Annotated in this window: 100 protein-coding genes and 1 pseudogene (2 of these 101 only partly in view); 47 read left to right on the plus strand and 54 right to left on the minus strand. The window is 57.8% G+C overall.

Translation table 11 applies throughout. From position 1 onward, the window contains the following. Positions 1-584, plus strand: partial view of a glucose/quinate/shikimate family membrane-bound PQQ-dependent dehydrogenase gene (locus M2433_RS03010; protein WP_429052752.1) — the 3' portion only. Its footprint begins 1,801 nt before the window's first position; the window shows 584 of its 2,385 coding nt (coding positions 1,802-2,385); its start codon lies beyond the left edge, outside the window; the stop codon is at positions 582-584. 48 nt (positions 585-632) lie between these two features. Here M2433_RS03010 and M2433_RS03015 read toward each other — a convergent pair whose 3' ends face one another. From M2433_RS03015 to M2433_RS03025, 3 genes are all read right to left on the minus strand, one after another. Beyond that, positions 633-2,324: a methyl-accepting chemotaxis protein gene (locus M2433_RS03015; protein ID WP_429052753.1), complete on the minus strand. Its 1,692-nt coding sequence runs from the start codon at positions 2,322-2,324 to the stop codon at positions 633-635. A gap of 160 nt (positions 2,325-2,484) precedes the next feature. Beyond that, positions 2,485-3,603: an S-(hydroxymethyl)glutathione dehydrogenase/class III alcohol dehydrogenase gene (locus tag M2433_RS03020; protein WP_429052754.1), complete on the minus strand. Its 1,119-nt coding sequence runs from the start codon at positions 3,601-3,603 to the stop codon at positions 2,485-2,487. 31 nt (positions 3,604-3,634) lie between these two features. Beyond that, complete coding sequence (locus M2433_RS03025) at positions 3,635-3,910, minus strand: metal/formaldehyde-sensitive transcriptional repressor (protein WP_003857256.1); 276 nt, start codon at positions 3,908-3,910, stop codon at positions 3,635-3,637. 233 nt (positions 3,911-4,143) lie between these two features. On the opposite strand from M2433_RS03025, the gene M2433_RS03030 reads away from it, so the two are divergent. From M2433_RS03030 to iraM, 4 genes are all read left to right on the plus strand, one after another. After that, the gene (locus M2433_RS03030) at positions 4,144-4,512 is read left to right on the plus strand and encodes a hypothetical protein (protein WP_429052756.1); all 369 of its coding nucleotides are present in this window, start codon (positions 4,144-4,146) and stop codon (positions 4,510-4,512) included. Further along, complete coding sequence (locus M2433_RS03035) at positions 4,512-5,015, plus strand: YbjP/YqhG family protein (RefSeq protein WP_429052758.1); 504 nt, start codon at positions 4,512-4,514, stop codon at positions 5,013-5,015. The genes M2433_RS03030 and M2433_RS03035 overlap by 1 nt, the downstream gene beginning before the upstream one ends. A 206-nt stretch (positions 5,016-5,221) precedes the next feature. Continuing rightward, positions 5,222-6,088 carry an AraC family transcriptional regulator gene (locus M2433_RS03040; protein WP_429052760.1) on the plus strand — a complete coding sequence of 289 codons (867 nt, stop codon included), beginning with the start codon at positions 5,222-5,224 and terminating at the stop codon, positions 6,086-6,088. Between the two features lie 566 nt (positions 6,089-6,654). Further along, complete coding sequence (gene iraM, locus M2433_RS03045) at positions 6,655-7,023, plus strand: anti-adapter protein IraM (RefSeq protein WP_072059282.1); 369 nt, start codon at positions 6,655-6,657, stop codon at positions 7,021-7,023. 66 nt (positions 7,024-7,089) lie between these two features. Here iraM and M2433_RS03050 read toward each other — a convergent pair whose 3' ends face one another. After that, positions 7,090-8,016 (minus strand): LysR family transcriptional regulator, encoded by a 927-nt coding sequence (locus tag M2433_RS03050; RefSeq protein ID WP_429052762.1) that lies wholly within the window; start codon positions 8,014-8,016, stop codon positions 7,090-7,092. 89 nt (positions 8,017-8,105) lie between these two features. Between M2433_RS03050 and M2433_RS03055 the strand changes: the two genes are divergently transcribed. The 3 genes from M2433_RS03055 to M2433_RS03065 all read left to right on the plus strand — a co-directional run bounded on the left by M2433_RS03055 (position 8,106) and on the right by M2433_RS03065 (position 9,770). Next, a complete protein-coding gene (locus M2433_RS03055; protein ID WP_429052764.1) occupies positions 8,106-8,582 on the plus strand; it encodes an N-acetyltransferase family protein in 477 nt (158 codons plus the stop codon). A 127-nt stretch (positions 8,583-8,709) separates the two neighbouring features. Beyond that, positions 8,710-9,378, plus strand: a complete 669-nt coding sequence (locus tag M2433_RS03060; RefSeq protein WP_429052766.1) for an epoxyqueuosine reductase QueH — start codon at positions 8,710-8,712, stop codon at positions 9,376-9,378. A gap of 119 nt (positions 9,379-9,497) precedes the next feature. After that, positions 9,498-9,770: a DUF883 family protein gene (locus M2433_RS03065; RefSeq protein ID WP_047348589.1), complete on the plus strand. Its 273-nt coding sequence runs from the start codon at positions 9,498-9,500 to the stop codon at positions 9,768-9,770. Between the two features lie 30 nt (positions 9,771-9,800). Here the strand turns inward: M2433_RS03065 and M2433_RS03070 are convergent, their stop codons facing one another. Beyond that, positions 9,801-11,264 carry an EAL domain-containing protein gene (locus M2433_RS03070; protein WP_429052768.1) on the minus strand — a complete coding sequence of 488 codons (1,464 nt, stop codon included), beginning with the start codon at positions 11,262-11,264 and terminating at the stop codon, positions 9,801-9,803. A gap of 277 nt (positions 11,265-11,541) precedes the next feature. Here M2433_RS03070 and M2433_RS03075 point away from each other — a divergent pair, with 277 nt between their 5' ends. Then, positions 11,542-12,426, plus strand: a complete 885-nt coding sequence (locus M2433_RS03075; RefSeq protein WP_429052771.1) for a MarR family transcriptional regulator — start codon at positions 11,542-11,544, stop codon at positions 12,424-12,426. A gap of 35 nt (positions 12,427-12,461) precedes the next feature. On the opposite strand, the gene M2433_RS03080 is transcribed toward M2433_RS03075, so the two are convergent. The 4 genes from M2433_RS03080 to M2433_RS03095 form a co-directional block, all read right to left on the minus strand. After that, a complete protein-coding gene (locus tag M2433_RS03080) occupies positions 12,462-13,637 on the minus strand; it encodes an HlyD family type I secretion periplasmic adaptor subunit (protein ID WP_429052774.1) in 1,176 nt (391 codons plus the stop codon). Beyond that, positions 13,634-15,799 carry a type I secretion system permease/ATPase gene (locus tag M2433_RS03085; protein WP_429052776.1) on the minus strand — a complete coding sequence of 722 codons (2,166 nt, stop codon included), beginning with the start codon at positions 15,797-15,799 and terminating at the stop codon, positions 13,634-13,636. Before M2433_RS03085 ends, M2433_RS03080 begins: the two co-directional genes overlap by 4 nt. A 176-nt stretch (positions 15,800-15,975) precedes the next feature. Beyond that, entirely contained in the window at positions 15,976-33,981 is an 18,006-nt protein-coding gene (locus M2433_RS03090; RefSeq protein WP_429075875.1) for an Ig-like domain-containing protein, read from the minus strand. A gap of 120 nt (positions 33,982-34,101) precedes the next feature. Further along, positions 34,102-35,439 carry a TolC family outer membrane protein gene (locus M2433_RS03095; protein ID WP_429052778.1) on the minus strand — a complete coding sequence of 446 codons (1,338 nt, stop codon included), beginning with the start codon at positions 35,437-35,439 and terminating at the stop codon, positions 34,102-34,104. A gap of 742 nt (positions 35,440-36,181) precedes the next feature. Between M2433_RS03095 and M2433_RS03100 the strand changes: the two genes are divergently transcribed. Further along, a complete protein-coding gene (locus M2433_RS03100) occupies positions 36,182-36,925 on the plus strand; it encodes a DeoR/GlpR family DNA-binding transcription regulator (protein ID WP_429052780.1) in 744 nt (247 codons plus the stop codon). A 13-nt stretch (positions 36,926-36,938) separates the two neighbouring features. Beyond that, a complete protein-coding gene (locus M2433_RS03105) occupies positions 36,939-38,006 on the plus strand; it encodes an oxidoreductase (RefSeq protein ID WP_429052782.1) in 1,068 nt (355 codons plus the stop codon). 44 nt (positions 38,007-38,050) lie between these two features. Here the strand turns inward: M2433_RS03105 and cybB are convergent, their stop codons facing one another. Then, a complete protein-coding gene (gene cybB / locus M2433_RS03110) occupies positions 38,051-38,581 on the minus strand; it encodes a cytochrome b561 (protein WP_429052784.1) in 531 nt (176 codons plus the stop codon). A 190-nt stretch (positions 38,582-38,771) separates the two neighbouring features. Here cybB and gap point away from each other — a divergent pair, with 190 nt between their 5' ends. Beyond that, complete coding sequence (gap, locus tag M2433_RS03115) at positions 38,772-39,773, plus strand: type I glyceraldehyde-3-phosphate dehydrogenase (protein WP_429052786.1); 1,002 nt, start codon at positions 38,772-38,774, stop codon at positions 39,771-39,773. Between the two features lie 46 nt (positions 39,774-39,819). Here gap and M2433_RS03120 read toward each other — a convergent pair whose 3' ends face one another. Then, entirely contained in the window at positions 39,820-40,614 is a 795-nt protein-coding gene (locus tag M2433_RS03120; protein ID WP_429052788.1) for a YdcF family protein, read from the minus strand. A 326-nt stretch (positions 40,615-40,940) separates the two neighbouring features. On the opposite strand from M2433_RS03120, the gene M2433_RS03125 reads away from it, so the two are divergent. The 5 genes from M2433_RS03125 (at position 40,941) to M2433_RS03145 (ending at position 47,252) form a co-directional block, all read left to right on the plus strand. Beyond that, positions 40,941-42,260 (plus strand): MFS transporter, encoded by a 1,320-nt coding sequence (locus M2433_RS03125; RefSeq protein WP_429052790.1) that lies wholly within the window; start codon positions 40,941-40,943, stop codon positions 42,258-42,260. A 159-nt stretch (positions 42,261-42,419) separates the two neighbouring features. Continuing rightward, a complete protein-coding gene (locus M2433_RS03130; RefSeq protein WP_429052792.1) occupies positions 42,420-44,072 on the plus strand; it encodes an MFS transporter in 1,653 nt (550 codons plus the stop codon). Between the two features lie 22 nt (positions 44,073-44,094). Further along, complete coding sequence (locus tag M2433_RS03135; protein WP_429052794.1) at positions 44,095-45,177, plus strand: HlyD family secretion protein; 1,083 nt, start codon at positions 44,095-44,097, stop codon at positions 45,175-45,177. Continuing rightward, positions 45,174-46,553 (plus strand): efflux transporter outer membrane subunit, encoded by a 1,380-nt coding sequence (locus tag M2433_RS03140; RefSeq protein ID WP_429052795.1) that lies wholly within the window; start codon positions 45,174-45,176, stop codon positions 46,551-46,553. Before M2433_RS03135 ends, M2433_RS03140 begins: the two co-directional genes overlap by 4 nt. A gap of 39 nt (positions 46,554-46,592) precedes the next feature. Further along, positions 46,593-47,252 (plus strand): O-methyltransferase, encoded by a 660-nt coding sequence (locus tag M2433_RS03145; protein ID WP_429052797.1) that lies wholly within the window; start codon positions 46,593-46,595, stop codon positions 47,250-47,252. Positions 47,253-47,316: 64 nt separating this feature from the next. Here M2433_RS03145 and hrpA read toward each other — a convergent pair whose 3' ends face one another. Beyond that, positions 47,317-51,219 (minus strand): ATP-dependent RNA helicase HrpA, encoded by a 3,903-nt coding sequence (gene hrpA / locus M2433_RS03150; protein ID WP_429052799.1) that lies wholly within the window; start codon positions 51,217-51,219, stop codon positions 47,317-47,319. A gap of 205 nt (positions 51,220-51,424) precedes the next feature. Between hrpA and azoR the strand changes: the two genes are divergently transcribed. Together azoR and M2433_RS03160 are read left to right on the plus strand one after the other, a co-directional pair. Further along, on the plus strand, positions 51,425-52,030 hold the full coding sequence (gene azoR, locus M2433_RS03155; protein ID WP_059311330.1) for an FMN-dependent NADH-azoreductase: 606 nt from the start codon (positions 51,425-51,427) through the stop codon (positions 52,028-52,030). Between the two features lie 90 nt (positions 52,031-52,120). Continuing rightward, entirely contained in the window at positions 52,121-52,807 is a 687-nt protein-coding gene (locus M2433_RS03160; protein WP_429052802.1) for an RluA family pseudouridine synthase, read from the plus strand. Between the two features lie 6 nt (positions 52,808-52,813). Here the strand turns inward: M2433_RS03160 and M2433_RS03165 are convergent, their stop codons facing one another. Next, positions 52,814-53,353, minus strand: coding sequence for a DUF2058 domain-containing protein (locus M2433_RS03165; RefSeq protein WP_023327414.1), 540 nt, complete (start codon positions 53,351-53,353; stop codon positions 52,814-52,816). Positions 53,354-53,492: 139 nt separating this feature from the next. Between M2433_RS03165 and M2433_RS03170 the strand changes: the two genes are divergently transcribed. The 3 genes from M2433_RS03170 to M2433_RS03180 all read left to right on the plus strand — a co-directional run bounded on the left by M2433_RS03170 (position 53,493) and on the right by M2433_RS03180 (position 56,121). Further along, positions 53,493-53,951: a GNAT family N-acetyltransferase gene (locus M2433_RS03170; protein WP_429052803.1), complete on the plus strand. Its 459-nt coding sequence runs from the start codon at positions 53,493-53,495 to the stop codon at positions 53,949-53,951. A gap of 141 nt (positions 53,952-54,092) precedes the next feature. After that, positions 54,093-55,067: a DUF1852 domain-containing protein gene (locus tag M2433_RS03175; RefSeq protein WP_429052804.1), complete on the plus strand. Its 975-nt coding sequence runs from the start codon at positions 54,093-54,095 to the stop codon at positions 55,065-55,067. Positions 55,068-55,089: 22 nt separating this feature from the next. Beyond that, the gene (locus M2433_RS03180; RefSeq protein ID WP_063429734.1) at positions 55,090-56,121 is read left to right on the plus strand and encodes a methionine synthase; all 1,032 of its coding nucleotides are present in this window, start codon (positions 55,090-55,092) and stop codon (positions 56,119-56,121) included. A gap of 47 nt (positions 56,122-56,168) precedes the next feature. On the opposite strand, the pseudogene M2433_RS03185 reads toward M2433_RS03180, so the two are convergent. The 3 genes and pseudogenes from M2433_RS03185 to M2433_RS03195 form a co-directional block, all read right to left on the minus strand. Then, positions 56,169-57,966, minus strand: a pseudogene (locus M2433_RS03185) (aryl-sulfate sulfotransferase). 23 nt (positions 57,967-57,989) lie between these two features. Then, positions 57,990-58,733: an ABC transporter ATP-binding protein gene (locus tag M2433_RS03190; RefSeq protein WP_429052806.1), complete on the minus strand. Its 744-nt coding sequence runs from the start codon at positions 58,731-58,733 to the stop codon at positions 57,990-57,992. Then, positions 58,730-60,298, minus strand: coding sequence for an ABC transporter permease (locus M2433_RS03195; protein ID WP_429052807.1), 1,569 nt, complete (start codon positions 60,296-60,298; stop codon positions 58,730-58,732). Before M2433_RS03195 ends, M2433_RS03190 begins: the two co-directional genes overlap by 4 nt. A gap of 221 nt (positions 60,299-60,519) precedes the next feature. On the opposite strand from M2433_RS03195, the gene M2433_RS03200 reads away from it, so the two are divergent. Further along, the gene (locus tag M2433_RS03200; RefSeq protein ID WP_429052808.1) at positions 60,520-61,578 is read left to right on the plus strand and encodes an ABC transporter substrate-binding protein; all 1,059 of its coding nucleotides are present in this window, start codon (positions 60,520-60,522) and stop codon (positions 61,576-61,578) included. Here the strand turns inward: M2433_RS03200 and M2433_RS03205 are convergent. Next, positions 61,575-62,516, minus strand: a complete 942-nt coding sequence (locus M2433_RS03205; protein ID WP_223563396.1) for a LysR family transcriptional regulator — start codon at positions 62,514-62,516, stop codon at positions 61,575-61,577. The genes M2433_RS03200 and M2433_RS03205 overlap by 4 nt on opposite strands. Before the next feature lie 52 nt (positions 62,517-62,568). Continuing rightward, complete coding sequence (locus M2433_RS03210) at positions 62,569-63,510, minus strand: LysR substrate-binding domain-containing protein (protein ID WP_429052809.1); 942 nt, start codon at positions 63,508-63,510, stop codon at positions 62,569-62,571. A gap of 95 nt (positions 63,511-63,605) precedes the next feature. Between M2433_RS03210 and M2433_RS03215 the strand changes: the two genes are divergently transcribed. Both M2433_RS03215 and M2433_RS03220 read left to right on the plus strand, forming a co-directional pair. Continuing rightward, positions 63,606-64,040 (plus strand): DMT family transporter, encoded by a 435-nt coding sequence (locus tag M2433_RS03215; protein WP_429052810.1) that lies wholly within the window; start codon positions 63,606-63,608, stop codon positions 64,038-64,040. A 3-nt stretch (positions 64,041-64,043) separates the two neighbouring features. After that, on the plus strand, positions 64,044-64,532 hold the full coding sequence (locus M2433_RS03220) for a DMT family transporter (protein WP_429052811.1): 489 nt from the start codon (positions 64,044-64,046) through the stop codon (positions 64,530-64,532). A 47-nt stretch (positions 64,533-64,579) separates the two neighbouring features. On the opposite strand, the gene M2433_RS03225 is transcribed toward M2433_RS03220, so the two are convergent. Genes M2433_RS03225 through M2433_RS03260 form a run of 8 tightly spaced genes read right to left on the minus strand, consistent with a single transcriptional unit; the run spans position 64,580 to position 70,451 of the window. After that, positions 64,580-65,107, minus strand: coding sequence for a DUF3833 domain-containing protein (locus M2433_RS03225; RefSeq protein WP_429052812.1), 528 nt, complete (start codon positions 65,105-65,107; stop codon positions 64,580-64,582). Further along, positions 65,104-65,625 (minus strand): hypothetical protein, encoded by a 522-nt coding sequence (locus M2433_RS03230; protein WP_429052813.1) that lies wholly within the window; start codon positions 65,623-65,625, stop codon positions 65,104-65,106. The genes M2433_RS03225 and M2433_RS03230 overlap by 4 nt, the downstream gene beginning before the upstream one ends. Beyond that, complete coding sequence (locus M2433_RS03235) at positions 65,622-66,107, minus strand: DUF2878 domain-containing protein (RefSeq protein WP_429052814.1); 486 nt, start codon at positions 66,105-66,107, stop codon at positions 65,622-65,624. The genes M2433_RS03230 and M2433_RS03235 overlap by 4 nt, the downstream gene beginning before the upstream one ends. Then, positions 66,104-67,324 carry a class I SAM-dependent methyltransferase gene (locus M2433_RS03240; protein ID WP_429052815.1) on the minus strand — a complete coding sequence of 407 codons (1,221 nt, stop codon included), beginning with the start codon at positions 67,322-67,324 and terminating at the stop codon, positions 66,104-66,106. The genes M2433_RS03235 and M2433_RS03240 overlap by 4 nt, the downstream gene beginning before the upstream one ends. Continuing rightward, on the minus strand, positions 67,321-68,043 hold the full coding sequence (locus M2433_RS03245) for a DUF1365 domain-containing protein (RefSeq protein WP_429052816.1): 723 nt from the start codon (positions 68,041-68,043) through the stop codon (positions 67,321-67,323). The genes M2433_RS03240 and M2433_RS03245 overlap by 4 nt, the downstream gene beginning before the upstream one ends. 1 nt (position 68,044) lies before the next feature. Next, positions 68,045-69,304, minus strand: coding sequence for an NAD(P)/FAD-dependent oxidoreductase (locus M2433_RS03250; protein WP_429052817.1), 1,260 nt, complete (start codon positions 69,302-69,304; stop codon positions 68,045-68,047). Then, on the minus strand, positions 69,301-70,020 hold the full coding sequence (locus M2433_RS03255; RefSeq protein ID WP_429052818.1) for an SDR family NAD(P)-dependent oxidoreductase: 720 nt from the start codon (positions 70,018-70,020) through the stop codon (positions 69,301-69,303). Before M2433_RS03255 ends, M2433_RS03250 begins: the two co-directional genes overlap by 4 nt. Continuing rightward, positions 70,017-70,451, minus strand: a complete 435-nt coding sequence (locus tag M2433_RS03260; RefSeq protein WP_429052819.1) for a nuclear transport factor 2 family protein — start codon at positions 70,449-70,451, stop codon at positions 70,017-70,019. The genes M2433_RS03255 and M2433_RS03260 overlap by 4 nt, the downstream gene beginning before the upstream one ends. Before the next feature lie 258 nt (positions 70,452-70,709). Here M2433_RS03260 and M2433_RS03265 point away from each other — a divergent pair, with 258 nt between their 5' ends. Together M2433_RS03265 and M2433_RS03270 are read left to right on the plus strand one after the other, a co-directional pair. Continuing rightward, on the plus strand, positions 70,710-70,907 hold the full coding sequence (locus tag M2433_RS03265; RefSeq protein ID WP_023335609.1) for a hypothetical protein: 198 nt from the start codon (positions 70,710-70,712) through the stop codon (positions 70,905-70,907). A 1-nt stretch (position 70,908) separates the two neighbouring features. Then, complete coding sequence (locus M2433_RS03270; protein WP_429052820.1) at positions 70,909-71,691, plus strand: hypothetical protein; 783 nt, start codon at positions 70,909-70,911, stop codon at positions 71,689-71,691. Here M2433_RS03270 and M2433_RS03275 read toward each other — a convergent pair. From M2433_RS03275 to M2433_RS03285, 3 genes are all read right to left on the minus strand, one after another. Beyond that, entirely contained in the window at positions 71,672-72,184 is a 513-nt protein-coding gene (locus M2433_RS03275) for an N-acetyltransferase family protein (RefSeq protein WP_429052821.1), read from the minus strand. The genes M2433_RS03270 and M2433_RS03275 overlap by 20 nt on opposite strands. A gap of 89 nt (positions 72,185-72,273) precedes the next feature. Continuing rightward, the gene (locus M2433_RS03280; RefSeq protein ID WP_429052822.1) at positions 72,274-72,675 is read right to left on the minus strand and encodes a VOC family protein; all 402 of its coding nucleotides are present in this window, start codon (positions 72,673-72,675) and stop codon (positions 72,274-72,276) included. Positions 72,676-72,743: 68 nt separating this feature from the next. Continuing rightward, positions 72,744-73,082 carry a winged helix-turn-helix transcriptional regulator gene (locus M2433_RS03285; protein ID WP_429052823.1) on the minus strand — a complete coding sequence of 113 codons (339 nt, stop codon included), beginning with the start codon at positions 73,080-73,082 and terminating at the stop codon, positions 72,744-72,746. 90 nt (positions 73,083-73,172) lie between these two features. On the opposite strand from M2433_RS03285, the gene M2433_RS03290 reads away from it, so the two are divergent. Then, positions 73,173-73,952 (plus strand): SDR family oxidoreductase, encoded by a 780-nt coding sequence (locus M2433_RS03290; protein ID WP_429052824.1) that lies wholly within the window; start codon positions 73,173-73,175, stop codon positions 73,950-73,952. A gap of 51 nt (positions 73,953-74,003) precedes the next feature. On the opposite strand, the gene M2433_RS03295 is transcribed toward M2433_RS03290, so the two are convergent. Further along, positions 74,004-74,582, minus strand: coding sequence for a TetR/AcrR family transcriptional regulator (locus tag M2433_RS03295; RefSeq protein ID WP_429052825.1), 579 nt, complete (start codon positions 74,580-74,582; stop codon positions 74,004-74,006). A 104-nt stretch (positions 74,583-74,686) separates the two neighbouring features. On the opposite strand from M2433_RS03295, the gene M2433_RS03300 reads away from it, so the two are divergent. The 7 genes from M2433_RS03300 (at position 74,687) to M2433_RS03330 (ending at position 81,936) form a co-directional block, all read left to right on the plus strand. Further along, complete coding sequence (locus M2433_RS03300) at positions 74,687-75,154, plus strand: DUF1348 family protein (RefSeq protein WP_429052826.1); 468 nt, start codon at positions 74,687-74,689, stop codon at positions 75,152-75,154. 84 nt (positions 75,155-75,238) lie between these two features. Further along, positions 75,239-75,553, plus strand: coding sequence for a PTS sugar transporter subunit IIB (locus tag M2433_RS03305; RefSeq protein WP_429052828.1), 315 nt, complete (start codon positions 75,239-75,241; stop codon positions 75,551-75,553). A gap of 196 nt (positions 75,554-75,749) precedes the next feature. Further along, positions 75,750-76,364: a TetR/AcrR family transcriptional regulator gene (locus M2433_RS03310; protein WP_429052829.1), complete on the plus strand. Its 615-nt coding sequence runs from the start codon at positions 75,750-75,752 to the stop codon at positions 76,362-76,364. A gap of 75 nt (positions 76,365-76,439) precedes the next feature. Then, a complete protein-coding gene (locus tag M2433_RS03315) occupies positions 76,440-77,549 on the plus strand; it encodes an efflux RND transporter periplasmic adaptor subunit (RefSeq protein WP_429052830.1) in 1,110 nt (369 codons plus the stop codon). Beyond that, positions 77,546-80,635 (plus strand): efflux RND transporter permease subunit, encoded by a 3,090-nt coding sequence (locus M2433_RS03320; protein ID WP_429052831.1) that lies wholly within the window; start codon positions 77,546-77,548, stop codon positions 80,633-80,635. The genes M2433_RS03315 and M2433_RS03320 overlap by 4 nt, the downstream gene beginning before the upstream one ends. 34 nt (positions 80,636-80,669) lie before the next feature. Then, positions 80,670-81,263 (plus strand): TetR/AcrR family transcriptional regulator, encoded by a 594-nt coding sequence (locus tag M2433_RS03325; RefSeq protein ID WP_429052832.1) that lies wholly within the window; start codon positions 80,670-80,672, stop codon positions 81,261-81,263. A gap of 73 nt (positions 81,264-81,336) precedes the next feature. Continuing rightward, complete coding sequence (locus tag M2433_RS03330; protein WP_429052833.1) at positions 81,337-81,936, plus strand: NAD(P)H-dependent oxidoreductase; 600 nt, start codon at positions 81,337-81,339, stop codon at positions 81,934-81,936. Between the two features lie 207 nt (positions 81,937-82,143). Here M2433_RS03330 and M2433_RS03335 read toward each other — a convergent pair whose 3' ends face one another. Next, positions 82,144-82,581 carry a GNAT family N-acetyltransferase gene (locus M2433_RS03335; protein ID WP_429052835.1) on the minus strand — a complete coding sequence of 146 codons (438 nt, stop codon included), beginning with the start codon at positions 82,579-82,581 and terminating at the stop codon, positions 82,144-82,146. A gap of 453 nt (positions 82,582-83,034) precedes the next feature. On the opposite strand from M2433_RS03335, the gene M2433_RS03340 reads away from it, so the two are divergent. After that, positions 83,035-83,577, plus strand: a complete 543-nt coding sequence (locus tag M2433_RS03340) for a cysteine hydrolase family protein (RefSeq protein WP_429052837.1) — start codon at positions 83,035-83,037, stop codon at positions 83,575-83,577. A gap of 65 nt (positions 83,578-83,642) precedes the next feature. On the opposite strand, the gene M2433_RS03345 is transcribed toward M2433_RS03340, so the two are convergent. Beyond that, positions 83,643-84,119 carry a WbuC family cupin fold metalloprotein gene (locus tag M2433_RS03345; RefSeq protein WP_429052839.1) on the minus strand — a complete coding sequence of 159 codons (477 nt, stop codon included), beginning with the start codon at positions 84,117-84,119 and terminating at the stop codon, positions 83,643-83,645. Positions 84,120-84,423: 304 nt separating this feature from the next. Between M2433_RS03345 and M2433_RS03350 the strand changes: the two genes are divergently transcribed. Beyond that, positions 84,424-84,894, plus strand: a complete 471-nt coding sequence (locus M2433_RS03350) for a hypothetical protein (protein ID WP_429052840.1) — start codon at positions 84,424-84,426, stop codon at positions 84,892-84,894. Positions 84,895-84,945: 51 nt separating this feature from the next. Here the strand turns inward: M2433_RS03350 and M2433_RS03355 are convergent, their stop codons facing one another. Further along, positions 84,946-85,869, minus strand: a complete 924-nt coding sequence (locus M2433_RS03355; protein WP_429052842.1) for a LysR substrate-binding domain-containing protein — start codon at positions 85,867-85,869, stop codon at positions 84,946-84,948. A 24-nt stretch (positions 85,870-85,893) separates the two neighbouring features. Then, the gene (locus M2433_RS03360) at positions 85,894-86,427 is read right to left on the minus strand and encodes a MarR family winged helix-turn-helix transcriptional regulator (RefSeq protein ID WP_429052844.1); all 534 of its coding nucleotides are present in this window, start codon (positions 86,425-86,427) and stop codon (positions 85,894-85,896) included. 130 nt (positions 86,428-86,557) lie between these two features. Here M2433_RS03360 and M2433_RS03365 point away from each other — a divergent pair, with 130 nt between their 5' ends. The 3 genes from M2433_RS03365 to M2433_RS03375 all read left to right on the plus strand — a co-directional run bounded on the left by M2433_RS03365 (position 86,558) and on the right by M2433_RS03375 (position 89,381). Then, positions 86,558-87,718: an MFS transporter gene (locus tag M2433_RS03365; protein ID WP_429052846.1), complete on the plus strand. Its 1,161-nt coding sequence runs from the start codon at positions 86,558-86,560 to the stop codon at positions 87,716-87,718. A gap of 58 nt (positions 87,719-87,776) precedes the next feature. Next, positions 87,777-88,214 carry a VOC family protein gene (locus tag M2433_RS03370; RefSeq protein ID WP_429052848.1) on the plus strand — a complete coding sequence of 146 codons (438 nt, stop codon included), beginning with the start codon at positions 87,777-87,779 and terminating at the stop codon, positions 88,212-88,214. A gap of 228 nt (positions 88,215-88,442) precedes the next feature. Then, positions 88,443-89,381 carry an omptin family outer membrane protease gene (locus M2433_RS03375; protein WP_429052850.1) on the plus strand — a complete coding sequence of 313 codons (939 nt, stop codon included), beginning with the start codon at positions 88,443-88,445 and terminating at the stop codon, positions 89,379-89,381. Between the two features lie 138 nt (positions 89,382-89,519). Here M2433_RS03375 and M2433_RS03380 read toward each other — a convergent pair whose 3' ends face one another. The 5 genes from M2433_RS03380 to M2433_RS03400 form a co-directional block, all read right to left on the minus strand. After that, a complete protein-coding gene (locus tag M2433_RS03380) occupies positions 89,520-89,840 on the minus strand; it encodes a cupin domain-containing protein (RefSeq protein WP_429052852.1) in 321 nt (106 codons plus the stop codon). A 134-nt stretch (positions 89,841-89,974) separates the two neighbouring features. Then, entirely contained in the window at positions 89,975-90,457 is a 483-nt protein-coding gene (locus M2433_RS03385) for a glutathione peroxidase (protein ID WP_429052854.1), read from the minus strand. Between the two features lie 104 nt (positions 90,458-90,561). Continuing rightward, positions 90,562-90,912: a hypothetical protein gene (locus M2433_RS03390; RefSeq protein ID WP_429052856.1), complete on the minus strand. Its 351-nt coding sequence runs from the start codon at positions 90,910-90,912 to the stop codon at positions 90,562-90,564. Between the two features lie 87 nt (positions 90,913-90,999). Beyond that, positions 91,000-91,386, minus strand: coding sequence for a hypothetical protein (locus M2433_RS03395; RefSeq protein WP_429052858.1), 387 nt, complete (start codon positions 91,384-91,386; stop codon positions 91,000-91,002). A gap of 118 nt (positions 91,387-91,504) precedes the next feature. Continuing rightward, entirely contained in the window at positions 91,505-91,891 is a 387-nt protein-coding gene (locus M2433_RS03400; RefSeq protein ID WP_429052860.1) for a hypothetical protein, read from the minus strand. 209 nt (positions 91,892-92,100) lie between these two features. Here M2433_RS03400 and M2433_RS03405 point away from each other — a divergent pair, with 209 nt between their 5' ends. Next, on the plus strand, positions 92,101-92,721 hold the full coding sequence (locus M2433_RS03405; RefSeq protein WP_429052862.1) for a LysE family translocator: 621 nt from the start codon (positions 92,101-92,103) through the stop codon (positions 92,719-92,721). A 41-nt stretch (positions 92,722-92,762) separates the two neighbouring features. On the opposite strand, the gene paaY is transcribed toward M2433_RS03405, so the two are convergent. The 13 genes from paaY to paaA all read right to left on the minus strand — a co-directional run bounded on the left by paaY (position 92,763) and on the right by paaA (position 103,927). Then, positions 92,763-93,359, minus strand: coding sequence for a phenylacetic acid degradation protein PaaY (gene paaY, locus M2433_RS03410; protein ID WP_429052864.1), 597 nt, complete (start codon positions 93,357-93,359; stop codon positions 92,763-92,765). A 9-nt stretch (positions 93,360-93,368) separates the two neighbouring features. Then, positions 93,369-94,304: a phenylacetic acid degradation operon negative regulatory protein PaaX gene (gene paaX, locus M2433_RS03415; RefSeq protein WP_025757961.1), complete on the minus strand. Its 936-nt coding sequence runs from the start codon at positions 94,302-94,304 to the stop codon at positions 93,369-93,371. Between the two features lie 112 nt (positions 94,305-94,416). Continuing rightward, positions 94,417-95,733, minus strand: coding sequence for a phenylacetate--CoA ligase PaaK (paaK, locus tag M2433_RS03420; protein WP_047348647.1), 1,317 nt, complete (start codon positions 95,731-95,733; stop codon positions 94,417-94,419). A gap of 27 nt (positions 95,734-95,760) precedes the next feature. Then, positions 95,761-96,966 (minus strand): 3-oxoadipyl-CoA thiolase, encoded by a 1,206-nt coding sequence (gene pcaF, locus M2433_RS03425; protein WP_429052865.1) that lies wholly within the window; start codon positions 96,964-96,966, stop codon positions 95,761-95,763. After that, complete coding sequence (paaI, locus tag M2433_RS03430) at positions 96,959-97,387, minus strand: hydroxyphenylacetyl-CoA thioesterase PaaI (protein WP_429052867.1); 429 nt, start codon at positions 97,385-97,387, stop codon at positions 96,959-96,961. Before paaI ends, pcaF begins: the two co-directional genes overlap by 8 nt. After that, on the minus strand, positions 97,377-98,801 hold the full coding sequence (gene paaH, locus M2433_RS03435; RefSeq protein WP_429052869.1) for a 3-hydroxyacyl-CoA dehydrogenase PaaH: 1,425 nt from the start codon (positions 98,799-98,801) through the stop codon (positions 97,377-97,379). Before paaH ends, paaI begins: the two co-directional genes overlap by 11 nt. 1 nt (position 98,802) lies before the next feature. Next, positions 98,803-99,591, minus strand: a complete 789-nt coding sequence (paaG, locus tag M2433_RS03440; RefSeq protein WP_429053106.1) for a 2-(1,2-epoxy-1,2-dihydrophenyl)acetyl-CoA isomerase PaaG — start codon at positions 99,589-99,591, stop codon at positions 98,803-98,805. Then, the gene (gene paaF / locus M2433_RS03445) at positions 99,591-100,358 is read right to left on the minus strand and encodes a 2,3-dehydroadipyl-CoA hydratase PaaF (protein ID WP_429052871.1); all 768 of its coding nucleotides are present in this window, start codon (positions 100,356-100,358) and stop codon (positions 99,591-99,593) included. The genes paaG and paaF overlap by 1 nt, the downstream gene beginning before the upstream one ends. Continuing rightward, a complete protein-coding gene (gene paaE / locus M2433_RS03450) occupies positions 100,355-101,425 on the minus strand; it encodes a 1,2-phenylacetyl-CoA epoxidase subunit PaaE (RefSeq protein ID WP_429052873.1) in 1,071 nt (356 codons plus the stop codon). The genes paaF and paaE overlap by 4 nt, the downstream gene beginning before the upstream one ends. Before the next feature lie 7 nt (positions 101,426-101,432). Then, positions 101,433-101,930, minus strand: coding sequence for a 1,2-phenylacetyl-CoA epoxidase subunit PaaD (gene paaD, locus M2433_RS03455; protein WP_063431474.1), 498 nt, complete (start codon positions 101,928-101,930; stop codon positions 101,433-101,435). Positions 101,931-101,941: 11 nt separating this feature from the next. Next, on the minus strand, positions 101,942-102,688 hold the full coding sequence (gene paaC / locus M2433_RS03460) for a 1,2-phenylacetyl-CoA epoxidase subunit PaaC (RefSeq protein ID WP_429052875.1): 747 nt from the start codon (positions 102,686-102,688) through the stop codon (positions 101,942-101,944). 8 nt (positions 102,689-102,696) lie between these two features. Then, positions 102,697-102,984, minus strand: a complete 288-nt coding sequence (gene paaB / locus M2433_RS03465) for a 1,2-phenylacetyl-CoA epoxidase subunit PaaB (protein WP_003857353.1) — start codon at positions 102,982-102,984, stop codon at positions 102,697-102,699. A gap of 13 nt (positions 102,985-102,997) precedes the next feature. Further along, positions 102,998-103,927 (minus strand): 1,2-phenylacetyl-CoA epoxidase subunit PaaA, encoded by a 930-nt coding sequence (gene paaA, locus M2433_RS03470; RefSeq protein WP_264438765.1) that lies wholly within the window; start codon positions 103,925-103,927, stop codon positions 102,998-103,000. 284 nt (positions 103,928-104,211) lie between these two features. Here paaA and paaZ point away from each other — a divergent pair, with 284 nt between their 5' ends. The 3 genes from paaZ to M2433_RS03485 all read left to right on the plus strand — a co-directional run bounded on the left by paaZ (position 104,212) and on the right by M2433_RS03485 (position 110,355). Continuing rightward, on the plus strand, positions 104,212-106,254 hold the full coding sequence (gene paaZ / locus M2433_RS03475; RefSeq protein WP_429052879.1) for a phenylacetic acid degradation bifunctional protein PaaZ: 2,043 nt from the start codon (positions 104,212-104,214) through the stop codon (positions 106,252-106,254). A gap of 602 nt (positions 106,255-106,856) precedes the next feature. Continuing rightward, positions 106,857-109,130 carry a primary-amine oxidase gene (tynA, locus tag M2433_RS03480; protein WP_429052881.1) on the plus strand — a complete coding sequence of 758 codons (2,274 nt, stop codon included), beginning with the start codon at positions 106,857-106,859 and terminating at the stop codon, positions 109,128-109,130. Between the two features lie 118 nt (positions 109,131-109,248). Next, a complete protein-coding gene (locus M2433_RS03485) occupies positions 109,249-110,355 on the plus strand; it encodes a GGDEF domain-containing protein (protein WP_429052883.1) in 1,107 nt (368 codons plus the stop codon). Positions 110,356-110,364: 9 nt separating this feature from the next. Here M2433_RS03485 and M2433_RS03490 read toward each other — a convergent pair whose 3' ends face one another. Then, on the minus strand, positions 110,365-111,351 hold the full coding sequence (locus M2433_RS03490) for a GlxA family transcriptional regulator (RefSeq protein ID WP_429052885.1): 987 nt from the start codon (positions 111,349-111,351) through the stop codon (positions 110,365-110,367). 121 nt (positions 111,352-111,472) lie between these two features. On the opposite strand from M2433_RS03490, the gene M2433_RS03495 reads away from it, so the two are divergent. Next, positions 111,473-112,237, plus strand: a complete 765-nt coding sequence (locus M2433_RS03495; protein WP_429052887.1) for an alpha/beta fold hydrolase — start codon at positions 111,473-111,475, stop codon at positions 112,235-112,237. Next, positions 112,234-112,848, plus strand: a complete 615-nt coding sequence (locus tag M2433_RS03500) for an FMN-dependent NADH-azoreductase (protein WP_059311389.1) — start codon at positions 112,234-112,236, stop codon at positions 112,846-112,848. The genes M2433_RS03495 and M2433_RS03500 overlap by 4 nt, the downstream gene beginning before the upstream one ends. A gap of 50 nt (positions 112,849-112,898) precedes the next feature. Here the strand turns inward: M2433_RS03500 and M2433_RS03505 are convergent, their stop codons facing one another. Further along, entirely contained in the window at positions 112,899-114,398 is a 1,500-nt protein-coding gene (locus M2433_RS03505) for an aldehyde dehydrogenase family protein (protein ID WP_429052889.1), read from the minus strand. Between the two features lie 241 nt (positions 114,399-114,639). Here M2433_RS03505 and feaR point away from each other — a divergent pair, with 241 nt between their 5' ends. Further along, positions 114,640-114,989, plus strand: partial view of a transcriptional regulator FeaR gene (gene feaR, locus M2433_RS03510; protein ID WP_429053107.1) — the 5' portion only. The gene runs 559 nt beyond the window's last position; only the first 350 of its 909 coding nucleotides appear in the window; its start codon is at positions 114,640-114,642; its stop codon lies beyond the right edge, outside the window.

The following is a 114,989-nucleotide window of genomic DNA, read 5'->3' on the forward strand; positions in this document are numbered from 1 at the left end:
CCGTTGACCCGAACAACAGCCTGATGTTCGTCAACGATATGCGCCTGGGGCTGGCAAACTACATGGTGCCGCGCGCTAACGTAGCGAAAAACGCCAGCGGCATCGAGATGGGTATCGTTCCGATGGACGGCACGCCGTTCGGCGCAATGCGCGAACGCTTCCTGTCGCCGCTGGGCATTCCTTGCCAGAAGCCGCCGTTTGGCACCATGTCGGCCGTTGACCTGAAAACCGGCAAGCTGGTGTGGCAGGTTCCTGTCGGCACGGTGGAAGATACCGGCCCGCTCGGCATTCGCATGCACATGCCAATCCCTATCGGGATGCCGACGCTGGGCGCATCGCTCTCTACCCAGTCCGGCCTGCTGTTCTTCGCGGGCACGCAGGACTTCTACCTGCGCGCGTTTGATACCGCCACCGGAAAAGAGATCTGGAAAGACCGTCTGCCGGTCGGCAGCCAGTCCGGTCCGATGACCTACGTATCGCCGAAAACCGGTAAACAGTACATCATCATTAACGCCGGCGGCGCTCGTCAGTCGCCGGATCGCGGTGATTACGTTATCGCCTATGCGTTACCCGATAAGAAGTAACGGATGAAAAAGGGACCGAAAGGTCCCTTTTCTATGCCCGGTGGCGACTCAGAACGTTTCCCAGTTATCCCCGGAAACCGCTGCCGCCGGACGCAGCGGCGCGTTCTTCGCCACTGGCGCAGACGTTACCGCGCGGCTTTGCTTCGCGCCGCTCAGACGAAACGCGCCGACCGCCTCGGTCAGGCGCGCACCCTGCTCTTCCAGAGACGCGGCGGCGGCGGAGGCTTCTTCCACCAGCGAGGCGTTCTGCTGGGTGACCTTATCCATCTCGGAAATCGCCTGGCTAACCTGCACGATACCGCGGCTCTGCTCGTCGGACGCGGCGGCAATCTCCAGCATGATGTCGGTCACGCGTTTAACCGCATCGACGATCTCATTCATGGTATGACCGGCGGCGACAACTTCACCGGAGCCCTGGTCGATCAGCGATACCGATTCGTTGATCAGGCCTTCAATCTCTTTTGCGGCATTCGCACTGCGGCTTGCCAGGGTACGCACTTCACTTGCCACCACGGCAAACCCGCGCCCCTGCTCGCCCGCGCGCGCCGCTTCGACCGCCGCGTTAAGCGCCAGGATATTGGTCTGGAACGCGATGCTGTTAATCACGGCGGTAATCTCAGAGATCTTCTTCGAACTGCTGGAGATATTGCCCATGGTTTTAACCACGCCGGAGACCATCTGACCGCCGCGGCTGGCTTTCCCGGAGGCATCTTCCGCCAGCTTGCTGGCATGGTGGGCGTTATCGGCGTTTTGCTTCACCGTCGCGGTCAGCTGCTCCATGCTCGCGGCGGTTTGCTCAATCGCCGCAGCCTGCTGCTCGGTGCGCGAAGAGAGATCGGTGTTACCGGCAGAAATCTCGCTGGTACCACGGTAGATCTCCTCTGCACCCTGACGCACGGTGCCGACGGTATTTTCAAGCGAATGCTGCATGGTTTGCAGATCGCGCGTCAGGCGGCCAATTTCGCTGCGCCCGGCTACGTCGTCCGCCATCGTCAGGTCGCCTTTGGCGATATTTTCGATGCGCTTCGCGGCGCGCTGCAGCGGATTGATCACCGTGCGGCGCAGCACAACAAAGGTCATTGCCGTCAGCACCAGCGCCAGCGCAAACGCGCCCACCATAAACATCAGGCCCAGCTGCGTGCGGTTGTGCGCCTGCGCGGTCAGCGCGCTGGCGCGGTCGGTACGGATCTTAATCGCCTTCAGCAGCACGGCGTTGTACGCGTCATCCAGCGGACGCGCCGTTTCGTTTTCGTGGTTGATGATCGCTTCGAACATGCCGTTTTTGGCGAATTTCACCATCGGCTGCATGCCCGCCACATAGGCGTCGTAGCGCGCCTTGAGATCCGCATCCAGCGCCTGGCCCTCAGCGGTACGCACGGCACGATTCATATAGGCGGTAAAGCTATCCTGGGACTGTTTAATCCGCGTTTCCGCCTCGCTGATGTTCTGCTTCATGGCATCCATCTCCGCGATACGGCTTGCCGCACCGGCGTGGATCAGATTGATACGCGCGGTTCGCAGATGGTTTGAGCTGTTGGAGAGCCCCATACGCACCTGAATTTCGGATGTGACATCCTGCTGATCGCGATCGGCCTGCAGCAGGAAATACCCCGCCAGGCCCGAGCTCAAGGCAAAGAGCAGAATAATGCCACCGAGAATGGAGGAAAACAGCGGAACCAGCCTGATGTGATGCAAGAAGCCCAGCTTGCGCTGCGCCGGCATCGAAGTAGTGTTGTCCATGACCGTCGACTCTCTTGTAGGTAAGATGCGTAAAAACACGCCTGTCAGATAGTCATCGGCACGGTTGGGATTTAGATTACGGCTAAAAACGCCGCACTGGTCACACTTTAGAGAAGATTATTAAAGAAACGCCAGCGGCTAAAAACCGCTGGCAGAAGAGTTACTTGTCGCCGAAATGAATAACGGTGCGGATGGATTTTCCTTCGTGCATCAGATCGAACGCGTCATTGATCTGCTCCAGCGGTAAACGGTGGGTAATGAACGGATCGAGCTGAATCTTCCCGGCCATGGCATCGTCAACCATACCCGGAAGCTGGGTACGGCCCTTCACGCCGCCAAAGGCGGAACCGCGCCACACGCGCCCGGTGACCAGCTGGAAGGGACGGGTTTTAATCTCCTGACCCGCACCGGCCACGCCGATGATGATGCTCTCGCCCCAGCCCTTGTGGCAGCACTCCAGCGCGGAACGCATCACGTTCACGTTGCCGATGCATTCGAAGCTAAAATCAACGCCACCGTCGGTGAGCTCAACAATCACGTCCTGCACCGGCTTTTCGTGATCTTTCGGGTTCACGAAATCGGTCGCGCCCATTTCACCCGCCAGCTTGAATTTCTCCGGGTTGGTGTCGACCGCGATGATACGACCGGCCTTCGCCTGGACCGCGCCCTGAATCACCGCCAGGCCAATACCGCCGAGACCGAACACCGCCACGGTATCGCCCTCTTTGACTTTAGCCGTGTTGTGCACCGCGCCGATGCCGGTGGTTACGCCGCAGCCCAGCAGGCAGACTTTATCCAGCGGCGCCTGCGGGTTCACCTTCGCCAGCGAGATCTCCGCGCAAACGGTGTATTCGCTGAAGGTGCTGGTGCCCATGTAGTGATAAACAGGCTCGCCGTTGTACGAGAAGCGGGTGGTACCGTCCGGCATCAGCCCTTTCCCCTGAGTGGCGCGAACCGCCTGACAGAGGTTAGTCTTACCGGATTTACAGAACTTACACTCGCCGCACTCCGCGGTGTACAGCGGGATCACGTGATCGCCGGGCTTCAGGCTGGTCACGCCCTCGCCCACTTCCACAACAACACCGCCCCCTTCATGACCGAGCACCGCCGGGAAGACGCCTTCCGGGTCGTCACCCGACAGCGTAAACGCATCGGTATGGCATACGCCGGTATGGGTGATTTTGATCAGCACTTCGCCTTTCTTCGGCGGTGCCACGTCGATTTCAACAATTTTGAGCGGCTGGCCGGGACCAAATGCAACTGCAGCGCGAGATTTCATATTGTCTTCCCTTATTGTGAGATGTGTGGGTTTATTTTAGATAAGAGCGCAGCAAATGGCCGACTTCTGCCATGCGTACGGCCCGCTGATCCGGCGTCGTTTCCCCCGTTACCAGCTCGTCTTTGAGGTGAATTTCGACCATTTCGCCCATCAGGCCATTCGCAGCCCCGCGCACGGCGGCAATTTGCTGCAGGATGGCCAGACAGGGGTCGCCCGACTCCAGCGCGCGTTCAAGGGCATCAACCTGCCCGCGAATGCGGCGGACGCGAGTCAGAATACGTTTTTTATCTTCGGGTGAATGCGGCATACGCCCTCCTGATACTATAGGGGGGTATGGTATTTCAGTTGCCTCATTATGTAAACCTTCCAGGTTGAGTTGCGATAACAACAGCACATCTTCGGAAATCCATCGACCACACTAATAAAACAAATAAACAAATAACCAACTGAAATATATCATCTTTTAATAACATTAATTGCCTAACAGAATTGAATCTCTCGTTGTCTATTGACGCTTTCATCTACAACAGGAGTTAGCACATGGCATGGAACAAACACGCAGCAGCCGTGCATGCACGCCAGAATGCCGGCATTTCATCGCAAAAACGCTGTGGGGAATTTACTCGTAAGGCAATTCGGGCAGGTGGAATTGATATAGGAAATGCACCTTACGCTAAAGACTATGGCAATAACCTTGAACGGGCAGGATTTCGTGTCTTAGGGCAAGGCGAAACATTACAGGAAGGCGATGTGGTTGTTATTCAGCCTTATGATGGAGGAAACCCTGCAGGTCACATGGCAATTTATGATGGCATTAACTGGTACTCTGATTTCAGACAACGAGATATGTGGTCTGGTCCTGGATATCGTTCTGCGCACCCTGCTTACAAACTTTACAGGAAAAACTGATGCGTTATGTTCTTTTGATAGGCCTGTTACTGACAGGCTGTGCACCCCAGGTGGATACGCCGGAAAAACGTACTCATGATTTCTATACTTTCTACCTCACAGCCTTTGTTACTAACAGCAAAGAAGATGAGCTCGATTCGCCAAAAATGCATGAGTATATCGCGCGAGATACCCTCTCCCGACTACAGAAAATTCTTTCTATCTATGAGCAGGAAATTATCGATTCCGACTATTTTACCTATACACAGGACTATGCAGCGGAGTGGATCCCTGACCTAAACGTAAGTAAAGCGATAAATTATGCGTCCGGAAAAGTTGTCAACGTTGACCTGAGTACGGGTAATGGAGAGAAAACGCAGTTAAACGTGTTTCTGCGCAATGAAGACGGTAAATGGAAAATGTATCGCGTGACCGATGAGAGCCATCATTTCGAACAGTATATTTTTGATGAGAAGGCTATTGCGGCCGCACAACGATATGCTGCCAGTATATCCTCCCCATAATCACTCTGCCTTATGCAATGCCAGGGCATTGACCTGGCATTTGTATCCGGCCTCCCTTCCTGAACTCATTGCTCGGTTAAACAGGTTAGAGCCAGAACACGATCGCTACAGCTAAGGAAAAACGTCGCCAGTAATGAATTTGATTAGCAAGATCGGTCAGGATTCTGGCCGACCGGTCAGGCAAAGTGGGTCATCAGGAGGATGCAATGAACGATGCAAACAATATGGCGTACCGCGAGCGCTTCACGATGGTATGCGACTATATCGCCCTCCATCTCGATGAAGCGCTCACGCTGGAGAAGCTCAGCGCGTTAGCCTGCTGTTCACCCTATCATTTTCACCGACAGTTTCTGGCGTTCAGCGGCCTGCCGCTGTATCGCTATATCCAGTGGCTACGCCTGCGTCGCGCTTCATGGCGACTGGCGTTTAATCCACAGGATAAGGTGATTGATATTGCGCTCGATGCTGGATTTCAGAGCCCTGAATCGTTCAGCCGTGCCTTCAGAAACGCGTTTGGAAAAAGCCCGCGTCAGTTTCGGCAACAGCCGGACTGGCTAAGCTGGCACGAGCGCGTACCGAAAATGACCTTTCAGGAGCAAAAAACGATGGAAGTAAAGATTGTTGATTTTCCCCAAACCCGGGTAGCGATGCTGCAGCACCGTGGCAGTCCCAATCGGGTTAATGACAGCGCGGCGAAATTCATCGCCTGGCGTAAAGCCACTGGCTTATCGCCAGTACGCGAAAGCAGCACGTTTGGTATAGCGTGGGACGACCCGGCGACTACGCCTGAAGAAGCCTTTCGTTTCGATATATGCGGCAGCGTTTTTGAAGCGATACCGGAAAATACGTTTGGGGTTTGCAACGGTGTAATTGATGGAGGCCGTTATGCCGTTGGGCGTCATTCTGGCTCGCTGGATAACATATCCACCACGGTGTGGGCGATGTTCCGGGACTGGCTGCCTGCAAGCGGCGAAACGCTGCGTGATGCACCAGTGTTCTTCCATTACCTCAATTTTATTCACGAGGTGCCGGAACATGCGCTGCAAACGGATATCTACCTGCCGTTAGATTGATAATCCCTTGCTCACCACCCTTTCTGCCGGGTAGCGCTGCGCTTGCCCGGCAGTATCCTGAGCTTCATCGAATCCAGGACCGGGCATTATCTTACATAAGTAAATCTGAATAGTTTCCCTCCGGAATGCTGGCATACAAATTCGAATTTAGCCATTTTCTATAGCAAAGCAAAAAGAAGCTGCCTGTAGTAACCCTTATTCGAAGGAATCGATAAGCAATATTAATAATAATGCAAAAATCCTTATGAATCTTAAACCAGGTAACGTGTTGAAATGAAATGGTTTCACTCATGATTAAATTTTCCTTAATAATCCGGGTCTATACGAAACCTTATTTTACGCATTCATAATCTGTAAGCGGTCAAAATCAAACCACTCCTCGCTCAAGTCAGGTAAATAATTCAAAACAATTATCGAAGCCATATTGCGCAAGCTATTGTTATATATAGATAAAAATCACACAACCATAAAATAACGATCAATATCAATGGGTTACGTCATTGATCAATGCCTGTTCGCGTGCTAAACCTAAATCCAGGTAAAAATATCTTATGGAGAAAAGCATGATGTCGTGGCGAGTATTAAGTTCTGTCATTTGCCCTAACACAGGAATCGTTTATTCGCACATTGTTGGCTTGAAATTATTAAGATTAATAATTTGGTACGAGAGTGACATCTATCTTTTGCCCGGAGACAGAATACATACGACAAAAAATGGAATTTTTGTAAATGGCGTATTCAACCAAATATCCCTTTATAACGTCTCGCCATACAATGAGAACCTTTGGAATGAGATAAAAAACAAAATGGCCTGCCCGTTTAATAAGAACCTGGATGCGGAATGCTGCTCATACGCTGAGTATTGCAATGCGCGCAAATGCCCGCACGGATTTGAGACCACCCCTTTGATAATAAGAGTTCCCCGCGATAGCTAATCATTTAATGCATTAACGGTCGCTTGCGGAAGGCGCGAAGTCATTTCTTAATACGTATACCATTAATTATTTATCACCCTGTTGCGCCAGCGCCTGCAGCTCCTCCTTAAGCCAGCGGGTCGCGCCCCGCTGGCCGCTGCGTTTATGCGAGTAAATTTTCACTTCAAACGTGCGTATCGGGAACGGTAAGGCAAATATCCTGAGATCCGCTGCTGCCATCAGCTTCTCAGCGGCATACCGGGGGATCGCCATCAGCAGATCGCTTTCCGCCACGGTAAACGGCGCGCTGAGCATCGACGGCGTTTTGATCGCGATTTGTCGGGTATACCCCAGCTGCTCGAGCCGCACATCCAGAACGCCCTGCTTCTCATTCCACGGCGTCACCACCAGGTGGCGGGCCGCGAGATAATCCTCCAGCGTCAGCCTCGTCCGGCTTGCGTTGCTGATGACCACATACTCATCTTCAAACCAGCCGATCTCTTCCAGTTCCGGATGGCGGATATCATCCTCGGTGCTGAAACCCAGCGCCAGATCCACCTCGCCCGCCAGCAGCTCCGTCAGCGCCGGGCTGTGCGGCAGATAGCGCAGTTCAAAACGCAAACCCGGGGCTGCAAGCTGCAGCCTGTGCATCAGGGCCGGAAAAATGCAAAGCGCGGTAAAATCCGTAATCGCAATCTGCAAGCTCTCGGTGCTGCTGGCCGCGTCAAACTCCGGCTGCGGGGCCAGCTCGTGATTAAGAAAAGACAGTGCGGAAGCAATGGAGGGCGCAAGCTGAGTGGCATACACGCTGGGGGACATGCGATGCCCTTCCCGAAAAAACAGCGGGTCATTCAGGGTAGCGCGCAAGCGCGAGAGCGCGTGGCTGAGCGCGGATGTGCTCATCGCCAGCTCGTCAGCGGCATGCCGAACGGAACGGTGGCGGTAGATGGCATCGAAAACGGGCAGCAGGTTTAGATCAAGGCGTCTCAGCGCTGGATGCATAATATTCATCATTTGTTGATTTCATTGCACTTAATTCTTCGGACAATACTCCGTATGCTTAACGCCATCAATCGAAACGCACGCAAAAAACAGGACAAACAATGAGCATCACCATTCGTCAGGCCCGCCCCGAAGATGCAGCGGCGATATACGCCATGATTTACGAGCTGGCGGTGTATGAAAAAGCGCCGGAAGAAGTGGTTACCACGCCGCAAGAGATCCGGGAAACGCTCTTTGGCGCAGGCACTAAAACCGAGGCGTTGATCGCGGAGTTTGACGGCAGGACTGCCGGCTATGCCGTGTTCTTTACCAGCTATTCAACCTGGCTGGGACGCAACGGGATTTATATGGAAGACCTGTACGTTTCTCCGGAGTATCGCGGTAAAGGCGCGGGCAGAGCGCTGCTGAAACATATTGCGCAGCTGGCGGTAACGCGGCAGTGCGGTCGCCTTGAATGGAGCGTGCTCGACTGGAACCAGCCCGCCATCGACTTTTACCTGAGCATTGGCGCACTGCCGCAGTCCGAATGGGTACGCTATCGTCTTGATGGTGAAGCGCTGCTGAAATTTGCCGAATAACAGCCCCACTCTGCGAGAAGATCCCGGCCGGGCGGGATCTTTCCTGCGCGCCCCGTCCGTGCCGCCTTAAAAGATGCTGAGTCTGTGCTACCATTCCATAAATTTCATCAACATATTGCAGAACGCCATGACGACAGCCCCCTTTATCCGCCCTCAGCTCACCCTACCAGACGGTGCCGACAAACTGCTGCTGCACTCCTGCTGCGCCCCCTGCTCGGGTGAAGTCATGGAGGCCATCCAGGCCTCGGGAATTGACTACACTATTTTTTTCTATAACCCCAATATCCATCCACAAAAGGAATACCTCATCCGCAAGGAGGAGAATATTCGGTTTGCGGAAAAACACGGCGTGCCCTTTGTTGATGCCGATTACGACACCGATAACTGGTTTGAGCGTGCGAAAGGCATGGAGTGGGAACCCGAGCGCGGCGTCCGCTGCACCATGTGCTTCGATATGCGCTTCGAGCGCACGGCGCTCTATGCGGCAGAAAATGGCTTTAGCGTCATCAGCAGCTCGCTGGGGATCTCCCGCTGGAAGAACATGCAGCAAATAAACGACTGCGGCCAGCGTGCCGCAGCGCGCTATCCGGGCATGGTCTACTGGGACTATAACTGGCGCAAACAGGGCGGTTCATCCCGCATGATTGAGATCAGCAAGCGGGAGCAGTTTTACCAGCAGGAGTATTGCGGATGCGTTTATTCGCTCAGGGACAGTAACCTGCACCGCAAGTCTCAGGGCCGCCCGCTTATCCGCATTGGCACCCTGTATTACGGTCAGGATGAGAATGAGAAATAACGGGTTTGCGGTATAGAGATATATCCGAAAACCGCCGTATCGGATGCCGAAATTAGCCTTTCGTCTCACATATCTGCGAAGAGAGGCTATCCTTTAAGTATCATCACAAGGAGGCAAAAATGTCTGATTTCGGTACCGATAAAAACACTCAGTTTGCTGAAGACAAAGCAAAAAATAAACTTGATGAACTTGCCGGCTCAGCGCAGCAGCAGTTTGGTGAATTTGTAGATTCACCAAAGCATCAGGTAAAAGGCGCGGCAAAAAAATATGCAGCCCAGGCCAGCGACGCCGTTTCTGATGTTACTGAAGCGGTCAGAAACAACCCCCTCACCGGCCTCGTTGCAGCGGGTGCTGTGGGTATCGTTCTCGGCCTGCTGCTGGGTCGAAAATAAATAAAGGCCCTTCGGGGCTTTATTTTATTCTTAGCTGAATAACCGCACCATGCGGTCCAGCTCTTCCTCCTTCACGGCTCGTGATAAATAATAGCCCTGAAAGTTCTTGACCCCCATCGCGACTAATTTATCAAACTTTTCTTCACTATCTACCCCTTCTGCAATGCAGTCCGTTCCGGTCATGTCGCTATAAAGCTGTATCGCTTTAATCAGATTATAGTCGTTGTCATTTGCCACAAAATGCTCGACGATGTCCCTGTCCAGTTTGAGCCCGTCGAAATGTACCTGCCGCACCGGAAACATGGTTTGGTGATTAGAGAAGCAGTCATCCAGAAACAATCTACACCCCGTATTGCGTAAATGCCGCATGGTTTCCGGGATCCTCTTGTCCTTCGTGACGTCAATATCCTCTGCAAATTCAAAGACCAGCTTTTCGGCCCATTGTGGTTTGAGCAACATACTGATGGCTTTACGTGCCATATCCGGCAAGGCACTTCCGGAAGCTAACCGAGGGGGAATGTTAACCGAAAAATAATATTTTCCGTTATATTTATTAATCCCTGATACGGCAGCGTGAATGACTAACGCCGTCATTTTTAGCCATATTTCATAATTAGAAATATCGAACAAAAAACTGGCAGGCTTGACAATTTTACCGTTTTTATTCCAGCGAATAAGAATTTCAAACCCTACCCCTTTCTTATCACGATCGGTAATGATCTGATAGGCAGGGAATATCTCTTTGTTATGTAATGCTTTAAAAATCTCTACTTCTTTATCCGTAAAACCCGCATTTTGACTCTGACGTTTAAAGCTACCTTCCGCTTTGAAGTTGTGAGGATCGTGCAGCCAGCGTTTAATCAAATGTAATTTCAACACGCCTTCCTTGCGATGGGTATATACCGTTTTATTGGAAAGCGCCATTTTGTCGCAAAGTTCTTTGACCGACATACCGCGGTAGAAATGTAATAAAACGTCTATCTCTCTTCTTGTTAACCATTTTAAATTTTCTTGCGCAGACATATCCTTATTGTAATCGCGTAATAAGCGCGAGCGGTCTTTGAAGCCATTATGGTGCGTCTCGAAACAGCTTATAATATCAGAAATGCTGGCAATACGAATTAATGATAATTGATGGTTGTTATTTAAAAGACTGCCCAGCGTGCGGTATAACCAGCCGTCAGGTATATCACCATACAGCGTGACGCGTCGAATTACCGGAAGCGCATTAAGTACGGAAGCCAGCCGCGTCAGGCTCTCCAGAAGACCGGTGATACCTTTCCCGAGAAACGTGACGATGTGAGCGTTATGATTTACAAGGATATTTTGCACATCCTGTGGAGATACCACATCTTCTTCAAAGTGAATATGCGACGCCTGTATTCCGTACTTGTTAAGCATCAGACTATATCCCTGGAACGTAAAGCCGCAGGCTGAGATGACAAATGAGTGTTCATCGCAAGCCCCATTTCCGAGAGAAAAATTGTGGGTCATAACCTGCTCCTGGGCACCAAAGCGCCATTGCTAATTTTGAATGCGTAAAATTTAATGCACCTGCTGTGAATATTAATTTTAGCGTACCACCGCCGGGTAAGAAACAGTTCCCAGCGGAACATCTTTGCGTTTATCACCCAATGCCATACAACCCGTAAATATACTTTTCTTTTCAAATAACCTCAGTAATTACGTCATTCTCAGGGTATAATGAAAATTCCGAAAAAGAAGACTGGATACTTCATCTATCGGCTCAATCAAATACGAGAAAAATGCTATGGATAATCATATCTCATCCAGGGCCTTGCTACATCGAAGGGATGTCATTAAGAACAACCCGCGATTCGGCGAGGCAATATTAGAGCACTACACAATTAATGACGCCATCTACAAAAAACAACCTTTGTTCTACAAGACAATGCTGCAGGAATCACGATTCAACATTATTCTCTCCATGTGCTGCTTTATTTTTGGCAATCAGGCCGAATCCGTTTCAGAAATTAAAGAGTTATGTTCTCGCTATAAAATAGCCAGCCCCAACAGCGTTATTGCGATCATTACCATACTCAGAACCACCGGGCGCATCCGGACCTGGCGCTGCACGGAAGACCGACGTAAAACCCGAATCGCCCCAACCGAGAAAGGATTGAATGAACTTAAGCGTTATATGTCCGGCGCATTTTTGCCGGTGAGTATTCTTTACCCGACATTTAATATCAATGTTAACCTGCTGGATAATGACGCATTGAGAAATAACTTCTTCCGCCGCGCGGCTGAATATCTCTTTAGGGGATTAACCTTCAGAAAAATTTTACCTGAGGTGGGGTTGTTTATCGATAAAGACGGAGGGCGAATGATTATGCTCTATATTTACCTGCAGGCTATGAAAAACAAATCCGCACACGGTGCGATCATTGCGTATTCAGCCAGCACGCTGGCAAAAGAATTTTTTGTTTCGCGCATCCACGTCAACCGAATTATTAAATCGGCACAGGAGGCGGGTTATCTGAAAGACCGCGGCGATGGTCGGATGTCGATATATCCGGCGTTTATCGAACTGGTCGAAAATTACGCTGGATTGTATTTTGCGTACGTCACGCACTACATTAACGTTGTACCTAAAGAGCGACGCCATGCAAATCACGTGACGTCGACGGTATAAGCCAGCAGGCGTTCGGGATCCCGAACGCCGTTTCCCTACCTTTCCCGCAGCGCCTCTTTAGCCTTATTCAGCGGTTTCAACAGATAATCCAGAATCGTTTTGCTGCCCGTTTTTATATCAACGGTGGCAATCATGCCCGGAAAGACGGGGAAGTCTTTTCCCTGCTTATTGGTCAGATGGTTGCTGTCGGTACGGATATAGACGCGATAGTAATAAACATCTCTCTTCACCTCGTCCTGCAGGGTGTCCGGGGAAATCATGGTCACTTCTCCTTCCAGCCCGCCATAAATGGAGTAGTCATAGGCCGTAATTTTGACCAGCGCTTTTTGGCCTGGATGGATAAACGCCACGTCGCGCGGCGAAATTTTCGCTTCCACCACCATCTGGTCGTCTAACGGGACCAGGCTCATCAGCTTGCCGTTCGGGGGGATAACGCCGCCCACGGTGGTGACGTCAATATCCTTCACGATCCCACGCACCGGGGCATTAAAAGTCAGCCTGGTCAGCGAGTCTTCGCGCCCTTTCATCACCGAACGCTGGGCTTCAATCTCCGCGTTGGCTTTCGCCAGCTCTTCGCGGGCGCGAACGTAATACTGGTTTTTCATCTCGGTGATTTTATTCTCAAGCTCGTTTTTTTGACGCTCAAGACGTAACACCTCAACCTTGCTCGCCGCCCCCTGGGTCACCAGCGGACGGGTCAACGACAGCTCGCGCTGCACCAGTTCGGCCCCCTGACGTAAGCCGGCCAGCCCTTTTTCGAGGCTCTCACGACGGGACTGGTAGAGCGCCGTTTCCTGTTTGACCAGCTCAACGTCGTCATCCAGCTCGTCGGGGAACGCGAGTTCCGTGTCGTTCACCTCGGCCTTCAGGCGTGCGGCCGTAGCCAGCGCGGCATTCAGACGAGACTCGCTCTCCAGCACGCTTGACTCGGTTTTCGTCCTGTCGAGCTGCGCGAGCTGCTGTCCGCGTTCGACGATATCGCCTTCGCGCACCATCAGACTGTGAATAATCCCCCCTTCCAGGGACTGGATTACCTGCTCGTGGGAGGATGGGATCACCTTACCGCTGCCGGTCGTCACCTCATCCAGCTTGAACAGGCTCGCCCAGGTGATAAAGACCGCCAGCAGGGCGAACAGCGACCATGCTACCAGGGTAGATCGCGGCAGGCGCGGCTCTTTCAGACGGCTGTTAAAGCGAGAGAAATCATTCATGCCACGCCCTCCGTTTTCATGGTGACGGTACGCTGTACGGCTTTCTGCGGTGCCATACCGTGCTGGTGCAGGATCGCGTCGCGCGGGCCGTCCATCACCACCCTGCCGTTTTCCAGCACAATGATGCGGTCGACCAGGTCCAGTATCGGCAGGCGATGCGTCGCCACAACCAGCGTCCGGCGTTTACCCAGCCACTGGTGGAGGTGCTGAATAAACTGCTTCTCGCTCATTTCATCCAGCCAGGCGGTAGGCTCGTCCAGCAGCAGAATATTCGGTGAGGTAATCAGGGCGCGCGCCAGCAGCAGCGCCTGACGCTGGCCGCCGGACAGGCCTGCGCCCCCCTCGTTGATGATATAGTTCAGCCCCATTTTCTGCTTACGCACAAACTCCAGCGCGCCGCTGTTGACCAGCGCCTGATGAATGTCATCGTCGGTGGCGAGCGGGTTGCCCATCACAATGTTGTCGCGAACGGAGCCAAAGAACAGCCGGGCCTGCTGGCTCAGCAGCTGCATGTCGCGACGCACGTCGGCCGGGTCCAGATGATTAAGGGCAATATCGTCCAGCAGAATGCTCCCCTGCTGCGGCTCCTGCATGCCCGCCAGAATCTGTAACAGCGTGCTTTTACCGGAGCCATTACGCCCAAGCACCGCCACGCGCTCCCCGGCGCGGATCTGCAGCTTGCTGATGTTGAGCACGGTGAGTTTCTCTTCCTCGTCGTAGTAAAACCCGACGTCCTCAAGGCTATAGTCGCCGCGCAGGTGAGCCTTGTGCACCTTCTTACCGTGCTGCGGGTCGTCAATCGGGCGCTGCATCAGGTCGTCCAGCCCCTTGCGGGCCACTTTTGCCGACTGCCAGCGCGAGAGCACGCCTGAAATCTGCGACAGCGGCGCGATGGTCCGCGACGCCAGAATCGAGGTCCCTACCAGCGCACCGGTGGTCATGTCGCCGCTGATAACCAGGTAACAGCCGACCAGCAGTACCACCGCATAGACGATTGACTGCACTTCCTGCGTCCACGTGAGCAGCAGGCCCGTCAGCCAGCGCTGCTTCATGCCGACGCTGGCGGCGACGTCGTTGGTGTTATTCCACTGGTTCTGAAAGCGCTGCTCGGCGCGCATCAGCTTGATGTCTTCAATGCCCTGCACCGCCTCCACCAGGGTAGCGTTACGAATGGCGGATTCGCGCATCCCTTCGCTGGAAAGCTTGCCCAGCGGACGCTGCACCAGCAGGCCCGGAATGAGCAGCAGCGGCACGGCGAGCAGAACCACCAGCACCAGCGGACCGCCAATCATCCACAGAATAAAGACGAACAGCAGGAAGAACGGCAGGTCGGAAATCGCCGCGATGGTGGTGGAGGTAATCAACTCGCGCACCGACTCCAGCTCGCGAATTTGAGCGATAAACGATCCGGTTGATTTCGAACGCGCGCCGTTTTTGATCCGCAGCGCGTGGGCAAAGACGCGTTCGGAGATGCGCAGGTCGGCGCGTTTTCCCACCACGTCAGAAATATGTACGCGCAGCATGCGCATGATGAATTCAAACAGAATGGCAATCATCACGCCGCCGAACAGCACCCACAGCGTGGCCTCCGACTGCGACGGGACGACCCTGTCGTATACCTGCATGGAGAAGACCATGCCGGAGAGCGCCAGCACGTTGGCGACCAGCGCCACCAGCATAATGTCGCTGTAGCGTCGCCAGTCCTTCAGCGCCAGCTGCCAGAACCAGTTTTTCTCGTAGGGTTTGATGTAGTCATCCACGCGGGCATCCGGCGTGGACTCGAGCGGGCGCAGCACCATCACCCCCTTTAGCCGTGGCCCAAGCTCCTCACGCGTCAGCGTCGTCTCCAGCCCCGCGTCGCCGCTGAACTGCAGGCTGACGTTGCCTTCGCTGTCCATGCGGTTAATGACCGCAATCTGCCCGCCGGTGAATTCCGCCAGCAGCGGCAGGCGCCACGGATCGAGAGATACCGCTTCAGCCGCCACCACACGCATCCCCAGCCCAAGCTGGCGCGCCATCTCCTCCAGCACCAGCTGGCGCGGAGACTGGCTTTCATGGTTAATCGTGACCCGAACATGCTCCGCCGAAAAGTCCAGCCGATAGTGCTTCGCGATGATGAGCATGCCCTGCAGCCAGGGTTCGTACTGTGGATGTGTCTTCATAATGCTACGTCCTGTTCAGGGCGATAATTTCGCACTGAAATGATACCTTCACGGGATGATTAAAAATCGAACACTTTATAAACGAGCCCGCAAAATAATCTTGTGAAATATAGGGTTATGGCTATTCGTGTAAAGAAACGCAAAAGGCCGCGGGGATCGCTCCCCGCGGCGTTGTTTTACGCAATTAACAGCTGATGATTTGCCAGCAGCGTCGCCAGATCCGTCTGCACACCGTTCAGCGTCACCAGGGCGGTTGGCGAGAACTGGCCGCCGGTACCGTCCAGATCCACCTGGATTTCGGTGTTGCTGCCGTTCTGCACCACGCGGATGTAGTCGCTGATATTGCCCGCGCTGCTGTCCAGCGTGGCCACGCCGTTCACGTAGCTCGCCGAGCCCGTGCCGGTATAGCCGCTGCCGGAGAGCAGATCGCGCAGGTCGATACGATCCGTGTCCGCCGTCCCTTCCCAGGTGCCGACCGTAAAGCCGTTCACCACGTCGTGACCGTTACCGCCCGTCGCATCCGTCGCGTTGATCAGCTTGTAGAGCAACGTATCGTGACCGCCGCTGCCGATGTTGAAGGTGTCGTTCCCGCCGCGGCCTTCGAACCGGTTATCACCGCTGTTGCCGGTAATGACGTCGTCGAAGTTCGAGCCGTTAATTCCCTCAATGTTGAGCAGTCGTGACGTCCCGAACCCGGTGTCCTGCGCGGTAGAGAGGCGCAGGTCAACGGTCACGCCGGAGGTCGCATTGCGGTAATCCACCACGTCCATGCCGCCGGTGTTGCTCCAGGTGTCGTAGTCGGAATGGGTATTCCAGCCGCCGGAACCGTTATAGGTATAGGTGCCGTCCTCTGCGATAAAGGTGTCGTTATACCCGGTGCCGGTGATAGTCCCGCTGTGGCCGCCGGTGGCTGCCTCGGCCGTCAAGACGTAGCCCTCTTTGCCGTTACCCGCTTCCAGACCGCTCCAGGTGACGTTATCCGACACGCCGTTGGTGATTTTCACAATCTCTGCCGAATAGGTTTCGTTCGGCTCCAGACCGTAGAAGCTCACCAGGGCGGAAGTATCGTTCGACCCGATACCGGACTGGGCGTTGATGATCTGCGACGCCACCAGCACGCCCGCGGCGTTATACAGATTGACCGTGTTGCCGTAGTAGGCGTTGATGCCCTCGCTGTCGACAATGTGCAGATGCATCGCGGTGCCGTCAGCAATGGTTTTGCTGTTTTGCACCAGCACCACCTTGCCGTTCTGCTGCGATACCAGCAGATCCTGCGCGCCGTCCCAGTTGTAGTCCACTGCCGCCACGCCGGTGACGTTCGCCAGGCCAGAAGCCAGCTGGCTTGAGGTCCAGGTGGAACCGAAACCGTTGTTGGTGAACAGGGTTGCCGTCTGTGAGCCGCCGTAGGAACTGAGCTTGACGATGTCCATCTGCCCGTCGCCGTTCCAGTCCACCGCCACCGACAGATAACCCGCCGTAGCGTTAGAGGCCTCCACCGCGCTCTTGGTGGCTGAGAGCTTTCCGGTACCGTCGTTGTAGTAGATCACCCCGCCGTTGTTGTTGTAGCTGCTGCCCAGGTACAGATCCATGTAGCCATCACCGTTGAAGTCCGCCCACGTCATGGACGCCGCCGTGGTGGTATTCGAGGCGTTCCCTACAAACACGTTGGTCAGGTTCTGGCCGATGGACAGCGTGCCGTTGCCGTTATTGTTGATCACGGTCAGCGAGTACGCGCCGCTGCGGTTGGTGTGCTGCACAATATCCACGGTGCCGTCGTTGTTCAGATCGACGCCGGAGATTTCACGCCCGGAGTCAAACTGGCCGTAGAAGCCGCCTTCCCCGCCCGTACCGTCCGGCGAGAGGACGCCGTTGTTGTTCACCAGGTAGGTCAGGGAATCCATACCGGCATCGCCGTACGCCAGGTCCAGATAGCCATCCCCGGTTTTATCGTAGGCAATCACGCCGCCGTACCAGATGGTGGTCCCCATCGCCAGCTGGCTGGCGTTATAGGTGCTGCCATCGTAGGTCCACATGACCTGCGTTGAACCTGCGTAGGTGTTCTCGGTCGCGAAGATATCCTGCGTGCCGTTACGGTCAAAGTCGGCGGCGGTCTGGCTCACCACGTAGTAGCCGCGGGTGTTGGTGAGCGTATTGCCGGCATAGGTCGAGCTATCACTGCTGGAGTAAGACTGTCCGTTAGCAATGATATTCCACAGGCCGCTGCTGTTCATGCCGAGGGTCATGGTGGAGTTGTTGCTGTTCCCTGCCGTGGTCGCCCAGTCGGTATTCACCGAGGTGGTGTCAATCACCAGGCTGCCTGTCGCCGTACCGGTGGTATTGCCGTTACCCGCGCTGCTCTTCACCTGCGCCGTCACGCTGTAGCTCGACACGCTCAGCGCATCGCCGTCCGGGATCTGCAGATACCAGGTGTTGTGATCCGGGTCGACTACCACCGCGCCGCCGGTCTGGGAGGTGTAGGTCTTTCCGTTCACCGTTACCACCAGGTATTCACCGTTCACCAGGTCAGCGGAGACGGTACCGCTGACAATCGGCGTGGTATCCGACGTGGTCTGCGCGGCAATCGCCGCCGTGGTGGTCGGGATGCTGGTATCGACGTTCAGCACAAACCCGTCCGACTCCGTGTAGTTACCGGCCCTGTCGGTGACGCGCACGATGTAGGTGTGGTTGCCGTCGCTCAGGCCGTTGTCCTGGAATGACCAGCTTGCGCTGCCGTTCATGGTCACCTGACCGAGCAGGACGCCGTCACGATAGAGCTGCACAATTTCACCGTCGTCCGGGGCGCGGTTAAGCGTGCCGTTGATCAGCGGCGAGTTATCGTCCGTTGCCACCGTACTGCCAAAGGTCCCCTGACGCTCGCCTTCACCGTCGGTATAGCTCACTACCGTGCCTACGGTGGTTGGCGGCGTGGTGTCCACCGTCACCACCTGAGAGGCGGTGGAGCCGACGTTGCCCGCCTGGTCGATAATCCGCACCTGGTAGGTGTAGTCTCCGTCAGGCAGATCGCGGGTATCGGTGTAGCTCCAGCGCTGGTTGGTGACCGTGGTATCGAGCCAGGTATTCCCGCCGTCCAGGCTGATCTGTACGCGCTCGTCGCTTGCCAGCACGCTGCCCAGCGAACCGTTGATGGTCAGCGTGGTGTCCATGGTGATGAAATCACTGCCGGACTGGCCGGTATCGTCGCTGATGCTGTCGATGGTAACGCCGTACTGCGGCGACTGGGTATCCACCGTCACCGCCTGCGCGGTGGTGGCCCCGACGTTCCCCGCCTGGTCAACGACCCGCACCTGATAGTTATGGCTGCCGTCGGTCAGCGTACGCGTGTCGCTGTAGCTCCACTGCGTACCGCTTACGGTGGCGTAAACCCAGGTGCTGCCACCGTCCATGCTCACCTGAACGTATTCACCTGCGCCGAGTTCTGCGCCGAGCGTTCCGTGCAGCGTGTACGAGGTCGAACTGGTCAGGAAGTCGTTATTGTCGAAGCCGGTATCCACGGTGATGTTATCCACGGTCACCGTAATCGCCGCATCCGGGGCGACCGTATCGACGGTCACCTGCTGATGAGCGCTGGCGCCCACGTTACCGGCGGCATCCACCACGCGAACGTAGTAGTCATAGGTCTGGTTACCCAGCGTGCGGCCGTCCACGTAGTACCAGCTGTTGCCGGTGACGATGACGTTCTGCCAGGTCACGCCGCCGTCGATGCTGATCTGTGCGTATTCCCCGTCGGCCAGCGTCGCGCCGAGCGAGCCGTGCAGCGTCAGGGACGTATCGTTGGTGATAAAGTCGCTGCTGCTCAGGCCGGTATCGTCACTGATGCTGTCGATGGCGATCGTTTTGCTGGCGTAAGGTGCAACCGTATCAATGGTCACCACCTGGCTGGCGGTGGCGCTGATATTGCCCGCGTCGTCAATCACGCGCAGCTGGTAGTTGTAATCCCCGTCGGCCAGCGTACGGCCGTCGACGTACGTCCAGCTCAGGCCGCTGACGCTGACGTCGGTCCAGGTCACGCCACCGTCGAGGCTGATCTGCGCGTGGTCGCTGCTGCCGAGCGCCGCGCCGAGCGTCCCTTTCAGGCTGATCTGGTTGTCGCTGGTGATAAAGTCGCTGCCGGACAGGCCGGTATCCTGGGTGATGGAATCGACCGTAATCGTCGTCGCCGCAGGCTTCGTCAGGTCAATCACCACGTCCTGACTGTCGGTGGCCCCCACGTTCCCGGCGTTATCGATCACGCGCACCTGGTACTGGTACGTACCGTCGGTCAGGGTGCGGCCATCGGTGTAGCGCCAGGTGGTGCCGGTCACCGTCAGGTCAATCCAGGTGGTACCGCCGTCGAGGCTGATCTGCGCCTTCTCGTTATTGCCGAGCTGCGCGGTCAGGGAGCCGTTGACCACAACGTGGCCGTCGTTGGTGATGAAATCACTCGCGCTCAGGCCGGTGTCGTTTTGCAGCGAATCAATCGTAATTCCCATCGACGGCGCGGTGAGATCCACGGTCACGGTGTGGTTATCGCTGGCGCTGTTGCCGATGGTATTGCTGACCTGCGCGTTAATCACGTACGAACCGCCGTCCGCCAGCGCGGTCACGTCTGCGCTGCCGACCGTATAGCGCCAGGTGCCGTCATTCTGCACGGTCGCCGTATAGGTTTTACCGTTCAGCGTAATGGTCACCGTCTGGCCCGCCGGGGCGTCGGTGGTGCCGCTGACAGTCAGCGGCGTGCCGTGCTCGGCCGCGTTGACGATATCGTCCTGCGCAAAGGTGTTAATGGTGAGGGTTGGGACATCGCCGTTCAGCGTCACGTCGTGCGTTGCGCTGCCCGGGTTACCCGCCTTATCGCTCACCGTAGCCGTAATGGTGTAATCCCCGTCGCTCAGGCCGAGGAAATCACGGCCCGGCACGAAGACCGACCAGGATCCGTCCGCCCCGACGGTCGCCTGATAGCTGTGCCCGTTGAAGGAAACGGTCACCGTCTGGCCCTGTTCCGCCGTGGTGGTGCCACGGATTGCCTGGCCCGCCAGCTGCTCCGCGTTGTTGACGATATCGTCATCGGCCACGGTACTGATGGTCACGGTTGGCGCGACGGTATCTACCGTTAAGGTATGCGTGGTTTGACCGTTATTACCCGCTTTGTCGTTCACCGACGCGGTGACCGTCAGCGCGCCCTGACTCAGGGCCGCCAGGTCGGCGGCAGGAACGTCGAGCGTCCAGGTGCCGTCTTTTGCCACGACCGCAGTGTAGGTTTTGCCGCCCAGCGTCACGGTGACGGTCTGACCCGCTTCCGCGCTGGAGGAGCCGTGTACGGTGAGCGGCTGCTGCGCTTCCGCCGCGTTCAGAACGTCGTCGCCGGACAGCGTGGCAATGCTTACCACCGGCGAAGTGGTATCCACGCTGATGGTATGCGTTGCCGAGGCGCTGTTGCCCGCGCTGTCCTGCGCCGACACGGACACCTGATAGCTCGCGCCGTCGGCCAGCGCGCCCACATCGGCGGCCGGAACGGTTGTGGTCCATGAGCCGTCGCTCTGAATGGTGGCCGTGTAGCTTTTACCGTTCAGGGTGACGGTGACCTGCGTGCCGCTGGCGAACTGCGCGCTGGAGCCGTTAATCACCAGCGAGGCGCCCGCCTCTGCCGCGTTGATGACGTCATCGTCGCTAAGGGTGTTAACCGTCAGCGCCACGGAGGCGGTGTTCACAAGGACATCGTGGGTCTGGGTGCTGCTGTTGCCCGCGCTGTCGGTGATGGTCGCGCTGAGGGTCACGGTGCCATCGGTCAGGGCGGAAATCACGCTGGCCGGGACACCCACGATCCACTTACCGCTGGCGTCAACGGTAGTGGTGTACTGGTTCGAACCGATGGTGATAACCACCTTATCGCCGACGTTCGCGCCGATTGCGGTGCCGCTGACAATCTGCGCCTGCTCGTGCTCCACGCTGTTGATGACGTTATCGCCCGCCACGACGTTAAAGCTGACGGTCGGCGGCGTGGTATCAAGCGTAATGGCTTTGTCCGCGCTGCCCGGGTTACCCGCGGCATCGCTCACGCTGACCTGTACGGTGTAGCCGTTATCCGCCAGGGCAGACAGATCGGTGCCAGGAACATTGACGCTCCAGATGCCACCCTGCTGCACCTGCGCGGTATAGCTCTTACCGCCCAGCGTCACGGTCACCGTCTGCCCGACTTCTGCCGTGGTGGTGCCGGAGAGGGCCACGCCTGCGGACGCCTCGCTGGCGTTGATCACGTTGTCGCCTGCGACCGTATCAATGGTTACGGCTGGCGCAGTAGCGTCCACGCTGTACTCGCGGCCCGCCGAGGCGCTGTTGCCGTTGACGTTGGTCACGTTCACCTGAACGCTGGCATCGCCGTCTTTCAGACCCGCCAGATCCGCAGAAGGTACGGTTGCGGTCCAGTTACCGTCAGCATCCACTTTCGCGGTATAGGTCTTCCCGGCGAAGGTGATGGTGACGTTCTGATTTTCCTCCACGTTCGAGGTGCTGCCTGACAGCACCAAATCCGCGCCTTTCTCCGCCGCGTTGATCACGTCGTCGGTGGCAATCGCATCGATGCTAATAGCCACCGCCGCCAGATCCACGGTGACATCGTGGCTGATGGAGACCGGGTTGCCCGCGCTGCTCTGGCCTGCAACGGTCACGGTGACCGTACCTGCTGCCAGGTTCCCGACGTCTGCCGCCGGGATCGCCGCGCTCCATGTGCCGTCAGCCAGCACGGAGGCCGCATAGGTTTTGCCGTTGACGGTCACGGCAAGCGTGGTGCCCACCGCCAGCCCGTCGCTGGAGCCGGTGATAATCAGGTTTTGATTATGTTCGATGCTGTTGATCACGTCATCTCCCGCCACGGTATCAATACGCAGGCCCGGCAGGCTGGCGTCTATAGCGATTTCGCGCTCGCCCGTTCCCGTGTTGCCGTGGCCGTTGGTCACCGTCGCAGATACCGTCAGGTCGCCATTGCCCAGCGCCGTCAGGACCGATTCCGGCACGCTCACGGACCAGGTCAGATCATCCTGAACGGTGGCCGTGTAGCTGTTGCCACCGAGGGTGACGGTGACGGTATTCCCCGCTTCCGCGTTTGCTACCTTGCCGCTGAGGGTCTGGCCCGCGGCCACTTCCGCCGCGTTGATGACGTTGTCGCCCGCCACGGTGTTGATGGTGACGGTCGGCAGCGCGGTGTCTACCTGCAGGTTCGCGGTGTTATTCACGCTGTTGCCCACGTCGTTGGTCGCGGCGGCGCTCAGGGTATAGTTCGCTTCGCCCAGACCCGCCAGATCCGCTGCCGGAACGGTCAGGCTCCAGGTGCCATCTGCTGCGGTCGTCGCCGTGTAGTTTTTGCCGTTGAGGGTCACGGTCACCACGGTGCCTTCCGCGAGGTTGGCGCTGGTGCCGCTCACGCTCAGGTCCTGACCTTTTTCCACCGCGTTCAGCACGTTATCGCCGCTGATGGTGTTGAAAGCTACGGACGGCAGGCCGGTATCGACGGTCACGTTATGGCTGCCGGTACCGGTATTGCCCGCCGCGTCGGTGACGGACGCCGTGACGGTCACGGTGCCGTCGCTGAGGCCGGAAATCACGCTCGCCGGTACGCCCACGCTCCAGTTGCCCGCCGCGTCCAGCACGGTGGTGTAAGTCTGGCCGCCGATGGTGACGGTGACCTTATCGCCCGCTGCCGCGCCGGTAGCGGTGCCGCTGATGATTTGCGCCTGAGCGTGCTCGGTGACGTTAATGACGTCATCGCCCGCCACGGCGTTGATGGTCACCGCAGGCACGGTCACGTCCACCGTCAGGTTGTGGTCAATGGACGCCGGGTTGCCGGCTTTATCGCTGACGGAGGCCGTCACGGTCACGCTGCCGTCGCCGAGCGCCGCCAGATCCGCCGCCGGAACGCTCAGCGTCCAGCTGCCGTCCGCGCCTGCGGTTGTGGTGTAGTCTTTGCCGTTCAGCGTCACGCTCACGGTCTGGCCCGCTTCGGCGGTGGTGGTGCCGGACACGGTCAGATCGGACTGCGCTTCAGCGGCGTTCAGAATATCGTCGGTCGCCAGGGTGTTGATGGTCACGGACGGCGCGGTCGCATCCACGCTGTACTCGCGCCCCGCCGAGGCGCTGTTGCCGTTCACGTTGGTGACGCTCACCTGCACGCTGGCGTCGCCGTCCTTCAGGCCAGCCAGATCCGCTGACGGCACGGTCCAGGTCCAGTTGCCGCTGTCGTCTACTGTCGCGGAATAGATTTTGCCGTTCAGGCTGATGGTCACGGTTTGGCCGGCTTCCACGTTGGTGGTCGCACCGGACAGCACCAGATCCGCGCCCTTCTCCGCCGCGTTAATCACGTCGTCGGTGGCGATGGCATTGATGCTGATGGCAACGGTCGCCAGATCCACCGTCACATCGTGGCTGATGGTAATCGGGTTACCCGCTGAACTGTCGCCGGTAACGCTGATTTTGACGGTGCCTTCCGGCCACGCGCTCACGTCGGTGGACGGGATCGCCGCGCTCCAGGTGCCGTCCGCCAGCACCGTCGCTGCATAGTCTTTACCGTTGACGGTGACGGTCAGCATCGTGCCCGGCGCCAGCCCGTCGCTGGAGCCGGTGACGATCAGATTCTGCGCGTGCTCGATGCTGTTGACGACATTGTCGCCCGCCACGGTATCCACGCGCAGGCCCGGCAGGTTAGCGTCGATAGCGATCTCGCGCTCGCCGGTGCCGGTGTTGCCGTGGCCGTTGGTCACGGTCGCCGTCACGCTCAGGCTGCCGTTGCCCAGCGCGGTCAGCACGTCAGACGGCACGTTCACGGACCAGGTCAGATCGTTCTGCACCGTTGCGGTGTAGCTGTTGCCGCCAATGGTGACGGTGACGGTATTGCCCGCTTCGGCATTCGCCACGGTGCCGCTCAGGATCTGGCCTGCCGCCACTTCCGCCGCGTTGATGACGTTGTCGCCCGCCACGGTATTGATGGTGACGGTTGGCAGCGCGGTGTCCACCAGCAGGTTCGCGGTGTTGCTGACGCTATTGCCCACGCCGTTGGTGGCGGTCGCGTTAAGGGTGTAGCTGGCCTGACCGAGACCGGCCAGATCCCCGGCCGGAACGGTCAGGCTCCAGGTGCCGTCCGCCGCCGTCGACGCGGTGTAGTTTTTACCGTTCAGGGTTACGGTCACCACGGTGCCCTCCGCGAGGTTGGCGCTGGTGCCGCTGACGCTCAGATCCTGACCCTTTTCCACCGCGTTCAGGACGTTGTCATCGCTGATGGCGTTGAAGGCTACCGATGGCAGGCCGGTATCGACGGTCACATCATGGCTGCCGGTACCGGTGTTGCCCGCCGCGTCGGTGACTGATGCTGTCACGGTCACGGTGCCGTCGCTGAGGCCGGAAATCACGCTCGCCGGTACGCCCACGCTCCAGTTGCCCGCCGCGTCAAGCACGGTGGTGTAAGTCTGGCCACCAATCGTGACGGTAACCTTATCGCCCGCCGCCGCGCCGGTGGCGGTACCGCTGATAATCTGCGCCTGACCGTGTTCCGCCACGTTAATGACGTCATCGTCCGCCACGGCGTTGATGGTCACCGCAGGAACGGTCACGTCCACCGTCAGGTTGTGGTTAACGGACGCCGGGTTACCCGCTTTATCGCTCACGGAGGCCGTCACCGTCACGCTACCGTCGGTCAGACCCGCAAGATCGGCAGCCGGAACGTCCAGCGTCCAGTTGCCGTCAGCGCTTACCGTGGCGGTATAGTCTTTGCCGTTCAGCGAGACGGTCACCGTCTGGCCCGCTTCGGCGGTGCTGGTGCCGGAGACGGTCAGATCGGACTGCGCTTCTGTCGCGTTCAGGACATCGTCAGCGGCAATCGTATTGATGGTCACGGACGGCGCGGTCGCATCCACGCTGTACTCGCGGCCCGCGGACGCGCTGTTGCCGTTGACGTTGGTCACGCTGACCTGCACGCTGGCGTCGCCGTCCTTCAGGCCCGCCAGATCGGCCGCTGGCACCGTGGCAGTCCATTTACCGTCGGCACCGACCGTGGCGGTGTAATTCTTGCCGCCGAAGGTGATGGTGACGGTCTGGTTTTCTTCCACGTTCGAAGTGGTGCCGGAGAGCACCAGATCCGCGCCCTTCTCGGCCGCGTTGATCACGTCGTCTGACGCAATCGCGTCAATGCTAATGGCGACGTTCGTCAGGTCGACAGTCACATCGTGGCTGATGGATACCGGGTTACCGGCGCTGCTCTGGCCGACAACGGTGACGGTGATCGTGCCTGCTGCGAGAGCACTCACGTCTGCCGACGGGATCGCGGCGCTCCAGGTGCCGTCTGCCAGTACGGTAGCCGCATAGGTTTTGCCGTTCACGGTCACGGTCAGCGCGGTGCCTGCGGCCAGGCCATCGCTGGAGCCGGTAACGATCAGATTCTGCCCGTGTTCGATGCTGTTGATCACGTCATCGCCCGCCACGGTATCCACGCGCAGGCCCGGCAGGTTCGCGTCTATAACGATTTCGCGCTCGCCGGTGCCGCTGTTGCCCGCGCCGTTGGTGACGCTGGCGGTCACGGTCAAATTACCGTTACCCAGCGCGGTCAGGACGTCAGACGGCACGTTAACGGACCAGCTGAGATCGCTTTGCACCGTTGCGGTGTAGCTGTTACCGCCAATGGTCACGGTCACGGTGTTGCCCGCTTCGGCATTCACCACCTTACCGCTGATGGTCTGGCCGGCTGCCAGCTCGGCGGCGTTGATGACGTCGTCACCTGCAATGGTGTTGACGATTACCCCCGGCAGAACGGATTCCACGTTCACGGTGTGTGACGTGCTGGTAGTGTTGCCGACGCTGTCCGTTGCCGATGCGGTAACGGTGTACAACGCTTCACCCAGTTGTCCCACCTGGTCCGCCGGAACGGTGGTGGTCCATTTCCCGTTGCTATCGACCATCGCGCTGTACGCTTTGCCGTTCAGCATCACGGTAACCACCGCGCCTGCCGCCAGGCCGGAAGCCGTACCGGAGATCGTCAGATCCTGGATTTTCTCGGTGCTGTTGATCACGTCGTCGCCGGAAACGGTGTCAATGGTCAGCACCGGCGCGGTCAGGTTCACCTCCACGCCGTGCGTGGCGCTGTTGCTGTTGCCCGCTTTATCGGTCAGCGCCGCGGTAATGGTGTAATCCCCGGCGGCCAGCGCGGTGACGTCCGCCGCAGGCACGCCCACGCTCCAGTTGCCGGACGCGTCCAGGGTGGCGGTGTAGGATTTGCCGTTGAGGGTAACGGTGACCACGTCGCCCGCCGCCGCGTCGGTCACGGAACCGGTGACAATCAGGGCCTGAACATGCTCGGCGCTGTTGATCACGTCGTCGTCGGAAACGGTGTTAATGGTCAGCTGCGGGACGGTGGTATCGACCAGCACGTCACGATCCGCTGAGGCCGGGTTGCCCGCCTTATCAGACACGGCGGCGCTGATGGTGTAGTTGCCGTCGGCAATCGCGCCGAGATCCGCAGACGGCACGGTGACGCTCCAGCTGCCGTTTGCCTGCACGGCGGTGGTGTAAGTCTCGCCGTTCAGCGTCACGGTAACGGTCTGGCCCGCTTCGGCGTTAGTCACGCCGTTAACGACCAGATCCTGCTGCGCTTCGGCCGCATTGATGATGTTGTTGTCGCTGACGATATCAATGGATACCGCTGGCGCGGTTGCATCCACGCTATATTCGCGCCCTGCTGAGGCGCCGTTGCCGTTCACGTTAGTGACGCTCACCTGCACGCTGGCGTCGCCGTCTTTCAGGCCCGCCAGATCCGCAGATGGCACGGTTGCGGTCCAGTGGCCGCTGGCATCCACCGTCGCGGTGTACGACTTGCCGCCGAAGGTAATGTGAACCGTCTGGTTTTCTTCCACGTTAGTGGTTGTGCCGGACAGCACCAGGTCCGCGCCTTTCTCGGCCGCGTTGATTACGTCGTCGGTGGCGATGGCGTTGATGCTTATGGCAACGGTCGCCAGATCCACCTTCACGTCGTGGCCGATGGAAACCGGATTGCCCGCCGCGCTCTGGCCTTCCACGGTCACGGTGACCGTGCCCGCATTCAGCGCACTGACGTCAGCCGCCGGAATGGCTGCACTCCATGTCCCGTCCGCCAGCACGGTTGCCGCGTAGGTTTTGCCGTTGACGGTGACCGTCAGCGCCGAGCCGCTCGCCAGCCCGTCGCTGGAGCCGGTGATAATCAGGTTTTGAGTATGTTCGATGCTGTTGATCACATCGTCGCCCGCCACGGTATCCACGCGCAGCCCCGGCAGGTTGGCATCAATAGTAATGTCGCGCTCGCCGGTGCCGGTATTGCCGTGGCCGTTGGTGACGCTCGCCGTTACGGTGAGATCGCCGTTACCGATGGCGGTTAAAACCGTAGACGGCACGTTCACCGACCAGCTCAGATCGTCCTGAACCGTCGCGGTATAGGTATTGCCGCCGACTGAAATAGTGACAGTGTCACCGCTCGCCGCGCCGCTCACGTTGCCGCTCAGGGTTTGTCCGGATGCGACTTCCGCCGCGTTAATGACGTCGTCGGTGGCGACAGGGTTAATGGTGACCTGCGGCAGCGCGCTGTCGACCAACACGCTGTGGTCGGTGCTCGCACTGTTGCCTGCAGCGTCGGTTACGCTCGCCGTCACGACGTAGCTTGCTTCGCCCAGCGCCGAGACGTTTGCCGCCGGAACGGTGAGGCTCCAGCTGCCGCTGGCGTCAGCGGTGGCCGTATAGCTGATGCCGTTCAGGATCACCGTAATGGTGGTGCCTTCCGGCTGGTTGCTGGTGCCGGAGAGGAGCAGGTCCTGGCCTTTCTCTACCGCATTGATCACGTCATCACCCGCCAGGGTATTGATGGCGATCGTCGGCGCGGTCAGCGAGACGTCAAATTCATGCGTGGCGGTGGTGCTGTTGCCGGCTTTATCGGTAAGGGTCGCCGAAATCGTCTGGTCGCCGTTTGCCAGCGCGCCCACGTCCGCTGCCGGCACACCCACGCTCCAGTTGCCGGACGCATCCAGCATGGCGGTGTAGTCTTTACCGTTCAGGGTGACGGTAATGACATCGCCTGCCTGCGCGCCCGTGACCTTACCGGAAACGATCAGCGCCTGGCCGTGCTCGGCAATATTCACGACGTCGTCGCCCGCAACGATGTTAAAGGTAATCTGCGGTACGGTGGTGTCGACCAGCACCGAGGCGCTCGCGCTCGCCGGGTTGCCCGCCTTATCGGCAACCGTTGCCGTCACGGAGGCATTACCGTCGGCGATGCCCGCCATGTCTGCCGCAGGGACGTCGAGCGTCCAGCTGCCGTCCGCCTGCACCTGCGCGGTGTAGGTGTTGCCGTTGAAACTCACGGTGACCGTCTGGCCGGCTTCGGCAGTAGACGTACCGCTCAGCGTCAGGTCCTGCGCCGCCTCTGCCGCATTCAGCATATTGTCGCTACTGATGGTATTGATAGTCACCGTCGGCGCGGAGATATCGACGCTGAATTCCTGCGCGGAAGACGCCGCGTTGCCGTTCACGTTGGTGACGCTCACCTGCACGCTGGCGTCGCCGTCCTTCAGGCCGCTTAAATCAGCTGCCGGAACGGTCCAGGTCCAGTCGCCGTTGGCGTCTACCGTGGTGGTGTAGGTTTTACCCGCGAAGGTGATGGTCACGGTCTGACCTGCTTCAACGTTCGAGGTGGTACCGGAAAGCACCAGATCCTGGCCCGTTTCCGCCGCGTTGAGCACGTTATCGTCGGTCACGCTGCTGATGCTGATGGCGACAGGCGCGAGATCGACATCCACGACGGTCCCGATAGTGACCGGGTTGCCGGAGGCGTCCTGCGCGCTGGCGCTGATGTTCAGCGAGCCGTCGGCCCACTGCGAGACGTCTGCCGCAGGCACGGCCGCCTGCCAGGTGCCGTCCGCCAGTACCGAGGCAGAATAATCCTTGCCGTTAATAGTGACGGTGACGGTGCTGCCCGCCGCCAGATCGGTGCTGGTGCCGGACACGATCAGGTTCTGAGCGTGTTCGATGACGTTAATCACGTCATCGCCCGCCACGGTATCAATCCGCAGGCCCGGAAGCTGGGCGTCAATGGTGAAGTCGAGAGAAGACGAGCCGGTATTGCCGTGCGCGTTGGTCACGCTGGCGGATACGGTCAGGTCGCCGTTGCCGAGCGCGGTCAGCTGGCTCTCGCTTAACGGCAGGCTCCAGGTCAGATCGTCCTGCACGGTAGCGGTGTACGTCTGGCCGCCGAGGATAATCGTGACGATATCGCCCGCAGCGGCGTTAGCTACCTTGCCGCTCAGGGTTTGCCCTGCCGCCACTTCCGCCGCGTTGACGATATTATCGCCCGCCAGCGTATTAATCGTCACCACCGGCAGCGAGCTGTCAACCAGCACATCGTGTGAGGTTGACGCGCTGTTGCCGACGTTATCCGTGACGCTCGCCGTCACGGTGTAATGGGCTTCTCCCAGCGCGCTTACGGCCGAAGCCGGTACGGTGACGCTCCAGCTGCCGCTGGCGTCAGCGGTGGCCGTGTAATTAATGCCGTTCAGGGTCACCGTAATGCTCGTGCCTTCCGGCTGGTTGCTGGTGCCGGAGAGCAGCAGATCTTCACCCTTCTCGGTCGCGTTAATTACGTCGTCCGCCGCCAGCGTGTTGATACCGATGACAGGCGTCACGGTATTGACCACCACATCCAGGGAACTGCTTCCGGTGTTGCCGGACCGGTCGGTCACGGAGACGTCGATCGTCCAGGTGCCGTCCGCCAGACCCTGCACCACAGACGCCGGCAGGCCAAGGCTCCAGTTCCCCGCCGCATCCACCACGGTGGTGTAATCCACGCCGTTAACGGTGACGGTGACCAAATCACCCGCTGCTGCACCGGTGACGGAGCCGCTCAGGATCTGCGCCTGCGAATGGGCGAGCTGGTTAACGGTGTTGGTATCGGTGACGAAGTCGTTAATGGTCACCTGCGGAACGGTCGCGTCCACCAGCGCGACGCGGTCGGCGCTGCTGGCGTTGCCCGCCACGTCGCTCACGGTTGCGGTCACGGTAACGATGCCATCGGCAAGGGCACCAACGTCCGCCGCCGGTACGCTCAGCTGCCAGGTACCGTCCGTCTGAACCGTGGTCTGATACGTTTTGCCGTTCAGCGTCACGGTGACCGTCTGGCCGGCTTCCGCGGTGCTGCTGCCGCTTAACGCTAAATCCTGCTGCGCTTCAGCCGCGTTGATGATGTTGTCGGCGGTCAGATTATCGAGCGTAATCACCGGAGGAAGCGTATCGACCGTCACCACGCGCGACGCGTCGGCGCTGTTGCCGTTGACGTTCGTGACGCTGACGCTCACCTGCGCACGCCCGTCGATCAGGGTTTCCATGGCGCTGGCGGGCACGTTCAGGCTCCAGGTACCATCCTGCTGCACCTGCGCGGTAAAGGTCTGGTCGGCGAATTTTACTACCACGGTCTGCCCGGCTTCCACGCCCTGCGTCTGGCCGGAAAGGGTTAAGTCCGCGCCTTTTTCAGCCGCATTCAGCAGATCGTCGCCGGAGACGGTATCAATGGTGACCGCCACGGCGTTCAGATCGAGTTCGATCGGGTGTTCAGCCGCAACGGTATTGCCCCAGGCATCTACCGCGCTGACGTTCACCGTCATCCCGCCCGCCGTCCAGGCCTGCAGGTCAGAGGCCGGTACGCCGATTTGCCAGCTGCCGCTGGCGTTGACCACAGCGGCGTAATCGACGCCGTTGATGGTAACGGTAACCTGCGTGCCCGCCGCCAGATGAGTGCTGGAGCCGGTAACGGTCAGATCCTGCTGCTGTTCGATGGCGTTGATCACGTCATCGCCGGAAATGGTGTCGACACGCAGGCCCGGCAGCTCGGCGTTGATATTGATATCACGCTCGCCAGTGCCGGTGTTGCCGTGCCCGTTGGTCACCGACGCGGTGAAGGTCAGATCGCCGTCGCCAAACGCGTTGAGATCGGCTGACGGTATGGTCACGCTCCAGGTCAGATCGTTACCCACCGTGGCGGTGTAGCTCTTACCGCCCACTGAAATAGACACCGTATCGCCCGCCGCCGCGCCGGTAACGCGACCGCTGAGGGTCTGATCCACGCCTGCTTCGGCATTGTTGACCCGGTTATCGCCCGCAAAGGTATTGATAATCACCTGGGGAAGAACGGTATCAACCAGCAGTGTTGCCCCGGCTGAGCCGCTGTTTCCGACGCTGTCGGTTCCGCTGACGCTGACGGTATAAAGCGTGTTCGCCAGGTTCAGGACGTCGGAAACCGGTACCTGCACCGCCCAGATGCCGTTTTCGACGGTGGCCTGATAGCTGACGTTGTTAAGCGTCACGGTGATGGCGCTGCCGTCCGGCAGGCTGCTGCTGCCGGTCAGGCTCAGGGGCTGCATCGCCTCCCGGGCATTCAGAACGTTATCCTGGCTGATGGCGTCAATCGTAAATTCCGGCGGGTTGCCGCTCAGCGTAATGCCGTGCGTGGCGCTACCGGTGTTGCCCGCCGCGTCGGTCACGGAAACCGAAATGGTGTGGCTGCCTTCCCCCAGCGCGCCCAGCACCGACGCAGGCACGCCCACGCTCCAGCTGCCGTCCGCCAGCACCACGCCGGTAAAGGTCTGGCCGCCAACGGTCACGGTAACCACATCGCCCGCGACGGCACCGGCCGCCTGGCCGGAAATAATCTGCGCCTGGCCCTGCTCGCTGGTGTTCAGAATGTCGTCACCCGCGACGGTATTGATTGTCACAACGGGAGCGGTCGTATCGACGGTGAAGTCGGCAGTCGTGGATGACCCGTTGCCCGCTTTGTCGCTGACGTTGACCGTCAGGGTGTGTCCGCCGTTAGCCATCGCCTGTACTTCACCGGCAGGAAGCGTGACGGACCAGGTGCCGTCGCTGGCCACGGTCGCCGTGTGATTTTTACCGTTCAGCGTGACCGTCACAATCTGGCCCGCTTCCGCATCGGTTTTACCGCTGATCGTCAGCGGCTGATTATGTTCAGCGGCGTTAATGATATTGTCCTGCGCGATTGCGTTCACGGAGAGCGCAGGCGCAACGGTATCGACGCCAATCGTCTGACTACCGCTCACGATATTACCTGCCGCGTCTTTGCCGCTCACGTTGACCGTCCAGGTGCCGTCGGCCAGCGCCTGCGCGTCTGCCGCAGGCACCTTCACGCTCCATGCGCCGTTTGCACCCACTTCAGCCGTATAGGATTTGCCGTTCAGGGTGACGGTCAGTTCAGTACCCTGCGCCAGATTTTTACTGGCGCCGGAGAGCGTAAAGCCCGCGGATTGCTCGCTGGCGTTAAGCACGTTATCCCCCGCCGTGGTCGCCAGCGTAATCGCGGCTTCGGCGGTCGAGACCGTCACGGTGATGCTGCCTGCAGAGGTCGTTTTACTGCCGTCGATCTGCACTACCGACAAGGTATGCTCTCCGTCGGTCTGGGTCGGTAATTTTACCGTCCAGGCGCCGTCTTTACCGACCATCGCGCTGGCGATGGTGCTTCCGCTGCTGTCTTTGATCTGGATGGTCGCGCCCGGCTGGCCGGTTCCGCTAAAGGTCGGGGTGTTATCGTCCGTGACCGCGTTTGCACTCAGCACGCCCTGCCTGTCGCCCGCACCGTCCGTCAGCAGGAAGGTCGGCGTGGCGCTTTCGACTTCTTTGGTATTATCAATGACTTTAGTTTTCGTTTCGCCGTCCCCACCGTGCGCCAGCAGTGCCCCGATGGCACCGCCGCCTAACGCAGCGCCCGCTATCCAGCCCCACGGCGCGTCGCTTAAGACACTTCCCTGCTCGAGGAAAGGTTCAATGCTGCTAATCGGTGTGGCCTGTGCGGTAAGCTCGGTCACCGCTGCGCCTGACGCTTCCCCGGCATCGGCAAAAGAAATATGCGTGAGTTCCTGACGGTCGTTGAATACCAGCTCTGACTGATTATGCGTTTCTGGATCTTCAACAAAATAGTTATTGCAGCGAATTACGCTGCCATCTTTCATATAAATGAGGAGGTCTTTCCCCTGGCGGACATAGCGCGCAACATCCTGAGCCGAACCCTGGATTTCAATCACGCTTGGAGAGGAAATAGACACCGACAGATTTCCCTCGCCGGTTAATTTCGTTTTCTCCGCCGTTTTGCGAATGATGACATCAACAACTTTTACGTTACTCATATTTCTCTCCTTGCAGGTGCACGGATCCCTGTGGATATGTCCACAAGATGGATGTAGCTATCCCTGGGAAAATCACCCATTATTATCAGACTTATTTCGCGCAGAAAGGCGCGTCTTTTTTTAACTCAAATCGGGCAATTTCTCGGCGGCGCTTTTTTCAATTCCAATAAGCGGCATAAGATTATCTATCGCAGCTGCGTAATTAATCGCCGAGCTCCAGCCATCATATTCAGCCATTATTTTCGCCGAGGTGGCTTGCCATACATCCTGCTCAACGCTGAGCAGATCGTTAATGCTCCGCTTGCTCAGGGTATATTCATTTTTATAGACAGCGCGGGCGCGTAACGCATTTTCAAGCTGTAACGTGCCGGCTTCCATTCTCCCGCGCGCACCCACCCAGTCGGCCTGCGCAACGGAGGCTTTTTGCAAAACATCAAATCGCGCCTGGTCGACCTGAGACGATGCCATGGCCCGCGCCCCTTCGGCCTGACGCACGCGTGCGGATACCGCGCCCCCCTGATACAGCGGCGCGTCAATATTGAGCTGTATCTGGTCGTCCCAGTATGACCGGTTATCCGACTCATAGCGGGTACGTCCTCCTTTGAGGCTTAGCGTGGGCCAGTGCTGAGATTTAGCCGTTTCCACACCATACTGCGCCGATCGCTCCATGTTCTGCGCCGCCATCACCGCCGGAATCGCGGCATAATCGATGCGGTTGAGCGAGTCTTGTTCGACGGCAAGCGTCTCCGGCACCGGGGCGTACCTGTCAGCCTGCATACCGGTCAACACCGCAAGCCTGGCGCGGGCGCTGCTGAGCGCGGCGTTATATTGCGCAACCGTTGCCTGCATTCCAGCGATACGCGTGCGGGTCTGGAGCTCATCGGAAGTGGAGCTCACGCCGGCATCCGCGCGGAGCGTGGCCAGCTGCTCAACGTTTTTCAGCGCCTGAACGTTTTCTTTCGCTGCCTGTAGCAGATCGCTATAGCGTTTCACTTCCACATAGCTGAGGGCCGTTTTCTCCGCCACATCAGACAGCGTGCTCATTAGCTGGAAACGGTAGCTATCACGCTGAGCCGTAGACTCACTGATACTGTTGTTGGTCTTGCCAAAATCGTAGACCAGCTGGGTCAGGCTCAACCCCCAGGCCGCTGAATTTCGCAGCGATCCGCTGGAATCTGTCGTCTGACTGTGGCCCGTACTGCCGTTTAAGGATATTTGCGGCATCCAGCCACTGCGCGCTTCATCTATTTGTGCCTGACCTATTCCCAGCCGGGCAGCCTGTTGGCTCACCGACGGATCGCGATCGATGGCAAAAAGAATGCTCTCCTTTAACGTAATCGAGGCAACCGGAGCAAAGCCAGACTCACCGATATTGGCGGTAGCCATATTCATGGCCAGAGAAAATAACGCCAGCGCAGCTGGAAATCTGATTAACATATAATGTCGAAATATAGTCATTTTATCTCTTTACTCTGAGTGAGGCTCAAACACGTAACCCAAAAGAGGTATGGATAATCAGACAAATATCTTTTTTATCTCCCGCGTCGAATTTCAGATATAAGCTTCCCTGCCCATTTCCACAGAAAATGAGAATCAGCCGAAGCCCTATATGAATTTAGGAATTTACTTACTTTTTAATCTGGTTCGCAGCATAACAAAATGTGGTATAGGCAACTACACCCATAATGTTAATGTGGTGTTACAAATAAGAAAAATGATGCGGTTTCTGAACAAATCCACTTAAGATGCATTTCAAATAAAATAAATAAAGTCATTGTTATCTAAATTAAATTTCAAAATCGGCAGGTGTACATATTTGCGTTAATTTCAATGCGGGTCAGACACAAAGATTTTCAAAGAACTGTCAACTTACGTAATTAGCCTCTCATTTGCGATATTAAATCTCAAATAATTACATAACAGCGAAATTTAACTTCAAAATTAAATTTTAATATGGATTTTTATACTTAATTCAGTCGTTATGATGGTTATTTAGCCCAAATAGCTTAGAAAAACATAACATTAACATTGTGGTTCACATTCCAAAACGCATTAATGATACTTGATCAATATAATTTTAATAATCACTCAGTGGACATTTTCTCCTGCACGCCCTTCTCTGACGCCGAGTTGTGCTTCCTTCTGCGGCAAAATGCTGTATTATGCAAATTATTGCGACATTCTGCAGGATTACAGCCCCATGCACAAAACCGCACGTCAACGCTACGTCCTGGACATCCTCAGCGAGCAAGGTCAGGCCAGCATTACCGAACTGGCAGAGAAGCTTCAGGTCTCAGCGGATACCATCCGTCGGGATCTGACCGATCTGGAAAACCAGGGCCTCGCGCAGAAGAACCACGGCGGGGCCATCGCGCTGAATCTTTCCGCCATGAATCGTCAGGGCCGCAATACGCTGCTGCCGGATGCCAAACAGCGTTTAGGAAAACAGGTCGCACAGCAGGTTCCCCCGGGCTCTACCCTGTTTCTGGATGCCGGAAGCACGGTGATGGCGGTCGCCACCTTTCTTAAGGGGCCGCTTAATGTCATTACCCCTTCCCTGGATATCGCCCAGCATTTTAGCGACCGGGAAGATATTGAGCTGATCCTGCTCGGCGGGAAGTGGGACCAAAAGCAGCGCCTGTTTGCCGGAAGCGCCACCTTGTCGCTGCTGTCCCGGTATCGCGCAGATATTGCCATTCTCGGGGCGTGCGCCATTCATGCCGAGCTCGGCCTGAGTGCCGGTAAAGAAGCGGACGCCGAGGTTAAACGCGCAATGCTCGCCGCCAGCCGTGAGCGCTGGATTGTCGCCGACCACCTGAAAGTCAACCGCTGCGAACCGTATCTGGTTTCCGGGTTATCCACCCTTCAACAACTCTTTTTAGATCGTCCCTGGCCCGAGCTTGGGGACCATAGCGCACTGCAGGTCACGGTGTGCGCGCAATAACGTGGAGAAGGTCATGAGTAAAGTTCAAACAATCAACGTTGGGCTGATCGGGTATGGATTTGTGGGTAAAACCTTCCATGCTCCGCTGCTCCAGTCCGTGGACGGGCTTAAGCTGGCCGTCGTCTCTTCCCGGGATGAAGAGAAGGTCAAACGCGATCTTCCGGACGTACAGGTGGTGGCGACCCCGGAAGAGGCCATTCAGCATCCTGATATCGATTTGGTGGTGATCGCCTCCCCCAACGCGACGCACGCCCCGCTGGCGACGCTCGCCCTCAACGCAGGCAAACACGTGGTCGTAGATAAGCCTTTTACTCTCGAAATGCAGGAAGCCCGCGACCTGATCGCGCTGGCGGATGAAAAGCAGCTTCTGCTTTCCGTCTTTCACAACCGCCGCTGGGACAGCGATTTCCTCGGCATTAAGCAGATAATCGAGCAAGGCACGATCGGCAAGGTTAAGCACCTGGAGTCGCATATTGACCGCTTCCGCCCGGAAGTCCGCGTGCGCTGGCGCGAGCAGAATGTCCCGGGGAGCGGCCTGTGGTTTGATCTGGGCCCTCACCTGATCGACCAGACGCTGCAGCTCTTTGGCCTGCCGCAGTCGGTGCAGGGGAATATCGCAACGCTGCGCGACGGCGCGGAAATTAACGACTGGGCGCACGTTGTCTTAAACTACCCGGAGCACAAGGTTATTCTTCACGCCAGCATGCTGGTGGCTGGCGGTACGGCACGCTTTACCGTCCACGGGGACAAGGGCAGCGTGGTGAAGGCCAGAATCGACCAGCAGGAAGCGCAGCTGCTCTCAGGCGTTATTCCCGGCAGTGAAGCCTGGGGCGAAGACAGCGACAGTATGGTGTTCTATGGGGCTGACGGCGCGCCGCAGACGATTGCCACGCCGAAAGGGGATCAGCGCCAGTATTACATCAACGTGCGCGATGCGTTACGTGGGGAAATTACCAATCCTGTCCACCCTGTTGAGGCATTAGCGGTGATGGCCGTGCTGGAGGCGGCGGTGAAATCGTCGGAGAACGGGACAACGCAGCCGCTGGCGTTAACGGCTGAAGAGCGTGCTCTGCTGCGTTAAAGAACAAGCCGGGTGGCACAGCGCCACCCGGAAAGCGTTAAAGACTACTGACGCTTTTTCGGCATCATGCGCAGGAGGGTATTATCTTTCCAGAAGTAGTGATGCATCAGCGCCGCCGCCGCGTGCAGACCAATCACAAAATAGCCCAGGTTCGCCAGCGTCTCGTGCCACTCTTTTAGCGTATCCACCAGGTCAAAATTGGACTCCGCCGCATGCGGCATCACCAGGCCAAAAGCAAACCAGTCGCTGCCCCGGTTGTACATCATCACAATGCCAATCAGCGGCAGCGCAATAAACAGCAGATACACCACCAGATGCCCCAGATGAGACATGCCCGTTACCATGGCTTTCGGCTTCGGTTGAATCGGCGGCGCGCGGAATTTCAGGCGCACCAGCAGACGCGTCACCATCAGCACCAGAATGCTGATACCGCACGAGACGTGGATCATGTTGATCGCCGGACGGGCGGTGCGCGGGAAGAAACCTCTGAACTCCATGGCGCAGTAGGCGACGATGATTAACAGAAACACCAGCCAGTGGATGCCAATTTGCAGGCTTGTATATTTAGTGCGCATGAGATTTTCCGATTAATAACAGTAACCGCGCCAACATAATCCCCTTTCCTTAAAAATTCATTAACTTTTCTGTATGGTTTTTCAAATACTTCCCCCCCGCATGAATCATCTTCAATTGCCGCCCTGTCCGTCATGGTCTAAGCCTGGATGAGTTCAAACTGTCGCATCGACACGTTTACAGGAGAACCCCATGAGTAAAATTGGTATTAACGGATTTGGACGCATCGGACGCCTTGTACTGCGTCGCCTTCTTGAAACCCATGACAGCAACACCGTCGTCGCCATCAACGACCTCACCTCGCCCAAAGTGCTGGCCTATCTGCTGAGGCATGATTCAAACTACGGAGGCTTCCCGTGGAGCGTGGATTTCACCGAAGACGCGTTGATTGTGGATGGCAAAACGATCGCGGTATACGCCGAAAAAGAGGCCAAACATATTCCGTGGAAAACCGCAGGCGTGGATATCGTCGTTGAATGCACCGGTTTTTATACCTCTGAAGAGAAATCCCGAGCGCATCTGGATGCGGGCGCCAAAAAAGTGCTGATCTCCGCGCCTGCTGGTGAGATGAAAACCATTGTGTTTAACGTGAATGACGACACCATTGACGCCGGTGACACCATCATATCCGTCGCCTCCTGCACCACCAACTGCCTCGCCCCGCTGGCAAAAGCCCTGCACGACGCCTTTGAAATTAAAGTCGGCACCATGACCACCATTCACGCCTATACCGGTACGCAGGCGCTGGTGGATGGCCCACGCGGGAAAGATCTTCGTGCCTCGCGCGCGGCGGCAGAGAACATCATTCCCCACACCACGGGTGCCGCGAAAGCCATTGGCCTCGTGATCCCAGCCCTCAGCGGCAAGCTGAAAGGCCACGCCCAGCGCGTGCCGGTGAAAACGGGTTCGGTGACCGAGCTGGTGGCGATTCTTGGCAAGAAAGTGACCGTTGAGGAGATCAATGCCGCACTGAAAAAAGCGACCCAGGGCAATAAATCTTTTGGCTATACCGATGAAGAGATTGTGTCGTCGGATGTCATCGGCTCGCATTACGGTTCAGTGTTTGACGCCACGCAGACGGAGGTCAGCGAAGCTGGCGATCTGCAGCTGGTGAAGGCCGTTGCCTGGTACGACAACGAGTATGGTTTCGTCACGCAGTTGGTGCGGACGCTGGATAAGTTTGCGGCGCTGTGATTTTCTTCCCCCCTCTCCCCAAAGGGGCGAGGGGAATGCTACATTCTCAGATGATTTTTCGCGCCACCTTCAGGACCGGATCCTGCTGCAGCTGTTTCCATGCGGCGGTGACGGCCTCAGGAAAGTCAACGTGAGCAATAAAATCCCGTCCGGCAGGACCATAACCGTTAGCGTCATCATGCAGACGCGGCAGCTCCCCCATAATCAGTGAAAGATAACGGTCAATGGGCCATAGTCCAGTGTTGCCCTCGCTAAATTCCAAGCCATCCTTTCCGTTTTGCAGGGTCGGGGTAAACCCAGGATGGCTGACCCACTCTGGCGAAACGGGTTCGTCCCGGCATACGCGAGCAAACGTTGCCATCGTGCGGCGCTGCATGGTCGGGTCCTGCACCACCAGCACCCGCCCGGACGTTCGATGGTACTGTTTCAGCATGTTCCAGCTGAAGCGCGCGTTTTCACCGCAGTTGGTAGATTGCTCCTCAACCCACAGATGCGCCTCGGGGATCTGCCAGAACTCCCGCGCAATGTCGGCAAGAATGCTCGCTTCAGCCCGCTCTTTGACCTGAACGGTGTGATAACGCGGATGACTGCCGATGGCTGCGTATAAAAAGGAGGTCGAATGCCCGATGCCGCCGCTAATCAGAAGCGGTACGTTTTTCCCTGAGGCAATACGGCAGGCCGCGTCAATGGTTGGGATCGCCGCGTTCCCTGCCAGGATCACCGTATCGACTTCCGGGATTGGACAGGTCGCACTCAGGTCATCCTGTGCCAGCCATTCACCGACAGTATTGATGGCCGCCAACGTGACATCCGGCAGGATGGGAAAATGGGGCTGAACCATGGTGAACTCCTCACGTTGTTGAATCGCCGAATTTATCATTTTTCTGAAATAACCAGAAACATCCAAAAGTCATCGGGTTGCACCTGCCTATTATGCTTTTGATTTTCAGCCTTACAAAACATTGTATTGTTCAGGCGTCATGAAAAAGCACCCAGCGCTGCTTATTTCACCGTGATCTGACCAGTTTTATCCCCCCTGCGCTTGCCAAAAGCAACATCCAACCCTAAGTTGCTTAACAATTTCACAACCTTTTCATCATCGCAGGTTGCACCTGAAGCGCGCCAGGTGACACCTCTCTCATCATCAACGTGGCGGGGTTTCAGGTCATGACAGAACATGAAAGTACGACAACGGTATTACGAAAAAATAAAAAAGTGTTAATCGCCAGCCTTACCGGGAGCGCCATTGAATGGTTTGACTATTTTCTCTACGGTACGGCGGCCGCGCTGGTCTTCAATAAGATCTTTTTCCCGATGGTCGATCCGGTGATCGGACTCATACTCTCTTATCTCTCTTTCTCATTAACCTTCTTTATCCGCCCCATTGGCGGGGTACTTTTCGCCCACATTGGCGACCGCATCGGACGGAAAAAAACCCTTGTGCTGACCCTCTCTTTGATGGGAGGTGCAACCGTTATGATTGGCCTGCTGCCCACGTATGAGATGATTGGCCTGTGGGCACCCGCTCTGCTGATCCTGATGCGCATCATTCAGGGGATGGGCATCGGCGGCGAATGGGGCGGCGCGCTGTTGCTGGCCTATGAATACGCGCCAGAAAAACGTAAGGGCTTCTTCGGCAGTATTCCGCAGGCGGGCGTCACTATCGGCATGCTGATGGCAACCTTTATGGTTTCTCTGATGACCCTGTTCAGTGAGGCGGATTTCCTCTCCTGGGGCTGGCGAATTCCGTTCCTGATGAGCTCGGTGCTGGTATTCATCGGCCTATGGATCCGTAAAGATATTGACGAAACGCCTGATTTTCAGAAAGTCAAAGCGTCCGGTCAGGTGGCTAAAGCCCCCTTACGCGATACGTTGAAGCATCACTGGCGCGAAGTGCTGATCGCCGCCGGTTTAAAAGTCGTGGAAACCGCTCCGTTCTATATTTTCTCAACGTTCGTGGTGAGCTATGCCACCAGCACGCTGAGCTATCAGAAATCGCAGGCGCTGGAAGCCGTGACGCTGGGGGCCCTGGTGGCCACCGTTTTGATCCCGTTAATGGGGCTGCTTTCGGATAAAGTTGGCCGCCAGCGTATGTATGCCACCAGCGTCTTCATCCTGGGTTTGTTTATCGTACCGTGGTTTATGCTGCTCAATACCGGTACAACCTGGGGCATAGTCCTTGCGACGGTCATCGCCTTTGGCGTGTTATGGGCCCCTGTCACGGCGGTACTCGGCACCCTGTGCTCCGAAATTTTTAGTGCTAACGTGCGCTACACCGGCATTACTCTTGGTTATCAGCTGGGTGCCGCGCTGGCAGGCGGTACAGCGCCGCTGATTGCGACAGGACTGCTGGCAAAATACGACGGCGACTGGGTTCCGGTGGCCTGGTATCTTGCCGTCACGGTGGTCATTTCCTTAATCGCGATTCTTTGCGCCAGCCGCGTTAAGCGAGTCTCCATCATGCAGGCGCAGCCCGAACAACGCTGACCGTTCCCGGCCCGACTTTCGGGCCGCTCTTTTTCCTTACACTTTCCTTTCAACATTTGATTAACATGCATAAATCATATTCACTTGAATTATGATTTGCGGCAGACGTAGAATCGCGTGCCTGCTAATTTTTCAATTTTTTCAAAGGTAAACAACGTAATGCGCCTGCCCGAACGCGATCCTTATGCTCCTCGCGAGTGGCAGCCACATGAGAAGCCCGCTCTGCTGGGCTCCCCCTCCACTCCGGAACATTCCACGCCAAAGCGGATCGCTTACGGCGTCGTTGGCCTGCTGGTCTGCCTGACGGGAGCCCTGGGGAATGCGGTCGTCACCGCCAACCTGCAAAATTTGCAGGGGACCTTCGGCGCCTGGTCAACGGAAATTGCCTGGCTGCCGGCAGTCTATGTTATGACCAACATCTCCATTAACCTGCTGCTGGTTAAGTTTCGCCAGCAGTACGGTCTGCGCGCCTTCACCGAAGGTTTTCTGGTGCTGTACGTGCTGGTCACCTTTTTCCACCTGTTCGTTAACGACCTGAGCTCGGCGCTGATGGTACGCGCCGCGCACGGGATGGTGGCCGCCGCGCTCAGCTCGTTGGGGATTTACTATCAGATCCAGGCCTGGCCGGCGAAGCATCGCCTGAAGGCGCTGACCATTGGCATCACCGGATCGTCGCTCGCCATCCCGCTGGCCCGCCTTTTCTCAACCGAACTGCTGCAGCTGGACGAGTGGCGCGGGCTCTATTTCTTCGAGCTGGGGCTGGCGCTGATCTCCCTGGCCTGCGTGATCGCCTTAAAGCTGCCGCCGGGCGACCGGCGTAAGGTCTTTGAGAAAAAAGACTTTATCACCTTCTTTTTGATGGCCCCGGGAATGGCCCTGCTCTGCGCCGTGCTCTCTTTAGGCCGTCTTGACTGGTGGTTCGAGGCGGCGTGGATCGGCTGGTCCCTGGCGCTATCGCTGATACTCATTGTGGCGGCCATCGTCTTTGAACATAACCGCACCAACCCGCTGCTAAACACCCGCTGGCTGTCGAGCGGCAGCATCGTTCGTCTGGGGCTGATCATGCTGCTGATCCGTATCGTTCTGGCGGAGCAAAACACCGGCGTCATCGGCTGGCTGCAGTACGTCGGGTTACAGAACGAACAGATGACGCATCTGGCGTGGTCCATTTTCGCCGGGATCGTCTGCGGGATCGTCACCAGCTGTCTGACCATCAAGCCGACGAAACTGGCGTGGCCGATAATCACCTCGCTGGCGCTGATGATTGTTGCCTCGCTGCTCGACAGCCAGTCCAATAACCTGACCCGGCCGGATCAGCTGATGCTAAGCCAGTTCCTGCTGGGCTTCGGCAGCGCCTTCTTCCTGGCGCCCGCCATGCTGGCCGCCATTGGCGGGGTGATCGCCGACCCGCGTAACCTGGTCAGCTTCTCGGTGATGTTTGGCATGAGCCAGAACCTCGGCGGCCTGCTGGGCTCCGCTATCCTCGGCACCTTCCAGACCTGGCGCGAGAAGTACCACTCCAGCCTGCTGGCGGACCAGCTCACCACGCTGAATCCGCTGGTCAACGAGCGGATTCAGCTTTATACCCAGATGTACAAAAGCCTGATTGGCGATAGCGCGCTGCTGGGCACCCAGGCGATAACCCAGCTGCAAACGGTCACCGCGCTGGAGGCGAATATTCTGGCTTATAACGATACTTATCTTCTGACGGCAAGTATCGCTGCCGCCACGCTGGTCTGGATTTTATGGCGCTTGCTGCGCCTGCGCATTACTGCCCGTATGGCGCTGAAGAACGCCACCGGCAACAAATAATTGAAATAGTTCTGGAGAGTTTATGAGTCAGCAGGATGCCGCCAAAGAGCAGGCCAACACCCGCAAAAATGTGCGCATTGTTTCCGTTTTCACCGCCGCTGCCATCGGTATTGTCGGCGTACTGGCGATCCTATACGCATGGCAGCTTCCGCCGTTCACCCGCCACGCGCAGTTTACCGACAACGCCTACGTGCGCGGCCAGACGACGTTTATCAGCCCGCAGGTCAACGGCTACATTACTGAGGTGAATGTTCAGGACTTTGTGCAGGTTAAAAAAGGCGACCTGCTGATGCAGATCGATGACCGTATCTATCGTCAGCGGGTGCATCAGGCCGAGGCGCAGCTGGCGATGAAAATTGCCGCCCTGAATAACAACCTGCAGCAGCGTAAAAGCGCTGAGGCCGTCATCGCAAAAAATGACGCCGCGCTGAAAAATGCCCGCGCCCAGAGCCTGAAAACCCAGGCGGATTTAAAGCGGGTAAAAGAGCTGACGTCAGATGGCTCGCTCTCCATTCGCGAACGCGACGCGGCGCTGGCCAGCGCAGCCCAGGGCAGCGCGGATATCGACCAGGCGAAAGCCGCGCTCGAGATGTCGCGTCAGGATCTCCAGACGGTGATTGTGAACCGCGGTGCGCTGGAAGCGGATGTAGAAAACGCTAAGGCGGCGCTGGAGCTGGCGCAGATCGACCTGCAAAACACGCGTATCGTGGCCCCGCGCGACGGCCAGCTCGGCCAGATTGCCGTACGTCTCGGGGCGTATGTGACCGCCGGGACCCACCTCACCACTCTTGTGCCCCCTCAGCACTGGGTGATCGCCAATATTAAAGAGACCCAGCTCGCGGAGCTGCGCGTCGGACAGCCGGTGAAATTCACCGTCGATGCCCTCAATAACAAAGCGTATCAGGGCCGCGTGGAGAGTATCTCTCCGGCGACCGGCGTTGAATTCAGCGCCATCACGCCGGATAACGCCACCGGTAACTTTGTCAAAATCGCCCAGCGTATTCCGGTACGCATTGAGGTGCTCGGCAAGCCAGAGGCGTCCGCGCTGCTGCGTCCGGGCATGTCGGTGCAGGTGACCATTGATACGCGGGAGGCGAAGCAATGACCCTTCGCCCGATAGCCGCGCTGGTGGTGGCGGTCATGCTGGCCGGCTGCCAGTCCGTCGATGTCAAACCGGCGCAGCCGACGCTGCAAATCCCCACGCAGTGGCGCGCCGCCTCAGGCCCTGCCAGCCCGACGGAGCAGCTCTGGTGGCGCAATTTTCATGACAACAATCTGAACCGCTACGTGGACCAGGCGCTCGGGCATAACAGCGATGTCCTGATCGCCCGCGAACGGATAAACGAGTATCAGGCGCGGGTCTTTGCGGCCGACGGCAGCCTGTTCCCCTCGCTCGACGCGGGCGTAACGGGGACGCGCGCCCGTTCGCAATCCGCCGCAACCGGTCTGCCGGTCTACGGCACGCTGTACAGAGGAAGCCTGACGGCAAGCTATGACGTTGATATCTGGGGCGTCAACCGCAGCACCTCCCGCGCTGCCGAAGCCTCGCTGGAGGCGCAAAAAGCCGCCGCAGGCGCCGCGGATTTAACCGTCGCCTCGTCCGTGGCATCCGGGTATGTCACCCTGCTTTCGCTTGATGAACAGCTGCGCGTGACCCAGTCCACGCTGAAATCGCGCGAAGAGGCTTTTAACCTCGCGAAACGCCAGTTTGAGACGGGCTACAGCTCCCGCCTGGAGCTGATGCAATCGGATTCCGAACTCCGCTCAACCCGGGCGCAGGTTCCGGTGCTGCAGCACCAGATTGCACAGCAGGAGAATGCCCTGAGCCTGCTGCTGGGAAGCAACCCGGGCAACGTGGCGCGCAGCGAAAGCTTTGCGGCGCTGACGCCGCTGAAGCTGCCGTCGCTGCTGCCTTCTACGCTTCTGAACCGCCGGCCGGATATCGTGCAGGCCGAGCGACAGCTGGTGGCCGCGGACGCTTCGCTTGCCGCGTCGCGCGCCAGCCTGCTGCCGTCGATCAACCTGACCGCAACCGGATCGATTCAGGATCGTACCCTTTCAGGCCTGCTGGACAACCCGCTTCAGCTCTGGAGCGCAGGGGGAAGTCTTCTCGCCCCGCTCCTTAACCGCCAGGCGCTCAATGCGCAGGTGGATATTTCGCAGTCCCAGCGTAACCAGGCGCTGTACAGCTACGAGAAAACCGTGCGTAACGCGTTTGCCGAAGTGAACAACAGCCTTGATGCCATTACGCGCTATCAGGAACAGCTGACGGAGCTGCTTGCCCAGCAGGATGTGGCCCAGGAGACGCTGCGCATTGCGCAGAATCGCTATCGCAACGGCTATTCATCCTACCTGGACGTGCTGGACGCGCAGCGCACGCTGTTCTCGGTCCAGACCAGCGTCGTGCAGGTGAAAAATAACCTGCTGCTGGCGCAGATTGATTTGTATAAAGCGCTGGGCGGCGGCTGGGCCAGTGCCTGAAAACCTGCCCGGTGGCGCTTATTCCTAAGGAGTCACGCTATGCAACAACAGTGGTCTGCAGTCGATAATTTCATGATTTCTTCGCTTATTCCTGAAGATGACGTACTGAGTCAGGTCCTGGAAAACAACAAGCGCGCCGGGCTGCCCGAACACGACGTTGCGGCTAATCAGGGGCAGCTGCTGGCGCTGTTCGTGCGCATGACGCAGGCGCGGCGCGTTCTTGAGATCGGCACGCTGGGTGCTTACAGCTCCATCTGGATGGCGCGCGCGCTGCCGCCGGACGGAAAGCTGATCACGCTGGAGGCCGATCCCACGCATGCCGACGTTGCGCGCCAGAATATCCACCTCGCGGGGCTGAATGAGCGCATTGAACTGATTGAAGGGCCGGCCCTGAACTCTCTTGAGAATTTCGGTAACGTTCCGCCGTTCGACCTGATCTTTATTGATGCCGATAAGCCAAACAATCCCGGCTATCTGGAGTGGGCGCTGCACTATTCCCGTCCAGGGACGTTGATCATCGGCGATAACGTGGTGCGCGAAGGAGAAGTGGTTAACGGGCAAAGCGACGACGCGCGCGTGCAGGGCGTGCGTCGGTTTATCGAGATGATTGGGGATAACCCGCGCCTAACCGCCACCGCGCTGCAAACGGTGGGGGTTAAGGGTTGGGATGGGTTTACGCTGGCGATAGTGAACGGGTGAGGCCTGTGCGGCCTGATGCCCTCACCCCAGCCCTCTCCCACAGGGAGAGGGAGAAAACCGGGGTTTAAGCGGAAACCTGCTCCATCGCCTGCAGAATGCGCTTATCCGAAATCGGATACGGCGTACCGAGCTGCTGGGCAAAGAAGCTGACGCGCAGCTCCTCGATCATCCAGCGGATCGCCTGAACGTCTTCATCGTCGCGGCGCGCTGGCGGCAGCTTGTTAAGCCACTGCTGCCACGCCTGCTGCACGCTTTCCACTTTCAGCATCTGCGCGCGATCGCGGTGCGGATCGATGGCCATTTTCTCCAGACGTTTTTCAATTGCCTGCAGATAGCGCAGCGTATCGCCGAGACGGTTGAAGCCGTTGCCGGTGACAAAGCCGCGATACACCAGCCCCGCCATCTGCGCCTTCACGTCCGACAGCCCCAGCGCCATGGTCATATCCACGCGCCCTTTCAGGCGCTTGTTGATGTTGAACACGGCGGTGAGGATCTGCTCAACCTGTTTGGCAATCTCCACCACAGTATCGTTCAGCTCCGCGCGCACCTTTTCATGAAGCTGTGCAAAGCCCTCTTCCGTCCAGACCGGGCCGCCCGCCTCGTGGATGAGTTTGTCCACGCCGCAGGAGATGCAGTCGTCAATCAGATCCAGCACCTTGCCGTACGGGTTAAAGTACAGCCCCAGCTTGGCTTTGTTCGGCAGCTTCTCGTGCAGATACTTGATCGGCGACGGGATGTTGAGCAGCAGCAGGCGACGCAGCCCGCGCCACATCATCTGCTGCTGTTCCTGCGGGTTATCAAACAGCCGGATCGCCACGCTGTCGCGCTCGTCCACCAGCGCCGGCCAGGCTTTGACCTTATAGTTGCCGCGCTTCTGCTCGTAGCTTTCCGGAAGCTGACCAAAGCTCCAGATGTGCAGCCCGCTCTGCTCAATGCCGTCATCCGCCACGGCGGATAAGGTCTCCTGAACTTTGCCTTTCAGCGCCTCTTTCAGCTCGCTCAGGGATCGCCCTTCCAGCAGCTTTTTGCTTTTATCGTCCACCACGCGGAAGCTGATTTTCAGGTGATCGGGCACCTGATCCCAGTTCCAGTCATCGCGGTCAATCGTGGTGCCGGTCATGCGGCGGAACTCGCGCTCCAGCGCATCCAGCAGCGGCAGCTCCAGCGGCGTGACGCGGCCTAAAAAGGCTTCTGCATAGTTTGGCGCGGGAACAAAGTTACGGCGCACCGGTTTCGGCAGGGATTTGATCAGCGCAATCACCAGCTCGCGGCGCAGGCCTGGGATCTGCCACTCAAACCCGCTCTCATCCACCTGGTTCAGCAGCGGCAGCGGAATGTGAACGGTCACGCCATCCGCGTCGGCCCCCGGCTCAAACTGATAGGTCAAACGCAGCTTGAGGTTGCCCTGATGCCAGAAGTTCGGGTAGTCGAGCTTGCTGACCGACTCCGCTCCCTCTTTAATCAGCATGCTCTTTTCGAAGTTGAGCAGGTCCGGCGTCTCTTTGCTGGCCTTCTTCCACCAGCTGTCAAAGTGGCGGGCGGAGATCGCTTCGTGGCTGATGCGCTGGTCGTAAAACTCAAACAGCGCCTCGTCGTCCACCAGAATGTCGCGGCGGCGGGACTTATGCTCAAGCTCTTCCACTTCGGCGCGCAGCTTCAGGTTTTCGCGGAAGAACGCGTGGCGCGTCTGCCAGTCGCCCTCCACCAGCGCGTGGCGGATAAACAGCTCGCGGCTGAGCGCCGGATCGATCTGGCTGTAGTTTACCTTACGCGCGGCCACCACCGGCAGGCCGTAAACCGTCACCTTCTCGGTTGCCATCACCGCGCCCTGCGCGCGCTCCCAGTGCGGCTCGCTGTACGAACGCTTCAGCAGGTGCTGTGCCACCGGCTCGACCCATTCCGGATCGATACGCGCGGCGATGCGTCCCCACAGGCGGCTGGTTTCCACCAGCTCCGCGACCATGGTCCATTTCGGCGGCTTCTTAAATAAGCCGGAACCCGGGAAGATGGAGAAACGGGCGTTGCGCGCGCCGGTATACTCCTGCTTCTCTGCATCCTTCATCCCAATGTGGGACAACAGGCCGGTCAGGAGTGCGATATGCACTTCGCGGTACTCCGCCGGCTCGCTGTTGACCGGAATCCCCAGCTCTTTCACCACCTGGCGAAGCTGGGTGTAGATATCCTGCCACTCGCGCACGCGCAGGTAGTTGAGAAAATCCACGCGGCACTGGCGGCGGAACTGGTTCGAGGAGAGCGCTTTCTGCTGCTCGCCGAGGTAGTTCCACAGGTTTACGAAGGCGAGGAAATCGGACTCTTTGTCGTGGAAGCGACGGTGCTTTTCGTCAGACGCCTGCTGTTTGTCCATCGGACGCTCGCGCGGGTCCTGAATGGAGAGCGCCGAGGTAATGATCATCGCCTCGCGCACACAGCCGTGCTTTTGCGCTTCCAGCACCATACGCGCCAGGCGCGGGTCGACCGGCAGCTGGCTGAGCTGGCGGCCCAGCGGCGTCAGCCTATAGACCGTCGCCTGCTCGTCGGTGGTAATGGCTCCGAGCTCTTCCAGCAGACGTACGCCGTCCTGAATGTTGCGTTTGTCCGGCGCTTCAACGAACGGAAACGCCGCGATGTCGCCCAGCCCCAGCGCGGTCATCTGCAGGATAACGGACGCGAGGTTGGTGCGCAGAATTTCCGGGTCGGTAAACTCCGGGCGCGACAGGAAATCGTCTTCGGAATAGAGGCGAATACAGATCCCTTCCGACACGCGGCCGCAGCGGCCTTTACGCTGGTTGGCGGACGCCTGAGAGACCGGCTCAATTGGCAGACGCTGGACCTTGGTGCGGTAGCTATAGCGGCTGATGCGCGCCGTGCCCGGGTCAATAACGTATTTGATCCCCGGCACGGTCAGCGAGGTTTCCGCCACGTTGGTCGCCAGCACAATGCGACGCCCGCCGTGCGGCTGGAAGACGCGGTTTTGCTCGCTGTTCGACAGACGGGCATACAGCGGCAGAATTTCGGTGTGGCGCAGGTCGCGCTTGCTAAGCGCGTCGGCGGTATCGCGGATTTCGCGCTCGCCGCTCATGAAGATCAGAATGTCGCCCGCGCTTTCGTTGCCCAGCTCGTCAACGGCATCAAAAATGGCCTGCAGCTGGTCGCGTTCGGTATCATCCGCCTCTTCAACAATCGGGCGATAGCGTACCTCCACGGGATACGTGCGTCCTGACACCTCGATAATCGGCGCATTGTTGAAATGCTTCGAGAAGCGCTCCGGATCGATGGTCGCGGAGGTGATGATGATTTTCAGATCCGGACGACGCGGCAGCAGCTCTTTCAGGTAGCCGAGCAGAAAGTCGATGTTCAGGCTACGCTCGTGCGCTTCGTCAATGATGATGGTGTCGTACTGCATCAGCAGGCGATCCTGCTGGATCTCCGCCAGCAGAATACCGTCGGTCATCAGCTTGACCATGGTGTTGTCGCTAACGTGGTCGCTGAATCGCACCTTATAACCGATGCAGCCGCCCGGCTCCGTCTGCAGCTCTTCGGCAATACGGTTCGCCACGGTACGCGCCGCCAGACGACGCGGCTGAGTGTGGCCAATCAGCCCTTTGATCCCGCGGCCGAGCTCCATGCAGATTTTCGGCAGCTGGGTGGTTTTCCCCGAACCGGTTTCGCCCGCGACAATCACCACCTGGTGGTCGCGCACGGCCTCGAGGATGTCCTGTTTCTTCTGGCTGACGGGCAGGTTTTCCGGGTAGGTAATCGCCGGACGCGCGGCTTCGCGCAGCACAACTTTCCCTGCCGCCTGTTCAATCTCTTTCGCCATCTCCTGGTAAATGGCCTGTTGTGCATCAGGATTTTTAACCTTCTTCACCCCGTGCAGACGGCGGGCGAAGCGCTGTTTATCGCGCAGCGTCAGAGAATCAAGCTGTTGCAGGAGCATCGGGAAGGTTAATTTTTGTTGTTCTGTCATAGCGTTAAAGGGCAGTACACGCCCTGATAAACTCTCTTTTTAATGATTGCTATAGAGTACCACATTGACGCCTTTCGCGCCTTATTCAAAAAATTCGAACATAGGCTTCGATATATTGCGCTATCTCTGTGGCAGGATTGTGAATAGAGTGTCAACAAGCAACGGGGCAACCCCCTTCAATCAAATGCAACAACAGGAATCACCCATGAGCAAAGTATTAGTTTTGAAATCCAGTATTCTGGCAGGGTACTCTCAGTCTGGTCAGCTGTCTGATTACTTCGTTGAACAGTGGCGTGAACAGCATTCTGCTGACGAAATCACCGTGCGTGACCTGGCTGCAAACCCGATTCCTGTGCTGGATGGCGAGCTGGTTGGCGCGCTGCGTCCTGGCGATGCACCGCTGAGCCCGCGTCAGCAGGAAGCCCTGGCCCTGTCCGACGAGCTGATTGCTGAGCTGCAGGCGCACGACGTTATCGTGATCAACGCCCCAATGTACAACTTCAACATCCCTACCCAGCTGAAGAACTACTTCGACCTGGTGGCTCGCGCTGGCGTAACCTTCCGTTACACCGAGAATGGCCCTGAAGGTCTGGTAAAAGGCAAACGCGCTATCGTGCTGACCAGCCGCGGCGGTATCCATAAGGATACCCCAACCGACCTGGTTGCACCGTACCTGAGCCTGTTCCTGGGCTTCATCGGCATCACTGACGTGAACTTCGTGTTCGCTGAAGGCATCGCTTACGGTCCTGAAGTGGCGACTAAAGCGCAGACCGACGCGAAAGCCGCCATCGACAGCCTGGTTGCAGCGTAAGACTTCGCCCTCTCACCGCCCGGTGGGAGGGTTTTTCTTTTCCCCCGCATTTCGTTATTATCCGCTCCCATTCTCCAGCCGGGCGGCCTGATGTCTGCGATTATTGATTCTTTTATTGCCCCACCGTGTCACGACGACATTGAGATCCTCTGGCAGGATGAACATCTGCTGCTCATCAATAAGCCTTCCGGCCTGCTCAGCCTCTCGGGCAAAAATCCGCAAAACCTCGATTCCGTCCACTATCGTCTGGTCCAGAACTTCCCCGGCTGCACGCTGGTGCATCGTCTGGATTTCGGCACGTCCGGGCTGATGGTGGTTGCACGCAATAAGGCCATCAACGCCGCGCTCTGCCAGCAGTTCAGCCAGCGCAGCGTGGAGAAAGGTTATAGCGCCCTGCTTTGCGGACATCTGGAAAACGATGAGGGAGTCATAGACGCGCCGATTGCCAAAGATCCGGCGCTGTTTCCGCTGATGTCGATCTGCGCCATCAGCGGAAAGCCGGCACGCTCCCGCTACCGGGTCCTGGAACGTTTTTATCAGGGTGCAGATCTGCCGTTAACGCGGGTGATGCTTACCCCAGAAACCGGGCGAACCCATCAGCTGCGTATTCACTGCCAGCAGCTGGGACACCCGATTCTGGGTTGCGATCTGTACGGCGGTCTTGAATCGCCGGGGGCGGAAGACGCGCCCCGGCTGATGCTGCATGCCAGCGAGTTGAATTTTATTCATCCCGTGAGCGGAGAGCCGGTTAACGCCCGCCACGCCGCCCCGTTCTGAAGGGGATTACCACATCAAATCGTCCGGGATTTTGAAATCCGCGTACGGATCGTCCTCGTCCTGCTCTTCCTGGCTGAGCGCGCTGTTTAATACGATGCTGTCGGCATCGCGCTGGGCAATTTTGTCCGCCACCACCGCCGGGATAATCGCGTATTCACAGTCGCCGCTGGCGTTGATGACCAGGCGGGCAATCGCCAGACGGCCGTTGATAAGCTGAGCCTGGGTTTGCTTGTCGACCTCAATTTTTTTGATCAGATTACCGTCGGTGAAGTTAAAGGTGATGTTGCCCCTTGAGACGGTGATGCGGTTCATCTCAATCAGCTGCTTCACCTGCGCCTTAAACTCTTTCGCCAGCACGGCCTGCTTCTGCTGCTCGCTCAGCAGCTTGTCGCGCTCGATCTGCGCTTTCTTGTTTTCTTCTACCGCTTCCCGAGCTTCACGTGCCTGAACGCGTGATTTCTTTGCCGTGCGCTGAACCTTCGCCGCCTTTTTGCTGCTGACCAGGCCCGCTTTGAGCATCTGCTCTTGTAAGGTGAGTTTTGTCATGATCTTTCTAAACCGGTTGGAAATTTTGGGGATTATACCGTCATTAAGCCCGTGCCGAAACATAAGTAAAACATAGGACAGCGCACCTTAACTGTCTGATAATTTGGCTGCTGCCAAATAAAGCACACGGGAAACACCCATGATAACGATTATAGCCGCCGACCTGTACGCGCCCGAATCCCAACGCCTCATTGAAAATCTGTCATCAGAACTGGCGGCAATTACCGGGGATGGCGGTACGCGACATTTTAACGTCGACGCGATGGCGGCCGAACGCACGCTGTGGGTTGTCGCTAAAAACGCCAAAGGTGACGCCGTGGGATGTGCGGCATTGCGCCCGATCTCCGGGCAGGTTGCCGAACTTAAGCGAATGTACTCCGACGGAAGCGAACCCGGTATTGGTCAGGCATTACTGGCTTTCCTTGAAGCCTCTGCGCAACGTTTAGGCTACGGTGAAATCTGGCTTGAAACACGAAAAGTGAACAGGCGCGCCGTGAATTTCTATGAGCGAAATGGCTACAGCGTAATCGACAACTACGGACCCTACATCGGCAGGCACGAAGCCGTTTGTTTCGCTAAAAAATTCATGATGATCTAACGCGGTCAGAATATGTGATCAACATCATGAAGTTCGCTCATGTTGCGTTGAAATTAAGTCACTTCCCCTGCGCCGCGGGCTCAGGCATAAATTATGCATCGGTAACTTCTTAGCAACATGAACTTAGGATGCATAACCACAATGAGCAAAGCTTTCACATATACCCTTAAGCGCAGTTGCTTCGATGAGAATTACAACCCGTCAGAAAATACGCGTACGACCACCAACTTTGCCAACCTGGCGCGCGGGGAAAAGCGTCAGGAAAACCTGCGCAACACGCTGGTGATGATCAATAACCGCTTTAACGCCCTGGCGCGCTGGGATAACCCCAATGCCGATCGCTACGCGGTTGAGCTTGAAATTATTTCGGTCGACCTGAACATTGGCGCGGAAAAACCGTTCCCGGCCATCGAGATACTGCAAACCTATATTGTCGACAAAAAAAACAACCAGCGTATTCAAGGTATCGTCGGGAATAACTTCTCGTCTTACGTGCGGGATTACGATTTCAGCGTGCTGCTGCTGGAGCACAACAAGAACCAGCAGCACTTCAGCATTCCGGAAAAGTTTGGCGAACTGCACGGCAATATTTTCCGCCACTTTGTGAAGTCACCTGAATACAAAGAGAACTTCAGAAAAGCGCCGGTGATCTGCCTGAGCGTCTCCAGCAAAGATACCTATCGCCGCACGGGCAACCAGCACCCCATTCTCGGCATTGAGTATCAGCCTGAGGGTGAATCCTTAACGGAACAGTACTTCGCGAAGATGGGCCTGAGCGTGCGCTATTTCATGCCGGAGAACAGCGTGGCGCCTTTCGCGTTCTTCTACACCGGGGATTTACTGAGTGATTACACCGATCTGGAACTGATCGGCACCATCAGCACGATGGAAACGTTCCAGAAAATCTATCGCCCGGAGATTTATAACGCTAACTCGGCGGCGGGGCTGTGCTATCGACCGGATCTGAACCAGCAGGATCACTCATTCACAAAAATTGTGTATGACCGTGAAGAGCGAAGCCGCCTGGCGATTGAACAGGGTCGATTTACCGAAGAGTACTTCATCAAGCCTTACAAACACATTCTTGAGCAGTGGTCTGATAACTACACGCTTTAATACATCAAAAAGGTCTTTTATTATGAAAACATTGCTCCCGACTTCTACCGCTGGCAGCCTGCCTAAGCCGACCTGGCTTGCACAACCTGAAACGCTCTGGTCCCCCTGGAAATTACAGGATCGGGAATTACTGGCGGGTAAACAGGATGCGCTGCGCCTGTCCCTGGATGAGCAAATCCGTGCGGGTATCGATATCGTCAGCGACGGGGAACAGACCCGCCAGCACTTCGTCACCACCTTTATTGAACACCTGAGCGGCGTTGATTTTGAGAACCGCCAGACGGTGCGCATTCGTAACCGCTATGACGCCAGCGTGCCGACCGTGGTCTCTGCCGTCGCAAGGCAGAAACCGGTCTTCGTGGACGATGCAAAATACCTGCGCCAGCTTACGGATAAGCCGATTAAGTGGGCCCTGCCGGGGCCCATGACCATGATCGACACCCTTTACGACGCGCATTACAAAAGCCGCGAAAAGCTGGCCTGGGAATTCGCCAAAATCCTCAATCAGGAAGCAAGAGAATTAGAGGCCGCAGGCGTCGATATTATCCAGTTTGATGAGCCGGCGTTTAACGTCTTCTTTGACGAGGTCAACGACTGGGGCATCGCCGCGCTGGAGCGCGCCATCGAAGGGCTGAAATGCGAAACCGCGGTACACATCTGCTACGGATACGGCATCAAGGCCAACACCGACTGGAAAAAGACGCTCGGCTCAGAGTGGCGACAGTATGAAGAGGCCTTCCCTAAGCTGCAGACCTCTAACATCGACATCATCTCCCTGGAGTGCCACAACTCCCGCGTGCCGATGGATCTGCTGGAGCTGATCCGCGGTAAAAAAGTGATGGTCGGGGCGATCGACGTGGCAACCAACGCCGTCGAAACGCCGGAGGAAGTGGCCGATACGCTGCGCAAAGCGCTGCAGTTTGTCGACGCCGACAAGCTTTATCCGTCAACGAACTGCGGCATGGCTCCCCTCTCCCGCGAGGTCGCTAACGGCAAGCTGAGAGCCTTAAGCGCGGGCGCGGAGATCGTCAGACAGGAAATTCTGGCGAAATAAGCGTCCGGTTTCCGGGTGAGGCGTTAACGGCCTCGCCCGGAGAGCCGTCATGCAAAAAGATCTTTCAGCCAGCCCTGTACGTTTTCTGAAGTCAGATGCGCTGGCGCCCGCGATATCTCATGCCCTCCCCTGAGCGCCAGCAGCGCAGGCAGGCCGCGCACGCCGAGTCGGGTGGCCAGCGCCGGGTTCAGGTCAGCGTCAAGATAGCGTGTATCAAGCCCGTCGGTCAGCGGGATGACCGCCTCCTGAGCCAGAATATGCCAGAGTTTTCGGCAATGTACGCAGCGTTCTGCGCCGACAAACAGCAGCACCGTCCCCTCATGTTCCAGCGCGCTTTCATCCTGAACCGGCCTGAACCGGCCTGAACCGGCTCTCCGCCACGCGGAACAGCTTCGGACTGCGAAGAAGCGTATCGTTATCCGTCGCGACGCACAGCGCATCGGCACCTTTACTGTAGGGCTGCACCCCGGCGACCCGAACCACGCTTTGCGCCGGGCCCGCAGCCGCCGCACCCGGCTGTCGCAGCGCTCGCACGTCCACCGGCTCAATCGGCGTCTCAGCCGGCTGGCTCAGCTGCGGGATCCAGGCGTAGGGAATACGGTACGCGCGGTACACCATATTGTTGTTCAGCGTTTTTCCCCACCAGGGAGAGATATACTCCCAGACGATTTCATGATCGCGCGTCACCTCAAAGATCCGTCCGTTTGATCCTTCGTTAATCAAGGTATTCCCGTTTTCCAGGCGCTGCATATTGCTGATGTACGGGCTGTAGAATCGGTAGGAATCGGTCGGCTGAGGCAAGTTTGCCTCGTACGGCGAGTAGCGCCACTCGATGTCCAGCGTGACCGGGTTGATTTCCAGGATCCGCGAATAATCTCGCCAGGCGTTTTTTACGCCGTCCGCCGAGGCCGGGTTTGGCGCGCCGTACCCGGCCCAGCCGCCGTTATCAAAAATCAGGATATTACCCGCCCCGGGCAGGCCGTGGGGGATCATATGGGCGTGATGCTGTCCGATTATCCAGCCGATGTGTTTCAGCTCCGGCTTGCTGTAATCGGGCCCCAGCTGCCAGACGATGCGGCCGCTACGCTTATCAACAATGGCGATGATGTTGGATTCGCGCGCATCCCAGATAATGTTGTCGGGATGGAAGCGTTCATCTCCTGCGTCATACCATCTGTTCGGCCCGAGCGCCGACATCGAGTTGATATGCATCCAGTCGCCCATTCCGCCGCCGCTGGCGCGCATGTTCGGGTTATTGTAAAGCGCGGTTTTCGCCGCGTCGTCGAAGCCCAGCTCGTGGAAATGGTCGCTGCAGCGCCACTCCCACACCACGTTACCCTGCCAGTCAACTTCGATGATGGTGTCATCCAGCAGGACCTTGTCTGAAATTGCCTCGTTAACCAGATTGGTATGGGCGAGGATCAGCGTATTCCCCCCGTCGACCTGCGGCTCCAGCCCCGGCGCATAATAGCCAACCGGATTGCCCGCGCGCTGATAGTCATGATGCGCCCTCGCCATCCAGCGCGGCTCGTGGCCCGGATCGCCGATTTTTTCGTAGCGGTCAAATTTCCAGGTGACGTTCCCCTCCCAGTCCACCTGAATCAGGTCAAGCATGTCCTGCATTCCGTAGCGCGGGTCGCGTTCGCCGCTGTGCCCGAGGATAGCCCCTCCGGGCAAGATCTTGTTCGGAAAACCGTGCAGCTCTGGCCATTCCCGCACTACCGTGCCGTTCATGTCCACCAGTACGGCACCGTGTTCAGTGGCCTGAAAAAGCGTATAGCCGCTCCAGGCGCGCGCCGGATCGTACAGCGTTGCGCCGGTGGGAAAGACGGAAGGATGTCCCATGTTATTACTCCTTAATTGAATGGTCAGGATGAGGTAATCAGGTTTCGTATCTGGCGACAGGCTGCCGTGAAGGCAGCCTCGTCACGCTGGCGAGGATGAGGCAGCGCCAGGCTAACCACGTCGCGTATGCGTCCGGGGCGTGGGGAAAGCACCACGATCCTGTCCGCCAGCGCTACCGCCTCCTCAACGTCGTGAGTGACCAGCAGCGTGGTGGTGCCTTCACTCTGGTGGATATGCAACAGCTCCTGCTGCAGGGTGTGGCGCGTCAGCGCATCCAGCGCGCCAAAAGGCTCGTCCAGCATCAGTATCTGCGGGCGCGCCACCAGGCCTCGCGCAATGGCCACGCGCTGGGCCATGCCGCCAGAGAGCTGCGCGGGGAGTGCGTTGGCAAATTCAGCAAGCTGCACGCGCGCCAGCATCTCCTCTGCGCGCTGGCGCCTGGCTGCACGGCTGAGTTTTTCATCCGCCAGGCCCAGCATGACGTTGTCAATGACGCGCAGCCAGGGGAACAGGCGGGGCTCCTGAAAGACCATGCCGCGCGCCTTCCCCACGCCGCACACCCGCTCGCCGTTGACGCGGATCTCACCCTGCGTGGTGGGTTCAAGGCCAATCAGCATCCGCAGCAGGGTCGACTTTCCGCAGCCGCTGCTTCCTACCAGCGCGACCAGCTCACCGGCGGCGATATCAAGACTAAAGTTCTGCACGGCGGTTACCTGCTGCCAGGATTTACGCACCTGCTGAAACGAGACCAAAGGCGTGTTGCTCATGATGGCTCCTGTATGCGCCAGCGGGTGGCGCGGATTTCCAGTAAACGTCCGGCTTTATCCAGCGCTGCGCCGGTAATTCCAACGAGCACCATGCCGCAGAGGATGGTGGGCATGTCCAGCAGCTGCTGGGCATTGATCATCAGGCTGCCAATCCCGGTCCCGGAGGACATGAAATATTCCGCGCCAATATTGCCAAGCCAGGCGTAAATCAGCGCCAGCCGAAGACCGGCAAAAATACCGGGCGCTGCGCCGGGCAGAATCAACGTGCGCAGACGCGTCAGCCCGCTTAAGCGCAGCACCCGGGCCACCTCGTCCAGATGCGGATTACGCTGAAGGACGGCCTGCAGGGTGTTAAAGAACATTGGGAAAAATGAGGCCAGGGCAATAAACACCGTTTTCCCGCCGCTATCATTACCGACCCACGCGGTCAGAAGCGGCAGCCAGGCGAACAGGGCAATATGGCGCAGGACGTTGAGCGTCGGGGTGACGATCTCACCGGCGCGCGGGCGCAGGGCCAGCAGCAGGCCGCAAAAAAGTCCCGCGGCTATCCCCACGGCACCGCCAACAACGGTGCGCTCCAGGCTCGCCAGCATGGCTGACGCCAGCTCTCCGCTCGTCGCGCCCTGCACAAAACGCGCGACAACCGCCCGCGGAGATGAAAACAGCGCGGCATCAATCCAGCCCCACTGGCTTGCGGCCTGCCAGAGCACCAGCAGCGCGGCAGGCAGCTGAAGCGCCTGCCAGCTGGCCTGCGGCTTCCAGGCAAGCCGCCCGACGGCAGGCTGGGGCCAGAACACCAGGCGCGAACCGACACGGCTGGCCGCCCAATCCATTACCATGCCGCTCATGCCGACGACGGCAATGGTCACAAAGACAATATCCAGCTGGAACAGCTGACGTCCCCAGACCATCAGGTAGCCAATGCCCTCCGAGGAAGCCAGCAGTTCAACCACAATCAGCGATACCCATGCCTGCGAAAGCGCCAGCCTGAGGCCGGTAAACCAGCCCGGCAGGCTTGCCGGGATCACCAGCCAGCGCAGGCGCTGCCAGCGGGAAAAGTGCATCACTTTTCCAGCCTCGCTCAGCGCCTCGGGCACGCTCGCCACCGCCTGCTGCGTATTGAGGGTCAGTGGCACAATCGTGCTTTTGATGATGACCGCCAGCTTCAGGCCGTTATCAATCCCGAAGAGCACCATAAACAGAGGGATCCAGCCCAGCGTCGGGATCTGCGCCAGCGCATAAAAGAGCGGCTCCACGCGACGGGCCACGCCGGGTACCAGACCAAACAGCGCGCCCAGCACGGTACCGATGATCGCCCCCAGCAGCAGGCCGAGCGCCAGATGCTGCAGGCTGAAGGCCCACTGCGCCAGCAGATCGCCGCGCAGAAGCGCTAGCGCCGTGTCAGCCACCACGCCGGGGGCGGGCAGAATTTGTTCAGGCATCCACCGCGCATACGCGGCGACGTACCACAACAGCAGAAGTAACGCAGGCATGAGCCACGGCCAGCCGTTGAGCCGGATCCTCGGCCTGCCGGAAGGTGTAGTTTTTAAAATCATTTGCGACATAGCGGTTCACTGATTAACGAGCCATGCCGCTATCAAAACCCCTCTTACGGCCCGTCGTCATTGCGTTACGCGAATAATCCCGATGCAACAAATGCATGTGAACCTGCCGGGTGCACGGACGCTGATTTAGCTTTTTTTCACCTGTCCTTTTCCACTAAAAGCATTTAACAGTCGGGCGACGAGGTCTTTAGGGTGAGAAAAAACAACAGGAGTCACTCGTTATGATGAAAGCTTTTATCAACCGCACCCTGCTGGCGCTGGCAGCCGTGATGGTGCTGACGGCGAACGCCAGCGCCGACCCGCTGCGCACCATACGTATCGGCGTACCGGACCAGAGCGCAGGCAGTAAACCCTTTATCGGAGGCCCGCTCGGCATGGCGTATATGCGCCATCAGCTGGAGGACGTGTTTAAACCTCAGGGCGTTAGCGTTGAATGGCAGTTCTTCAAGGGCGCGGGACCGGCGGTGAATGAGGCGCTGGCTAACCAGCAGCTTGATTTTGCCTGGCTGGGGGATCTTGCGGCTATTATCGGAAAGGCAAACGGCCTTCCGACGCGCCTGCTGCTCGGCAGCCGCGGGTCAGAATCCTACCTGGCGGTGACCCGAGCCTCGGGCATTCGCACTCTGGGAGACCTGAAGGGGAAACGGGTCGCGGTCTATCGCGGCACGGCGGATCAGCTGGCGTTTGACCGCGCCCTGCGCACGGCGGGGCTTACGGAACGCAGCCTGCAGGTAATTAATCTCGACTGGAACGCCGGTAAGGCGGCGCTGGCCGCTGGCCGCGTGGATGCCGTCTGGGGCGGCGTATCGCTTCTTGCCTTACGCGGCGAGAAAATAGACGTGGTGGCCAGAAGCGGCGACGCTGGCCGCCAGAATACGACGCAGGCTGCGCTGCTTGGTACGCAGCGCTTTATCGACGCGTGGCCACAGGCTACCCAACAGATCGTCGACGTTCTGGTGAAAAATGCTGCTGAGATAAGCGAGCCGTCCAGCCGCAACGCCTGGTCGGCTGAAATGGCGCAGCAAAGCCAGATCCCCCAGGCGCTCTTCCTGGAAGAGCTGCGCCCCGATGACCTTAACTTTACCACCTCTCCGCGCATCGACCCGTTCCTGACGGACAGCGTCAGCCACAGCGTTGAACAGGCGCAGGCGTCTCGCCTGATCCGTAGCGCGTCTGATGCCCGAGCGTGGGCCGAGGGAAAATTCGTCGAACAGGCGCTCATCGCGCTGAAGCTGGAAGCCCGCTGGCCGCAGTACGATGCCGAAGGACAACCGCGCTAAACCTCCTCCTGCGCCAGCAGCTGAAGCGCGTGCTGGCGGTCAACGTGGAGAATAATGTCGATCATCTTCTCGACCAGCGGCGGCTGAGTTGCATGAACCGGGGAGATAATCCCAAACCGGGTCTGCATCAGGCGCCACTCTTCCGGCAGATCGCTGAGCTCCAGCTTGACCAGGCGGTGGCTCTGCTGGCACAGCGCAAAGCCGTCCTCGCTGGCAAAGCTGACGGCGTGCGTATGGGCCAGCGTAGAAAGCAGCGCGTAAATGTGGTCACACTGAATTGCCGGCGAAAAATCCTGCTGCTCGCTCAGGGTTGCCAGCACTTTGCGCACGCCGGGCGGCAAATAGGGTGCGGCAAACGGATAGCGGAGCATGGTCTGGACGGAGACGGGTCCCTCCTTCGCCAGCGGGTGATCGGCGTGGCAGATAAAGAAGCAGCGCTGCGGGCTCAGCGGCTGAACGCGAAGCTGTGGATCGAGTTCGGCCTGCCAGCTGTCGGCGACGACGAACGGATAGTGGCGAGAGGTCAGCGCCTGATGGAGGGCAAACCAGTTATCAACCTGAAACCTTACCTTCGCCTGGGGCATGCTGCGGTGGAATGCCCCCACCGCGGCGGGGATCAGCCGCGCCGACGGTGCCGGGCCGCAGCCGAACATCACCTCGCCGGTGAGCGCCTCCTCCGCCTCGCGCATCTGGCTGCTTAGCTCAACGTTCAGGGCCTGAAAGCGGCGAGCATAAGGAAGCAGCGTTTGTCCGTGCAGCGTCAGGGTGGGAAGCTTGCTCTGGCGATCGAATAAAGGATGCCCCACGCTCTGCTCCAGCGCCTGAATGCTACGGCTAAATGCGGACTGCGAGAGGCAAACCGCCTCTGCCGCCCGGTTAAAACTGCCGTATTCAACCAGCGCGACAAAGTTGCGAAGTTGGCGAAAATCAAGGTGCATGGCCGAATCATCCTCTGTTGATATCCCTTAACACTACTGGATGCCGGACCCGTCACGCAATCCCGGCTTGCCAGTACGGCGGCGTGCCAAAGCGCTCGACATAATAATCAATCACCGCCCTGACGTTCAGGGGCGGATGTCGGGCATCGGGATAGATCGCCGCGATTGCCTGCTGTTCCGTATTAATGGCGCACTCCAGCGCGGGCAGGAGCGGAATCAGCTCGCCGCGCTGGAGCTGCTCGCTCACCAGCCAGTCAGGAAACAGCACAATCCCCATCCCGCCCAGCGCCGCGGCCAGTAACGCTTCCGCATTATTCGAGGTCATCAACGGCGTCACGGGATAGTGTGTCCACGCCTCGCCCGCTCTGCGCAGCAGCCAGCGGTTAGGCCCTGACGATCCGCGATACACCAGACAGCGATGGCGGTTCAGCTCGTCCGGCCCTTCAGGCGCACCGTACTTACGCACGTAGTCTGGCGACGCGGCCAGGTGATACACCTGCTGCCCGAACACCCGCGCGTGAAGCGAGGAGTCCGTCAGCACGCCAATCCGGAAGATAACGTCGGCGGCATCGCGGTGCGGATCGATAAAATCATCGGTCAGCGTCAGCTCTACGCTCAGGCGCGGATAGCGTTCCGAGAGGCCGGGAAGACCGGGGGCAATGTGCTTCTGGCCGAAAAACACCGGTCCGTTAATGCGGATCGCGCCGGACGGCTCCGCCGCGCGCGCGTCCAGGTCACGTCGCGCTTCTTCCAGGTTTTCCGCCATCGACCGGGCATAGCGAATAAAAAGATGGCCGCTTTCCGTGGGGATGACGGCCCGCGTATTGCGGTAGAAAAGCTGTTGCCCGAGCGCATCCTCAAGCTGGTGGATCACGCGCGATATCTGCGAGGCCGATATCCCCTGCCGCCGCGCCACAGCGGAGAAGTTCTGTGCTTCATACACGTCAATAAAGATCAGCAGCGCGCGGATGCTGATGTTGCTGGCGTCGACCATTAATGCAAATCCTGCAAAGGTGTTTCCAGCATTATGGCATTTTTCTCACCAGGCTCGCGACGTAATCTTCTTCGCCTGAAAACGGAGGAAGAAGAATGCAGTTTGTTTTGATTTTACTGGTGATCGCTGGCGGGATGGGCCTCTCGGTCGAGGCGGGATTGCTGGGGCCGCTGGGCGGCGAAGTCGGAGATTTATGGGCGACGTTCAGCATCTTCGGCGTCGGTGCCGCGCTGACGTTTCTGCTGATGCTGTTTTTCAGCCCGCGCAACAGTCCATCATTTTTTACACAGCCGTCCTGGCAACTGCTCGGCGGCGTGCTTGGCCCTGTTTACGTGGTCATCCTGACCGTGGCGACACCCGCCATCGGCATCGCCATGACCATGATCGGCATTCTGGCCGGCCAGGTTTTTAAAAGCCTGATCATTGACCACTACGGTCTGCTCGGCGCACCGCACAGGAGGATAAACGCGAAGCGCATTATCGCTCTGGGATTCATCATTGCGGCACTGGTTCTGGTCGCACAGGGGTAACGTATGACGCTGATTATGATTTTTCTCGCCGTTTGCGGCGGCGCGACGCTGAGCATTCAGGCCGCAATCAACGGACAGCTCGGCAGCAGCGTGGGCGTTTTTAAAAGCGCGTTTCTGACGTTTTCCGTCGGCGCGCTGGTGACCGCCCTGCTCATTTTCTTCTTTGAGCCTAAGCAGGCCGTCACGCTGCTGGACGTGCCGAAATGGCAGCTTCTCGGCGCAATGTTTGGCGTGCCCTATATCGTGATAATGGTCCTCGCCGTACAGCGCATCGGCACCGCCGTCTCCACGGTGGCGGTGATCTTCGGCCAGCTCACCATGAGTATGCTGATTGATAACTTTGGCTGGCTGGGGAATACGGCCATTCCGTTTTCGGCGAGCCGCCTGGGGGCGATTGTCTGCCTGGGTATTGCGCTTGTTTTTATTTACTCGGGCAGTAAAGCCCGCTCAGCGAGCACGGACATCCCCTCGCCCCTTCGGGGAGAGGGTTAGGGTGAGGGGAACATACCGCAGTGATGGTCATTCCGATCACTTTACGTTCACTGCAACTTTGTAAAGAACAGCGTCACCGTGGCGACGGTGACGCCAAATTTCTTCATCTCGGTTTTATTAAACAGATGGGTCTCATCCTGCAGGTACATCCAGTCGTCAAACTTCAGTAGCCAGGTGCTCCCGCTGGCTTTTACGTTCATGCTGTAATGCCAGTTAAAGGCGTTGCCCGCTGCCTGCCCCGTGGCAACGCCTTCAATATCCCCTGCCGTTCCCTCGTAGCGATCGTTCCCCACGCGACGGATATGCCATACCCGCTGCTGCTTCTCGCCGTCGTCGTAAACAAAGTGCTCATTGAGCGTCAGCGTATCGCCGATAACGTCCCCGGCAATCTCCACGTGAAAGCGGCGGATCTGTTTACCGCTGCGATCCTGCACCATACCCCACGCTTCGGTTTTGCCCTGGAAATAGTGGAAGATATCCAGCCGCGGCTGCTGCTGGCGATACTCGCTCACCTCGGTGCTACAGCCTGCCAGCAGCATCGTAAACGCCAGCGCCAGGGTCAGAATACGTTTCATTTTTGGCCTCCGATTAACTGCTGACGCAGCTCAGGATATTGCGTGCGGGGATCGAGCCAGATGGCCAGAAAACGTGTACTGAACGCTTCTGACTGGCGTGGTCCCAGGGGAGTAAATGTTTTCTGAAGAGTCGGATCGCGATACCAGAACTGCCCCTGCTTATCATTGAGAACAAACGCCAGCTGCGAGCCAGGCCGGACATCCGGCCACAGCGACTGGAGCATCCGCAGCCAGGCTTCGCTTTGCGGCTCCTGCGCCAGGATCCCCTGCGCCTGCCACTGGTCGCGGGTCGCCTCGACCAGATCATCGCGATCGATGTCGCGGGCGTAGGTAATAATCAGCGCCTGATTCGGGTTCTCTTGACCATAACGCCCGTCGGGCGTAAGCAGCTGAGAGGTATAGACGGTGAACGGCCCCCAGGTGAGCGTGGCGTCCCCCACCTTGCGCCAGGCGAGCCAGTCGGCGGCCTGGGCCGCGGGCATGGCGATCAGCCAAAGCAGCAAAATCGCAGCTCTCATTTTTGTCTCCCCATCAGCAGGTGGAAAAACAGCATCAGCACCAGCCAGCCCGGCACCATCCAGCTGACGACGATGAAGGTCGGCTCCAGAAATGTGATGGCATTCAGCCGCTCGCCAATCAGGTATGCCACCGGGCCTCCCACGGCGGCCAGCAGGGTCAGCAGCCAGCCGGGCAACGTGGTGGTGCGCGTTAGCTGCGTCCAGACGGTGGCGAACATCAGCCACAATGCCACCATCCATAGCGGCATAAGAGACTCGCCCGTGAAGGCAATCAGTCCCGTCAGGGCCCAGAGCGTATCCAGCAAACTGCCCGCCGCAGCCAGCCCGATAGCGTAAAAACGGTATACAGACGGCAAGAGCAGACACGCCAGGATCGCCAGCGCGAGCCAGATAATCAGGCCCTTTTCGCGAAAGAGCACCACCAGCGCCCAGTACAGATCGAACGCGACGGCCAGCAGAAAGACCTGAAGATATCGTTTCATACGCGCTCGGCGGTCAGCTGCACCACGCTTATGGTGCGGGCGTTAAACCCGGCTTCGCAGTAGCCAAAGTAGTACAGCCACATCCGGCGGAACCGCTCATCGAAGCCGAGCTTTTCGATCTCCTGCCAGGCATGAACAAAACGCTGCCGCCAGTGAGCGAGCGTGCGGGCGTAGTCCGGCCCCATGTCGAAGAGATTGCGCACCACGAAGTCGGTGTGGCGCGTCATCAGCTCATTCATCGCGGTAATGCTTGGCAAAAAGCCGCCGGGGAAAATGTAGCGCTGGATAAAATCGACGCTTTTGCTGTAGTCGCGATAGCGCTGGTCCTGAATAGTGATGGCCTGAATTGCCATCCGTCCTCCCGGACGCAGCCGCGCCTGGCAGGTGCGGAAGAACGTGGGCAGATAGCGCTGCCCGACGGCTTCGATCATCTCAATCGAGACCAGCTTGTCGTACTGCCCGGTGAGGTCGCGATAGTCGCAGAGCAGCACCTCGACCCGATCCTGCAGCCCGGCGCGGACAATCCGCTCCGTCGCCCAGACGTACTGCTCCTGCGAGAGCGTAGTGGTGGTCACCCGGCAGCCATAATGACGGGCCGCGTATTCCGCCATCGCGCCCCAGCCGGTACCGATTTCCAGCAGGTGATCGCCCGGGCTCAGCGCCAGCTGTTCACACAGGCGCGCCATTTTGGCCTGCTGGGCCGCCGCGAGATCCTGCTCGTCAGCGGTAAACAGCGCGCTGGAGTAGAGCAGCTCTTTATCCAGAAAGTGGCTATAAAAGGTGTTGCCCAGATCGTAATGGGCCGCAATATTTTCGCGCGCCTGCGCCCGTGAGTTTCGCCGGGTCCAGTGGCGCAGCCGCTCCAGCGGCCTGCCGAGCAGGCGGAACCCTTTTTCCAGACGGCCAAGCACCTCGCCGTTGAGCGCCAGCAGTTCCAGCAGCGGCGTAAGATGCGCGGTTTCCCATTCGCCGTCCATCCAGGCTTCTGCCGCGGCCAGGCTGCCGCCCGTCAGGACGCGCCAGTAGACGCCGGGCGAGAGGATCTGCACGTCGGCGTGCAGCGCGGAGGATGCCTCGCCAAAATGAAAGGTCTGCGCCCCTTCTCGCAGCGTGAGCGAGCCGCCGCGGATGCCGCTTAACAGCCTGAAAAGCAGCCAGCGCGCGATGCGGACGTTGCGCGGGACATCGGGTTCTAGCGCAAAGACGGGATCGGTCATGAGCGTTCACTCCTGCTGACGGGATGGTTATGCAGCGGCACGCGCTTGAGCCACAGGCGCAGCGCCTGCCAGTAAATGGCGAAAACGGTTTTCAGAGTCATCAGCGGAATGCGCAGCAGCAGCGAGCGCAGCGCCGGACGTGTCAGAGGCGACCTGCGCAGGGCCAGCGTGGCGTCAAACACCTTCGCTTCCTGATGATTTTCAATGTGCATATGTAGCGTGTTGTCCGGGTTGTTGAAGCGCCAGTGGTAGACCATGTCCATCGGGTTGAAAGGGGAAACGTGAAACGCTTTTTCCGTGGGCTGCGCATCCACCCCGTTGACGGCATAGTAATGACGTTCATTCCACGGCGTGTTGCGAACCTCAGCCAGCACCCAGCGCAGGGTTCCCTTCCCGTCATAGCAGTAGTAAAAGTTGACCGGATTAAAATGAAATCCGAAATAGCGCAACTGCGTCAGGAGCATAACCCGCCCGTCCGGACGTTCGCCGGTCAGGCTCTCCAGCCTGCTCAGCGCGTTCTCCTTAAGCGGCGCGCCGAGCGGATAGTCCGCGTCGTGGAACGAAGCGGCAGCAAAGCGATTGCGGCGCACGCCAACGGAGACCAGCAGCGGCAGTTCATCCAGATCCAGCCAGGCCATAAAGACGCTGTAGCTGAATTCGTGGGGTTTCGGCTGGAGGCGGCGGTGGCGTAACACGCCGTGGTAGAGGCAGCTGTTCATCTCAGTTTCCCCCTCCGGCCGCTATCGCATTGACCACGTCCAGCGCGCTGCGCACGCCGTCTTCATGAAAACCGTTGTACCACCAGGCCCCGCAGAACCAGCTCCGCCGCTGGCCGTTGATCTCCCCGCGGCGCGCCTGCGCCCGCCAGCTTTGCGGGTTAAACAGCGGATGTTCATAGACAAAGCGTTGCCAGACGAAGCGTTCATCCACCGGCGTTTCCGGGTTGAGGGTGACGCAGAACAGCGGGCTGCCCGCAGGCAGCCCCTGCAGAATATTCATGTTGTAGGTGACGCAGGCGCTGGCCTGCTCCCGATCGCTGAGACGGTAGTTCCAGCTGGCCCACGCCCGCTGGCGCACCGGCAGCCAGCGCGGATCGCTGTGCAACACCACCTCGTTGCGCTGCCAGCCAATATCGCCCAGCACCTCGCGCTCTGCAGCGGTTGGATCGTCAAGCATGGCCAGCGCCTGGGCGGAGTGGCAGGCAAAAATCACCTGGTCGAAGGTATGGCTGGCCTCATCGAGCTGGAGGGCGACGCCGTCCGCATGGCGTTCCACACGCTGAACCGGCGCGTTGAGGTGCAGCGTCAGGCGGTCTCCCAGTTTGTCCAGCATCGCGCGGATGTACTCCCGCGAGCCACCCGGGACGACGTACCACTGCGGGCGATGGGTGATATCCAGCAGGCCGTGATGGTCAAAGAAGCGTAAAAAGAGCGGCAGCGGGAAACGCTTCATCTCCTGCAGTGACGATGACCAGATGGCGGCCCCCATTGGCAAAATGTAGTGGCGCGCAAAAAACGGCGTGAAGCCATGCTGGTCCAGAAACGTCTGCAGCGTGGCGTTCGGGTCCACCTCCCCGCCTAGCGCCTGTTTCGCCAGGCGATTGAAGCGGACAATCTCGCCAAGCAGCCGCCAGAATGCCGGATTCACCAGGTTCCGGCGCTGGGCAAACAGCGACGTCAGGGTGTGACCGTTGTACTCAAGCCCGGTTGCGGGATTGTGCACCGAAAAGCTCATCTGCGTTTTTTGCCCGCTGATGCCCAGCTCGCTGAGCAGGCCCATAAAGCGCGGGTAGGTGCGGTCGTTGTAGACGATAAACCCGGTATCGATTGCATAGGTGCCCTGCGGCGTCGTCACGTCAACCGTTGCGGTATGGCCACCGGGTACGGGTCCCGCTTCAAACAGGGTCACCTGATGGTGCCCGGCCAGCCGCCAGGCGCAGGTCAGCCCGGCGATGCCGCTGCCGATAATCGCAATCTTCATGAGCGCACCATCCTGCGCAGCAGCGCGCGCTGCAAAAACGCGGGCAGCCCGGAGAGCAGCCGCAAAATGAAGCCAAACCCGGCAGGAAACGCAATGTGCATTCTCCCTGCCGCCAGCCCGATACGGATCGCCCTGACCGCCTCGTCAACGCTCACCCTGCCCGGCATGGCAAAATCGTTTTTTTGCGTCAGGGGCGTATCCACAAAGCCCGGCGAGACAACCGTGACGGTAATCCCTTTTGGCTCCCAGTCCAGGCGCAGGCTCTCGGCAAACCAGCTCAGCGCCGCCTTGGACGCGCCGTAGGCCTCCGCGCGGGGAAAAGGCAGCCAGTGGGCCATCGAACTCACCAGGACCACGCGGTTGCCCGCAACCAGCTGCGGCTGCAGCGCCTCAAGGCAATTAACCGGGCCGAGGAAATTCGTCGCCATCACCCGCTCCACCAGCGCCGCGTCCACCACGCCCTGCTCGAGGTATTCGCAGGTCCCGGCACAGAGAATAATCAGATCGGCATAGCTGCCGGTTAAAGCCTGGCGACAGGCGTCCCTGTCTGTCATATCGAACAGGCGAACGGTGAGATTGGGGCAGGTTTGATGCAGGGCTTCCAGGCGTGCCGGATCGCGCCCGCAGGCAATCACATGGTAGCCGTCAGCGGAATAGGATTTCGCCAGCCCGGCACCGATGCCCGAGCTTGCCCCGGTAATCAGCACCGTCTTCATGATTTGACCCTCCGCTTCACGCCGCGAACCGCCCAGCCAAGCAGAGGGAGGTGTTCGTAGATCATCTCTCCCGCATCGTAGTAGTCCCGCTGGCGCGTGATGAGATCGTTTTCCGTCTCCACCACTGAACACCCCGGCAGTTCGAGCGGCTCTCCCCCGGCAATGCGCGGGTGCGACCAGTGCATCACCCAGGTCACAGCAAAACGGCTGTCGCTGCACAACGGCGGATCGATGGTAAAACGGCAATGCTCGACGTTAGCCAGCAGATGGGTGAAGTAGCGCTGAAGCGCGAAAACCCCCTCATGCTCGCCAAACGGGTCGATAAGCGTGGCATTTGAATGATAAAGCCCCGCCAGCGCAGACGGCGGCTGGCTATCCAGTGCGGTGTAGTATTCAACAAACCGACTCACGACAGAGGGCAAAGTGCTCATGGGTCACATCCTGGCTGTAAACAACGTGGCGTTATCGCATAATTAAAACTTACACAATTAACGTTATTTGTCCAAGTTTGTGGCAATCTATTTTTTATTTTGTTGATATATCAATAGTTTGAGGCGAGATAAAAGAGAGGGTTTTGCAGGCCGGATAAGACATAGCCGCTACCCGGCTTTAACTTTCAGGTTATCCTTAAGGCAAACTCGCCGGGCATCTTCCAGGCTTATTCTTTTTAATTCATAAGGATGCCTGACATGAAACGTTTCTTTCTCTCCCTATTCTCCAGCCCGGAATCCTTATTGCAGGTAATGAGCCAGCAGGAAATTATTGAAGCCGTTGAAGATGGCGATCGCATCATCATCGACCAGGACGGGAACGCCTCGGTGAACTACAAAAGCAACGAGGTGCGGCAGGATTTTCTGCGTCACGTCGATACGCTGAAGAGGGCCTGATATGGGAACGGCGATATTTATGGTGTTGATGGTATGCGGATACTGGTACACCAGCCGCGACCTGTCGACCCGCTTTAAAATCAAGCGATCCTTCGGCTGGGACGTCTATTTTCTGGTTGCGCTGTATGGCTGTATTTTTGTTCTGCAGGGCGTGATTGCCACGGGGCTGCTCTGGCTGCTGCTGCTTGCCCTTTCCGCCGCCAACAACGCTTTCCACTTTGCGTCACCGAAATATACCGACTGGCAAATCGACTTTATGAACTGGAGTTTTTTAGGCATTCAGGCGCCGGTGGTGGTTATGCTGGCGTTTGCTATCCTGTTTTGCCTCTACCGCTCTAACTGGGCGGGCAGCGCCAGGCTGGACGGTGAAAGCCGGAAAAAGCTCTACAAACGCCTTGCCCAGTCGAGCGGGATAGAGCAGCTGCTGTACCAGTGTATGGAACAAGGCGAGCTGGCGCAGGTCACGCTCCGGTCGAGGCGGATTTACATCGGCATGATCCACACCGCGACGCTGGAATATGAAAAAACGGCGAATATTGTGCTGATCCCGATGTTAAGCGGGTACAGGGACGAGAAAACGATGAACCTGCGCATCGAGAATAATTACAGCAGGTGGTATGCGGAGCACGACATTACGCTCGACTCAGAGCCCCGCAGCGCAATGTCATTTCGCAAGGTCATTTTACTCAATCAGATTGAGAGCCTCTCATTGTTCGATCCCGCCAGCGCCAGCGCGCTGTCGCTGGCACAGCAGGACGCGCTTTCTAAAGAGGCATCCCCATAATTCTGAGAATGCTCTGCTGAGAAGCGGTTTCGAAAACAACGTCCTTCAGGCAGAGCATGCCCTGCTTTTGGTAGAACCGGTACGCGCCGGCATTCTGCTCAAGCACCTCAAGCCAGAGATAGGTTTTCCCCTTGCTTCGGGCCGCGTCGATGATTTCATTGAACATGACCTGCCCAACGTTTTTGCCGGTTTCAGCAGGGTCAAGGTAGAGCTTGTTGAGGAGCACGCCCTGCTTGTCCGTTTCTGGAACCAGGGCCTCCCAGGTCACTTTCATGAATCCCACTGGCCGATCGGTCTCGGCAACATACCAGATCACATTCTGCTCTTTCAGGCTCTGTTCAATTACAGAAACGGCGTACTCGCCGTCCAGAAAGGCCTTCATCTCGGCGTCTGACACCCACAGATGCTGAAAATGGGCGGGGTAAATGCGGTATCCCAGCTCGCTTAAGAGCGCAGAATCGGCCCCGGTGGCCTGTCGAATACGAAACGTCATGGGTGTCTCCTTGCAAACAAACCAAACCTCGCCGATCCGCTTTACATGCGGTACAGCGCGATAAGCCACTAACATGTTATGGGTGATCTTCAGCGTTGGGCATTTTGATAGAGGTCCCAGCGGTTGCCGTAAATATCTTCAAACACCACCACCGTACCGTACTCTTCCTCACGAGGTTCTTCGCAGAAATGAACGCCTTTCTCTTTCATTGCGTGGTAATCGCGCCAAAAATCATCCGTCTGAAGGAACAGGAAAACCCTGCCACCGCATTGATTACCGATAAAGCTTTCCTGCCTCTCGTTAGAGGCACGAGCCAGCAGAATGTTGCAATCACTTTCCGGGTTGGGGGTGACGACGACCCAACGTTTACCCGGTTGTGGCGTATCCTCTACGAGGGTAAACCCCAGCTTGTCGGTGTAGTATTCAATGGCACGATCGTAGTCATCAACCACAATAGCCACATGCCCCAGGCATCGTTTCTGTGTTCGCATTTTTTCATTTCCTTTGCATAAATGATTCACGGCAGTGTTATCCCACTGATACGTAGTGGGCGCAGGGTTTACTGGCTAGCGTAAGCCTCGCGTTTTTCTGCCCATTTCAGCATGGCATCAAGCGCCGGGCACAGTGCCTGCCCCCATTCGGTGAGGCGATATTCCACTTTCGGCGGCACCTGAGGGTAGACCATCCGAGAAACGATACCGTCGGACTCAAGTTGTCGAAGTTGCTGCGCCAGCATCTTCTGGGAAATATCGGGGATCAGTTTTTCGAAATCAGAGTAGCGCTGCACTTTCCCGTCGAAAAGATGAAAAAGAATGATTAATTTCCAGCGGCCTTCCAGCAGCCGTAATACTTGTTCCACGCCGCTTGCAGCAGATTCAGGACTATATAACTTACTCATAATTTAGTAACTCACTTTTTCGTGCGTACTAGTAAATTAATCAGTCTATGTTGAATATACCTGTACTGTAAATAATGGGAGTTATAGGTCATGTCATTAATTATTGATTTCACAGGTAAACGCGTGCTTGTTACCGCTGGCACAAAGGGGCTCGGAAAAGCAGTCGTCGGGCTTTTAAAACAACTCGGTGCAACGGTATTCACCACGGCGCGCCACGAACCCGATCAAAATATCGCAGACGCTTTCATAGCCGCTGACCTTACTACGGTCGCGGGATGCGCCTCAGTTGCATCAGCAATTCAGGAACAGATGGGAGGGGCCGACGTGATTATCCATGTTGCAGGCGGTTCAACCTCGCCTGGTGGCGGTTTTGCTGCGCTTGGCGAAGAAGCGTGGCAGCAAGAGCTCAACCTCAATTTGTTGCCTGCCGTACGCTTAGATCGCGCCCTGCTTCCAGGAATGCTCGCGCAGGGAAATGGGGTGATTATTCACGTGACGTCTATTCAGCGTGAATTGCCGTTACCGGAATCGACAACGGGTTATGCGGCGGCTAAAGCAGCCCTCTCAACCTATAGTAAAAGTCTTTCAAAGGAAGTCTCGCCGAAGGGTGTTCGGGTAGTGCGCGTTGCACCCGGCTGGATCGAAACCGAAGCTGCGGTGGCGCTCGCTGAGAGGCTAGCAACCCAGGCAGGAACAGACTACGAAGGCGGTAAGCAGATCATTATGAAATCGTTGGGTGGAATACCGCTCGGACGCCCTGCCAAACCGATTGAAGTGGCTAACCTCATCGTCTTCCTCGCGTCATCTCATGCTGCGAGTATTACCGGCACTGAATTTGTAATCGACGGCGGTACCATCCCGACAGTGTAACGCGCGTGCTTAATCGGCTCGGGATAAGGGCTGATTAAGCACAGGGGAAGATCACTGACCCGTCAGTTTTTCTAAGCCTGTTTTTAACGCGTGTATTACCATGTCTGAATCCATTCCCATTTGTGCATGAATAATCGCCCCGTCAACAAGCATCATGATGTCATTACAGATCTGTTCATCCGTTATACCGGTAAGTATGCCGATTTTTTTGTTTGTTTCTGCTTTATGGTTGCGGCATATCTCTTTAATTTCACTTTCAATATCTTCGGATTTCGCCTCTGCGCTGGCGTTAATAAACGCGCAGCCGTGAAACTCGGGCGAAACAAACCATTCGTGAAGGGTGGAAGATAATGCATCAGACGCCGTCAGGCCTGCGTCGAGATGTCGACGCAGCGTGGTTTCAAACCAGTTAATCCATATTTCATGCCGATACTGTAAATAGGCAAGGATAAGTAAACTTTTACTCGGGAAATGGCGATAAAACGTCACCTTCGTCACTTTCGCCTCTTTAATCAGCGTATCTACCCCCGTGGCTTTGAAACCCGTGGAATAAAACAGATCGTGCGCCGTATGTAATATTTTGTCCCTGACGCTGATTTTTTTTTCGTTGCTCACGACGGGTGTATTCACTTTTGGGTAGCCTCTAAAAGGAGTGTTGACAGCGTTATTTTTCAGGCATAGATTAACGCAAGTAGACAGACCTGTCTACATAATAACAGACAGAGGTAATCGCAATGAACGCACGTCCTCCTTTACCGCCCTTCACGCGTGAAAGCGCCATCGAAAAAGTCAGACTGGCAGAAGACGGCTGGAATAGCCGCGACCCGGCGAAGGTCGCGCTGGCCTATACGCTGGATACCCAATGGCGCAACCGCGCGGAGTTCGCCACCAACCGTGAAGAGGCGCAGGCGTTTCTGGAGCGGAAATGGAAAAAAGAGCTGGATTATCGGCTGATTAAAGAGCTCTGGGCGTTTACGGATAACCGCATCGCCGTTCGCTATGCCTATGAATGGCATGATGATTCCGGCAACTGGTTCCGCTCGTACGGCAATGAAAACTGGGAGTTTGAACCGGGCGGACTGATGAAGCGCCGTTTTGCCTGCGTAAACGATATGCCGATAAAAGCCGCTGAGCGACTGTTCCACTGGCCGCTGGGCAGACGCCCGGACGATCACCCCTCACTGAGCGATCTGGGGTTATAGTTTTGTCACCAAAATAAGAGATAGCGCGCATTTCGGTGACAACCTCAGGACTACCCTATGAGCGGTTTTCAGGAGGAACAAAATATGAAAAAGCTTCTGATATGTTGTTTGTTCGGTAATACCGCAAACGCTCTTGCCAAAAAAATGCAGTCCCTGGCAGAACAAGAAGGCTCTCCACTGATGATTAGCGCCGTTGGCCTGGATAACTTCGCCAGCGTCGCCCCCGCTTTCGACGGTTTTCTTATCGCGCCGCACATTCAGTACAAACTCGATGAGATACACGAAACGGTGGGCAATACGCGTTCAATCGCCATCATTGAGAGTCTGCCTTACGCGTCTCTGGACGCGAGGAAAGTGTTGAATTTCGTGAAGGAGCAAATGCCTGAACTGGCTGCCTGACAGACAAGGCCGCATCGCTGTTGCGGCCTCCTCGCCCCCGCTGACAGATAGATGCCATAGTGCGCGAAAAACAGTGATACACTTACCCCACCTGGTTGATCGTCCCGTCTGAACGGCTCACGGCGAAAACGAATGTAACCAAAATACGAAATGGTCACTCGTTGTCAATCGTAGCCCGTCACGCTAAGCTTAAATAATGACTAAAAATATGAACGCCCCATCAACGCGTGGTCCCCTTGACCACTCCGTCAGAGAGCAAATCGTCGAAGCGGCTTTTGTGCACTTCGGTCACTATGGCTATGAAAAAACCACCGTGGCCGAACTGGCTAAATCCATCGGTTTTTCAAAGTCCTACATTTATAAGTTTTTCGATTCCAAACAGGCTATTGGTGAAGTGATCTGCGCTAACCGCCTGGAGCTGATCATGGCGGCAGTGCTTTCCGCCCTCGAGGGTGCAGCGTCAGCAAGCGAAAAATTACGCCGTCTTTTCAAAGCGCTCACCGAGGCAGGCAGCGAGCTGTTTTTCCACGATCGTAAGCTTTACGACATTGCCGCCGTTGCCGCACGCGAGCAGTGGCCGTCGACTGAACGGTATGCAGAAAGCCTGATGAAGCTGATTGAGAGCATCATTATCGAAGGCAGGCAGGCCGGTGAGTTCGAGAGAAAAACGCCGCTGGATGAGGTCACCCAGGCCATCCACATGGTGATGTGCCCTTACATTAATCCCGTACAGCTGCAGTACAACCTCGAAACGGCCCCCGCTGCGGCGGTGCTGCTCTCTTCGCTGATTTTAAGAAGCCTGGCCCCCTGATTTGTGACCATTGACTTTATTGGTCACTAGTCAGAGAATGCGGATACCGTCCTGTTACGTCGATAAGGTTTCCCCATGCTCAGGCTCACTTCAGCCCGCGTTGCCGTTTGTCTCCTGCCGTTTGCCCTGGTGGCGTGCGGCGATAATTCCGCGAGTGACGATCCGCGCACTCAGCCACCGCTCGTCAGATCCGCCTCCGTCGAGCTTGCGAACAATACCGCCCGCGCCTTTACGGGGGTGGTGGTCGCCAGAACGCAAAGCGATTTAGGCTTCAGGGTTCAGGGAAAAATCCTCGAACGCCTGGTGGATACCGGGCAGACCGTCAGACAGGGCCAGCCGTTGCTGCGCCTCGATCCGGTTGATCTCAAATTACAGGCCCAGGCGCAGCAGCGCGCGGTGGATGCCGCCCGGGCGCGTGAGCGAAAAGCGTCCAGCGATGAGGCGCGCTATCGCGGCCTTGTGGCATCCGGCGCCGTGTCTGCTTCGGAGTATGACCAGATCAAAGCCGCGGCCGATACGGCCAGGGCCGAGCTCAGCGCGGCCCGCGCGCAGGCTAACGTGGCGCAAAACGCCACGGGCTACGCCGTACTGCTGGCGGATTCAGACGGCGTGGTGATGGAAACGCTCGCCGAGCCGGGCCAGGTCGTCAGCGCCGGTCAGGTGGTGATCCGGCTCGCCAGATCGGGACAGCGCGAAGCGCTTGTGCAGTTCCCGGAGACCTTGCGCCCTGCCGTCGGCAGCACGGCGCAGGCCACGCTGTATGGCAATGAAAAGCACCCGGTCACCGCAACGCTGCGCCAGCTCTCTGATTCAGCCGACGCCGCTACCCGCACCTTTGAAGCACGATACGTCCTGGAAGGCGCGCTGGCCAACGCGCCGCTGGGGGCGACCGTCACGCTGAATATTGCAGACGCGAAAGCGCAAGGCCAGGTCATGCAGGTCCCCCTGGCCTCGCTCTACGATGCGGGCAAAGGCCCCGGCGTCTGGCGCATTTCCGCTCCGCCGGCTAAGGTCGCCTGGACGCCTGTCAACGTGCTGAGCGTGGGTGAAGCGGCGGCGCAGGTCACGGGCGGCGTGAAGCCCGGCGAGAAGATCGTTGCGCTAGGCGCGCATCTTCTGCACGAGGGTGAAGTCGTCAGGCTTGCCGTACAACGCGATGCCGCCCGCGCGGAGAACACGCCATGAGCGGAAGCCGCTTTAACCTGTCAGCACTTGCCGTTCGCGAGCGTTCAGTCACGCTGTTTCTGATCGTTCTCGTGACGATTGCCGGTATTTACGCCTTTTTTGGGCTTGGACGCGCGGAAGATCCGCCCTTCACCGTTAAGCAGATGACGGTGATTACCGTCTGGCCGGGTGCCACCGCGCAGGAAATTCAGGATCAGGTTGCCGAACCGCTGGAGAAGCGCCTGCAGGAACTCAAATGGTATGACCGGACGGAAACCTATACCCGCCCCGGCATGGCCTTTATCACCCTGTCATTGCAGGATAAAACGCCGCCCGCTGAGGTGCAGGACGAGTTCTACCAGGCGCGCAAGAAGCTTGGAGACGAGTCCATGCGTCTTCCGGCAGGCGTCATCGGCCCGATGATGAATGACGAATTCGCGGATGTTACCTTTGCACTTTTTGCCTTAAAGGCGAAAGGCGAGCCCCAGCGGCAGCTGGTACGCGATGCCGAAGGCCTGCGCCAGCAGCTTCTGCACGTGCCTGGGGTGAAAAAAGTGAACATTATCGGCGAACAGGCCGAACGGATTTATATCTCCTTCTCGCACGATCGTCTGGCGACGATGGGGCTCTCGCAGCAGGATATTTTCAATGCGCTTAACAGCCAGAACGCGTTAACCGCTGCGGGCGCCATTGAGACCCGGGGCGCGCAGATATTCATCCGCCTGGACGGCGCTTTCGATGAACTACAGAAGATCCGCGATACGCCATTTGTTGCTCAGGGGAAGACGCTCAAGCTCTCCGATGTGGCAACGGTTGAACGCGGCTACGAAGATCCCCCGACAATGCTGATACGCAATCAGCACGAGCCCGCCCTTCTGCTGGGTATCGTGATGCGTGAAGGCTGGAACGGCCTGTCGCTGGGTAAAGCGCTGGATGCGGAAACGGCAAAAATTAATGATGCCCTGCCTCTCGGCATGACCCTGACCAAAGTCACCGATCAGTCCGTGAATATCCGCTCGTCGGTTGATGAGTTTATGATCAAATTCTTCGTCGCCCTGCTCGTGGTGATGGTGGTCTGCTTTGTCAGCATGGGCTGGCGCGTGGGCGTGGTGGTCGCGGCGGCGGTCCCGCTGACGCTGGCGGTCGTCTTCGTGGTAATGGAGGCCGCGGGAATTAACTTTGACCGCGTCACGCTGGGCTCCCTGATCCTCGCCCTCGGCCTGCTGGTTGATGATGCCATTATCGCCATCGAAATGATGGTGGTGAAGATGGAGGAAGGTTACGACAGAATCAAAGCCTCAGCCTACGCCTGGAGCCATACCGCCGCGCCCATGCTGGCGGGTACTCTGGTGACGGCCATTGGCTTTATGCCGAATGGTTTTGCCCAGTCGACCGCCGGGGAGTACACCAGCAATATGTTCTGGATTGTCGGTCTCGCCCTGATTGCGTCATGGTTTGTCGCCGTGGTGTTCACCCCTTATCTGGGTGTGAAGATCCTGCCGAATATCCCAAAAGTGCAGGGTGGCCATGCCGCCATCTATAACACGCCCCGGTACAACCGTTTTCGCCAGCTGCTTGGCCGCGTTATCGCCCGAAAATGGCGGGTCGCCGGCGCTGTGGTCGCCATATTCATCCTGGCCGTGCTCGGCATGGGGATGGTGAAAAAACAATTTTTCCCGACCTCCGATCGCCCGGAAGTGCTGGTTGAGGTGCAGATGCCCTACGGCACTTCGATTGCCCAGACCAGCGCCGCCAGCGCAAAAATAGAAGACTGGCTGAGCAAGCAGCCGGAAGCCAAAATCGTTACCGCCTATATTGGTCAGGGTTCACCCCGTTTTTATCTGGCGATGGCCCCCGAACTGCCGGACCCTTCATTTGCAAAAATCGTGATCCTGACGGACAGCGAGACGTCTCGCGAGGCGCTGAAGTTCAGGCTCAGAGAGGCCGTCGCCAGCGGCCTTGCGCCCGAAGCGCGCGTGCGGGTGACGCAGCTGGTATTCGGCCCCTACTCTCCCTTCCCGGTTGCCTGGCGCGTATCGGGGCCGGACGTCAATACCGTGCGCGGCATCGCTGATAAGGTAAAAGCCGTGCTCCAGGCAAGCCCGATGATGCGAACCGTCAACACCGACTGGGGATCGCGGGTGCCCGTTTTACATTTCACCCTCGATCAGAACCGCCTGCAGGCCACCGGCTTAACCTCCAGCACCGTCGCCCAGCAGCTCCAGTTTCTGTTATCGGGCGTGCCGATTACCGCCGTGCGGGAAGATATTCGTTCGGTAGAGGTGGTGGGCCGCGCGGCGGGCGATATCCGTCTCGATCCGGCAAAAATCGAGGGCTTCACCCTCGTGGGTAATGCGGGGCAGCGCGTTCCGCTGTCACAGATCGGCAAAATTGAGATCGGCATGGAAGACCCGCTTCTGCGCCGTCGCGATCGCACCCCCACGATTACCGTGCGGGGCGATATCGCCGATAACCTTCAGCCGCCGGACGTGTCGACCGCCATCATGAAACAGCTCCAGCCGATTGTTGATGCGCTGCCGGCCGGCTACCGCATCGACATGGCGGGGTCGATTGAAGAATCGGGCAAAGCCACACAGGCCATGTTGCCGCTGTTCCCGATCATGATTGCCCTGACGCTGCTGATCATCATTTTGCAGGTGCGTTCTCTTTCGGCGATGGTAATGGTGTTCCTTACCGCTCCGCTAGGGCTGATTGGCGTGGTGCCGACCCTGCTCATATTTAATCAGCCGTTCGGCATCAACGCCCTGGTGGGCCTTATCGCCCTCTCAGGTATTCTTATGCGCAATACGCTGATTCTGATCGGGCAAATCGATCATAACCAAAAGTACGGCCTCGATCCGTTCCAGGCGGTCGTCGAGGCGACGGTCCAGCGTGCGCGCCCGGTATTACTCACCGCCATGGCCGCCGTGCTGGCGTTCATTCCCCTGACGCATTCCGTATTCTGGGGCACCCTGGCCTGGACGCTGATCGGCGGAACGCTGGGCGGAACGATAATAACGCTCGTCTTCCTGCCTGCGATGTATGCGATCTGGTTCCGGATCCGCCCTGTGGAACAACGCGTGCAGCCCACCACGGAAAACGTGTAAACTACCATCAGTAGATAACTATATTGAGGAAAGCATGGTTGTTAAGCGCTTAAGAAAAGAGGACCGCCGCGTGCAGCTGCTGGAGGTTGCGCGTGGAATTGTCCGCCAGCAAGGCACGGAGGCACTGACGCTGGGCTATCTGGCTGAACGGGCCAACGTGACAAAGCCTATACCCTACGACCACTTTGGCGATCGCGAAGGGCTGCTGATGGCGCTGTACCAGGATTATAGCGATCGGCAGCTGGCGAAATTCCGTGAGACGCTGGCGGTAGACAGCAAAACGCTGGAAAAGACGATCCGCTTTTTCAGCGCTGCCTATATTGATTGCGCGATTTCCGCCGGGCCGGAAACCGGGCCAATCGCCGCGGCGCTGTCCGGTTCCCACGCGCTGCAGACGTTCCGGGAGGCGTGCGTGGCCGAGTGTGCCGACTGCCTGCGCGCCGCGCTTTCTCCATTTATCGTGCTGAAAGGTGTCCAGGGGGAAGCGGTGCTGACGGCCATCATTGGTGCCGCAGACGCGCTCAGTACCGCCGCGGGTAACGGCGTGCTCGCCCGAAATGTGGCGGAAGATATGCTCAGCGGCGCCATGTCCGGCGTGCTGGAAACCTACGCGAATAGCACAAAATGATCGTAGCAGGCGGATTGACACTTAAGTTACCAATAGTAATATAGGTGTCAATTCACTCCCTGTTGAGGTTGCTATGTCTGCTACAAACGTCATCAAGAATGCGCTGATCGTGACGGCTCACCCTGTCGACAATTCGTTATCCCATTCACTGGCCGCCCGCATTGCCGGAAAATTACGCGCGGAAGGTATGCAGGTTGAGATGGCCGATCTTCAAGCAGAAGGGTTTAATCCGGCCATGTCTCGCGCCGATCTTGACTTGTATCACGGCGATCCCGGCGCCCTCCCCGACGATATCCTGCGCGAGCAGCAGCGTGTCGAGCGCGCGGATATGCTGGTGTTTGTCTTCCCGGTGTACTGGTGGTCGGTTCCCGCGCTATTGAAAGGCTGGTTCGACCGCGTATTGACCCTGAACTGGGCGTATAAAATGGCCGACGACGGCCGGATTGTGGGCAACTTACGGGATGTTCCCGTCCGCCTGATAGCCACTGGCGGGAGCGATCTCACCGGATTTGATAAACACGGCTATTCGACGGCGATACAGACGCAGATCGTCGAAGGGGTATTCGGCTTCTGCGGGTTGAAGAACGTTAAGCTCGATATACTCTATCAGGCAGACACGGCGACGCCTGAGCAGGTTGAGGATTTCCTGCAAAGCCTCGGCAATATTAAATAATATCAGCCAGTGAACTTCATATCATCCGGGCGCAGCAGCACTGGCTCACAGCCACAGGGGAAAGCCCGGCAATCATTGTCCATTGTCTGCCTGACTCCTTTAAACTTCATGTACTGGCTCTGATGCACTGGGAGCCATCAACCCCGTATTAGCCAATCCGGAAGAATTCAGAGCCATTCTGATAGAATAGAGCAGACATCACGGTCTTCATTTAGCACTACGAATGCAGGTGGCAGGGCGGTAGAAAATGATTTCAGGATCACCTTCATCAAGGTTGTCTATGTAACCGCTTGGTCTGAAGCCCAACCTGACAAACAACTCCTGCATCTGCCTGTTCGACATGTTGGTGGAACCGAACAATTTCGAGTCGGTGAAAGCTGACTCGAAATGTCTAATAATTGCTGTGCCTAACCCCTGGTTACGATATTCTACGCCTACCATCACCATCTCAATAAAAGGCTGGTCAAAGAAATGGCGCGTTAGTACGCCGTAAGCGACCACCCGATTATTTACCTCTGCAACACAACAGCACGCCGACCCGAGCCAGTAACGAATTTGGTCACGTCGCGCCATGCTCTCTGCGGCAACTGAGTCGATGGCGCAAAGCGCCTCATAGTCATCAATACTAGCTGAACGTACGCACATGATCTCATCTTCTCCGTAGTAGCCAACTGCAATAGTTGTCAGGGACCGAAGTAGGCTTTCTGAAATTTAATCGCAATAAACTGTTTTTTCATTGTGTTACGGAACTCCCTTTTTATCCTTGACCATCATAATAAAAAGTTGAAGACAGTTCTCTAAAGAAGAAAATGTGACATTTTAAATTTGCAATAACACGTTGCACCTACTGATGTTGGTGTATTGAAGAGAATCTCTCACCAGGGCTATAACTGGACACGATAGTTGCGTTAACAGCGAAATAAACAGAGGTCATTACATGGTTAAGTCAGTTCAGCCAACAACCACCCTCACCACCACCGACACCTTCGGCGGCGTGGGCGTGTCTGTAGCGAACGACTGACAGACAGAACCTCACTCCCCGCCAGCCTGGACGGGGAAACATCTCTCCGTTCACCACTCTCTGAATGGAGAAAGAAAATGGTTTCATCTGACAATGCTCTCTTAGTTATCGACATGCAGCAGGGACTGTTCAATGGCCCGGTTTCCCCCTGTTCCGCCGATACCGTTCTGGCAAATATCCGTTTGTTAATAGCCAACGCGCGTCACGCGCAGGTGCCCGTCTTTTTTGCCCGCCATATCGGACCAGACGACTCACCCTTCTCAGAGAAAGGCCCCTTAACGCAGCTGATACCCGGGCTGGACGTGAAGGAGCAGGATGTTATTTTCACAAAGCGCTATCCCAGCTGTTTTCGGGATACCGTATTGCAGCGTGAACTTAATCAGAGAGGCATCAAACAGCTGGTCATTGCCGGGATGAAGACAGAGTTTTGTGTCGATACCACTTGTCGGATTGCACCGGAACTGGGTTTCAGGACGGTATTGATTTCAGATGCGCATACCACAATGGATAATGAATATTTATCTGCCAATGACATCATTACTCATCACAACAGCACGCTGGCAGGTCCATTCGTGACGCTGTCGACTGCCAGCGACTGGCATTTTAATACGGTCAGTTGAGTCAGCAGGATCTTGTCTATCTTGCCCGGCTCGCCTTTCCGCGCGCCGGGCACATGAGAACACAATTACAGGGTAAAACCACCGTCACCCACCTGTGCCTGGGCGTACCATTTCATCAGCTCCGCGCAACCGGGCGCGTTCTCAGCCGGTGACCATGAAGCGGTATCGTGCTCAGCCACGGGCTGATAACCGCCGTGTTTTACCTCGAAAATAACGCCGCCTTTATCCAGCGACAGCACGGCATGCCAGGTCCCTGCCTCCATCTCCAGCACCTTGCACTCTTCACCGAGCACCACACGTTGGGTAACGGTACCGCTGTCATCAAAATTCAGCACCAGAAAGCGACCGCTGAGCGCGGTCAGCAGTTCAAACGTGTGCGGGTGGCGATGGGGACGAACATAGGTACCGGGCTCCATCGCAATGGCCAGGCGCTGCACCGGGTCGCTCAGCTCAGGATGTAAATTACGATGCGCGCGTAAGCGAGGGGAATTTGCGGCCTGCTCGCTCTGTTGCTGCAGGTCACTGAAAGTAATTTGTTTCATATACACCTTTATGAATGGGGTCAGCTGACGGCAACCCGCTTGCCGCAGGACGTTATATCATTTGAAACAGTCGATGAGCCATGGCATTTGTGAAACAAATCGCTGCAGTGAGAGATTACGCGAGGCTGATGTCCAAAGCGCCACTTTTCGCGGCGACAGCGTGCACAACGTTGAGTAAAACTCACACTCACTCTCACTATTTATCGTTTTTCAAACACGTTTATCTTGAAATACCATCCGCACATCCCTGGGATGTATTTATCACGCCTAAAAATAATGAATAACAAGCCTGTATGGAGCACCTATGACACTCGATGTTTTATTCCGTGTGACGAAAACTATCGCGGCACATAAAAACAGTACCGGTGAAAGTTTACATGAAATAATAAAGATTCTTTCTACAGAAAAAGAGAGCTCAGAAACGCTGTCACCCTTTATCCATCGGCTGCATCTGCTCTCTTTCGCTCAGGGCAATCCGGGCAACGCCGAGGAGCTGCTCGCAGCGCATTTACCTAAAGATGACGGGATTCTGCCGCTGCTTGACTTCGCGGACTGGCCACAGGTGCGTTACGCCGCGTCAGGCGAAGTACAGACGCCGGAATCAGAGGCGTATTTCCGTAAAATGACCTCGGCTGCTAATGTGTTACGTTCAGCTCTCATCGATGCCGAACGCGCAAAGGGAACGCCTGCGCTGTATATTCTCGATAAATTGCTCAATCTGAATAGCGCCCTGCCGGAAAGATATAAAAACATGGCGAACATCCCCTACGCGTAAATACAGTTAATATGCAGGACATCCCGCAAGGAATATCCTGCGTTGATATTATTAAAGCCGTTTTTCATCGTATTCAAGACAGACGATATCCAGGGCGGGAACAACCGGCGAGTTAAGGTTAAGCCAGTTCAGCAGCCGTTCAATGCTCCGCGTTCGGAGCGAATTTTTCGGCCAGACAAGATAGTAGCCGTCTCCCGTGGCGATGGCTTCTCTGAAGGGCAATGCAAGCAAGCCACTTTTCAGGGCTTCCAGCGTGAGACGCAGGTCCGCCATCGCGACGCCGTGTCCGTTCATGGCTGCCAGGCTCCCCTGCTCCAGGGTGTCGAACACGATTCCGCCGCTCACGTCCAGCCCGGGGAATAATCCCGTCCTTTTCAGCCAGCGGCGCCAGTCACGTCGGTCCGGGGAGGGATGAATCAGATCGCACTGCGGAAGATGCTGCCGGGCGGACTCAAGCAAGGACGGGGTACAAACCGGAACAAGCCATTCACTGAAAAGCAGCCGGCTCTCTGTTGCTTCGCCAAAATAGCCATTACCGAGGAGGATCGCGCAATCGTATGGCTCGCGGCTGAAGTCAACCGTGTCGAAGTCCATCCAGACGCTGGCAATTTCGATTTTGGGTTTCGCATGGTTCTCGCGAAAGGATTTGAGAACGCTCAGAAGCCATCGCATCGTCAGGGTGCTGGGCGCCTTAAGGCGCAGAAGGTGATTTTCACTTTTGAATGCACGGCAGGCCCACTCGATGCTGGTGAAACTCTCGCTCAGATGCCCGGCCAGAATGCGCCCGGCGTCACTGACCTCGACTCTCGGGCCTTGCCGTTTAAAGAGTTCACAGTCGAACCACATTTCAAGCGTCCGGACATGCCTGCTGACCGCCCCCGGCGTGATGTTGAGCGCTTCAGCGGCCTTGCTGAAGGAGTTCAACCGTGCGGCAACTTCAAACGCGCGCAGGGCATACAGTGGAGGTAAGGACATAATTTCCCTTTCAGTGAGGTTTATTCATGCTGTGGTTTTATCGGTACCCGGTGACGTATCCACCTCGTCCTCGGGCGGGAACGTCAGCAATAACTCCCTGAGCAGGGACTCAAGCTGCGCGCGCTGCGCGTCAGATAAGTTTCGCAGCAGCGCATTTTGCGTTTGGGTATGAACGAGCAGCGCCTGTTCGATACGCTCCAGCCCGAGGGGCATCAGGCTTACGAGGGTGCTGCGCTTGTCATCGGGATCGGCAACTCGCCGGATAAGCCCCTGTTGTTCAAGATGCGTAAGCCGGTTCGTCATCGCCCCGGAGGTGATCAGCAGCGATTTATACAGCTGCGTGGGCGAAAGACAGTACGGCTCTCCGGCGCGACGCAGCGTGGCGAGCACGTCAAATTCGCCCTCGCGAAAGCCAAACGGCGCCATGGCCTGCGCGCGTTTTTTTCCCAGATGCTTCATTAGCCTGAGCATTCGGCCAAAGATTTTCATCGACGAGGCGTCCAGCTCAGGCATGGCGCGGCTCCACTGGTCGACAACGAAGTCTACATGGTCTTTCATTTTCACCCCTGATGGCGTGGGAATTTATCGTGTTGTGCGGTACATCTTACACAAAAATTCATTTTATCTTAACGTTAAGATAAATGCTCGCGGCGATTTGCCTGGGCTATTCACAACCGAAAAGGATTCCATGTTGAAACGCGCGTCTCCAGTACTCTTCGCCCTTATCGCATTTATCGTCGGGTTGAACCTGCGCCCCATTCTGGCATCTGTCGGACCGCTTTTTTCCGTGCTCCAGCGCGAAGCGGGGCTGATGGCCACACAATTCAGCCTGCTGACCACCCTGCCGGTCGCGATGATGGGCCTGGCCGCCCTGTGCGGCCCCTGGCTGTTAGTCAGAGTCGGTGCCGTCCGGGGGATCGCGATCGGTCTTTTCATCCTGCTGGTGGCCTGTTTATTACGCGGTTTGAGCGCTTCGCTGGCGGGACTGATGGGCACCGCGTTACTGGGCGGGGCCAGCATCGGCACGATCCAGGCGTTAATGCCTGCCCTGATTAAAAAAGAGTATGCCCAAACGGCCAGCACGGTCATGTCGCTGTTCAGCACGGGCATTATGGCCGGTGCTGCTTTAGCCGCCGCCAGCGCCGAACCGTTGTTTTCGTGGCTGACGCTGAAACCGGCGCTGGCCATGGCAGGCGTGTTAGCACTGCTTGCGCTGATGCTGTGGCTGGCCCTGGTGACGCGTTCGCAAAGTGAAAATACGGCTCACGAAACCGTTACGCTGTCCTCCTCCCGGACAGGGTTACTGCTGCTCTTTTTCGGCGTCGGGACGGGAGCCTATACGCTGGTGCTCGCCTGGCTGCCGCCGCTCTATATTCAGGCGGGATGGTCCGCACGCAGCAGCGGCTATATGCTGGCCTGGCTGACGTTAACCGAGGTGGTCGCAGGGTTTGTCGTCTCCGCGCTGATTGGTAAATTCCCCGACCGCCGCGTTCCGCTGATTACGGTGCTGATGCTGCTGCTGGCGGGATTACTGTGTCTGGTCTTTGCGCCAGGCACCACGCCGGTGTTATCAACACTGCTGCTTGGCACAGGGATCGGCGCCCTCTTCCCGCTGTCGCTCATCGTCACCTTCGATCACGCCCGCACGCCCGCGCAGGCCGGGAAGCTATTGTCTAACGTTCAGGGAGGTGGATATATGATTGCCGCGCTAATGCCGTTAATTGCGGGGATCGTCCGCGACAGCGCTGTTTCACTGACCAGCGCATGGCTGGTCATGAGTGCGGGTGTTATCCTGCTGATCGTCATCGCGCTGAAGTTTAAACCCGTCGTGAAAGCGCAGCTGCGGTGAATGCGGTACCCGATTTGAGAGCCTTACTATAAATTTTCCAGCCAATTAAGGAGTGGATATGTCGCAGACGTTACCGGGAATTGATGTCTTATTTATCGCCGGCTTCGGGCCTATTTCGCAGAGCACCGACGCCAGCACCGCGTTTTATGTCCAAACGCTCGGTTTGCCGCTGAAGCCGATGGAAGGAAATGCCGACTATTTGCTCACTGAAGAGAGCCAGTTGCAAGGCGCGAAGCATTTTGCCGTCTGGCCGCTCTCGCAGGCGGCAACCTCCTGTTTTGGCGAAACGCAGTGGCCCTCAGAATACCCGATACCGCAGGGATGGATTGAATATGAGGTGCAGGAACTTGATTCGGCTACCCGTATTCTGAGCGATAAAGGCTATCGCCTGCTGGTGGCCAACCGCATCGAACCGTGGGGACAGACCGTTACTCGCCTGCTCAGCCCGGAGGGTCTGCTTACCGGCCTGACGATCACGCCGTGGCTGCGCGGGTAAACGGAATTTATTGTGGCGAAGGTTACAGTGAATCAACTGACTGCTATTTTGCATCGAGCCAGTAATGATTTAAATATTATCGGCCGCCTCCTTCAGGCGGCCCAAAGTTAAATATCGCCCCTTACGTCAAATTATAAAATTTTACCAAATCTGGCAGTTGATTCTTATTTGTGTGACTTTTAATATTCCTCTGCAACTCATTGATTAATTTGTTTTAGGGAAATAAAAATGACAAGAAATATTGTTGCGGGAATGATGATGGCCGCGTTTTCAGGGGCGGTATATGCAGGTACCTCACAAGCCACACCGGATTTTTCACCGGAAAGCTTCACGGTTTCAGCCTCCGCCGGGATGCTGAGCGGAAAATCCCACGAGATGGTTTATGACGAAGTCACAGGAAGAAAAGTTAGCCAGCTGGACTGGAAAATAAAAAATGTCGCTATTCTGAAAGGCGATATTTCCTGGGACGCGTACTCATTTTTGACGCTGAACGCCCGCGGCTGGACCTCTCTGGCATCAGGCTCAGGTCACATGGATGACTATGACTGGATGAATGCCAAACAATCCTCCTGGACAGACCATTCAAGCCATCCTGCAACGAATGTGAACTATGCCAATGAATACGATCTCAACGTAAAAGGCTGGATCTTCCAGGGCGATAACTATAAAGCAGGCGTCACCGCAGGTTATCAGGAAACCCGCTTCAGCTGGACGGCGACCGGTGGTTCTTACAATTACGACAACGGCGCCTATCAGGGGAATTTCCCGGCAGGCGAACGCGGCATTGGTTATAGCCAGCGCTTCTCTATGCCGTATATTGGCCTTGCAGGACAGTACCGCTTTAATGACTTTGAATTTAACGCCCTGTTCAAATTCAGTGATTGGGTTCGCGCGCATGATAACGACGAGCACTATATGCGCGATCTGACCTTCCGCGAGAAGACTTCTGATTCCCGCTATTATGGCGCGTCCGTTGATGCCGGATATTACGTGACGCCGCACGCCAAAGTTTTTGCTGAATTTACCTATAGCAGTTACGAAGAAGGTAAAGGCGGTACGCAGATTATTGATACCAATACCGGGCAGTCCGGCTCTATTGGCGGGGACGCTGCGGGTATTTCTAACCACAACTATACCATTACAGCGGGTCTGCAATATCGCTTCTAAATCAGGCGTTAAAGCAGTCCAGGCCCCTTACGGGGCCTGAGATTGATGACAAACCTTGCCATCAACATTTTTGCCGGGTGGCGCTGCGCTTACCCGGCCTACATTTCACACCGGGCGAAACTCACAAATCGCACTGCGTCAGCAGTCTGAAATTTCGGTTTCGGGTAGATCGATGATAACCAGTGTGCCAAAGCTGCCGATTTCCACCGTATGAGGCACGCCCGCTTTGGCTATATAAAGCTCGCCCGAGCTTACAGAGATTTTTTTGCCGTTAACACTCAGTTCAAGACGTCCGTCAATGACCAGTAATCCCTCGTCATACTCATGCACCTCTTCAGTGACTGAGCGCTCATCCATTCGTAAAATTTTGAGATTTGCTTCCCCAACGCGGCCTAATACATGAGAGCGCCAGGCCTCATTTAATCCATCGGCTTCAGTCTTAAGGTCATAAAGCGACATACGGTCGTTCCCTTTGATATTCGTATGGAGCATTTATGCCATATAAATTCTCTTTTGCTATATAACAAATCGGGGAAAACAAGGCGAAAAACAGACTAAAGAAAGGCCATCAGGCCCGCTCCAATCGAAGACGCTTAGCTTTCCAGGGCAGCCAGAATCGCTGCTTCCATTTTCTCGGGCTTTGTCATCGGTGCAAAGCGCTTGAGAGGTACCCCGTTGCGTCCGATCAGGAACTTCGTAAAGTTCCACTTAACTCGCCCGCCCAGCACGCCGGGCAGTTCGTTTTTCAGATAACGAAACAGCGGGTGCGCTGAGGTGCCATTTACCTCTACTTTCTCGAACATCGGGAAACTGACGCCGTAGTTGATGTAACAGGTTTTTGAAATGTCGTCGGCACCACCGGGTTCCTGCTTACCGAATTGGTTGCAGGGGAAGCCAAGCACCACCAGCCCTTGAGCCGCGTATTTCTTGTATAGCGCTTCAAGCCCGGCGTACTGAGGCGTGAAGCCGCACTGGCTTGCCGTATTCACGACCAGAACCACTTTATCCGCGTAGTCGGCCATAGAGATTGGTCGGCCATCAAGGCTGGTCGCTGTAAATTGGTAAAAGCTAGTCATATAATGCAGAACCTGTTCTGTCCAAATCCAGGATTTGGATACAAAAATTATCGTATCGCCAAAAAAATTTTGACTGTACTGTAAAATATAACATGAAATTTTATTTATTCTTCACGCATGCAGCCGATACGAATTGCATCATGAGGAAACAATGGTTGCATCATTATTTTATTGTTGAATATAAATAACTTTGGTAAAAGCGCCATCACATCATAGATGTTATCTAGGATTAATCTAAAATTACATTTAAATACAGGAACATATGCATTATCCGCTAATACATAAACATCTTCATAGCCAAATGCCAGTTCATACAACCTTTCATCCACGAGTTCAAAATCAGTAAAATCCATTTGCGACCACAATAGCCCTTCGTTATGAAAGGGATAGCGATGAAAAGTATCTATCGCAACGCAAAGCCTTTCTCCTTCGATAATTTCATAATCGCCACTCAACGCCGCTTAGCATTCAGAAAACAATGACATATAAATCCTTAGAAATCTTAATTTTATCAATTATAGTCTCTTAATGGGCTTGTAAATTCAAGGATGATTAAAAATTTGCGTCACATGAAACCGCTCTGGTAAATGTGGTACGGGATGAGGCAATAAAGGATCGAAATACACACCGTCGTGGCAAGCAATCCAGTGGCGCGCTCCATTTTTAACATTATCCCAGCGGCCATGAAATATACCATCACATGTCGGTTCGCTAGTCCCAGCGTGTTTTCTAAACGAAACGTTCTCTAACCCAACATACAGCAAAAATCTTCTCATTTGCGCAAGATTGACACGCTTATATATATCACAGAAACCATTTCCCATCGCAATTGTTAACGTTTCCTCATAACTCTTTTGCAGTAAACGAGCCATTACGGCAATACCACACCCTTCATTTTTGCATGGCTGCATTACATGCATATAGGTCATATTAAGTTCTCCTAATCTTGAAGTTTGACGTATCAGTAGGTCATTATTCAGAGAGGGATATTCAATACAGTGAGGCTGCTCCTCTTTTAAACCGCTCCCTCTCACTTGTTTTAGAATTCTATAATTGTTTCAATGGATAAGAATTAGAGACACTGGATCCATCGCTATAAATCTCTGTGATAATAACTTTTTTACCCTCGATAGAATATCTTACCGTACTGTCCGCTGGATCATCCCTCCAGCGACCGGTACTCTCAGGATTATCTGAAGCCCACATAACCTGATCGCCAATGAGTTTGCATTTGATGGCCCAACGGGTACCATCGTTTTGCCTGATGTAATGTACATAAGCAATACCGGATTCAACCTTATCCAGCTGCATGATCTTATGGTCGCGGCCAAACATTGCCGCTGAAGCAGCCTTGCAAATCTGACCAACCGTGACTTCAGAAGCTTCTGCTGGCGCAGCAAATATCAGAGGAACAAGAAGTAAAAATTTTTTCATCCGAATCATCCCTTTTTATATTTTCATAAATTACGTTTAACACCTATTTTATTATCGGCTCTGTGTCGCATTCCTTGACATCAATAAAGCGTTGCAACGTCAGACTGGTTAAGAAATCACCACCCTACTTCAACCAGCGGTTAAATTTCTGCAACGGATTGCCTAAGGCAAAGTAAGTGAGTAATATCCGCTCTTTCGGGTAAAGAAAAATGTCTGTTACCGATTCACTTCTCGCTTTCTCCTTCGCTGCACTCTTGCTCACCCTCACCCCAGGCCTGGACACGGCTCTCATTCTTCGAACAGCCTGTGCTGAAGGGGGCAAAAAAGCGTTTCAGGCTGCACTTGGCATTGATACTGGCTGTTTTATATGGGGAGCCCTGGTTGCGCTGGGTCTGGGTGCTCTGCTGGCGGTTTCAGAACTGGCTTACACGGTGCTGAAAGTTTGTGGTGCCGCCTACCTAAGCTGGCTGGGCTTCCAGCTGCTGATACGCCCCCGGTCGTCCTTCAGTCACAGCGATAGCAATGCCGCTTCTCAAGGAAACTGGTTTATCATAGGGATGCTTGGGAATGTGCTTAATCCCAAAATGGGTATTTTCTATGTCTCTTTTTTGCCTCAGTTTATACCTGCCGGACATTCCCCTTTTCTCTGGACGTTTTTCCTCGTCAGCATCCATGTAACAATCGGGACGATGTGGTCAGCCACGCTCATCTTATCCACGCATTTTGCGTCGGCGATTTTGAAAAAAAGGCGCGTTGTCACCGCTATGGACAGAGTGACAGGAGGTTTGTTTTTATGCTTCGCGGCTAAACTTGCTCTGGGTTCGAGATAGGCTCACTACGTCCGCTTCACCCGCGAAGCGGACCTTTCCCCCTACACCGCCGACTTCGGCCGCAAATTCTCGTCAAACGTCAGCCGTTTGCGATCGGCCTCGACCTCACGCAGCGGCTCCACCTGATGCATCGTCAGCTTGCAGCGTTCCACCAGCACCTGATACTCCCGCGTGCCCTGCTGTTTCCAGGCGAGCTCCTGCTCGCTCAATTCGCGAATCGCTTTGGCCGGGCTGCCGATAATCAAATGGTTGGCGGGCATTTCCGCTTTCGCCTTCACGAACGCCGCCGCGCCGACGATGCTGTTTTCACCGATGACGGCCCCGTCCATCACCACCGCGTTCATGCCCACCAGCGCGTTGCGGCGGATCACGCAGCCGTGGAGAATGGCGCTGTGGCCGATATGCCCGTCCTCTTCCACCACCGTGTCCTGCTCCGGGAAACCGTGCATCACGCAGTTATCCTGAATGTTCGCACCGTCTTTCACCACGATACGACCAAAGTCGCCGCGCAGGCTAGCGTTCGGGCCGACATACACGCCTTTGCCCAGAATCACGTCGCCAATCAACACCGCCGTTGGGTGAACATAGCTCTCGTCCGGCACCACCGGCGTCAGACAGTCAATTTGATAAACAGGCATCTTCACTCCTTATGCGCTCGTAAGACCACCAAAGCGTTGATAGTAGAGCGTGCCGGGCACGGGCAGTTCGCCTACGGAGGTTTCGCCCTTCTCGCTGACAAACGCCAGCGCCCCCGGTGCCACACGCTGATAAATATTGATGCAGAGCTGTCGGGCGCTTTGTCCCGCCCAGTGCGCAGGCAGTAACTCTTCCGGCAGCAGCGGGTCTTTCAGCACTACGCGACGATAAAAGTGAATCAGTAACAGCTGGATCTGGAAGCAGCGTTCCGGCGTCAGCTCCTCCGGCGCGGCCTCCTTCAGCAGCGGCAGCAGCGGGCGGAACGAGCTGATAAACGTCTCGTACATCGCGTTTTGCTCGGTCAGCTGCCAGCACTCCTCTACCCGGGAGCGCAGCGCGGCGCGGGAGAGCGCCAGCGGCGAGTGGGCTTCAAAGAAAATCACATTTTCCGCCACGCCGGCATCGTGAAGCAGAGACTGCACGTCCGCCAGATGCTGCGACGGCGAGGCCATCAGGCTCGGGGCCAGCGTGCCAAACCCCTGCCAGATAAGCTGTTTTTTGACGTCGGCAAGGGTGTTTTTATCCAGCCCCTCGGAGAGCAGCAGTAACCATTTTCCGTCCCAGGCGGGCAGTTCCGCGCGGTAGATCTTATTCTCCGCGCGACGCGTCAGGCGCAGCCCTTTATCGCTCAGGCGGTAAAAGCTGCGCCGCCCGATGCGCGAGACGTCCAGCCAACCCTCTTTGTTGAGGCGAAACAGCGCGGTACGCACGAAGCGTTCACCAAACCCCATGCCTTCCAGCAGGGCCGCCAGGCTGCCGAGCCAAATCTCACCGCCGCGATGGGAAAGCGCGTCACCGTATAACGAGGAGATAAGCGATGTCCCGCTGACGGGAACAGAGCTGACCGCGTGCTGGATAAAGGCGTCGAGTTTATTCATGTGATTCATTCTGTTGTAATTTTTGTCCTGGATGAATCATAGCATACGATTTTGGGATCGACCCTCACCCTGACCCTCCCCAAAGGGGAGAGGAGAAGGTTAGGATGAGGGGTAAGGTGTTTCAACCGTTGGCCGCCACTTTACGCAGATCAAACACCCGGCAGGCTTTCCCCTCCGAGCGCGGAATGCTGCCGCAGTTGACGATCGTCACGTCGGTGGAAATCCCGACCATCGACTTAATGCGGTGACGCAGCTGGTGGCACACCTGACAGCGCTGCTCGTGCGTCAGCGTCAGGCTGCTCTCTTTCAGCTCCACCTTAACCGAAAGTGAATCAAGATGGCCGCGACGGTTCACCTCCAGCTGGTAGTGCGGAGAAAGGTGTTCGAACTTCACGATCTCCTCTTCCAGCTGCGACGGGAAGACGTTGACGCCGCGGATGATCAGCATATCGTCACTGCGGCCGCTGATGCGGTCCATGCGGCGCATGCTGCGCGCGGTGGCCGGCAGCAGACGCGTCAGGTCGCGGGTGCGGTAGCGGATCACCGGCAGCGCCTCTTTGGTCAGCGTGGTGAACAGCAGCTCCCCCTGCTGACCGTCATCCAGCGGCGTGCCGTCGTTCGGGTTGACGATCTCCGGGTAGAAGTGATCTTCCCAGATGGTCGGGCCGTCGACGGTTTCGATACACTCCATCGCCACGCCCGGCCCCATCACCTCGGAGAGGCCATAAATGTCCAGCGCCGTAATGCCTAAGCGTTTTTCAATCTCGCGGCGCATGGCCTGCGTCCACGGCTCGGCGCCGAAGACGCCCACGCGCAGGGAACAGCCGCTGGCATCACCGCCCATCTGGCGCTCCAGCTCTTCAATCAGGTTAAGGCAGTAGGATGGCGTCACCATGATCATGTCCGGCTGGAAATCACGGATCAGCTGCGCCTGTTTCTCCGTCTGGCCACCGGACATCGGGATCACCGTCGCGCCTAAACGCTCGGCGCCGTAGTGCGCCCCCAGCCCGCCGGTAAACAGGCCATAGCCATACGCCACGTGAATTTTGTCCTTCGCGCTGCCGCCCGCGGCGCGCAGGGAGCGGGCCACCAGGTTGGCCCAGTTGTCGATGTCGTTTTGCGTGTAGCCCACGACGGTCGGTTTGCCGGTGGTGCCGGATGAGGCGTGAATGCGCACCACCTGCTCCATCGGCACGGCAAAGGTATCGAACGGATAGTTATCCCGCAGGTCCTGCTTGGTGGTGCACGGGAATTTACGGATATCCGCCAGCTCTTTGAAATCGTCAGGGTGAACGCCCGCTGCGTCAAACTTACGTTTGTACATCGGCACGTTGTTATAGGCGTGGTGCAGCGTCCATTTCAGACGCTCGGTTTGCAGCGCCTGTAGCTCGTCAAGGGAGGCCGTTTCAATCGGATCAAGCTTTGTTGTATTTGTCATTGTAGGGTACTCACATTGTTTTTATGCTCAAACACGCTCAAGGATCATGGCAATGCCCTGACCCACACCGATGCACATCGTACACAGCGCGTAGCGCCCGCCGCGTCGGTGCAGTTCATTACTCGCGGCCAGCGCCAGCCTGGCGCCACTCATCCCCAGCGGGTGGCCCAGCGCAATCGCGCCGCCGTTCGGGTTGACGTGCGCGGCATCATCCGGCAGGCCCAGCTGACGCAGCACGCCCAGCGCCTGCGAGGCGAACGCTTCGTTAAGCTCAATCACGTCCATATCGTTAATACTGAGCCCGGCGCGCTCCAGTACCTTGCGGGTGGCGGGTACCGGGCCGAGCCCCATCAGACGTGGCTCCACGCCTGCCGTTGCCATCGCCACGATCCGCGTGCGCGGGACTACCCCCTGCGCCAGCGCCATCTTCTCGCTGGCGATGAGCAGCGCCGCCGCGCCGTCGTTAACCCCGGAGGCATTTCCCGCCGTGACCACCCCGTTCTTGCGAAACGGCGTTTTCAGCCCGGCAAGCTGCTCGAGCGTGGTGTCCGCGCGCGGATGTTCATCCACGCTGAACTCTGTGACCGCGCCCTTTTTACCCGGCACCTGCACCGGCACAATCTCCTGCGCCAGAATGCCGTTCTGCTGAGCCCGAGCGGTACGCTGCTGGCTGCGCAGCGCGAACGCGTCCTGATCGGCACGGCTGATATTTAACAATTCAGCTACATTCTCTGCCGTTTCCGGCATACTGTCAGTTCCGAATTGCTGATGCATGAGCGGATTCACAAATCGCCAGCCGATGGTGGTATCAAAGACTTCCGCCTGACGCTGAAACGCGGCGGTGGCTTTGCCCATCACAAACGGCGCGCGGGACATCGACTCCACGCCGCCCGCTATCAGCAGGTCGCCGTCGCCCGCCTTAATGGTGCGCGCCGCAAAACCAATCGCGTCCAGCCCGGACCCGCACAGGCGGTTAATGGTGGTTCCGGAGACCGTCTGCGGCAGACCTGCCAGCAGCGCCGACATGCGCGCCACGTTGCGGTTATCTTCCCCCGCCTGGTTGGCGCAGCCGTAAATCACGTCATCAATCCGCTCGAGGTCGAGCTGCGGATAGCGGGCCAGCAGCGCGCGCAGCGGCACTGCGCCGAGATCGTCGGTTCTTACCGCAGAAAGCGCGCCGCCGTAGCGCCCCACCGGCGTTCGAACGCCATCACAAATAAATGCGTCACGCATTTGCCTCTCCTGTCACGCTGCCGCCGATGCGGTGAGATTTCCCGCGAAAAAGGGCGACGGTTTTCTGTTGTTGGTTCTGGATTTCAATGTCGTACACGCCGGTCAGCTTGCCCTGATGCTTCACCCGCGCGGTGGCGGTAAGCGTGTCACCGGCAAAGCCCGGACGCAGAAAATCAATCGAGCAGCCCGAGGCCACCGCCGCCAGCCCCTGGCTGTTGCAGGCGTAGGCAAAGGCGGTGTCTGCCAGCGAAAACAGCTGCCCGCCGTGGCAGGTTTTGTGGCCGTTAAGCATCTGCGGGGTGATGGTCATGGTCACCACCGCGTAGCCGTCGTCCATCTCGACAATGTCCATCCCCATCGCCTGCGCGCAGGCGTCCCGTTCGTACATCGCGCGGGCGTTATGCCAGGCGTTAAGACTCATAGCTACTCTCCAGAAGCGCACGCTGGCGCAGCAGTGAACAGGGGCGATAGCGCTCTTCGCCGTAATGGCGCTGCAGGTTCTCCAGCAGGGTCAGCAGATGCTGCCAGCCCAGACGCTCGCCCCAGGCAATCGGGCCGCTCGGGTAGTTCACGCCGAGGCGCATGGCGGTATCTATATCCTTCTCGCTGGCGACCCCTTTTTGCAGGGCATCCAGCGCTTCGTTGGCAATCATCGCCACCGTGCGCCAGATCAGCAGGCCGGGATAATCGGCAATTTGCACCACCCGGTTACCCTGCTGCTGCAGGTAGCGGATGGCTTTTTGCGTCGCGGTATGCGGGTTACTGGCGGCCGCGGCAATCACCGCCACATCGCGTTCAATGCGGTCGACCACCACCACCGGACCGTTGAGCCGCAGCGCCAGCGCCTGAGCGGTTTCCCCCTGCGTTTCAACCAGAAACACGTCATCAATTTCGGTGACACCGTCACGTCTTTTCTCCACCCGCATCGGGCTGTAGCTCTCATTCACCGCCTTGATCCACTGCACGGCGGGTTTGTCACCCTGCCAGTCGTAAACGCCCTTCCCGCTCTTTTTGCCCAGCCGTCCCGCCAGCACCAGCTCCTGCTGCACCAGCGAGGGTAGAAAACGACGCTCCTGCCAGAAGGCGTTAAATACCGAGCAGGTCACCGCAAAGTTAACGTCCTGGCCAATCATGTCGGTCAGCTCCAGCGGCCCCATCGGGAACCCGCCGCCTTCGCGCAGGGCGGCGTCAATGACCTCCGGCGCGGCCACCTGCTCTTCCAGCGCGCGCCAGGCTTCGGAATAGAACGGACGCGCGACGCGGTTGACGATGAACCCCGGCGTGGACTGGCAGCGAACCGGCTGTTTTCCCCAGTTCAGCGCCAGCTCGCACAGCGCGTCGGCCACTTCCGGTGAGGTTGCCAGCCCGCTCACCACTTCCACCAGCTTCATCACCGGCGCTGGGTTAAAGAAGTGCAGCCCCGCGACGCGCTCCGGATGGTGCACGTCCGCCGCTATCGCGGTAATAGAAATGGAGGACGTGTTGCTGGTCAGCACCGTCTGCGGCGGGCAGATTTCAGCCAGCTGCGCGAACAGCGCCTTTTTGACGTCCAGCCGCTCGGCGGCCGCTTCAATCACCAGATCGGCCGCTGAGAGCGCGTTGATATCCGCGGCTGGAAGCAGCCTGGCAAGGATCTGGCTGCCGGCATCGGCGGAGAGTTTTCCCCGCGTCACCCGGGAGGCCAGACGCTGGCGGATCCCGTCGATGGCGCGCGAAATCGCATCGGTAGAAATGTCGTAGAGCAGAACCTGATGGCCGTGGCTGGCCGCCACTTCGGCAATCCCGGCGCCCATCGTGCCGCTGCCAATCACGGCGACAGTCCGTATGTTCAGCATCTTATTTCCCCGTAAAGTGCGGCGCACGCTTCGCCAGGAAGGCGCTGACGCCCTCGCGGTAGTCGTCGCTGCGCCCGGCCATGCGCTGATAGTCGCGCTCGAGATCGAGCTGAGCGTCGAGGGTGTTGGTTTCTGCGGCATTGATGGCCTGCTTGATCAGCCCCAGCCCGAAGGTCGGCTGAGAGGCAAAATGCAGCGCCATCTGCTGCGCGGTAGCGGAGAGCTGGTCGTCATCCACCACCTGCCAGATCATCCCCCACGCCTGCGCCTGTTCGGCGCTGAGCTTGTCGCCGAGCAGCGCCAGCCCCATGGCGCGGGCGCGTCCGGCCACGCGCGGCAGCAGCCAGGTGCCGCCGCAGTCCGGGACTAAGCCGAGCTTGCTGAAGGCCATCACAAAGTTAGCGGAGCGCGCGGCAATCACCATGTCGCACCCGAGCGCCAGCGTGGCACCGGCGCCCGCCGCCACGCCGTTGACCGCGCAGATGACCGGTTTAGGCAGCTTTGCCAGGCGGCGAACCAGCGGGTTGTAAAAGGTCTCGACGGACATGCCGAGGTCCGGCGCCGGGCCGTTGGGGTCGACGTTGCGGTCGTTCAGATCCTGACCGGCACAGAAGCCGCGCCCGGCGCCGGTGATCAGCAGGCAGCGAACGGTGTCATCCCGCTCGGCCTGCTTCAGGCATTCGGCAAGCTGCTGGTGCATCACGTCATTGAAGCTGTTCAGACGCTCCGGGCGGTTCAGGGTGATCGTCATGACGCCCTGTTCTACTTGACTGAGAATAAATTCCACAATTAGCGTCCTTTAAAGTCGGGAGTGCGTTTTTGTAAGAAGGCGTCGATGCCTTCCCGGCGATCTTCGGTAGCGGATAGCAGCGTAAAAAGCTGGCGCTCCTGCGCCAGCCCGGCCTGCAGCGGCACCTCCTGAGACTGGCGCAGCGCCTGTTTCGCCGCCTGCAGCGCCAGCGGCGAGTGGCGCGCCATCCGTGCCGCCTGCTTCAGGGCATACTCCAGCGTCAGCGCTGCCGGGAAAACGTCGCTGACCAGCCCGGCGCTCAGCGCCTGCTCTGCACAGATACTCTCGCCGGTCAGCACCATTTTGCTGGCAAGGGATTTACCAACGCTGCGGATAAGACGCTGGGTGCCGCCCGCGCCGGGCATAATGCCGAGCGTGATTTCCGGCAGGCCAAAGCGGGCGTTGTCGCCGGCGATAACCACGTCGCACAGCAGCGCCAGCTCGCAGCCCGCGCCCAGCGCGAAGCCGTTTACGGCGGCGATCAGCGGTTTAGGAAACGCGTTGATTCGCGCCCACAGCTGCGGTCGAATATCGTTCAGGGTGGCAGGCAGGTCTTTCTCTGCCATTTCACTGAGATCGGCCCCGGCGGCAAAGCAGCGCGCGCTGCCGTAAATCACGCAGACGGCGACGTCGGCATCCAAAGCAGCGGCCTCAAGCTGCTCAGCAAGCTGCGTCAGCAGCGCATTGTTGAGGGCGTTGCGCGCCACCGGACGGTTGAGAGTCAGCTGGAGCACACGGCCATGACGGGTAGCAATCAGTTCGCTCATGCCATCCCCTTCGCGTCGAAGTCGACAATCACGTCGGCGGTTAACGGCAGCGACTGGCAGCTCAGCACGTATCCGGCGGCCAGCTCGTCCGGCTCCAGGCTGTAGTTGGTCGCCATGTCCACCTTCCCGCGCAGCACTTTGCATTTACAGGTGGCGCATACGCCGCCCTTGCAGGCATACGGCAGATCCGCGCCCTGGCGCAGGGCGGCATCGAGAATACTTTCATCGTCCGCCGTCAGGGTGATTTCACGGTCGCGTCCGTCCTGGCGCACGGTCACTTTCTGCCCTTCCGCCTGGACGTGCACCGCGCGTTTAGCGGTGGTTCCCGGGGTGTTAAAGCGCTCAAGGTGAATCGCTTTGTCCGGCATCCCCAGCGCTTTCAGCGCGGCTTCGGCGTCGTCCATCATCGCCGAGGGACCGCAGATAAACGCCTCGTCGTACTGGCGGAAGTTGATCAGGGTTTTCGCCAGCGCCTGCAGCTTTTCCCCGTCGATGCGGCCGTAAAGCAGGTCGCTGTCCAGCCGCTCCTGGCTGAAGATGGAGACCAGCTGCAGCCGCTGCGGGTATTTGTCCTTCAGGTCCGCCAGCGCCTGGCGGAACATCATGCTCTGGCTGCTGCGGTTGCCGTAGATGAGGGTGAAATGGCTCTTCGGTTCGGTCGCAAGCGTTGCGGAGATAATCGCCAGCATCGGGGTGATCCCGGAGCCTGCCGCAATCGCCAGATAGTGCCCCTCGCGCTCTGCCCGCGGCTGGTAGCCAAACTGCCCCTGGGGAACCATGACCTCAAGCGCCATGCCCGCTTTGATCTCATCCCGGGCATAGCGGGAGAACCGCCCGCCGTCGATGGCTTTGACCGCCACGCTGATCTCGCCCGGGGCGGTACTCCGACAGATGGAGTAGCAGCGGCGCAGCTCGTCCTCGCCCAGCTTCGTTTTCAGGGTCAGGTGCTGGCCGGGACGAAAGCGGTAGGCGTCCTGCAGCGCCTGCGGCACCGCGAACGTGATGGTCACCGCGTCGCGGGTTTCCGGTTCCACTTTTGCCACTGTTAATGAATGAAACGTTGTCATGGCAGCCTCAAATACATTTGAAATAGTCGAAGGGCTCACGGCAGGTGTTGCAGCGGTAGAGCGCTTTGCAGGCCGTCGAACCAAATTCACTGATAAGCGAGGTGTCGGTGCTGGCGCAGCGCGGGCAGCTCACCTCGGCCGGGGCGTGCGCGTGGCAGCTATGCCCCACGGGCGGGCTGATGCCGTAGGCCCGCAGGCGCTCGCGCGCGTCGGCGGTCATCCAGTCGGTGGTCCAGGCGGGTTCAAGCTGGAGCACAATGTGCACCGGGGTAAAGCCGTGCGCGGTCATCGCGTCGCGGATCGCCCCCAGCAGGTGTTCCGTTGCCGGACAGCCCGAGTAGGTAGGCGTGAAGCCGATAACCCAGCCTTCACCCTGCGCCTTCACGCTGCGCACCATGCCTAAATCGGTGATGGTTAATACAGGCACTTCCGGGTCCGGGATCTGGCTTAACAGCGACCAGATCTCAGGAATTTGCGCAGGCGCGATGTCGACGAGGCGTTGCATAGCGTTCTCCTTTACCACTGCTGGCCGGGGTACGCGCGCTGGAGATACTGCATTTCCGCCAGCATCGGACCCAGATGTTCGGTATGGAGCCCCTGCTTGCCCCCGGTGCGGTACGCCACCTCTTCGGGCACCTGCAGGCAGGCTTCATTCAGACCGGCAAAGACTTCACTTTCCCACGGCTGGCGGAGGAGGCGCGGGTCAACCGCTACGCCGGCGTCAATCAATTCCAGCTCAACGTCATCCGCCTCAAACAGCTCCGCCGTAAAACGCCACAGGCTGTCGATGGCCTGCTGCATTTTTTGCGCGGAGGTTTTGGTGGCATCGCCCAGCCGCACCAGCCAGCCCCGGCTAAAGCGCAGGTGGTAGCGCGCCTCTTTAATCGCCTTGGCGGAGATGGCGGCAAGCTGGCTGTCGCGGCTTTGGGTCAGCCGTTCGTACAGCGCCACGTTCCAGGCATCCATCAGGTACTGGCGGGCAATCGTGTCGGCGAAGCTGCCGTTCGGCTGCTCCACCAGCAGCACGTTGTGGAACTGGCGCTCGTCGCGACCAAACGCCAGCGTGTCTTCGTCGCCCTGGCCTTCCCGCTCTGCGGCATAGGTCAGGAAGTTGCGCGCCTGGCCCAGCAGATCGAGACCGATATTGGCGAGCGCGAGGTCGATTTCCAGCTCCGGCGCGTGGCCGCACCAGGCGCCCAGACGCTGGGAGAGCACCAGACCGTTATCGCCCAGACGCAGGGCATAGGCAGTCACTGAATTCATTCTTTGCCTCACATGTGCTCGATGCCGTCAGGGATGGTGTAGAACGTCGGATGTCGATAGACCTTGCTTTCCGCCGGGTCGAAAAACTCGCCGCTCTCTTCCGGCTGGGACGCGACAATCTCGCTCGCCTTAACCACCCAGATAGAGCACCCTTCGCTGCGCCGGGTGTAGGCATCGCGCGCATTTTCCAGCGCCATGCGGTCGTCGGCGGCATGCAGACTGCCCACGTGACGGTGGGATAACCCCTGTTTGCTGCGTACGAACACTTCGTACAGCGGCCAGTAGACATTGCTCATGGTTATTTCCTCTTTATGCGGCCTGACGGGCGCGCTGTTTTTCGGCGTGCGCCAGCGCGGCTTCCCGCACCCACGCGCCCTCTTCCCAGGCTTTACGCTTGGCGGCCAGGCGTTCGTGGTTGCAGATGCCGCGCCCGTTAATGACCTCTTCAAACTCCTGCCAGTCGATCTCGCCGAAGCGGTAGTGGCCGCTCTCGTCATCGAAGCGCAGGTCGGGATCGGGCACCGTCATGCCCAGCATCTCCACCTGCGGCACCGTGTTGTCGACAAAGCGCTGGCGCAGCTCGTCGTTGCCGAAGCGCTTGATTTTCCACGCCAGGCTGCGGGCGCTGTTCGGCGAGTTGTCGTCGTTTGGCCCGAACATCATCAGCGCCGGCCACCAGAAGCGGTTGATCGCGTCCTGGAGCATCTGGCGCTGGGCCTCGCTCCCCTGCGCCAGTGCCATGCAGGCCTCAAAGCCCTGGCGCTGGTGGAAGCTCTCTTCTTTACAGATTTTCACCATCGCCCGGGCATACGGACCGTAGGAGGTCCGGCACAGCGCCACCTGGTTGACGATGGCGGCACCGTCCACCAGCCAGCCGATCACGCCGATGTCGGCCCAGCTCAGGGTCGGATAGTTGAAGATGGAGGAGTATTTCATCCTGCCGTCGAGCATCTTCTGGTAGATGTCTTCCCGCGCGCAGCCCAGCGTTTCCGCCGCGCTGTAGAGGTAGAGCCCGTGCCCGGCTTCATCCTGCACTTTCGCCAGCAGGATCGCCTTGCGGCGCAGCGTCGGGGCGCGGGCGATCCAGTTCCCTTCCGGCAGCATGCCGACAATTTCGGAGTGCGCATGCTGGCCAATCTGGCGGATCAACGTCTTGCGGTAGGCGTCGGGCATCCAGTCCTGAGGCTCAATCGCCGTCTCCTGCGCTATGCGCTGCTCAAACCGTTGTTCTTGCGTCACGTCATCACCTTTATGATTCGTTAGTTTGCAAATTAAAGCGTAATGTTGAATCACTTTGTTTTTTAAAAGTTACACAAAGGTTAAATATAACCCCAAGAATTGTTTCCTGGTTTTGTGATGCTGCTCGCAAGGCTTTTACTTCAGGCCCTACAGTCAGCGCCTTCAGGTGAGGTGATTCAGCACGCCGGATCACAATGTTAACAATTCATTAAAACTCAGCTTGATTTTTATGATTCGCGATCAAACTATTAATAGTGAAATCACGTAACATTTGGAGATAAGCGATGCAGCAGTTAGCCAGCTTCGTGTCCGGTACCTGGCAGTCTGGCCGGGGCCGCGAACGCACTATTCATCACGCCATCAGTGGCGAAGCGCTGTGGAGCGTGACCAGCGAAGGGCTGGACATGGCGGCCGCCCGCCGGTATGCGATTGAGCGCGGCGGTGAAGCGCTTCACGAGATGACCTTTATCGAACGTGCTGCCATGCTGAAGGCGGTGGCAAAACACCTGCTTGGCGAGAAAGAGACGTTTTATGCCCTGTCCGCCCAGACCGGGGCGACGAAAGCGGACAGCTGGGTCGATATTGAAGGCGGCATCGGCACCCTCTTCACTTACGCCAGCCTCGGTAGCCGCGAGCTGCCGGATGACACGCTCTGGCCGGAAGACGAGTTAATCCCGCTGTCGAAAGAAGGCGGCTTTGCGGCGCGCCACGTCCTGACCTCAAAATCCGGGGTAGCGGTGCACATCAACGCCTTTAATTTCCCCTGCTGGGGGATGCTGGAAAAGCTGGCCCCGACCTGGCTTGCCGGCATGCCCGCCATTATCAAACCCGCTACCGCCACCGCGCAGGTGACCCAGGCGATGGTGAAATCCATCGTCGACAGCGGACTGGTGCCGGACGGCGCCATCAGCCTGATCTGCGGCGGCGCGGGGGATCTGCTCGACCAGCTCGACAGCCAGGACGTGGTGACCTTTACCGGCTCCGCCAGCACCGGGCAAAGCCTGCGCGTGCACCCGAATATTGTGGCGAATTCCATTCCGTTCACCATGGAGGCCGACTCCCTGAACTGCTGCGTGCTGGGTGAAGACGTCACGCCGGAACAGCCGGAGTTTACCCTGTTCATCCGGGAAGTGGTGCGCGAGATGACCGCCAAGGCCGGGCAGAAATGTACCGCTATCCGCCGGATTATCGTCCCCCAAAGCCAGATTGACGCCGTGAGCCAGGCGCTGATTGCGCGTCTGGAAAAGGTGGTGGTGGGCGACCCGGCGCAGGAAGGGGTGAAGATGGGCGCGCTGGTCAACGCCGAACAGCGCGCGGACGTGCAGGAGAAAGTGGAGCAACTGATCGCCGCTGGCTGTCAGATCCGCCTGGGGGGCAAAGCGGACTTGCAGGCCGCTGGCGCGTTCTTCCCGCCAACCCTTCTGTTCTGCCCGCAGCCGGATGAAACCCCCGCCGTCCACGCGACGGAGGCTTTCGGCCCGGTAGCGACGCTGATGCCGTATCGCAATGCACAGCACGCGGTGCAGCTTGCCCGCGCGGGCGGCGGCAGCCTGGCGGGTACGCTGGTCACCGCCGATTCGGCGATTGCCCGCCGGTTTGTTGCCGGCGCGGCGCGCGCCCACGGGCGTATTCAGATCCTTAACGAGGAATCGTCAAAAGAGTCTACCGGCCACGGCTCCCCGCTGCCGCAGCTGGTCCACGGCGGTCCGGGCCGCGCGGGCGGCGGCGAAGAGCTGGGCGGCCTGCGCGCGGTGAAGCACTACCTGCAGCGCACCGCGATCCAGGGCAGCCCGACGATGCTGGCCGCCATTGGCAAACAGTGGGTGCGGGGCGCAACGGTGCAGGAAGATCGCGTGCATCCGTTCCGCAAATACTTTGAAGAGCTACAGCCGGGCGACAGCCTGCTGACGCCGCGCCGCACCCTCACGGAAGCAGACATTGTGAACTTTGCCTGCCTGAGCGGCGACCACTTCTACGCCCATATGGACAAGATCGGTGCGGCAGAGTCGATCTTTGGCGAGCGCGTGGTGCACGGCTACTTCCTGATTTCCGCCGCGGCGGGACTGTTTGTCGACGCGGGCGTCGGGCCGGTGATTGCCAACTACGGCATGGAAAACCTGCGCTTTATCGAGCCGGTTAAGCCGGGCGACACCATTCAGGTGCGTCTGACCTGCAAACGTAAAACCCTGAAGAAACAGCGCACCGCGGAGGAAAAACCAACCGGTGTGGTGGAATGGGCGGTTGAGATCTTCAACCAGCACCAGCAGGCCGTGGCGCTCTACTCCATTCTGACGCTGGTAGCGCGCCAGCGGGGTGATTTCAGCTAAGTTTCCCCCTCACCCTGACCCTCTCCCCAATGGGAGAGGAATCCCAGTAATTTTTTAACCGAAAGCGATATATGTTGCTTCAGGAAAATTAATGGCTTACAGCGATGCCCTGGTCCGGCTGTAAATCGCCGAGGCGTTTCCGTAAGGCCGGGGCGAGGCGCAGGGATGCGCTGAGAGGGCGTGGCCTGCAGGGATGCAGGCTCATGCCCGACCCGATAGCCTGAAGGAATAAGCTGAGGGTACCGCGAAGCGGCGATTTACCGCCGGGAGCCCGGGTCGCCAGGGTGGTGGCGATTGAGCCACCCTGGCACGTTCACAGGCCATGCCGTTACAGAGTAGCTAGGTACATAAAGTGAACGGAATGACCACCAGAGCCGTATGTTCCCCCTCACCCCAGCCCTCTCCCTCAAGGGAGAGGGGGTCGTCTGTGCTGACATCATTTGTGGGGAGAGGAAATGGCCTGGCATGTGATGTATCCCCGCTCTTTTTTTAACCTGGCAAGACCAACAAATAACCTGGCAGATGCAGGCAAACGCTTTTCTCATGGGCCTGTCAGGATAAGGCTGTCACAACACAATAAACACAACAAGATGAGGTCTACGATGGGAAGCAATTCTTCTTTTTCTGCCCGTAGAACGGCGCTGGCCATGGCCGTTGCGCTGTGTTGCGCCTGGCAATCCCCTGTTTTCGCCCACGGCAGCGAGGCGCATATGGTCCCGATGGACAAAACGCTGCAGGACTTCGGCGCGGACGTTCAGTGGGATGATTACGCACAGATGTTCACCATTGCGAAAGACGGTGCCTTTGTGAAGGTCAAACCGGGCGCGAAAACCGCCATCGTCAACGGCAAAACCCTCAAGCTTGAGGTGCCGGTGGTCATGAAAGGCAACAAGGCCTTTATCTCTGACAGCTTCATCAACGATGTTTTCCAGTCCGGCCTTGACCAGACCTTCCAGGTCGAAAAAAGCCCTCACCCGTTAAACGCGCTAACGGCAGACGAAATTAAGCAGGCCGTTGAAATTGTTAAAGCCTCAGCGGATTTTAAGCCGAATACCCGCTTCACCCAGATTGCCCTTGCCGAGCCAGAGAAAGCCAAAGTGTGGGACTTTGTGCTTAACGGTACGCCTGTGGATTCCCCCCGCCAGGCGAAGATCGTGATGCTCGATGGAAAGCACGTTATCGAAAGCGTGGTGGATCTGAAGGATAAAAAAATCCTGCGCTGGGAACCGGTGAAAGACGCGCACGGCATGGTGCTGCTGGATGATTTCACCGCGGTGCAGCAGATTATCAACGAGAGCACAGAGTTTGCCGAGGTGCTTAAAAAGCACGGCATCACCGACCCGAAAAAAGTGATTACCACGCCGCTGACCGTGGGCTATTTCGACGGTAAAGACGGCCTGAAGCAGGAAGATCGCCTGCTGAAGGTGGTGAGCTACCTCGACGTTGGCGACGGCAACTACTGGGCGCACCCGATTGAGAACCTGGTCGCCGTGGTGGATCTTGAGCAGAAGAAAATCCAGAAAATTGAAGAAGGCGCCGTTATTCCGGTGCCCATGACTCCGCGCCCCTATGATGGCCGCGACCGCGTAGAGACGCCGAAAAAGCCGCTCGACATCACTGAACCGGAAGGCAAGAACTACACCATAACCGGCGACAGGATCCACTGGCAGAACTGGGATTTCCACCTGAGCCTCGACTCCCGCGTCGGCCCGATGATTTCGACCTTGACCTATAACGACAACGGCAAAAAGCGCCAGATTATGTATCAGGGCTCCTTAGGCGGGATGATCGTCCCGTACGGCGATCCGGACGTCGGCTGGTACTTTAAAGCCTATCTCGACTCCGGCGACTACGGCATGGGCACCCTGACCTCCCCGCTGGTGCGCGGGAAAGACGTGCCGTCTAACGCCGTGATGCTCAATGAAACCATCCCGGATTACACCGGCGCGCCGATGGAGATCCCGCGCGCGATCGCCATTTTCGAACGCTACGCCGGGCCGGAGTACAAGCATCAGGAGATGGGCCAGCCTAACGTCAGCACCGAGCGCCGCGAGCTGGTGGTGCGCTGGGTGAGTACCGTTGGCAACTACGATTACATCTTCGACTGGGTGTTCCATGAAAACGGCACCATCGGCATTGACGCCGGCGCGACGGGTATCGAAGCGGTGAAAGGCGTGCAGGCGAAAACCATGCACGATGCCACCGCCAAAGACGACACTAAATACGGTACGCTGATCGACCACAACATCGTGGGCACTACGCACCAGCACATCTACAACTTCCGCCTGGATATGGACGTGGACGGCATCAACAACAAGCTGGTGGCGATGGACCCGGAAGTGAAGCCGAATACCGCCGGCGGGCCGCGCACCAGCACCATGCAGATCAATCAGTACGATATTGATACCGAGCAGCAGGCGGCGCAGAAATTCGACCCGGGCACTATTCGCCTGCTGAGCAACACCCGCAAAGAGAACCGCATGGGCAACCCGGTCTCGTACCAGATCATCCCTTACGCGGGCGGTACGCACCCGGTAGCGACCGGCGCGAAATTTGCCCCGGACGAGTGGATCTACCATCGCCTGAGCTTTATGGACAAACAGCTGTGGGTGACCCGCTACCACCCGGATGAACTCTACCCGGAAGGTAAGTTCCCTAACCGCTCCATCCACGACACGGGCCTGGGGCAGTACAGCAAGGATAACGAGTCGCTGAACGACCAGGATGACGTGGTCTGGATGACCACCGGCACCACCCACGTGGCGCGCGCGGAAGAGTGGCCGATCATGCCGACGGAATGGGTGCATACCCTGCTTAAACCGTGGAACTTCTTCGACGAGACGCCAACGCTCGGGAAGAAAAAAGACGATAAATAACCACCTACCGGGCAATTGCCCGGTTTTTTTTGCCTCTGCAATTGAGGTTCGTCCAGGCTTGCTTATAGTTACAGATATCTCACCTGCATGATTTATCCCCCGGACGGGAAAGGGCTTTATGGAAAAAAGAAAAAAACCGACGCCTGAACGGGCAACCTGGCCGACGCGCCATGCCATGGTCATGCATGGACTGGCGATGAACCTGCCGTGGCTGGCTTTCGTCAACGTTAGCTTCGCCGTGATGATCCTGCTGCGACATATCCTGCTTAAGGCCGGCGATCCCCTTTATCCGACCACACCGCATCTGACGAAAATGGTCGATGCCTCAATGCTCGGGATTATTATCCTCTCTGCCGCGCTGGTCCTGATGGCCTGGCGGCGCATTGCCGGCATCAGCGCGGTGCTGTTTATCTGTAGCGCCATCTGGTCGGTAGCCTGCTTCTGGTTTATAACCCAGCTGCTGCTGCCTCACGTCTGGCCGCTGTGCGTCATTTTATTGCTCGCTGGCTTAACGGCGCTCTACTTTTACCCTGAGGGGTTAGTCGCCTTTGTGCTCCCGCTCTGGATCACCCTGCCGGTCGCCAGCTGGCGGCTCAATGACGGTCTCAATCTTCACTTCGTCGTCATCTGGAGCGTTTTTACGCTGATCCTCATCTGCGGGCGTTTCATCCTGTTAAGCTGGTTTGACGAAGCCTGGCGGCGCAACCAGCAAAATCAGCTGCTGATCTCCAGGCTGGACGCGCTGGCGCATCAGGACCCGTTAACCAAAACCGCCAACCGCCGGAAAATGGAAGTGGTGCTGGAAAACGCCGTTGAGCAGAAAAAAGCCTTCTCTGTGATCATGCTGGATATCGACTATTTCAAGCGCTACAACGATACCTACGGGCATCAGGCGGGTGACGAATGTCTGACGCGCGTGGCGCGGGTGCTGAAGCAGTCGGTGCGTACACCTGAGGATGTGGTCTCTCGCTACGGCGGGGAAGAGTTTCTGGTGATTCTGTTTAATTGCCCTGAAGCCATCGCTGAAAAGGTTGCCCTGCGTATTCAGGACGGCCTGCGCGCGGAGTCTATACCGCACGGCGCCTCAACCGTCAGCGACCACGTCACCGTCAGTATGGGCATTGCGAGCATGGCGGAGGGGTTAGCCGGCACCGAAATCATCGCCCGCGCCGACGCGGCGCTGTACCGGGCGAAAGAGGCCGGGCGGGATCGGGTATGCCGGTAAGAACGGCGGCTATTCCACATGCCGCTCGGCGATCCACTTACGGTATTGCCCGGGCGACATTCCCGTCACGCCGGTGAATGCGCGTCTGAATGCCGTGTCGTCAGCGTAACCGCAAGCCTCGGCAATCTGCCCTATCACGTTCCCCGGCTGCTCCAGAAGCCGCATCGCCTTTTCAATACGCATGCGCGTCAAAAAGTTTTTGGGGCTTTCATTCATCTCTTCCGCCATTTTTCGGTGCAGGGTGCGGGTGGTCATATTCAGCGCCCGCGCAAGCTGCTCCACGGTAATCGCCGGATTTTCATACCGGACGATGTGCTCCGCTTTCATAATCATCGGGTGTACTGAGTTTAAAAAACCAGCCGGCGCGTAAACCTGCTGAGATATCGGCTGGCTGTCAGCCACGGCCATATCGGCCGTCAGACGCGCCAGCTTCTGCCCCGCGTGCAGACGTATGATGTGCAGCGCCAGGTCAACCCACGAGAGCGGACCTCCGGAGGTGATAATCCGCGCGTCCTGCACCAGCGCCTTACCCCAGACCGGTTTGCTGAGCGGGTAACGCTGGCGAAAAGTGTGGTAAAGCCACCAGGTCGTAGTGCATGTCCGGCCATTTAGCACCCCCGCCTCGGCGAGAACCAGCCCGCCGGCACAGGCTCCCGCCAGCATCGCACCCTGGCTATGCTGGCCCCGCAGCCATTCTCCCGCCTCGTGGACCGCCGCCGGCGAGACCGGGCGCTTTTGCTCGTCAAGCTTCATCCCGCTGACAATCACGAGATCGAAGTTTCCGCCGGTGGTAAAGCTCCCGTCGGCGTCAATCAGCCGGCCCTGTGCGTCCGGAACCGGCGTCCCCGCCGCCGTGATGATGACCGCTTCAAAAGCAGACATACCCTCGCCGTCCGGCTGCTGGGCAATCACCTCATTGGCCAGCCAGAACATGTCGCAGAGCCCAGCCACGGCTGACTTCATGCTGCCGGGTAACGCTAAAATGCCAATTTTCATGATTCAGGCCTGAGCAGAATGTCTGATTTCGTATGTTAACCGTCATTTCGGACACTACAAGCGTCATTACACCTCTCGTTACACTGTGCTTCACCGTTACTCAGAAAATTACGTCACGCCTATGAAACCGACACGCTTGCCCGTTCTTCTCACTTTGCTGTGCCTGGCCGCGTCGCAGCCAGTGCAGGCGCGGATTAATAACATCGTCCTCGTGCACGGAGCCTTTACCGATGGTTCCGTCTGGCAGGCGGTAATCGGCCGCTTGCAGTCCCGGGGCTACCACGTCACGGCGGTGCAGAACCCCCTGACCTCGCTGAAGGATGACGTCGCCGCCACGGAGCGCGTCATCGATCGCCAGCAAGGGGATGTCGTCCTTGTCGGGCACTCCTGGGCCGGCGCGGCGATCGCCCAGGCGGGCAATAACCCGAAGGTGAAGAAGCTGGTTTTCCTTTCCGCCCTTGCCCCCGACAGCGGAGAATCGGTCGCCGCTCTTCTGACCCGACTTAACGCGCCGATGGCAGACATGCGCCCGGATAAGCAGGGATTCATCTGGCTGGACGATCCCGTCGCTTATCAGCGCGTGATGGCCAACGACCTGCCTCTAAAACGCGTAAAAGTGCTTACGGCTACCCAGCAGCCTATCGCCGCAGGCGCCTTTAGCGAGAAGGTTGAGCTCGCCGCCTGGCGTGAAAAGCCCTCATGGTATCTGCTGACCGAAGACGATCGCGCCTTCTCTCCCGGCGTCCAGCAGCAGCTTGCCGGTGCCATGCACGCCACCGTCATGCGGATAAAGAGCAGCCATATGTCGATGATTTCCCATCCGGATGCCGTCAGCCAGCTTATCGAACAAGCAACCCAGCCCGACGTAAAGGAAATGAAAAAATGAAGATCCTGCATATAGATTCAAGCATTAACGGCGAGTTCTCACTTTCACGTCAGCTGACGGCAGAGGTGGTTCGCCAGCTCGCGTCAGACAAGGTGGTCTATCGTGACGTCGTTAAGACGCCCGTTGCCCACCTGACCGGCGCCGTTGCCGCCGGCTTCCGGCCGCTGCGGATAGCCACGGACGCGACGGCGGAAGACGTCCGCGAACACCGGCTGTCCGGGGAACTGGTGAACGAGTTTCTCGACAGCGACATTATCGTGATCGGTGCGCCTATGTATAACTTCTCCGTCTCAACGCAGCTTAAAGCGTGGTTAGATCGACTGGCCCAGCCGGGAAAAACCTTCAGCTATACCCCGACGGGCCCGGTGGGACATGCGACCGGCAAGAGGATTATTGTCGTCTCCACCCGAGGGGGGATCTATCACGGTACGCCAATCGCGGACATGGATTTTCAGGAGCGATACCTGCAGAAGTTTTTTGGCTTTCTGGGCATCGACAGCGTGGAATTCGTGCGGGCTGAAGGAGCGACGCGCGGTGAGGAGATCCGCGCTAAAGGCGTTGCGCAGGCGTTTGACGCTATTCCGTCCGCCATCGCCGCCTCGCTAAAATAGCCATCGGGTGAAAGCATGCCGGGTAAGCGTAGCCGCCACCCGGCTTGTTTTTAGTACCGCACGCACACCGATTTGGTTTCGCACCAGCCGTCCAGCCAGTCCGGGCCAAAGTCGCGTCCGGTGCCGGACTGCTTCATCCCGCCGAACGGCAGGTTGGCGTCGATCAACGTATGGCTGTTCACCCAGACGGTGCCCGCCTGCAGCCTGTCGGTATATTCCAGCGCCTTGCTGATATTCTGCGTCCAGACGCTGGCCGTCAGGCCATATTCGGTGTCATTTGCCAGCTGGAGCGCCTCTTCCCCGTCGGAGACGCGCACCAGGTTGACCACCGGGCCGAATACCTCTTCGCGGGTCAACCGCAGCGCGGCATCCGGGTTCACCACCAGCGTAGGCGAAACGTAATAGCCTTTGCCTTCCGGGCCACGGTTCCCGACGATCAGCTCCGCGTTGCGCGTTTTTGCTTCATCAAGGAAGGTCTGCACCTTGTCGCAATGCGCGCGCGACACCAGCGGGTTGATAAACGCCTCCGGGGACATGCCCGGCCCGACGCTCAGGGATTTCACCGCCTGCTCAAACCCGCTGACCAGCGTGTCAAACAGCGGTGCTTCAATATAGATGCGGGAGCTTGCCGCGCAGACCTGTCCCTGGTTCAGGAAGCTGCCGGTCATTAACCCCTCTATCACCCACGCCGGGTCGGCGTCCATCAGCACAATCGCCGGGTTTTTGCCCCCCAGTTCGAGAGTCACCCCGGTCAGCGTGTCCGCTGCCGCACGGGCGATGTGTTTGCCCGTTGCCGTTGAGCCGGTAAAACTGACCTTGGCAATATGCGGATGCGAGGTGAGCGCTGCGCCACACACCGCGCCGCTCCCGGTTACCACGTTAAACACCCCGTCCGGTATGCCCGCTTCGCTGGCCAGTTCCGCCACGCGCAGCATGGTCAGCGGCGTGGTTTCGGACGGTTTAATGACGATAGAGCAACCCGCAGCCAGCGCAGGCATCACTTTCCACATCCCGATCATCAGCGGGAAGTTCCAGGGCACAATTCCGGCCACCACGCCAACCGGCTCTTTGCGCGTCCACGCCTGGTAGCGTGCGCCCTGCGGCATTGGAATGGAGAGGTCGAGCGTTTTACCCGAAATCTTGGTGGTCAGCCCGGCGGTATAGCGCATCCAGTTGAGGGTGCAGCCCACTTCAAAGGCGCGGGAAATGTTGATAGACTTGCCCTGCTCCAGCGTTTCTAGCTGGGCCAGCTCCTCGCTATGCTGCTCAACCAGATCGGCAAAATGCAGCAGGATCCGCTCGCGCTCAGCCGGTAATTTTCCGGCCCAGCTGCGGGCGACAAAGGCGCGCCAGCCGGACATCACCGCGCGGTCGACGTCATCGACGCTGGCATCGGCCGTCGAGGCAATCACCTCGCCGGTGGCCGGGTTGTAGACATTGAGCCGTTTTTCACTGTCCGACGCGGCCTGACGCCCTTCAATCCACAGGCCATGATGTCGGTCCAAAAACTGCTGCACGGCAGGCTGAATAGCCACCTGTGATTCAGACATAGGATACTCCTTCGTTATTATTCGCAGGGTGTTAATCCAGTCTAAGAGGGGTTTCGCATTCTCGCTTTTGTCTCTGTGACATTCGCTTTGCCACCTGTGACAGGCTCCGCAAATCGTGATAATTCCGTCTTATATCGCTGTCCCCGGTGAGTGTTCTTTCCTATAGTCAGGCCCAGAGCTCTGACAAAATGCAACACAAATGCAACAATGCGAAAACGTTGACGGTGCAGTGAGAGAAACGATGGCGTGTGCAAGCGAGAAGGAACAGTATCAGCAGTGGCTGGCGCAAATTAACCAGGTTTGCGGGCGCTTTAACGCGCGGCCTCTGGAGGGAAAATTCTTCGGTGAACTGGAAACCAGCTACGCGCGCAGCCTGAAGCTCAGTACCGTGACCGCCGGCGGCGTTAACCTGTTCCGCTCTCGTCAGGAGATCGCTCAGAGTAACGATGCCTGGTTCTATACCGTGTTCCAGCTAGAAGGCAGCGCGGAGATTGAACAGGACGACCGCCGCGCGGTGCTTAAAACCGGTGATATCACGCTGCTTGATGCATCGCGCCCCTGCTCAATCAACTGGCAGGAAAAATCCCGCCA

It is taken from the genome of Enterobacter sp. AC1 (assembly GCF_050434705.1).
In the GTDB taxonomy this organism is placed as follows: Bacteria; Pseudomonadota; Gammaproteobacteria; order Enterobacterales; family Enterobacteriaceae; genus Enterobacter; species Enterobacter cloacae_L.

What these genes read in the sequence shown, in the direction of transcription:
- M2433_RS03060 (WP_429052766.1), top strand. Translation starts at nt 8,710, where the DNA reads ATGACGACAGCCCCCTTTATCCGCCCTCAGCTCACCCTACCAGACGGT.
- M2433_RS03140 (WP_429052795.1), top strand. Translation starts at nt 45,174, where the DNA reads ATGACCCTTCGCCCGATAGCCGCGCTGGTGGTGGCGGTCATGCTGGCC.
- M2433_RS03500 (WP_059311389.1), top strand. Translation starts at nt 112,234, where the DNA reads ATGAAGATCCTGCATATAGATTCAAGCATTAACGGCGAGTTCTCACTT.
- M2433_RS03355 (WP_429052842.1), bottom strand. Translation starts at nt 85,869, where the DNA reads ATGTCCTTACCTCCACTGTATGCCCTGCGCGCGTTTGAAGTTGCCGCA.
- M2433_RS03315 (WP_429052830.1), top strand. Translation starts at nt 76,440, where the DNA reads ATGCTCAGGCTCACTTCAGCCCGCGTTGCCGTTTGTCTCCTGCCGTTT.
- M2433_RS03490 (WP_429052885.1), bottom strand. Translation starts at nt 111,351, where the DNA reads ATGAAAATTGGCATTTTAGCGTTACCCGGCAGCATGAAGTCAGCCGTG.
- M2433_RS03305 (WP_429052828.1), top strand. Translation starts at nt 75,239, where the DNA reads ATGAAAAAGCTTCTGATATGTTGTTTGTTCGGTAATACCGCAAACGCT.
- M2433_RS03220 (WP_429052811.1), top strand. Translation starts at nt 64,044, where the DNA reads ATGACGCTGATTATGATTTTTCTCGCCGTTTGCGGCGGCGCGACGCTG.
- M2433_RS03105 (WP_429052782.1), top strand. Translation starts at nt 36,939, where the DNA reads ATGAGTAAAGTTCAAACAATCAACGTTGGGCTGATCGGGTATGGATTT.
- azoR (WP_059311330.1), top strand. Translation starts at nt 51,425, where the DNA reads ATGAGCAAAGTATTAGTTTTGAAATCCAGTATTCTGGCAGGGTACTCT.
- M2433_RS03270 (WP_429052820.1), top strand. Translation starts at nt 70,909, where the DNA reads ATGGGAACGGCGATATTTATGGTGTTGATGGTATGCGGATACTGGTAC.
- M2433_RS03260 (WP_429052819.1), bottom strand. Translation starts at nt 70,451, where the DNA reads ATGAGCACTTTGCCCTCTGTCGTGAGTCGGTTTGTTGAATACTACACC.
- M2433_RS03385 (WP_429052854.1), bottom strand. Translation starts at nt 90,457, where the DNA reads ATGACTAGCTTTTACCAATTTACAGCGACCAGCCTTGATGGCCGACCA.
- pcaF (WP_429052865.1), bottom strand. Translation starts at nt 96,966, where the DNA reads ATGCGTGACGCATTTATTTGTGATGGCGTTCGAACGCCGGTGGGGCGC.
- M2433_RS03345 (WP_429052839.1), bottom strand. Translation starts at nt 84,119, where the DNA reads ATGAAACAAATTACTTTCAGTGACCTGCAGCAACAGAGCGAGCAGGCC.
- paaZ (WP_429052879.1), top strand. Translation starts at nt 104,212, where the DNA reads ATGCAGCAGTTAGCCAGCTTCGTGTCCGGTACCTGGCAGTCTGGCCGG.
- cybB (WP_429052784.1), bottom strand. Translation starts at nt 38,581, where the DNA reads ATGCGCACTAAATATACAAGCCTGCAAATTGGCATCCACTGGCTGGTG.
- M2433_RS03035 (WP_429052758.1), top strand. Translation starts at nt 4,512, where the DNA reads ATGCGTTATGTTCTTTTGATAGGCCTGTTACTGACAGGCTGTGCACCC.
- hrpA (WP_429052799.1), bottom strand. Translation starts at nt 51,219, where the DNA reads ATGACAGAACAACAAAAATTAACCTTCCCGATGCTCCTGCAACAGCTT.
- M2433_RS03145 (WP_429052797.1), top strand. Translation starts at nt 46,593, where the DNA reads ATGCAACAACAGTGGTCTGCAGTCGATAATTTCATGATTTCTTCGCTT.
- M2433_RS03125 (WP_429052790.1), top strand. Translation starts at nt 40,941, where the DNA reads ATGACAGAACATGAAAGTACGACAACGGTATTACGAAAAAATAAAAAA.
- M2433_RS03170 (WP_429052803.1), top strand. Translation starts at nt 53,493, where the DNA reads ATGATAACGATTATAGCCGCCGACCTGTACGCGCCCGAATCCCAACGC.
- M2433_RS03020 (WP_429052754.1), bottom strand. Translation starts at nt 3,603, where the DNA reads ATGAAATCTCGCGCTGCAGTTGCATTTGGTCCCGGCCAGCCGCTCAAA.
- M2433_RS03485 (WP_429052883.1), top strand. Translation starts at nt 109,249, where the DNA reads ATGGAAAAAAGAAAAAAACCGACGCCTGAACGGGCAACCTGGCCGACG.
- M2433_RS03250 (WP_429052817.1), bottom strand. Translation starts at nt 69,304, where the DNA reads ATGAAGATTGCGATTATCGGCAGCGGCATCGCCGGGCTGACCTGCGCC.
- M2433_RS03255 (WP_429052818.1), bottom strand. Translation starts at nt 70,020, where the DNA reads ATGAAGACGGTGCTGATTACCGGGGCAAGCTCGGGCATCGGTGCCGGG.
- M2433_RS03070 (WP_429052768.1), bottom strand. Translation starts at nt 11,264, where the DNA reads ATGACCCACAATTTTTCTCTCGGAAATGGGGCTTGCGATGAACACTCA.
- M2433_RS03325 (WP_429052832.1), top strand. Translation starts at nt 80,670, where the DNA reads ATGGTTGTTAAGCGCTTAAGAAAAGAGGACCGCCGCGTGCAGCTGCTG.
- M2433_RS03405 (WP_429052862.1), top strand. Translation starts at nt 92,101, where the DNA reads ATGTCTGTTACCGATTCACTTCTCGCTTTCTCCTTCGCTGCACTCTTG.
- M2433_RS03310 (WP_429052829.1), top strand. Translation starts at nt 75,750, where the DNA reads ATGACTAAAAATATGAACGCCCCATCAACGCGTGGTCCCCTTGACCAC.
- M2433_RS03160 (WP_429052802.1), top strand. Translation starts at nt 52,121, where the DNA reads ATGTCTGCGATTATTGATTCTTTTATTGCCCCACCGTGTCACGACGAC.
- paaD (WP_063431474.1), bottom strand. Translation starts at nt 101,930, where the DNA reads ATGCAACGCCTCGTCGACATCGCGCCTGCGCAAATTCCTGAGATCTGG.
- gap (WP_429052786.1), top strand. Translation starts at nt 38,772, where the DNA reads ATGAGTAAAATTGGTATTAACGGATTTGGACGCATCGGACGCCTTGTA.
- M2433_RS03265 (WP_023335609.1), top strand. Translation starts at nt 70,710, where the DNA reads ATGAAACGTTTCTTTCTCTCCCTATTCTCCAGCCCGGAATCCTTATTG.
- M2433_RS03335 (WP_429052835.1), bottom strand. Translation starts at nt 82,581, where the DNA reads ATGTGCGTACGTTCAGCTAGTATTGATGACTATGAGGCGCTTTGCGCC.
- M2433_RS03075 (WP_429052771.1), top strand. Translation starts at nt 11,542, where the DNA reads ATGGATAATCATATCTCATCCAGGGCCTTGCTACATCGAAGGGATGTC.
- M2433_RS03275 (WP_429052821.1), bottom strand. Translation starts at nt 72,184, where the DNA reads ATGACGTTTCGTATTCGACAGGCCACCGGGGCCGATTCTGCGCTCTTA.
- M2433_RS03065 (WP_047348589.1), top strand. Translation starts at nt 9,498, where the DNA reads ATGTCTGATTTCGGTACCGATAAAAACACTCAGTTTGCTGAAGACAAA.
- M2433_RS03050 (WP_429052762.1), bottom strand. Translation starts at nt 8,016, where the DNA reads ATGATGAATATTATGCATCCAGCGCTGAGACGCCTTGATCTAAACCTG.
- M2433_RS03495 (WP_429052887.1), top strand. Translation starts at nt 111,473, where the DNA reads ATGAAACCGACACGCTTGCCCGTTCTTCTCACTTTGCTGTGCCTGGCC.
- M2433_RS03130 (WP_429052792.1), top strand. Translation starts at nt 42,420, where the DNA reads ATGCGCCTGCCCGAACGCGATCCTTATGCTCCTCGCGAGTGGCAGCCA.
- M2433_RS03165 (WP_023327414.1), bottom strand. Translation starts at nt 53,353, where the DNA reads ATGACAAAACTCACCTTACAAGAGCAGATGCTCAAAGCGGGCCTGGTC.
- M2433_RS03100 (WP_429052780.1), top strand. Translation starts at nt 36,182, where the DNA reads ATGCACAAAACCGCACGTCAACGCTACGTCCTGGACATCCTCAGCGAG.
- M2433_RS03120 (WP_429052788.1), bottom strand. Translation starts at nt 40,614, where the DNA reads ATGGTTCAGCCCCATTTTCCCATCCTGCCGGATGTCACGTTGGCGGCC.
- tynA (WP_429052881.1), top strand. Translation starts at nt 106,857, where the DNA reads ATGGGAAGCAATTCTTCTTTTTCTGCCCGTAGAACGGCGCTGGCCATG.
- M2433_RS03055 (WP_429052764.1), top strand. Translation starts at nt 8,106, where the DNA reads ATGAGCATCACCATTCGTCAGGCCCGCCCCGAAGATGCAGCGGCGATA.
- M2433_RS03025 (WP_003857256.1), bottom strand. Translation starts at nt 3,910, where the DNA reads ATGCCGCATTCACCCGAAGATAAAAAACGTATTCTGACTCGCGTCCGC.
- M2433_RS03370 (WP_429052848.1), top strand. Translation starts at nt 87,777, where the DNA reads ATGTCGCAGACGTTACCGGGAATTGATGTCTTATTTATCGCCGGCTTC.
- paaY (WP_429052864.1), bottom strand. Translation starts at nt 93,359, where the DNA reads ATGCCTGTTTATCAAATTGACTGTCTGACGCCGGTGGTGCCGGACGAG.
- M2433_RS03365 (WP_429052846.1), top strand. Translation starts at nt 86,558, where the DNA reads ATGTTGAAACGCGCGTCTCCAGTACTCTTCGCCCTTATCGCATTTATC.
- M2433_RS03190 (WP_429052806.1), bottom strand. Translation starts at nt 58,733, where the DNA reads ATGAGCAACACGCCTTTGGTCTCGTTTCAGCAGGTGCGTAAATCCTGG.
- M2433_RS03030 (WP_429052756.1), top strand. Translation starts at nt 4,144, where the DNA reads ATGGCATGGAACAAACACGCAGCAGCCGTGCATGCACGCCAGAATGCC.
- M2433_RS03240 (WP_429052815.1), bottom strand. Translation starts at nt 67,324, where the DNA reads ATGACCGATCCCGTCTTTGCGCTAGAACCCGATGTCCCGCGCAACGTC.
- M2433_RS03380 (WP_429052852.1), bottom strand. Translation starts at nt 89,840, where the DNA reads ATGTCGCTTTATGACCTTAAGACTGAAGCCGATGGATTAAATGAGGCC.
- M2433_RS03135 (WP_429052794.1), top strand. Translation starts at nt 44,095, where the DNA reads ATGAGTCAGCAGGATGCCGCCAAAGAGCAGGCCAACACCCGCAAAAAT.
- M2433_RS03290 (WP_429052824.1), top strand. Translation starts at nt 73,173, where the DNA reads ATGTCATTAATTATTGATTTCACAGGTAAACGCGTGCTTGTTACCGCT.
- iraM (WP_072059282.1), top strand. Translation starts at nt 6,655, where the DNA reads ATGTCGTGGCGAGTATTAAGTTCTGTCATTTGCCCTAACACAGGAATC.
- paaB (WP_003857353.1), bottom strand. Translation starts at nt 102,984, where the DNA reads ATGAGCAATGTCTACTGGCCGCTGTACGAAGTGTTCGTACGCAGCAAA.
- paaC (WP_429052875.1), bottom strand. Translation starts at nt 102,688, where the DNA reads ATGAATTCAGTGACTGCCTATGCCCTGCGTCTGGGCGATAACGGTCTG.
- M2433_RS03300 (WP_429052826.1), top strand. Translation starts at nt 74,687, where the DNA reads ATGAACGCACGTCCTCCTTTACCGCCCTTCACGCGTGAAAGCGCCATC.
- M2433_RS03395 (WP_429052858.1), bottom strand. Translation starts at nt 91,386, where the DNA reads ATGACCTATATGCATGTAATGCAGCCATGCAAAAATGAAGGGTGTGGT.
- M2433_RS03400 (WP_429052860.1), bottom strand. Translation starts at nt 91,891, where the DNA reads ATGAAAAAATTTTTACTTCTTGTTCCTCTGATATTTGCTGCGCCAGCA.
- M2433_RS03360 (WP_429052844.1), bottom strand. Translation starts at nt 86,427, where the DNA reads ATGAAAGACCATGTAGACTTCGTTGTCGACCAGTGGAGCCGCGCCATG.
- paaH (WP_429052869.1), bottom strand. Translation starts at nt 98,801, where the DNA reads ATGCTGAACATACGGACTGTCGCCGTGATTGGCAGCGGCACGATGGGC.
- M2433_RS03090 (WP_429075875.1), bottom strand. Translation starts at nt 33,981, where the DNA reads ATGAGTAACGTAAAAGTTGTTGATGTCATCATTCGCAAAACGGCGGAG.
- paaI (WP_429052867.1), bottom strand. Translation starts at nt 97,387, where the DNA reads ATGAGTCTTAACGCCTGGCATAACGCCCGCGCGATGTACGAACGGGAC.
- M2433_RS03210 (WP_429052809.1), bottom strand. Translation starts at nt 63,510, where the DNA reads ATGGTCGACGCCAGCAACATCAGCATCCGCGCGCTGCTGATCTTTATT.
- M2433_RS03340 (WP_429052837.1), top strand. Translation starts at nt 83,035, where the DNA reads ATGGTTTCATCTGACAATGCTCTCTTAGTTATCGACATGCAGCAGGGA.
- paaE (WP_429052873.1), bottom strand. Translation starts at nt 101,425, where the DNA reads ATGACAACGTTTCATTCATTAACAGTGGCAAAAGTGGAACCGGAAACC.
- paaF (WP_429052871.1), bottom strand. Translation starts at nt 100,358, where the DNA reads ATGAGCGAACTGATTGCTACCCGTCATGGCCGTGTGCTCCAGCTGACT.
- M2433_RS03205 (WP_223563396.1), bottom strand. Translation starts at nt 62,516, where the DNA reads ATGCACCTTGATTTTCGCCAACTTCGCAACTTTGTCGCGCTGGTTGAA.
- M2433_RS03330 (WP_429052833.1), top strand. Translation starts at nt 81,337, where the DNA reads ATGTCTGCTACAAACGTCATCAAGAATGCGCTGATCGTGACGGCTCAC.
- M2433_RS03320 (WP_429052831.1), top strand. Translation starts at nt 77,546, where the DNA reads ATGAGCGGAAGCCGCTTTAACCTGTCAGCACTTGCCGTTCGCGAGCGT.
- M2433_RS03085 (WP_429052776.1), bottom strand. Translation starts at nt 15,799, where the DNA reads ATGAAGACACATCCACAGTACGAACCCTGGCTGCAGGGCATGCTCATC.
- M2433_RS03235 (WP_429052814.1), bottom strand. Translation starts at nt 66,107, where the DNA reads ATGAAACGATATCTTCAGGTCTTTCTGCTGGCCGTCGCGTTCGATCTG.
- M2433_RS03280 (WP_429052822.1), bottom strand. Translation starts at nt 72,675, where the DNA reads ATGCGAACACAGAAACGATGCCTGGGGCATGTGGCTATTGTGGTTGAT.
- M2433_RS03175 (WP_429052804.1), top strand. Translation starts at nt 54,093, where the DNA reads ATGAGCAAAGCTTTCACATATACCCTTAAGCGCAGTTGCTTCGATGAG.
- M2433_RS03195 (WP_429052807.1), bottom strand. Translation starts at nt 60,298, where the DNA reads ATGTCGCAAATGATTTTAAAAACTACACCTTCCGGCAGGCCGAGGATC.
- M2433_RS03225 (WP_429052812.1), bottom strand. Translation starts at nt 65,107, where the DNA reads ATGAAACGTATTCTGACCCTGGCGCTGGCGTTTACGATGCTGCTGGCA.
- M2433_RS03200 (WP_429052808.1), top strand. Translation starts at nt 60,520, where the DNA reads ATGATGAAAGCTTTTATCAACCGCACCCTGCTGGCGCTGGCAGCCGTG.
- M2433_RS03080 (WP_429052774.1), bottom strand. Translation starts at nt 13,637, where the DNA reads ATGAATGATTTCTCTCGCTTTAACAGCCGTCTGAAAGAGCCGCGCCTG.
- M2433_RS03180 (WP_063429734.1), top strand. Translation starts at nt 55,090, where the DNA reads ATGAAAACATTGCTCCCGACTTCTACCGCTGGCAGCCTGCCTAAGCCG.
- M2433_RS03215 (WP_429052810.1), top strand. Translation starts at nt 63,606, where the DNA reads ATGCAGTTTGTTTTGATTTTACTGGTGATCGCTGGCGGGATGGGCCTC.
- M2433_RS03095 (WP_429052778.1), bottom strand. Translation starts at nt 35,439, where the DNA reads ATGACTATATTTCGACATTATATGTTAATCAGATTTCCAGCTGCGCTG.
- M2433_RS03230 (WP_429052813.1), bottom strand. Translation starts at nt 65,625, where the DNA reads ATGAGAGCTGCGATTTTGCTGCTTTGGCTGATCGCCATGCCCGCGGCC.
- M2433_RS03040 (WP_429052760.1), top strand. Translation starts at nt 5,222, where the DNA reads ATGAACGATGCAAACAATATGGCGTACCGCGAGCGCTTCACGATGGTA.
- M2433_RS03505 (WP_429052889.1), bottom strand. Translation starts at nt 114,398, where the DNA reads ATGTCTGAATCACAGGTGGCTATTCAGCCTGCCGTGCAGCAGTTTTTG.
- paaX (WP_025757961.1), bottom strand. Translation starts at nt 94,304, where the DNA reads ATGAATCACATGAATAAACTCGACGCCTTTATCCAGCACGCGGTCAGC.
- M2433_RS03245 (WP_429052816.1), bottom strand. Translation starts at nt 68,043, where the DNA reads ATGAACAGCTGCCTCTACCACGGCGTGTTACGCCACCGCCGCCTCCAG.
- M2433_RS03285 (WP_429052823.1), bottom strand. Translation starts at nt 73,082, where the DNA reads ATGAGTAAGTTATATAGTCCTGAATCTGCTGCAAGCGGCGTGGAACAA.
- M2433_RS03350 (WP_429052840.1), top strand. Translation starts at nt 84,424, where the DNA reads ATGACACTCGATGTTTTATTCCGTGTGACGAAAACTATCGCGGCACAT.
- M2433_RS03015 (WP_429052753.1), bottom strand. Translation starts at nt 2,324, where the DNA reads ATGGACAACACTACTTCGATGCCGGCGCAGCGCAAGCTGGGCTTCTTG.
- M2433_RS03375 (WP_429052850.1), top strand. Translation starts at nt 88,443, where the DNA reads ATGACAAGAAATATTGTTGCGGGAATGATGATGGCCGCGTTTTCAGGG.
- paaK (WP_047348647.1), bottom strand. Translation starts at nt 95,733, where the DNA reads ATGACAAATACAACAAAGCTTGATCCGATTGAAACGGCCTCCCTTGAC.